This is a genomic window from Paenibacillus sp. FW507-14B1B (assembly GCF_058781425.1).
Map to the genome: position 1 here is coordinate 922747 of NZ_JBYSWS010000002.1, position 111935 is coordinate 1034681.

The 111935-nt window shown below is 42.1% G+C and carries 138 protein-coding genes and 3 pseudogenes (2 of these 141 only partly in view); 29 read left to right on the top strand and 112 right to left on the bottom strand.

Annotated features, from left to right (window positions below):
• The 4 genes in view from AC3WJJ_RS12495 to AC3WJJ_RS12510 are tightly spaced (at most 22 nt apart) and all read left to right on the top strand, a layout consistent with a single transcriptional unit that may run on beyond the window.
• A protein-coding gene (locus AC3WJJ_RS12495) for a YheC/YheD family endospore coat-associated protein (RefSeq protein WP_492540970.1) crosses the window boundary here: on the top strand, positions 1-802 show its 3' portion. The gene continues 572 nt to the left of window position 1, outside the view; only the last 802 of its 1374 coding nucleotides appear in the window; its start codon lies beyond the left edge, outside the window; the stop codon is at positions 800-802.
• The gene (locus AC3WJJ_RS12500) at positions 799-1908 is read left to right on the top strand and encodes a YheC/YheD family endospore coat-associated protein (protein ID WP_492540972.1); all 1110 of its coding nucleotides are present in this window, start codon (positions 799-801) and stop codon (positions 1906-1908) included. The genes AC3WJJ_RS12495 and AC3WJJ_RS12500 overlap by 4 nt, the downstream gene beginning before the upstream one ends.
• Positions 1909-1930: 22 nt before the next feature.
• On the top strand, positions 1931-2449 hold the full coding sequence (locus AC3WJJ_RS12505; RefSeq protein ID WP_492540974.1) for a GNAT family N-acetyltransferase: 519 nt from the start codon (positions 1931-1933) through the stop codon (positions 2447-2449).
• Positions 2431-3546, top strand: coding sequence for a YheC/YheD family endospore coat-associated protein (locus tag AC3WJJ_RS12510; RefSeq protein WP_492540976.1), 1116 nt, complete (start codon positions 2431-2433; stop codon positions 3544-3546). Before AC3WJJ_RS12505 ends, AC3WJJ_RS12510 begins: the two co-directional genes overlap by 19 nt.
• 83 nt (positions 3547-3629) lie before the next feature.
• Here the strand turns inward: AC3WJJ_RS12510 and AC3WJJ_RS12515 are convergent, their stop codons facing one another.
• Positions 3630-4316 (bottom strand): HAD family hydrolase, encoded by a 687-nt coding sequence (locus AC3WJJ_RS12515; RefSeq protein WP_492542040.1) that lies wholly within the window; start codon positions 4314-4316, stop codon positions 3630-3632.
• 199 nt (positions 4317-4515) lie between these two features.
• Between AC3WJJ_RS12515 and AC3WJJ_RS12520 the strand changes: the two genes are divergently transcribed.
• Positions 4516-4785 (top strand): hypothetical protein, encoded by a 270-nt coding sequence (locus AC3WJJ_RS12520; protein WP_422657843.1) that lies wholly within the window; start codon positions 4516-4518, stop codon positions 4783-4785.
• A gap of 91 nt (positions 4786-4876) precedes the next feature.
• Here the strand turns inward: AC3WJJ_RS12520 and AC3WJJ_RS12525 are convergent, their stop codons facing one another.
• From AC3WJJ_RS12525 to AC3WJJ_RS12570, 10 genes are all read right to left on the bottom strand, one after another.
• Positions 4877-5446 carry a manganese catalase family protein gene (locus AC3WJJ_RS12525; protein WP_422657844.1) on the bottom strand — a complete coding sequence of 190 codons (570 nt, stop codon included), beginning with the start codon at positions 5444-5446 and terminating at the stop codon, positions 4877-4879.
• Positions 5447-5524: 78 nt separating this feature from the next.
• Positions 5525-5800, bottom strand: a complete 276-nt coding sequence (locus AC3WJJ_RS12530) for a spore coat protein CotJB (RefSeq protein ID WP_422657845.1) — start codon at positions 5798-5800, stop codon at positions 5525-5527.
• 3 nt (positions 5801-5803) lie between these two features.
• Positions 5804-6025, bottom strand: coding sequence for a spore coat associated protein CotJA (locus AC3WJJ_RS12535; protein ID WP_492542042.1), 222 nt, complete (start codon positions 6023-6025; stop codon positions 5804-5806).
• Positions 6026-6178: 153 nt separating this feature from the next.
• Entirely contained in the window at positions 6179-7210 is a 1032-nt protein-coding gene (gene ytvI, locus AC3WJJ_RS12540) for a sporulation integral membrane protein YtvI (RefSeq protein WP_492540978.1), read from the bottom strand.
• A 38-nt stretch (positions 7211-7248) separates the two neighbouring features.
• Entirely contained in the window at positions 7249-8580 is a 1332-nt protein-coding gene (locus AC3WJJ_RS12545) for a hemolysin family protein (protein ID WP_492540980.1), read from the bottom strand.
• Between the two features lie 24 nt (positions 8581-8604).
• The gene (gene yfkAB, locus AC3WJJ_RS12550; RefSeq protein ID WP_492540982.1) at positions 8605-9744 is read right to left on the bottom strand and encodes a radical SAM/CxCxxxxC motif protein YfkAB; all 1140 of its coding nucleotides are present in this window, start codon (positions 9742-9744) and stop codon (positions 8605-8607) included.
• A gap of 187 nt (positions 9745-9931) precedes the next feature.
• Entirely contained in the window at positions 9932-12148 is a 2217-nt protein-coding gene (locus AC3WJJ_RS12555; RefSeq protein ID WP_492540984.1) for an MMPL family transporter, read from the bottom strand.
• A 39-nt stretch (positions 12149-12187) separates the two neighbouring features.
• Positions 12188-13264 carry an HD-GYP domain-containing protein gene (locus AC3WJJ_RS12560; protein ID WP_492540986.1) on the bottom strand — a complete coding sequence of 359 codons (1077 nt, stop codon included), beginning with the start codon at positions 13262-13264 and terminating at the stop codon, positions 12188-12190.
• Positions 13265-13359: 95 nt separating this feature from the next.
• On the bottom strand, positions 13360-14187 hold the full coding sequence (locus tag AC3WJJ_RS12565; protein WP_492540988.1) for an undecaprenyl-diphosphate phosphatase: 828 nt from the start codon (positions 14185-14187) through the stop codon (positions 13360-13362).
• A gap of 85 nt (positions 14188-14272) precedes the next feature.
• Positions 14273-15703, bottom strand: a complete 1431-nt coding sequence (locus AC3WJJ_RS12570; protein ID WP_492540990.1) for a bifunctional metallophosphatase/5'-nucleotidase — start codon at positions 15701-15703, stop codon at positions 14273-14275.
• A gap of 105 nt (positions 15704-15808) precedes the next feature.
• Between AC3WJJ_RS12570 and AC3WJJ_RS12575 the strand changes: the two genes are divergently transcribed.
• Positions 15809-16552: a molybdenum cofactor biosynthesis protein gene (locus tag AC3WJJ_RS12575; RefSeq protein ID WP_492540992.1), complete on the top strand. Its 744-nt coding sequence runs from the start codon at positions 15809-15811 to the stop codon at positions 16550-16552.
• A gap of 99 nt (positions 16553-16651) precedes the next feature.
• Entirely contained in the window at positions 16652-17698 is a 1047-nt protein-coding gene (locus AC3WJJ_RS12580; RefSeq protein WP_492540993.1) for an HD-GYP domain-containing protein, read from the top strand.
• A gap of 69 nt (positions 17699-17767) precedes the next feature.
• On the opposite strand, the gene AC3WJJ_RS12585 is transcribed toward AC3WJJ_RS12580, so the two are convergent.
• The 9 genes from AC3WJJ_RS12585 to AC3WJJ_RS12625 all read right to left on the bottom strand — a co-directional run bounded on the left by AC3WJJ_RS12585 (position 17768) and on the right by AC3WJJ_RS12625 (position 26106).
• Positions 17768-18646, bottom strand: a complete 879-nt coding sequence (locus tag AC3WJJ_RS12585) for a UbiA-like polyprenyltransferase (RefSeq protein WP_492540995.1) — start codon at positions 18644-18646, stop codon at positions 17768-17770.
• 6 nt (positions 18647-18652) lie between these two features.
• Entirely contained in the window at positions 18653-19972 is a 1320-nt protein-coding gene (locus AC3WJJ_RS12590; protein ID WP_492540997.1) for an aspartate aminotransferase family protein, read from the bottom strand.
• 108 nt (positions 19973-20080) lie between these two features.
• Complete coding sequence (locus tag AC3WJJ_RS12595) at positions 20081-22060, bottom strand: peptidase U32 family protein (protein ID WP_492540998.1); 1980 nt, start codon at positions 22058-22060, stop codon at positions 20081-20083.
• 281 nt (positions 22061-22341) lie between these two features.
• Entirely contained in the window at positions 22342-23070 is a 729-nt protein-coding gene (locus AC3WJJ_RS12600) for a glycosyltransferase family 2 protein (protein ID WP_492540999.1), read from the bottom strand.
• A gap of 17 nt (positions 23071-23087) precedes the next feature.
• Positions 23088-24194, bottom strand: a complete 1107-nt coding sequence (locus tag AC3WJJ_RS12605; RefSeq protein WP_492541001.1) for a DegT/DnrJ/EryC1/StrS family aminotransferase — start codon at positions 24192-24194, stop codon at positions 23088-23090.
• Entirely contained in the window at positions 24191-24766 is a 576-nt protein-coding gene (locus AC3WJJ_RS12610) for an acyltransferase (RefSeq protein ID WP_492541003.1), read from the bottom strand. The genes AC3WJJ_RS12605 and AC3WJJ_RS12610 overlap by 4 nt, the downstream gene beginning before the upstream one ends.
• Positions 24767-25097: 331 nt before the next feature.
• On the bottom strand, positions 25098-25370 hold the full coding sequence (locus AC3WJJ_RS12615; RefSeq protein ID WP_492541005.1) for a YolD-like family protein: 273 nt from the start codon (positions 25368-25370) through the stop codon (positions 25098-25100).
• A gap of 150 nt (positions 25371-25520) precedes the next feature.
• Positions 25521-25919 (bottom strand): YhjD family protein, encoded by a 399-nt coding sequence (locus AC3WJJ_RS12620; RefSeq protein ID WP_492542044.1) that lies wholly within the window; start codon positions 25917-25919, stop codon positions 25521-25523.
• Complete coding sequence (locus AC3WJJ_RS12625; protein WP_492541007.1) at positions 25909-26106, bottom strand: hypothetical protein; 198 nt, start codon at positions 26104-26106, stop codon at positions 25909-25911. Before AC3WJJ_RS12625 ends, AC3WJJ_RS12620 begins: the two co-directional genes overlap by 11 nt.
• Before the next feature lie 132 nt (positions 26107-26238).
• Here AC3WJJ_RS12625 and AC3WJJ_RS12630 point away from each other — a divergent pair, with 132 nt between their 5' ends.
• On the top strand, positions 26239-26433 hold the full coding sequence (locus AC3WJJ_RS12630; RefSeq protein WP_492541009.1) for a hypothetical protein: 195 nt from the start codon (positions 26239-26241) through the stop codon (positions 26431-26433).
• Between the two features lie 52 nt (positions 26434-26485).
• Here the strand turns inward: AC3WJJ_RS12630 and AC3WJJ_RS12635 are convergent, their stop codons facing one another.
• The 36 genes and pseudogenes from AC3WJJ_RS12635 to AC3WJJ_RS12810 form a co-directional block, all read right to left on the bottom strand.
• On the bottom strand, positions 26486-27436 hold the full coding sequence (locus AC3WJJ_RS12635; protein WP_492541011.1) for a hypothetical protein: 951 nt from the start codon (positions 27434-27436) through the stop codon (positions 26486-26488).
• Positions 27437-27576: 140 nt separating this feature from the next.
• Positions 27577-27720 (bottom strand): annotated as a pseudogene (locus AC3WJJ_RS12640) (holin); the annotation flags it as partial.
• A gap of 131 nt (positions 27721-27851) precedes the next feature.
• Positions 27852-28832 (bottom strand): hypothetical protein, encoded by a 981-nt coding sequence (locus AC3WJJ_RS12645; protein ID WP_492541013.1) that lies wholly within the window; start codon positions 28830-28832, stop codon positions 27852-27854.
• A gap of 899 nt (positions 28833-29731) precedes the next feature.
• Positions 29732-30460, bottom strand: a complete 729-nt coding sequence (locus AC3WJJ_RS12650; RefSeq protein ID WP_492541015.1) for an N-acetylmuramoyl-L-alanine amidase — start codon at positions 30458-30460, stop codon at positions 29732-29734.
• Positions 30441-30647: a holin gene (locus AC3WJJ_RS12655; protein ID WP_492541017.1), complete on the bottom strand. Its 207-nt coding sequence runs from the start codon at positions 30645-30647 to the stop codon at positions 30441-30443. The genes AC3WJJ_RS12650 and AC3WJJ_RS12655 overlap by 20 nt, the downstream gene beginning before the upstream one ends.
• 5 nt (positions 30648-30652) lie before the next feature.
• Entirely contained in the window at positions 30653-30931 is a 279-nt protein-coding gene (locus tag AC3WJJ_RS12660) for a hypothetical protein (RefSeq protein WP_492541019.1), read from the bottom strand.
• An 86-nt stretch (positions 30932-31017) separates the two neighbouring features.
• Positions 31018-31164 carry an XkdX family protein gene (locus tag AC3WJJ_RS12665; protein WP_492541021.1) on the bottom strand — a complete coding sequence of 49 codons (147 nt, stop codon included), beginning with the start codon at positions 31162-31164 and terminating at the stop codon, positions 31018-31020.
• Between the two features lies 1 nt (position 31165).
• A complete protein-coding gene (locus AC3WJJ_RS12670) occupies positions 31166-31498 on the bottom strand; it encodes a hypothetical protein (protein ID WP_492541023.1) in 333 nt (110 codons plus the stop codon).
• Between the two features lie 22 nt (positions 31499-31520).
• Positions 31521-32675 carry a hypothetical protein gene (locus tag AC3WJJ_RS12675; RefSeq protein ID WP_492541025.1) on the bottom strand — a complete coding sequence of 385 codons (1155 nt, stop codon included), beginning with the start codon at positions 32673-32675 and terminating at the stop codon, positions 31521-31523.
• A complete protein-coding gene (locus tag AC3WJJ_RS12680; protein WP_492541027.1) occupies positions 32675-32989 on the bottom strand; it encodes a hypothetical protein in 315 nt (104 codons plus the stop codon). Before AC3WJJ_RS12680 ends, AC3WJJ_RS12675 begins: the two co-directional genes overlap by 1 nt.
• Positions 32990-33319: a phage tail protein gene (locus tag AC3WJJ_RS12685; protein ID WP_492541028.1), complete on the bottom strand. Its 330-nt coding sequence runs from the start codon at positions 33317-33319 to the stop codon at positions 32990-32992.
• A gap of 22 nt (positions 33320-33341) precedes the next feature.
• Positions 33342-33896 (bottom strand): putative phage tail protein, encoded by a 555-nt coding sequence (locus AC3WJJ_RS12690; protein ID WP_492541030.1) that lies wholly within the window; start codon positions 33894-33896, stop codon positions 33342-33344.
• Complete coding sequence (locus AC3WJJ_RS12695) at positions 33893-34951, bottom strand: baseplate J/gp47 family protein (protein WP_492541031.1); 1059 nt, start codon at positions 34949-34951, stop codon at positions 33893-33895. Before AC3WJJ_RS12695 ends, AC3WJJ_RS12690 begins: the two co-directional genes overlap by 4 nt.
• A gap of 1 nt (position 34952) precedes the next feature.
• On the bottom strand, positions 34953-35354 hold the full coding sequence (locus tag AC3WJJ_RS12700; protein WP_492541033.1) for a DUF2634 domain-containing protein: 402 nt from the start codon (positions 35352-35354) through the stop codon (positions 34953-34955).
• A complete protein-coding gene (locus AC3WJJ_RS12705; protein WP_492541035.1) occupies positions 35351-35689 on the bottom strand; it encodes a DUF2577 domain-containing protein in 339 nt (112 codons plus the stop codon). The genes AC3WJJ_RS12700 and AC3WJJ_RS12705 overlap by 4 nt, the downstream gene beginning before the upstream one ends.
• Before the next feature lies 1 nt (position 35690).
• Positions 35691-36656, bottom strand: a complete 966-nt coding sequence (locus AC3WJJ_RS12710) for an XkdQ/YqbQ family protein (RefSeq protein WP_492541037.1) — start codon at positions 36654-36656, stop codon at positions 35691-35693.
• Positions 36657-36660: 4 nt separating this feature from the next.
• Positions 36661-37332: a LysM peptidoglycan-binding domain-containing protein gene (locus AC3WJJ_RS12715; RefSeq protein ID WP_492541039.1), complete on the bottom strand. Its 672-nt coding sequence runs from the start codon at positions 37330-37332 to the stop codon at positions 36661-36663.
• Positions 37325-39391 (bottom strand): hypothetical protein, encoded by a 2067-nt coding sequence (locus AC3WJJ_RS12720; RefSeq protein ID WP_492541040.1) that lies wholly within the window; start codon positions 39389-39391, stop codon positions 37325-37327. Before AC3WJJ_RS12720 ends, AC3WJJ_RS12715 begins: the two co-directional genes overlap by 8 nt.
• A gap of 59 nt (positions 39392-39450) precedes the next feature.
• Positions 39451-39813 (bottom strand): hypothetical protein, encoded by a 363-nt coding sequence (locus AC3WJJ_RS12725; protein WP_492541042.1) that lies wholly within the window; start codon positions 39811-39813, stop codon positions 39451-39453.
• A 240-nt stretch (positions 39814-40053) separates the two neighbouring features.
• Positions 40054-40476, bottom strand: coding sequence for a phage tail assembly chaperone (locus AC3WJJ_RS12730; protein ID WP_492541044.1), 423 nt, complete (start codon positions 40474-40476; stop codon positions 40054-40056).
• A gap of 21 nt (positions 40477-40497) precedes the next feature.
• Positions 40498-40965, bottom strand: coding sequence for a phage tail tube protein (locus AC3WJJ_RS12735; protein ID WP_492541046.1), 468 nt, complete (start codon positions 40963-40965; stop codon positions 40498-40500).
• A gap of 14 nt (positions 40966-40979) precedes the next feature.
• Positions 40980-42296, bottom strand: coding sequence for a phage tail sheath family protein (locus AC3WJJ_RS12740; RefSeq protein WP_492541048.1), 1317 nt, complete (start codon positions 42294-42296; stop codon positions 40980-40982).
• A 2-nt stretch (positions 42297-42298) separates the two neighbouring features.
• Positions 42299-42487: a hypothetical protein gene (locus AC3WJJ_RS12745; RefSeq protein ID WP_492541050.1), complete on the bottom strand. Its 189-nt coding sequence runs from the start codon at positions 42485-42487 to the stop codon at positions 42299-42301.
• The gene (locus AC3WJJ_RS12750) at positions 42484-42912 is read right to left on the bottom strand and encodes a phage tail terminator family protein (protein ID WP_492541052.1); all 429 of its coding nucleotides are present in this window, start codon (positions 42910-42912) and stop codon (positions 42484-42486) included. The genes AC3WJJ_RS12745 and AC3WJJ_RS12750 overlap by 4 nt, the downstream gene beginning before the upstream one ends.
• Positions 42913-42916: 4 nt before the next feature.
• Entirely contained in the window at positions 42917-43360 is a 444-nt protein-coding gene (locus AC3WJJ_RS12755) for an HK97 gp10 family phage protein (protein WP_492541054.1), read from the bottom strand.
• Positions 43360-43719, bottom strand: a complete 360-nt coding sequence (locus tag AC3WJJ_RS12760; RefSeq protein ID WP_492541056.1) for an ABC transporter ATP-binding protein — start codon at positions 43717-43719, stop codon at positions 43360-43362. Before AC3WJJ_RS12760 ends, AC3WJJ_RS12755 begins: the two co-directional genes overlap by 1 nt.
• Positions 43720-43721: 2 nt before the next feature.
• Entirely contained in the window at positions 43722-44081 is a 360-nt protein-coding gene (locus AC3WJJ_RS12765; RefSeq protein ID WP_492541057.1) for a hypothetical protein, read from the bottom strand.
• A gap of 30 nt (positions 44082-44111) precedes the next feature.
• Complete coding sequence (locus tag AC3WJJ_RS12770; RefSeq protein WP_492541059.1) at positions 44112-44414, bottom strand: hypothetical protein; 303 nt, start codon at positions 44412-44414, stop codon at positions 44112-44114.
• Between the two features lie 14 nt (positions 44415-44428).
• A complete protein-coding gene (locus AC3WJJ_RS12775; RefSeq protein WP_492541061.1) occupies positions 44429-45472 on the bottom strand; it encodes a major capsid protein in 1044 nt (347 codons plus the stop codon).
• A gap of 15 nt (positions 45473-45487) precedes the next feature.
• Positions 45488-45802 carry a hypothetical protein gene (locus tag AC3WJJ_RS12780; protein WP_492541063.1) on the bottom strand — a complete coding sequence of 105 codons (315 nt, stop codon included), beginning with the start codon at positions 45800-45802 and terminating at the stop codon, positions 45488-45490.
• Positions 45803-45817: 15 nt separating this feature from the next.
• Positions 45818-46438, bottom strand: coding sequence for a phage scaffolding protein (locus AC3WJJ_RS12785; RefSeq protein ID WP_492541065.1), 621 nt, complete (start codon positions 46436-46438; stop codon positions 45818-45820).
• Positions 46439-46543: 105 nt separating this feature from the next.
• Complete coding sequence (locus AC3WJJ_RS12790; protein ID WP_492541066.1) at positions 46544-47596, bottom strand: minor capsid protein; 1053 nt, start codon at positions 47594-47596, stop codon at positions 46544-46546.
• Positions 47593-49035 carry a phage portal protein gene (locus tag AC3WJJ_RS12795; protein ID WP_492541068.1) on the bottom strand — a complete coding sequence of 481 codons (1443 nt, stop codon included), beginning with the start codon at positions 49033-49035 and terminating at the stop codon, positions 47593-47595. Before AC3WJJ_RS12795 ends, AC3WJJ_RS12790 begins: the two co-directional genes overlap by 4 nt.
• A gap of 14 nt (positions 49036-49049) precedes the next feature.
• Positions 49050-50312 carry a PBSX family phage terminase large subunit gene (locus AC3WJJ_RS12800; protein WP_492541070.1) on the bottom strand — a complete coding sequence of 421 codons (1263 nt, stop codon included), beginning with the start codon at positions 50310-50312 and terminating at the stop codon, positions 49050-49052.
• The gene (locus tag AC3WJJ_RS12805) at positions 50299-50748 is read right to left on the bottom strand and encodes a terminase small subunit (RefSeq protein WP_492541072.1); all 450 of its coding nucleotides are present in this window, start codon (positions 50746-50748) and stop codon (positions 50299-50301) included. Before AC3WJJ_RS12805 ends, AC3WJJ_RS12800 begins: the two co-directional genes overlap by 14 nt.
• 64 nt (positions 50749-50812) lie before the next feature.
• Positions 50813-51124: a hypothetical protein gene (locus AC3WJJ_RS12810; RefSeq protein ID WP_492541074.1), complete on the bottom strand. Its 312-nt coding sequence runs from the start codon at positions 51122-51124 to the stop codon at positions 50813-50815.
• A gap of 85 nt (positions 51125-51209) precedes the next feature.
• On the opposite strand from AC3WJJ_RS12810, the gene AC3WJJ_RS12815 reads away from it, so the two are divergent.
• Positions 51210-51428: a KTSC domain-containing protein gene (locus tag AC3WJJ_RS12815; protein ID WP_492541076.1), complete on the top strand. Its 219-nt coding sequence runs from the start codon at positions 51210-51212 to the stop codon at positions 51426-51428.
• Here AC3WJJ_RS12815 and AC3WJJ_RS12820 read toward each other — a convergent pair.
• Together AC3WJJ_RS12820 and AC3WJJ_RS12825 are read right to left on the bottom strand one after the other, a co-directional pair.
• On the bottom strand, positions 51425-51580 hold the full coding sequence (locus AC3WJJ_RS12820; protein WP_492541078.1) for a BC1881 family protein: 156 nt from the start codon (positions 51578-51580) through the stop codon (positions 51425-51427). The two genes, AC3WJJ_RS12815 and AC3WJJ_RS12820, sit on opposite strands and share 4 nt — an antisense overlap.
• A 46-nt stretch (positions 51581-51626) precedes the next feature.
• Positions 51627-51698: pseudogene (locus AC3WJJ_RS12825) on the bottom strand (Acb2/Tad1 domain-containing protein); the annotation flags it as partial.
• Between the two features lie 231 nt (positions 51699-51929).
• Here AC3WJJ_RS12825 and AC3WJJ_RS12830 point away from each other — a divergent pair.
• Complete coding sequence (locus tag AC3WJJ_RS12830) at positions 51930-52244, top strand: hypothetical protein (protein WP_492541080.1); 315 nt, start codon at positions 51930-51932, stop codon at positions 52242-52244.
• A gap of 354 nt (positions 52245-52598) precedes the next feature.
• On the opposite strand, the gene AC3WJJ_RS12835 is transcribed toward AC3WJJ_RS12830, so the two are convergent.
• Positions 52599-53087: a hypothetical protein gene (locus tag AC3WJJ_RS12835; protein WP_492541082.1), complete on the bottom strand. Its 489-nt coding sequence runs from the start codon at positions 53085-53087 to the stop codon at positions 52599-52601.
• A gap of 569 nt (positions 53088-53656) precedes the next feature.
• On the opposite strand from AC3WJJ_RS12835, the gene AC3WJJ_RS12840 reads away from it, so the two are divergent.
• Positions 53657-53881, top strand: coding sequence for a helix-turn-helix domain-containing protein (locus AC3WJJ_RS12840; RefSeq protein WP_492541083.1), 225 nt, complete (start codon positions 53657-53659; stop codon positions 53879-53881).
• A 573-nt stretch (positions 53882-54454) separates the two neighbouring features.
• Here AC3WJJ_RS12840 and AC3WJJ_RS12845 read toward each other — a convergent pair.
• The 5 genes from AC3WJJ_RS12845 to AC3WJJ_RS12865 all read right to left on the bottom strand — a co-directional run bounded on the left by AC3WJJ_RS12845 (position 54455) and on the right by AC3WJJ_RS12865 (position 56438).
• Positions 54455-54907 carry a hypothetical protein gene (locus tag AC3WJJ_RS12845; protein ID WP_492541085.1) on the bottom strand — a complete coding sequence of 151 codons (453 nt, stop codon included), beginning with the start codon at positions 54905-54907 and terminating at the stop codon, positions 54455-54457.
• Between the two features lie 16 nt (positions 54908-54923).
• The gene (locus AC3WJJ_RS12850; RefSeq protein WP_492541087.1) at positions 54924-55256 is read right to left on the bottom strand and encodes a hypothetical protein; all 333 of its coding nucleotides are present in this window, start codon (positions 55254-55256) and stop codon (positions 54924-54926) included.
• Between the two features lies 1 nt (position 55257).
• Positions 55258-55623, bottom strand: coding sequence for a hypothetical protein (locus AC3WJJ_RS12855; protein WP_492541089.1), 366 nt, complete (start codon positions 55621-55623; stop codon positions 55258-55260).
• A 117-nt stretch (positions 55624-55740) separates the two neighbouring features.
• Complete coding sequence (locus AC3WJJ_RS12860) at positions 55741-56220, bottom strand: sigma factor-like helix-turn-helix DNA-binding protein (protein ID WP_492541091.1); 480 nt, start codon at positions 56218-56220, stop codon at positions 55741-55743.
• 5 nt (positions 56221-56225) lie between these two features.
• Positions 56226-56438 carry a hypothetical protein gene (locus tag AC3WJJ_RS12865; protein WP_492541093.1) on the bottom strand — a complete coding sequence of 71 codons (213 nt, stop codon included), beginning with the start codon at positions 56436-56438 and terminating at the stop codon, positions 56226-56228.
• A 163-nt stretch (positions 56439-56601) separates the two neighbouring features.
• Between AC3WJJ_RS12865 and AC3WJJ_RS12870 the strand changes: the two genes are divergently transcribed.
• Positions 56602-57312, top strand: coding sequence for a hypothetical protein (locus AC3WJJ_RS12870; protein ID WP_492541095.1), 711 nt, complete (start codon positions 56602-56604; stop codon positions 57310-57312).
• 308 nt (positions 57313-57620) lie between these two features.
• On the opposite strand, the gene AC3WJJ_RS12875 is transcribed toward AC3WJJ_RS12870, so the two are convergent.
• The 26 genes from AC3WJJ_RS12875 to AC3WJJ_RS13000 form a co-directional block, all read right to left on the bottom strand.
• On the bottom strand, positions 57621-57788 hold the full coding sequence (locus AC3WJJ_RS12875) for a hypothetical protein (RefSeq protein ID WP_492541097.1): 168 nt from the start codon (positions 57786-57788) through the stop codon (positions 57621-57623).
• Positions 57789-57900: 112 nt separating this feature from the next.
• Positions 57901-58248 (bottom strand): hypothetical protein, encoded by a 348-nt coding sequence (locus AC3WJJ_RS12880; protein ID WP_492541099.1) that lies wholly within the window; start codon positions 58246-58248, stop codon positions 57901-57903.
• 2 nt (positions 58249-58250) lie between these two features.
• Complete coding sequence (locus AC3WJJ_RS12885; protein ID WP_492541101.1) at positions 58251-58580, bottom strand: YopX family protein; 330 nt, start codon at positions 58578-58580, stop codon at positions 58251-58253.
• Between the two features lie 271 nt (positions 58581-58851).
• Entirely contained in the window at positions 58852-59856 is a 1005-nt protein-coding gene (locus tag AC3WJJ_RS12890) for a DNA cytosine methyltransferase (RefSeq protein ID WP_492541103.1), read from the bottom strand.
• Between the two features lie 22 nt (positions 59857-59878).
• Positions 59879-60178 (bottom strand): hypothetical protein, encoded by a 300-nt coding sequence (locus AC3WJJ_RS12895; protein ID WP_492541104.1) that lies wholly within the window; start codon positions 60176-60178, stop codon positions 59879-59881.
• Positions 60179-60191: 13 nt separating this feature from the next.
• Positions 60192-60518 (bottom strand): hypothetical protein, encoded by a 327-nt coding sequence (locus AC3WJJ_RS12900; RefSeq protein ID WP_492541106.1) that lies wholly within the window; start codon positions 60516-60518, stop codon positions 60192-60194.
• A 42-nt stretch (positions 60519-60560) separates the two neighbouring features.
• Complete coding sequence (locus AC3WJJ_RS12905) at positions 60561-60791, bottom strand: hypothetical protein (RefSeq protein ID WP_492541108.1); 231 nt, start codon at positions 60789-60791, stop codon at positions 60561-60563.
• A gap of 33 nt (positions 60792-60824) precedes the next feature.
• Positions 60825-61034 carry a hypothetical protein gene (locus tag AC3WJJ_RS12910; RefSeq protein ID WP_492541110.1) on the bottom strand — a complete coding sequence of 70 codons (210 nt, stop codon included), beginning with the start codon at positions 61032-61034 and terminating at the stop codon, positions 60825-60827.
• Between the two features lie 25 nt (positions 61035-61059).
• Positions 61060-61557, bottom strand: coding sequence for a pyrophosphohydrolase domain-containing protein (locus AC3WJJ_RS12915; protein ID WP_492541112.1), 498 nt, complete (start codon positions 61555-61557; stop codon positions 61060-61062).
• A gap of 79 nt (positions 61558-61636) precedes the next feature.
• A complete protein-coding gene (locus AC3WJJ_RS12920; protein ID WP_492541114.1) occupies positions 61637-62008 on the bottom strand; it encodes a RusA family crossover junction endodeoxyribonuclease in 372 nt (123 codons plus the stop codon).
• 90 nt (positions 62009-62098) lie between these two features.
• Positions 62099-62341 (bottom strand): hypothetical protein, encoded by a 243-nt coding sequence (locus AC3WJJ_RS12925; protein ID WP_492541116.1) that lies wholly within the window; start codon positions 62339-62341, stop codon positions 62099-62101.
• Positions 62308-62466, bottom strand: a complete 159-nt coding sequence (locus tag AC3WJJ_RS12930) for a hypothetical protein (RefSeq protein ID WP_492541117.1) — start codon at positions 62464-62466, stop codon at positions 62308-62310. The genes AC3WJJ_RS12925 and AC3WJJ_RS12930 overlap by 34 nt, the downstream gene beginning before the upstream one ends.
• Entirely contained in the window at positions 62435-62563 is a 129-nt protein-coding gene (locus AC3WJJ_RS12935; RefSeq protein ID WP_492541119.1) for a hypothetical protein, read from the bottom strand. Before AC3WJJ_RS12935 ends, AC3WJJ_RS12930 begins: the two co-directional genes overlap by 32 nt.
• Positions 62564-62570: 7 nt before the next feature.
• A complete protein-coding gene (locus AC3WJJ_RS12940; RefSeq protein ID WP_492541121.1) occupies positions 62571-63368 on the bottom strand; it encodes an ATP-binding protein in 798 nt (265 codons plus the stop codon).
• Positions 63286-64050: a DnaD domain-containing protein gene (locus AC3WJJ_RS12945; RefSeq protein ID WP_492541123.1), complete on the bottom strand. Its 765-nt coding sequence runs from the start codon at positions 64048-64050 to the stop codon at positions 63286-63288. The genes AC3WJJ_RS12940 and AC3WJJ_RS12945 overlap by 83 nt, the downstream gene beginning before the upstream one ends.
• Positions 64051-64095: 45 nt before the next feature.
• A complete protein-coding gene (locus AC3WJJ_RS12950; RefSeq protein ID WP_492541125.1) occupies positions 64096-64434 on the bottom strand; it encodes a hypothetical protein in 339 nt (112 codons plus the stop codon).
• Positions 64435-64446: 12 nt separating this feature from the next.
• On the bottom strand, positions 64447-64863 hold the full coding sequence (gene ssb / locus AC3WJJ_RS12955; RefSeq protein ID WP_492541126.1) for a single-stranded DNA-binding protein: 417 nt from the start codon (positions 64861-64863) through the stop codon (positions 64447-64449).
• A 12-nt stretch (positions 64864-64875) separates the two neighbouring features.
• Positions 64876-65688, bottom strand: a complete 813-nt coding sequence (locus tag AC3WJJ_RS12960) for a PD-(D/E)XK nuclease-like domain-containing protein (RefSeq protein WP_492541128.1) — start codon at positions 65686-65688, stop codon at positions 64876-64878.
• Positions 65675-66439 carry a recombinase RecT gene (locus AC3WJJ_RS12965; RefSeq protein ID WP_492541130.1) on the bottom strand — a complete coding sequence of 255 codons (765 nt, stop codon included), beginning with the start codon at positions 66437-66439 and terminating at the stop codon, positions 65675-65677. Before AC3WJJ_RS12965 ends, AC3WJJ_RS12960 begins: the two co-directional genes overlap by 14 nt.
• A gap of 1 nt (position 66440) precedes the next feature.
• On the bottom strand, positions 66441-68069 hold the full coding sequence (locus tag AC3WJJ_RS12970) for a hypothetical protein (protein ID WP_492541131.1): 1629 nt from the start codon (positions 68067-68069) through the stop codon (positions 66441-66443).
• Between the two features lie 60 nt (positions 68070-68129).
• Positions 68130-68321: a hypothetical protein gene (locus tag AC3WJJ_RS12975; RefSeq protein WP_492541133.1), complete on the bottom strand. Its 192-nt coding sequence runs from the start codon at positions 68319-68321 to the stop codon at positions 68130-68132.
• Positions 68287-68484 carry a hypothetical protein gene (locus AC3WJJ_RS12980; protein WP_492541135.1) on the bottom strand — a complete coding sequence of 66 codons (198 nt, stop codon included), beginning with the start codon at positions 68482-68484 and terminating at the stop codon, positions 68287-68289. Before AC3WJJ_RS12980 ends, AC3WJJ_RS12975 begins: the two co-directional genes overlap by 35 nt.
• Positions 68485-68671: 187 nt before the next feature.
• Complete coding sequence (locus AC3WJJ_RS12985) at positions 68672-68833, bottom strand: hypothetical protein (RefSeq protein WP_492541137.1); 162 nt, start codon at positions 68831-68833, stop codon at positions 68672-68674.
• A 118-nt stretch (positions 68834-68951) separates the two neighbouring features.
• A complete protein-coding gene (locus tag AC3WJJ_RS12990) occupies positions 68952-69599 on the bottom strand; it encodes a Rha family transcriptional regulator (protein ID WP_492541139.1) in 648 nt (215 codons plus the stop codon).
• Positions 69600-69612: 13 nt separating this feature from the next.
• A complete protein-coding gene (locus AC3WJJ_RS12995; RefSeq protein WP_492541141.1) occupies positions 69613-69891 on the bottom strand; it encodes a group-specific protein in 279 nt (92 codons plus the stop codon).
• A 22-nt stretch (positions 69892-69913) separates the two neighbouring features.
• Positions 69914-70126, bottom strand: a complete 213-nt coding sequence (locus AC3WJJ_RS13000; RefSeq protein WP_492541143.1) for an XRE family transcriptional regulator — start codon at positions 70124-70126, stop codon at positions 69914-69916.
• A gap of 247 nt (positions 70127-70373) precedes the next feature.
• Here AC3WJJ_RS13000 and AC3WJJ_RS13005 point away from each other — a divergent pair.
• From AC3WJJ_RS13005 to AC3WJJ_RS13015, 3 genes and pseudogenes are all read left to right on the top strand, one after another.
• Positions 70374-70532: pseudogene (locus tag AC3WJJ_RS13005) on the top strand (helix-turn-helix domain-containing protein); the annotation flags it as partial.
• 206 nt (positions 70533-70738) lie between these two features.
• A complete protein-coding gene (locus tag AC3WJJ_RS13010) occupies positions 70739-71209 on the top strand; it encodes an ImmA/IrrE family metallo-endopeptidase (RefSeq protein WP_492541145.1) in 471 nt (156 codons plus the stop codon).
• A gap of 77 nt (positions 71210-71286) precedes the next feature.
• Entirely contained in the window at positions 71287-72435 is a 1149-nt protein-coding gene (locus AC3WJJ_RS13015; protein WP_492541148.1) for a site-specific integrase, read from the top strand.
• A 58-nt stretch (positions 72436-72493) separates the two neighbouring features.
• On the opposite strand, the gene sufB is transcribed toward AC3WJJ_RS13015, so the two are convergent.
• The 6 genes from sufB to AC3WJJ_RS13045 form a co-directional block, all read right to left on the bottom strand.
• Entirely contained in the window at positions 72494-73891 is a 1398-nt protein-coding gene (gene sufB, locus AC3WJJ_RS13020; RefSeq protein ID WP_422657861.1) for a Fe-S cluster assembly protein SufB, read from the bottom strand.
• A 22-nt stretch (positions 73892-73913) separates the two neighbouring features.
• Entirely contained in the window at positions 73914-74345 is a 432-nt protein-coding gene (gene sufU / locus AC3WJJ_RS13025) for a Fe-S cluster assembly sulfur transfer protein SufU (protein ID WP_422657862.1), read from the bottom strand.
• A complete protein-coding gene (locus AC3WJJ_RS13030; protein ID WP_492541150.1) occupies positions 74335-75555 on the bottom strand; it encodes a cysteine desulfurase in 1221 nt (406 codons plus the stop codon). Before AC3WJJ_RS13030 ends, sufU begins: the two co-directional genes overlap by 11 nt.
• Positions 75552-76856, bottom strand: a complete 1305-nt coding sequence (sufD, locus tag AC3WJJ_RS13035; RefSeq protein WP_422657864.1) for a Fe-S cluster assembly protein SufD — start codon at positions 76854-76856, stop codon at positions 75552-75554. The genes AC3WJJ_RS13030 and sufD overlap by 4 nt, the downstream gene beginning before the upstream one ends.
• Positions 76857-76878: 22 nt before the next feature.
• Positions 76879-77661: a Fe-S cluster assembly ATPase SufC gene (gene sufC, locus AC3WJJ_RS13040; protein WP_492541151.1), complete on the bottom strand. Its 783-nt coding sequence runs from the start codon at positions 77659-77661 to the stop codon at positions 76879-76881.
• 468 nt (positions 77662-78129) lie between these two features.
• A complete protein-coding gene (locus AC3WJJ_RS13045) occupies positions 78130-78606 on the bottom strand; it encodes a Dps family protein (protein ID WP_492541153.1) in 477 nt (158 codons plus the stop codon).
• Between the two features lie 297 nt (positions 78607-78903).
• Here AC3WJJ_RS13045 and mtnK point away from each other — a divergent pair, with 297 nt between their 5' ends.
• Both mtnK and mtnA read left to right on the top strand, forming a co-directional pair.
• Positions 78904-80127, top strand: a complete 1224-nt coding sequence (gene mtnK, locus AC3WJJ_RS13050; protein ID WP_492541155.1) for an S-methyl-5-thioribose kinase — start codon at positions 78904-78906, stop codon at positions 80125-80127.
• Positions 80124-81227, top strand: coding sequence for an S-methyl-5-thioribose-1-phosphate isomerase (gene mtnA / locus AC3WJJ_RS13055; protein ID WP_492541157.1), 1104 nt, complete (start codon positions 80124-80126; stop codon positions 81225-81227). Before mtnK ends, mtnA begins: the two co-directional genes overlap by 4 nt.
• A gap of 58 nt (positions 81228-81285) precedes the next feature.
• Here mtnA and AC3WJJ_RS13060 read toward each other — a convergent pair whose 3' ends face one another.
• Complete coding sequence (locus tag AC3WJJ_RS13060) at positions 81286-81588, bottom strand: YunC family protein (RefSeq protein ID WP_422657869.1); 303 nt, start codon at positions 81586-81588, stop codon at positions 81286-81288.
• 184 nt (positions 81589-81772) lie between these two features.
• Here AC3WJJ_RS13060 and AC3WJJ_RS13065 point away from each other — a divergent pair, with 184 nt between their 5' ends.
• On the top strand, positions 81773-82327 hold the full coding sequence (locus AC3WJJ_RS13065) for a hypothetical protein (RefSeq protein ID WP_492541159.1): 555 nt from the start codon (positions 81773-81775) through the stop codon (positions 82325-82327).
• An 80-nt stretch (positions 82328-82407) separates the two neighbouring features.
• On the opposite strand, the gene AC3WJJ_RS13070 is transcribed toward AC3WJJ_RS13065, so the two are convergent.
• Positions 82408-82788, bottom strand: coding sequence for a DUF423 domain-containing protein (locus tag AC3WJJ_RS13070; RefSeq protein ID WP_422657871.1), 381 nt, complete (start codon positions 82786-82788; stop codon positions 82408-82410).
• 194 nt (positions 82789-82982) lie between these two features.
• Here AC3WJJ_RS13070 and AC3WJJ_RS13075 point away from each other — a divergent pair, with 194 nt between their 5' ends.
• From AC3WJJ_RS13075 to AC3WJJ_RS13120, 10 genes are all read left to right on the top strand, one after another.
• Positions 82983-83396 carry a hypothetical protein gene (locus AC3WJJ_RS13075; RefSeq protein ID WP_492541162.1) on the top strand — a complete coding sequence of 138 codons (414 nt, stop codon included), beginning with the start codon at positions 82983-82985 and terminating at the stop codon, positions 83394-83396.
• A gap of 229 nt (positions 83397-83625) precedes the next feature.
• Complete coding sequence (locus tag AC3WJJ_RS13080; protein WP_492541163.1) at positions 83626-84096, top strand: hypothetical protein; 471 nt, start codon at positions 83626-83628, stop codon at positions 84094-84096.
• Positions 84086-84469 (top strand): hypothetical protein, encoded by a 384-nt coding sequence (locus tag AC3WJJ_RS13085; protein WP_492541165.1) that lies wholly within the window; start codon positions 84086-84088, stop codon positions 84467-84469. Before AC3WJJ_RS13080 ends, AC3WJJ_RS13085 begins: the two co-directional genes overlap by 11 nt.
• 6 nt (positions 84470-84475) lie before the next feature.
• Positions 84476-85813 carry a glutathionylspermidine synthase family protein gene (locus AC3WJJ_RS13090; RefSeq protein WP_492541166.1) on the top strand — a complete coding sequence of 446 codons (1338 nt, stop codon included), beginning with the start codon at positions 84476-84478 and terminating at the stop codon, positions 85811-85813.
• Positions 85810-86247 (top strand): DUF350 domain-containing protein, encoded by a 438-nt coding sequence (locus tag AC3WJJ_RS13095; protein ID WP_492541168.1) that lies wholly within the window; start codon positions 85810-85812, stop codon positions 86245-86247. The genes AC3WJJ_RS13090 and AC3WJJ_RS13095 overlap by 4 nt, the downstream gene beginning before the upstream one ends.
• Before the next feature lie 208 nt (positions 86248-86455).
• Entirely contained in the window at positions 86456-87616 is a 1161-nt protein-coding gene (gene yhbH / locus AC3WJJ_RS13100; RefSeq protein WP_492541170.1) for a sporulation protein YhbH, read from the top strand.
• Positions 87617-87875: 259 nt separating this feature from the next.
• Entirely contained in the window at positions 87876-88007 is a 132-nt protein-coding gene (locus AC3WJJ_RS13105) for a hypothetical protein (RefSeq protein WP_492541172.1), read from the top strand.
• The gene (locus tag AC3WJJ_RS13110) at positions 88000-90018 is read left to right on the top strand and encodes an acyltransferase family protein (protein WP_492541174.1); all 2019 of its coding nucleotides are present in this window, start codon (positions 88000-88002) and stop codon (positions 90016-90018) included. Before AC3WJJ_RS13105 ends, AC3WJJ_RS13110 begins: the two co-directional genes overlap by 8 nt.
• Positions 90019-90252: 234 nt before the next feature.
• A complete protein-coding gene (locus tag AC3WJJ_RS13115) occupies positions 90253-90765 on the top strand; it encodes an SEC-C metal-binding domain-containing protein (RefSeq protein WP_492541175.1) in 513 nt (170 codons plus the stop codon).
• A gap of 45 nt (positions 90766-90810) precedes the next feature.
• Positions 90811-91647: a sulfurtransferase gene (locus AC3WJJ_RS13120; protein WP_492541177.1), complete on the top strand. Its 837-nt coding sequence runs from the start codon at positions 90811-90813 to the stop codon at positions 91645-91647.
• A gap of 92 nt (positions 91648-91739) precedes the next feature.
• Here AC3WJJ_RS13120 and AC3WJJ_RS13125 read toward each other — a convergent pair whose 3' ends face one another.
• From AC3WJJ_RS13125 to AC3WJJ_RS13135, 3 genes are all read right to left on the bottom strand, one after another.
• Positions 91740-92411: a stalk domain-containing protein gene (locus AC3WJJ_RS13125; RefSeq protein ID WP_492541180.1), complete on the bottom strand. Its 672-nt coding sequence runs from the start codon at positions 92409-92411 to the stop codon at positions 91740-91742.
• 219 nt (positions 92412-92630) lie between these two features.
• Entirely contained in the window at positions 92631-93905 is a 1275-nt protein-coding gene (locus AC3WJJ_RS13130) for a DUF4850 domain-containing protein (RefSeq protein ID WP_492541182.1), read from the bottom strand.
• Positions 93895-94440, bottom strand: a complete 546-nt coding sequence (locus tag AC3WJJ_RS13135) for an RNA polymerase sigma factor (protein WP_492541184.1) — start codon at positions 94438-94440, stop codon at positions 93895-93897. The genes AC3WJJ_RS13130 and AC3WJJ_RS13135 overlap by 11 nt, the downstream gene beginning before the upstream one ends.
• A gap of 202 nt (positions 94441-94642) precedes the next feature.
• Between AC3WJJ_RS13135 and AC3WJJ_RS13140 the strand changes: the two genes are divergently transcribed.
• Entirely contained in the window at positions 94643-95479 is an 837-nt protein-coding gene (locus AC3WJJ_RS13140; RefSeq protein ID WP_422657883.1) for a YitT family protein, read from the top strand.
• Positions 95480-95568: 89 nt separating this feature from the next.
• Here AC3WJJ_RS13140 and AC3WJJ_RS13145 read toward each other — a convergent pair whose 3' ends face one another.
• The 11 genes from AC3WJJ_RS13145 to AC3WJJ_RS13195 all read right to left on the bottom strand — a co-directional run.
• Positions 95569-98226: a carbohydrate binding domain-containing protein gene (locus AC3WJJ_RS13145; RefSeq protein ID WP_492541186.1), complete on the bottom strand. Its 2658-nt coding sequence runs from the start codon at positions 98224-98226 to the stop codon at positions 95569-95571.
• Positions 98227-98366: 140 nt separating this feature from the next.
• Complete coding sequence (locus AC3WJJ_RS13150) at positions 98367-99758, bottom strand: sulfatase family protein (protein WP_492541188.1); 1392 nt, start codon at positions 99756-99758, stop codon at positions 98367-98369.
• A 65-nt stretch (positions 99759-99823) separates the two neighbouring features.
• Complete coding sequence (locus AC3WJJ_RS13155; RefSeq protein ID WP_492541190.1) at positions 99824-101365, bottom strand: DUF3502 domain-containing protein; 1542 nt, start codon at positions 101363-101365, stop codon at positions 99824-99826.
• Between the two features lie 167 nt (positions 101366-101532).
• Entirely contained in the window at positions 101533-102429 is an 897-nt protein-coding gene (locus AC3WJJ_RS13160) for a carbohydrate ABC transporter permease (RefSeq protein ID WP_492541192.1), read from the bottom strand.
• 30 nt (positions 102430-102459) lie between these two features.
• The gene (locus tag AC3WJJ_RS13165) at positions 102460-103413 is read right to left on the bottom strand and encodes an ABC transporter permease (protein WP_492541194.1); all 954 of its coding nucleotides are present in this window, start codon (positions 103411-103413) and stop codon (positions 102460-102462) included.
• A gap of 169 nt (positions 103414-103582) precedes the next feature.
• Positions 103583-105883, bottom strand: a complete 2301-nt coding sequence (locus tag AC3WJJ_RS13170; RefSeq protein ID WP_492541195.1) for an AraC family transcriptional regulator — start codon at positions 105881-105883, stop codon at positions 103583-103585.
• 164 nt (positions 105884-106047) lie between these two features.
• Positions 106048-107949: an FUSC family protein gene (locus tag AC3WJJ_RS13175; protein WP_492541197.1), complete on the bottom strand. Its 1902-nt coding sequence runs from the start codon at positions 107947-107949 to the stop codon at positions 106048-106050.
• A 167-nt stretch (positions 107950-108116) separates the two neighbouring features.
• Positions 108117-108809 (bottom strand): copper homeostasis protein CutC, encoded by a 693-nt coding sequence (locus tag AC3WJJ_RS13180; RefSeq protein ID WP_492541199.1) that lies wholly within the window; start codon positions 108807-108809, stop codon positions 108117-108119.
• A gap of 36 nt (positions 108810-108845) precedes the next feature.
• The gene (locus tag AC3WJJ_RS13185) at positions 108846-110291 is read right to left on the bottom strand and encodes a leucyl aminopeptidase family protein (protein ID WP_492541201.1); all 1446 of its coding nucleotides are present in this window, start codon (positions 110289-110291) and stop codon (positions 108846-108848) included.
• A gap of 58 nt (positions 110292-110349) precedes the next feature.
• Complete coding sequence (locus tag AC3WJJ_RS13190) at positions 110350-111381, bottom strand: asparaginase (RefSeq protein ID WP_492541203.1); 1032 nt, start codon at positions 111379-111381, stop codon at positions 110350-110352.
• 10 nt (positions 111382-111391) lie between these two features.
• Positions 111392-111935 carry the final stretch of an ROK family transcriptional regulator gene (locus AC3WJJ_RS13195; RefSeq protein ID WP_492541205.1) on the bottom strand. 614 nt of this gene lie beyond the right edge of the window, so the window shows 544 of its 1158 coding nt (coding positions 615-1158); its start codon lies off the right edge, out of view; the stop codon is at positions 111392-111394.

Consider the following 111935-nt stretch of genomic DNA (forward strand, 5'->3'; position numbering starts at 1 on the left):
TCCCTTCTTTAACTGGGCCTTCTTCAACAAATCCGATATTTATAATCAACTCGAGGACGATGTTCAAGCAGGACGCTTTGTTCCTGAAACCTATTCGAATCCAAGCCCTGAGCGCATAAAAGATATGATGGAACGTCATCGGTTCGTCTATTACAAGCCATCTGGTGGAAGCCTTGGTAACGGGATCTATCGACTTACTTATATCCCTAAAAAGGGTTATTTTGCCCGGTACCGTGCTACCGGAGGAAATACACTGCTCAGATTCCCTACGTTCACGAACCTTATGCGTATGCTTCAATCAAGACACGGTTCTGGTCTGAAAAGTTATGTTATTCAACAAGGCATTAAGTTAATCGAAATTGATGGATGCCCAATCGATTTCCGATTCCACATGCATAAGGATGGCAAAAATCGCTGGTCAACCGTCGGGATTGGAGCGAAGAAAGCCGGACGAGGAAGTGTGACGACTCATATCAAGAACGGAGGATCGCTCATGACTCCGGAGCAAGCTCTCGGGCGTGTATTCGGAAGCAAGTCTCGTGAAGTTCTCGAACGAGCAAAACAGACTGCCGTCATCCTAGCTGAAGCGATTGAGAGCCACCATCCTCATGTTCTTGCAGAAATCGGATTTGATATCGGTATCGACGAGGATGAGCAGATTTGGATGTTTGAGGCCAATTCCAAGCCAGGTCGATCGATCTTCAGCCATCCTCCCCTACGCTCTGAAGGTAAGGCGTCGGTCGAACATATTTTTGAGCACTGCTTATATCTCGGCGGGTTCCACAGGGGGAATGACTCGTGAGCAACCGACTTGAGGAGGATTCCAAAGCTGTCATAGCCATTCTAACAACCCATGACTCCTCACGGATGTTTAGAGGAAACCGACAAAACTTTCAGGAAATTATCAAAGCAGGAAAAGATATGGGGTATCTCGTTTACGTGGTCACAGTTCGTGACCTAAAGCTCCATTCCCAAATGGTAAAAGGCTATACACCGAGCAGCGATCACCATTCTTGGGAGCAGAGGATGTTTCCTCTGCCCCAGGTAATTTATAACCGTATTCCAAATCGGGAAGATGAAATGAAGCCTCAAGTTCGCAAAAAAATAAAGGAATGCTTAAACCACCCTAATCTTGATCTTTATAACCCTTACTTTTTTAACAAAAGGCAGCTATTTTCTTGGTTATCCAAGTCAAAGCTGACACGAAAATGGGCCCCGATCACCAAGAAACTTAAGGGGATGGCATCACTTTATGAAATGATCAAGCGCTGCTCTTACCTATATCTCAAACCAGAGGATGGCAAGGCTGGGCAAGGAATAATGAGACTTCGGTATCAAAAAAACAAGCCACTTGCTTATCGACTTCAAATTCAGAACGATAAAAATAGCACGACCTATAAAGCCGCAACACTTGAGCGGTTATGGGATCGGATATCCAAAGAAACGAATGGCGACCCCTATATTATCCAGCAAGGTATTGAGCTTACTTCTGTTCACGGTCGTGCGTTTGATCTCCGTCTGCTCATCCAGAAGACGAATCACGGAGCATGGAGCGTAACAGGGATTGGCGCTCGGATGGCGGGTTCCCATAGTATCACAACGCACGTTCCTCGAGGCGGAACGATTGAGGACCCCGAGAAGCTTCTTCCCACCTTATTCGGCACAGAGCAAGCTGATGCGATATTAAGTAAGGTGCGAAATGCAGCGGTTCTGATTGCCAAACAGATCGAACGTGGAGCAAAATATCCACTTGGTGAGATGTCCATGGATCTTGGTTTAGATACATCTGGAGAGCTATGGTTCTTTGAAGCAAATTCAAAGCCGATGAAGTTCGATGAGCCTGCAATCCGTAAACGCTCCCTTGAGCGAATTTTTCATTATTGTGAGCATCTTATAGAGAATAAATAATGTCTATAAAGGAGGGGATCATGTGGAGATTACAGCGATATCACCTGTTAATGAATTAGAATGGCTGGACATCCGTGAACAATGTAATGACTTTATAAGCCGCTTCGGCAGTCGGCGTCATACACAAGGTGAATTGAAACAGCTACAGAAAATGCCGTTTAACGAACTCCATCAACCGGGGACATCACTTATCGCCGCTACGGTGCGTGGAGAATATGGGAAAGTACCTGTTGGTGTATGTTTTGTCAGCGGATTCGGTCAGAAAAGTTTCTTGATTGCAATTCACCCTTTGTACCGTAACCGAAATCTTGGCCCCTCCCTGATCCTCTCTCAAAAATCCACACTAGGATATTTGTACTGCAAAGTAGCTGTTGACCATTATTCCAGTCTTCACATCTGTTTTGATGCCGGCATGCATGCCATTGCTTTAGAGCGCAGTTCCACAGGTAAACCAACACTCATCATGAGCACATGCCCGATGGAATCTCCCGCTTCAAACTCTATGCAAGAAGGTGACTTACTGTGCCTCAACCAGTTTTAGGTATTCTAACTTTATATTTAAACAATCGCAAAAAGCTTGAAGAGGCTCCTGTGTATGAAAGGATGATTACGGAAGGTCATAACCTTGGCCTAGATGTATTTGTATTTACACCAGCGGATGTTAATGCATCTCAAGGGCTGATCCATGCATTGCATTTTAATCCCCAAACTAGAAAATGGAGCAGACGCTGGCGTTCTTTTCCTCATATGATCTATGATCGATGCCGTATTCAAAAAAGCGAGCGTTTTGATCAATTAATCCGTTTTCGCTCCAGATACAAGCATCTGTTATTTCTCAATAGACCTCTTCGAAATAAATGGACCGTACATCAAACCTTATTCCGAGTTAAGCGATTTAGACCTCATCTACCGGAAACCATACTCATTTCAAGTATTGGAGATGTAACTCGAATGCTGGGCAGACATCACGCAGTCTATCTTAAGCCGATTAACGGGACTGGTGGTCGGGGCATTTTGCGCATCTCCAAAGGCAGCCATTCACACGACACTTACGAAATTCGTGGGCGGAACACACAGCGGAATATCATTACTCCAAAACGACTTTCTGTTGCAATGCTTGGGCCATTCCTGTCCAGTTGGGATATCAAGGGAAGATATCTGGTCCAAGAGGCCATCCCACTTGTACTGCCTAGTGGCAGAGTTCATGATTATCGAATGCTTGTACAGAAGAATGGCTTCGGAGATTGGCAAGTAACCGGCTGTGTAGGCCGTGTGGGTGCCCTGAACAGCGTCACATCGAACCTGCATGGTGGTGGCAGTGCAATGGGGATGAATGAGCTTTTAGAAGAATGGATTCCTGATGCATCGAAACGTGAGAAGATTCGAGAGGATTCTGCGAAGCTGGGTGTGGATGTAGCGAGCTTTCTGGAAGATCAATACGGTGCGCTATGCGAACTTGCACTAGACCTTGCAATCGACAGATCCGGTCGCGTTCTGCTTCTTGAGGTTAATCCCAAACCAGCAAGAGAGGTATTCTCCCAAGTCGGGGATAAAGAAGCCTATCGCGTATCGCATATTAGACCTCTGGAGTACGCATTGTGGATCTATAATAACCGTAAAAATGCAAAAAACGCTTGATTAACAGCAACTATCCTATCTTGGATAGAAATCATAAGGCCGCTTATGAGAAATCTTCCTCAGAGCGGCCCTTTTATCGTTTATTAGACGGATGCTTCGTATAAATCAATCAGCTCAGTGATAGATGAAATAATAACATCTGAGCCTTTTAGTTCCTGGTCATCACCAAAACCTGCATACTGACATCCGATAACAGTCTGTCCATTTTCCTTGCCTGCTTCTACATCCGATGAACGATCTCCAACCATCCAAGCGCGTTCAATCCCATGATTCTTAAGCAGAAGAGCAACAAGATCTACCTTGCTAGCCGTTCCATGCTGACCTGCACTATATAAGTCTTCAAAAAGTGGCATAATATTTCGAGCCTCTGCGATTCCCTTAACATAATGCTCAAGACCGTTACTTGCTACAAACAATCTGACGCCGCGACGTTTCAATTCTTGCAGTGTCTCTTCTACTCCCGGATACAGCACTGCATCCTTACCCTTTAATCCTTCAAGTTCGTATTGCAACAAGAGCTCGTCAGCACGTCGATGAGCTTCTGGGGAGCCATCTGGAAGCACCTTTTTCCAAATATCCTCAAGCAGCATTCCGAGACAGCTCAGCATCAATTCTTCCTTCGGTGTTCCCCCCGTATGAAGGCCTTCTGCTCGCAACGTATCGAATAATTTATGATAGGCAGGCAGTAATAAGGTCTCCGTCTGAAATAGAGTACCATCCATATCAAAAATCATCGCTTCCGGTTTTGTCAGCCTCTCATTTCTCTCCATCTCTCTGTCATTCCCTTCATTCCTCAAGATGATTGTAATATCTTTCCTCATCATAAAGGAAGGTCTTCCCCTCTGCAAACCTTCACTTACAAAAGATATAAAATTAAATTCGGGATATTGAAAATAAATTCATAACTTTTCATGGTTAGGATTGTTAATAGAGTATTAGGCAAGAAGAAAGGAAAGGAGCTTGATGAGTATGGAGCAAACCAAGCTTCCAATGAAACTTCATGAACTGCGCAGTGGTATCGATGCAGAACTTGAGCAATTAAGTGAGGACGAACAAGCGCTCATCCTCCAGCGGTTCTTGCAGCGTATACAGAAGTACAGAACAACGGGTAGTCATTTTGAGAATATAAGACAAGTATTTTCACCACCATACTTGTGGCTTCTTATTGGTGGCGGCATTGTCCTTCCGATCCTGCTGTACATCGTAATCATCTGGTCTTCATTGCAACTGGAAGGCTAGGGTCCGCTATGAATATTAGAGGGTATCCAATAATGGTCTTCTGACCTTAAGGATACCCTCATTTGCTATTCTATAACTCTGCGAGTAAGAATTAGAAAATCTTCTTCTTATCACGGTCTTCCTTAATAATTTCAACAGCTTCCCGGAAACGAATCGCATGAATAATTTCCCGCTCCCGCAGAAACTTCAGACTATCCTGAAGATCCACATCATCGGTCATATCGATCAGCCATTGATATGTAGCCCTTGCTTTCTCCTCAGCTGCAATATCTTCATAAAGGTCCGCGATTGGATCACCCTTGGCTTGAATATAGGCTGCCGTAAACGGTACACCTCCCGCATTTTCATAATAAAGAGCTTTATCATGATTTGCGTAGTGAGCACCAAGACCAGCCGCCTTCAGCTGATCTACTGTAGCATCCTTAGTCAGCTTGTAGACCATCGTTGCGATCATTTCAAGATGGGCAAATTCCTCCGTCCCGATATCGTTCAATACACCGATAACTTTATCAGGAATCGTGTAGCGCTGATTCAAATAACGAAGTGCTGCTGCTAACTCTCCATCGGCTCCACCGTATTGTTCAATCAGAAATTTCGCCATCATAGGATCACACTTGCTGACCCTAACAGGATACTGTAGCTTTTTCTCATACACCCACATAGGAAGAACCGCCTCCTCTTAAATATTACATGCAGCCGGGGCCTTTCACATGCAAGGCTACCCAGCCGCTACACTTTTCTACACTTGCCAAGGCCATGGACTCTGCGACCATTCAAATGGATATCTTGAAAACGAATGTCCAAAGTTCTGCAAAGGACCGTATAACTCTTGAAAATGTTTGGCCAGTATCATTCGCTCCTGTGCAAGCTTGTTGTATTGTTCAATACTCTTCAAATCATTTGGATGTGTATTGAGATACAAATTAAGCTCTACCAGTACAAAATCAATGGCTTGTAACTGTTCCAAAAGCTCATAATATCGCGGATCACCAACTTGCGGTCTTACTTCATCCATATTCTACTCACCCTTTCGATTTCTTGAGTTATACGGACTGTAGAGCGCAGGCCACAATGTACCATGCTTTAATGCATCTGCCGGACTAAACTGTGGCAGATCCGTTGGCTGAAACACAATAAACTGGTTCACAGGTACAACATATGTTCTATACGGTAATGGGGGGCAAGGATCAAATGGACCGCGAAACGGGACGTATACACGTTCCTCTGGATTCAGTTTCAACATTTATTCCTCCTTCACTCTAGACTTCGACTCAAACACGAAATCTCGGCTCTTCGTAACTAACATATGTCTTTCGCCCAGAAAATGAACTCAGTAAACACAAAAAAACCCTTTTCTCCGCAAAAAGCGAAAAAAAGGGTTCTGGAAATTCGGTTAGAACTTGATCTTAATTTGGAACAAGCCGGCCTTACGCATAGCGGAATATAAAATGATTACCATTGGTCCGATGAAAAAACCAATGACCCCAACCAATTTAAAACCGATATACATACTAATCAAAGCAGGAAGCGCGCCGATACCGACAGCATCTCCAATCACCTTCGGTTCAAGGACTCGCCTGATGACAGTGATCAGAATAAACATGATCATAAGTCCGATTCCAGTGAACAGATCTCCCACGATCAGGAGGTAAATTGCCCAAGGAATGAGCACTGAACCCACACCGAGTATTGGCAAAATATCGACAACCATCACAAGTAGTGCTATCGCCAGTGGGTAGTTAACACCCAGCATCAGAAGTCCTAGCAAGGTGATCACGTATGTGAACATACTTAGAATGAGCTGTGCCCTTAAAAACCCGAAAATTGAATTTTTAAGGCTGCCCAGCACTTCGTTAACTTGTGACTGTGAGGTCTCATCAAAGAAGGACAATACACTTGCCCGCATCGTATCCAAGCTGAGACTGAACAGAAAAAGTGCAACACAGAATACGATGGCTGTAACGAATAGGTTCGGAAGTGTCTTCGCAAAAGATAGAAACGAGGAAGACAACGTATTAACAAAGGATTGAACATATGAAGATATGTTGGACATAAAAGCAGTCAGACTATCTGCAAGACCTGGTTGAATGCCATTGAGCATCCCCTGTGCTTGTAAGATGGTGTTCTGTAGAAACTGGTTCGCACCTTCAAAGTATTCAGGAGCCTTGCTCCAGTACTCCACCAATTGAGCAAAAACCTGCATGCCCATTAAATAAGCAAGAAGCATCAGCAGGAGCAAAAAAAGTGTGCATGTAATCGTTGCTGCAGCTCCCCGGTTTAAACGAACTCTTTTGATTAACAAACGGGTAAACGGTTCAAGCGAAATAGCAAGGATTAATGCTAACAAGAAAGGTGCACCTACAGTGAACATTCCATAAATGAACAACAGGCCTAGACCGATAAATACCAACTGCTTCAGAGGCATAGTCCACTTCCTTCATATTCAATTCTTCCCAAACCTACTTATTCAGAAACAACTTCACTTGAAGCCGGTTTTCTATGAATAATAACACGTGTGACACGTAAGCGAGTAGATTCTTCAACCTCAAAGATAACCCCGTCAAACACAATTTTTTTGCCTTTCAGAGGACTTCCTTCGAGCTCTTTGAATAACCAACCACCGATGGAGTCTACCTTCTGCTCCTCAATCATTACCCCGACCAGATCATTTACTTCCTCAATGAGCATCCTTCCGTCAACAGATATGATATCGTCATTGATCTCGACTTCCGGACGATCGTCCTCAAATTCATCATACAAATCACCGACAATTTCCTCGAGAATCTTCTCAGCAGTGAGTATGCCTGCCGTGCCCCCATACTCATCAACGACTAGAGCGAGCTGTTCATGTCTTGTCTGCATCAAACGAAGTACTTGGCTGATCTCCATCGACTCCGGAACATCCATAATCGGTCTCACAAGAGACGCAAGGTCCTTCTGCTGCTCAGGCGTAGCCATTAGCAAGTCAGTAATGTGGATAAATCCAATAATCCGATCCTTATTCTCGGTAGCCACGGGGTAACGGGAATGCTTCGTTTCGTTCATAATTCGTAGATTCTCATCCAAAGATTGATTGGTGTACAGCACATCCATATCCGTACGTGGCAGCATAATCTCTCTTGCACGTAGATCGGAGAAATCGAACAGGTTGTCCATCAATTTCATCTCATTCTCATCAATCACGCCACTTTTGGCGCTCTCACTCATGAGAATGCGTATTTCCTCCTCGGAGTGGGCTGCTTCTGATTCGCTGGCGGGTTCAATTCCAACCAACCGGAGAATCCCGTTCGCAGAAGCGTTGAGCACCCAGATCACGGGGAGGAAAATACGATAGAACCATAACAACGGAGCAGATAAAAGAAGGGCTGTACCTTCTGTTCGCTGAATAGCTAATGATTTTGGTGCAAGCTCTCCTAATACAATATGCAGAAACGTGATGATACAGAATCCAATTGCTACCGAAATGGTTGTAATCAGCACTTCATCCGTCATTCCCAAATTGTGCATTAGTGGTTTCACTAACAATTCTGAAATAGCTGGTTCCCCAATCCAGCCGAGTCCGAGTGAGGTAAGTGTGATTCCAAGCTGGGTAGCGGATAAATAAGCATCCAGCTTGCGGTTCACTTTAAGTGCGATCCCCGCCATGCGGTTCCCTTCACTAACCAGCTGGGTAAGCCGGGATTGCCTCATTTTGACCAGAGAAAATTCAGCTGCTACGAACACACCATTTAATAATACGAGCAGGAAAACCAAGAGCAGGTTTAAAATCAGTTGCCCGACCTCAAACTCCTCCATCGCGATACGCCTTCTTTCCAGATTCTAGTTTGTCATTGCTTTTCTAGTTTTAAAATCAATACCCTTGTAGTACATATCCGCAACCAATAAATTCGGACCACAGCAACTTGCTGCATCACAGTGGCAATTCACGGTCTGGTTAAGCGGATGACCTGTTGACCATGCATCAAATACATCATCGAGTTTTTGATCCTTAATATTACCGAAAGGAGGAATATCAGCAAAATCCGTCACGTAAACGTCACCCGAGAATAGATTAACATTTACTCGATTACGTCCGTCGGGATCATTACGCACTGTAATATTCGGCTCCATACGAAGACGGTTGATCAGTGCTTGATCACTCTCATCATGGCTACATGCGAAGAAAGGAAGTGTACCAAACAGCATCCACATCTCAGGATCACGAACATCTAGAAGACGATGAATTGCTTTTTTCATGTCAGCAAGGGAAAGAACGGGTAAAGAAGCTGCAAAGTTTGAAGCGTACATTGGATGCACCTCATGACGCTTACAGCCCATTTGACCAATTAATTTATGGATTCCATCCAGCTTCTCGTGCGTACGATAGTTAATCATAGACTCCGCTGAGATAAACATTCCTGCCTTGCTCAGCTTCTCCGAATTCAGCATCATCGTATCATAAAGCCGATAAGCTGCTTCTTTCGATACCGGGTGTCCACTGTTAGCAAATCCAACTTCATGAAAATCGTCACCATTCAAATAATTGAATGAGATATGCATGACATCCAGATAAGGAAGCATTTTCTCATATCTACCGAGCTCAAGCGTCAAGTTAGAGTTGATCTGGGTGCGAATGCCTCGTTCCTTCGCATACTTCAATAATGGAACAATTACATTATCTACTGTTTTACCCAAAAAAGCCGGTTCTCCACCTGTTAAGCTAATTGTCTGAAGATGCTCGACCTCATCCAGACGTCTAAGCATCATATCAAGTGGAATCATCGGCGCCTCTTTCATAACTAGCATATCGCCAACTGCACAATGCTCACAGCGCATGTTACATAAATGGGTTACCGTCATTTCAACGCTAGTCAGCACATGCCGTCCATGATCACGTAAAGAAGTGATTGGATCCCAAGGATCATAACTAGGTGACATTGGCTTACAGACTTGTTGATAAGATCTAGCAGTATTACTCATTGTTTTCCACCTTTATTTCATTTATTAACCGAATGCAATAGATACAATCGGTTATTTCTAAGCATCTTAGAAAATAATCCATTCCACTATTATAGCATATCTATAAAAGGAACCTCTCACTAGCACACGCTCATATGCCTTTGTATGGGCTCAGTGTTACATTCTTTAATTCATTCAATATGTTGTTCTACTTTTTAGACTGACGGAACATCCACTTGGGACTCCACCAATTCACGTTGCCCAGTAGTTTCATGAATGCCGGAACAAGTAAAATCCGAATGATTGTCGCATCGAGAAGAACCGCAGCAGTTAGACCAAGACCTATTGCTTTCATGACTTCATTATCTGTGAATATAAATGCTCCAACCACAACGGCCAGAATTAGCGCAGCACTCGTGATTAATCCCCCTGTATTCTCAAGTCCTTCTGCCGTACTTCGCTCATTATCACCAGTAGATTCATAACTTTCCATAATTCGTGACAGAAGAATAACTTCATAGTCCATTGAGATTCCAAAAACGACGCAAAAGATTAATATTGGCAGAAGTGCGAATACAGAACCGGTATTTGTCACTCCGAGCCAATTAGCGCCTACACCTTCTTGAAACACCCATACGACAATTCCAAGTCCTCCCCCAAGACTAAGCACATTCATAATTCCCGCTTTCAGAGGTAAAACAACAGAACGGAAGGCAAATAAAAGTACAACATAGGTCGTAATAAATACAAACAAAAGCACATAAGGAATTGCCCCTTGGATCTCTTGTATGATATCCATCTTATACGCTGGAGTACCTGTTATGTATGTCTTAATTCCCTCTGTATCCATACTTCGAAGGTAATTGATCAGTTCTTCAGTCAGCTTATGGGAATCCTCGTATTTTGGAACGATTGCAATAACAGCCATGTTATCCCTTACTACATGATACTTCTCCAGTTGCTCACGGATCTCCGTTTTTGATAAGTAATCTGCAACCTCACTCACCGAACCACGAGATACACTTGTATAACTCTCGACTCGTTGCACTCCTGGTAGCAATCTTACCTGGTCCATGTAGTTCTTTATCGCTCCGATGCTTTGAACAGATTCGTAAGAGGCTGGAAGATCGACCGCAACTAAAATGGCATTTAACTCTCGTAAATCATAGGCTTGTTTTAACAAGTCATATCCTTGACGGGATTCATACGAGGGTGGTAACACCTCTGCCGCTGGAATCTCAACTTTCATCGTTCTGACTGGAGACATAGCAATTAGCAGCAGAATAATAACGGAGATGGATATAATAATGGGCCTCGCCATAACAAAAGAAGAGATTTTACGCCACATTCTAGGAGAGTGCTGGTGTAGAGCTTGTCGAATACGACTACCGAAGATAGGTAGCGAATTAATTCTTGGACCTAGCGTAGCCAACAATGCAGGCAACAGTGTATTTGCAGCAAGTACTGAGATGAATACGACCGTAATTCCACCAATGCTGAACGAGCGAAATATCGGCAAATCAATAAACGCCATCGCCAGAAACCCAATCCACACCGCTGCACCAGAGAAAACAACTGCTTTTCCAGCCGAAGCACAAGAAACAGCTACTGCCTGTTCTATATCGCCTTTCGCCATTTCCTCGCGAAAACGGCTGACGACAAATAAGGCATAATCAATTCCAACAGCTAGACCTAACATGGTTACGACATTCGGAAGAAAGTTACTAATTGAACCGTCAAGAACTGCTACGAAATAAAGAACTCCCATGGTCACTATAACACTGACCAGCCCGCCAATCAGGGGCAGGAGAGCCGCTGTAAATGTACCAAATACAAATAACAGGATTATTAGGGCAAGTGGTAGGCCAATAATCTCCGCTTGAAAAATATCATTTTTCACAGCAGTATTCATATCTGCAAATATGGCCGTATTCCCTGTCACATATGTGTCTGCACCACGAATTGGCGGGATATCATTTCGTATCGCCTTATACTGCTTCAATGCCTCAGCGGCCTCTTCTTTCAGTAATACACTTACAGAAAGGATATGATCCTGCCCTGGCTGTCTAGAAGCAATATTAATATACATATCGCTTACATAAGGCTTGTCCTGAAATGGAGCAAGCTCTTCAAGGATACGCTTCTGCTGTTTGCCTGTGGTTAGATTCTCACCCGTTCTGCTAACAATAACAATGTCTAGAGAAGTGGTAGATAAGCCCAATCCATTCTCTAGCTTCTCTATTCCTTTAAGATACGGACTTTCATCCGGCGTGAATCCATTCTGGTGAAGCTGAGATGGAAGCAACAATGCAAGTGGAAGCATGCAACAAAATAAAACAAACCATGCAGCAACAATGGCTCGGCGGAAGCGGTAAACAATTCGTCCCCACCTATAAAGAAGTGTCTCTTCGCCATGTTGTTTCACAGTTTGTCCTCCTTATTAGCTAGATTCATCTGAGCTGTCTTATCCAGTACCGGCAATCATAACAGCAAGTGATTCCGACATATCGATTTCGTAAGGTTGCTGAAGTTCCTCCCCTTCCGAGTTGTTCAAGACACGAATTACAGGTCTGTGAGGCACATCATAGTTAATCTTAGACACTACCCCAGTGTCCCCTGTCGAAAGGCGTACCGTCATCCCAGGAGGATAGATAGCAACCCGATCCCGGAACATTGCAAGAAAACGTTGTTCATACAGCGTTCCCGAACCGGCATACATCACTTCTACTGCTTGATGTGGTAGCATTGCCGGTTTATACACCCGGTGTGTTGTCATTGCGTCATATGAATCCGTTATAGCAATCCATTTAGCGTATTCGTGGGTTTCCGCACCCTTCAAACCCCGAGGGTATCCTGACCCGTCCAGACGTTCATGATGCTGGAGTGCACAATGGGCAGATAAGAGAGGAATATTCGGCTCATCCTTCAATATTTTGTATCCAATCTCGGTATGCTTCTGCACCTCACGGAATTCCTCTTCCGTTAGACGACCCGGTTTCTGTATGAGCCCTGGAGATATCCGAGTCTTACCAATATCATGTAGAAGTGCTCCTAATCCAAGAACTCTAACCTCGTCCCTACTGTAGCCATAAGAAATGCCCAGAACCATTGAATACAAGCATACGTTCAATGAATGCTGATACAAATTAAAATCGTTCGTGTTCATATCTGTAAGAAGCACCATAGATTCATTAACAGAAGATATCTCATCCATCATATTCTCCATCATTCCAGAAAAGGTTTTGCCCAAGTGAAGGAAACTACCCTTTAATGTTGGACGCTCCTCCAAGTTTTTGAAGCCTTGACGAATGGAGCGAATGGCTTCAAGCTTCGTCTGCTGTGAAACCAACTCGGGAATAACAATGTCTTCAGTCATTGCATCCTCAATATAAATATAACTAAGGTCCAGGCCGTCCAACCTGCGGATTATGCCCTCCGTCAGCTTCACACCCTCTGCGAGCAGTATCAATCCGTCGCTGTTGTATATTTTTTTGCCGAGAACCATTCCCGGCTTTAGTAAAGATACGGGTATTAGACGCAAACTTACACTTCCTCTGCATACGAAATAAGAATTGATTCGCGCCACATGATCATCGAAGCTTCTAGCTTAATAATTATATAATACATGCAGCTTCACTACTGCATAATAAATAACCAGAATACAGCAGCCAAGACAAAGCGATAAATTGCGAAATGAGTCAGCCTTATTTTTTGGATTAGCTTCATAAAAGCAAGAACAACGAAGTATGCAACAACGAACGAAACAATAAATCCAACTACGAACAGGCCAAGCACGTCTGAAGTAAAATAGTGATAGGATTCCAGAAGTTCATACCCTGCTGCGGCACACATAATCGGGATTGCGATTAAAAAAGAAAAGTCTGCAGATGCCTTATAACTGACTCCGCTGAGCATTCCACCTGAAATGGTTGAACCTGAACGTGAAAAACCAGGCCAGAGCACAGAAATGATCTGATATAGACCGATTAACAGTGCTTGCTTATATGTTAAGTCATCGAGTTCGTGAGATGTGATTTTGGACTTTGTTCCATTGTACCACTCCGCAAATATCATAAATATACCACCTGCTACAAGAGCAAAAAGCACAGTCTGTGCACTGAACAGACCTTTTATAAAATCCTTAGCAAAAAAGGCAACCGTAAGCGCTGGAGCGATCCCTAAAAAAACGTGGATCAGGTTAAGTCTATTTTCATTCTTACCTCGTTTGGACAAGGGCTCCGTATGACTCCAGCCGAGAAGGTTCATAATACGACGCCAATACACGATTGCAATGGCAAGGATCGCGCCAAGCTGAATCACAATCTCAAATGTCTTCATGATTGGTGTCTGATCGTTGTATCCCATGACCTTGGCAGTCAAAATCATATGCCCTGTTGACGATACCGGAATAAACTCCGTCAGACCTTCGACAATTCCCAGAATAATGGATGCGATAAAATCCATAACTATCCCCTTCCTATCTTAACTCTTAACTTTGTCCCTTCATATGTATGCTCGGACAATAGAAGTTAGTCGGGAGGATTCTTAATCAGGAAATCCAGCGTGGAAGAAAGCTTTCTGCTAGCGCTCCAGGTCTGGATAACTCATCTCTAAGCAAATCACGAATGAACTCAGGTAACATATATAGTACATCTCGGCCTCTGGCCAAGGACTCATAACCAACTTTAAAAGTGAACATATCAAGTGTTCCGACCATGTATTCCCGATCCTTATCGATAGGCACACCTTGCACAGAAACCTGTTTGATCCCATGAGTGTTACTTCCTTCACTATGGACCAGCACTTCTAATCCATCCACAGCCAATACCCCAAGCACCTTGCCACGGAAACCAAAACCCATAATCTTCTTATCATAATACTCCGGGAGAAGACTCTCTTCCAATGCTTGAATTATATCAGCGCCGTTTAGCTTTACAAGGCACGGATTAATCGGTGATGGACAGAGGGAATGTATCATCCCCGTACTAATTTCTCCTGCAGGGAGTGAGCCTAATAACTGACCCGCATTTACGATAGAAATATCCGCGTTTGTGTGATGTCGAACTGCTTGAGCAAGCAAATTGGCAAAAGAAGATTCCTGATCATACTTAATCTCAAGCTTTCGATCTGTCACCGCTACTGTTTCCTTCAGATACTCTTCAGCTTGTTCCCTGTGAATAAGTATGGCCTTCTCTACATGGGGGTCCAGTTCTGAGTGCTCAACTGGAATGCACCCACCACTCTTTACTCTAAAATCCTCTTGCCCTTCTTGTCTCTCCATCACAACTTTCCCTACATAACCCCCAAATTTTCCTGCCCCACATACAGCAGTACCTTTAATAAACAGAGGCTCTTCCAATAGATGATGTGTATGGCCCCCAAGAATAATGTCGATTCCGGATACTCGTTCTGCTAATAATTTATCCGCTACAATTCCCAGATGAGACATCACAATCACTACATCCACTTGATCTCTCAGTAAATGTACTTGTCTAGCGATAGACGCTTCGGGATCTCTGGAATCCCACCCCAAAAGAGTGTAAAAACTATCAAATGCTGCTGTTGCACCCGTAATTCCAATTTTAATCCCATTCTTCTCCAGAATGATATGCTCATTCATCCAGACCGGTGGCTTGCCTCGGTCCAATTCAAAAATATTGCAACATACCACTGGACATTGCAGGCCAGAATAAGCTGTCTCCAATTGCTTAAGTGGAACAGTCAATCCCTCATTATTACCAATCGTAATGGCATCGTACCCTGTCAAATTAATCACATCGACGTTTGCCTGTCCCATTGTTCCTTCCGTCTCCACGGCAGCTCTGTCCATATGATCACCTATATCAAGAACGAGTACAGCATCTCCAGCAGCTTTCCTTTCCCGGGAAATAACCGCTGCATTTGCACTCATCATCTCAAAATGGCTGTGAATATCATTCGTGTGCAGTATCGTCAACTTATCAGTATTCATCTGATTCATTGCGGCCCCTCCCGTGTGATTGTCGTTTTTTCCGGTCCTACAAGCATAACATTTTAACCAGGAATATGGTATATTGTAGCCCATAAGAATTCGAGGTGAACCTATATGAAAAATTATATTAAAGTGTTACTTTTTGCAGGCTTAGCAGACCGCGTCGGTGCATCCACACTAAATATAACTGTAAATCAATTCCCAATTACTGCCCAAGAACTAAAAAACAGGATTCGCGATGCTTATCCGCAAGCTTCAACGCTGATCGATATATCATTTACAGCTGTAAACCAAGAGTACGCGACGGAGGATCATCTTATTACAAGTGAAGATGAAGTCGCTCTGATCCCTCCGGTTTCTGGAGGCGACGGTTTATCGCACGAAGCAGAGATGAAACATACTACGGGCACAACACCGGATGGAATGTGTGTGATCACGTCTGAACCATTATTACCTGAGGAAACACTTCGGAAAGTTCTTCATCCTAACCATGGTGCATCTTTGAATTTTGTCGGAACAACAAGAGAAATGACCGGCGACCTTCGCACTGTTTCATTAGAGTATGAGGCTTACATCCCTATGGCACTTCATGAATTACAGAAAATTCGTGACAGAATAAAAGACCAATGGCCCGGTACAACTTGCGCAATTTCACACCGAATTGGTTCCGTCTCTATCGGCGAAATCAGTGTTGTGATTGCAATTTCTTCACCCCACCGCGATATATGTTACGAAGCAAGCCGTTACGCTATCGAAGAATTAAAGCGAACCGTACCTATTTGGAAGAAAGAAATCTGGGAAGATGGATCTGAGTGGAAAGGTCCTCAAAGTGGGTCTTGGGACCCATTATACAAATAATTCGTAGTTAATAAGTCGTTGAAAATCCAGAATTTTCTTGCTAAGATAGATTTATGATTTAAATCTGTCAACTCAATTACAGGTAAGAGGTGCAACGATTTGAGAGTATATGTCACAGACCTGATACCCGGAGATCAAACACAGCGAGAAATTTTTAACAGCAACGGTGTCCATGTCTTACAAAAGGGAACGGTTTTACGCCTCGAAGAAATCTCTAAGCTCCATCAACACAACATTGACTATATCGATATTGAACCTCGCGATATTCTCTTGTCTGTCGATCCTTCTTCCGAAACACCGGAATCGTTGAATAAAGTTAAGCCTCATTTTGACCAAGCGATAGATGGCATCGCTTCTGTTTTTACGGAAGCTATAAAGACTGGGAAATTCAACGAAAATGTCGTTCATGACTCATTCCAGCCCGTTGTTGGTTCTTTAATGGAGCAAAAAGATGTCGTCTCACTGCTTCTGCTCCTTAATGGAAAAGACGATTATACATACAAACACTCAATGCAGGTCGGCATGCTCTCATACTACCTTGCCACATGGATGGGATACGGCTCTAAAGAATCCTACGAAATTGGTAAAGCTGGATATCTGCACGATATCGGAAAGAGCCGAATTCCTGAAGAGATCATCAATAAGCCAGACAAACTTACAACGGAGGAATTCGAGGTCATTAAACGCCATACCTCCTATGGTTATGAGATCATTCGAGAATCAATTGACGATGAACAAACCGCTCTTGTAGCACTCCAGCACCACGAACGAGATGACGCTAGCGGATACCCACATCGTCTTCCTGAAGAAAAGATTCATCCCTATGCTCATATTGCAGCTGTAGCCGATGTATACAGCGCTATGACAACCAACAGAGCCTATCAGTCCAAACAACAGTTACTTCATGTACTTAGGGAGCTTTATAGTCTCAGCTTCGGTAAATTAAACGCTAAACCTACTCATGCTTTTATCCAGCATATGTTGCCCAATTTTATCGGCAAAAAGGTGGTCCTTACCTCCGGTGAATCAGGAACAATCGTCATGAATAATCATTCAGACTTCTTCCGTCCACTGGTTCAGACCCCACTTGGATTTATTGACCTTTCTAAGGAACGGAATTCTGCTATTCAGGAAATACTTATATAGTTCTCTCCAGATAAAGAAGCCTCTCGAAGTGATATATACTACTTCGGGAGGCTTTCCTATTGACTACAGCTATCTGATAATTAGAAAGTAATCAGCCATCGTACAGAATAAAATCACCATACTAATCACCTGATTTAAATTGTAAGAAGCTACATTCATTCGTTTTCGGCTTGAAGGTTTGATAATATTATGCTCGACTGCCAGCAATAGCGTAGCTGTGATAATACCAACTAAGTATAACCAGCTCAGGTCTTGAAGAATGTAAAGCGAGAATAACAGCAGGACCATAATGGTGTGTAAGCTTCGTGAAATGAAGAGCGCACCATCTAGGCCGAACGCTTGGGGTACACTCCAAAGACCTGTTTTACGGTCAAAATCAATATCTTGAGTAGCATAAATAATATCGAAACCACCAATCCATAACATTACGATGGTGCCAAGCACAAATGGAGTAAAGGCAAACTCACCTGTAACAGCAAACCATGCGCCAATTGGTGCTGATGCGATCGTGAACCCAAGATACAAATGACAGAGCCAAGTAAAACGTTTTGTATAGGAATAAGAACAGATCAACACAATAGCTACCGGTGACAACACCAAACAAAGTGTATTCAGCATTCCTGCTGCGAATATGAAGATTGCAAAGTTGACGACCACAAAAGTGGTCACTTCACGTTCATGCAGCAATTTTTGTGGAAGATGACGATGTGCAGTTCTCGGATTGGCTGCATCGAATTTTCGATCGACCAGACGGTTAAACGCATTGGCCCCGTTACGTGCGGCAACTAGCGCGATAAGTGACCATAGAACAACATGCCCCGAGGGTACTCCTCCTGCTGCCCATATCATCGAGATGAGTGCAAAGGGGAGAGAGAACAAGGTATGCGAGAACATAACCAGTTCCCCGAACATACGAGTCTTGTTAGCAACCTTTCTTATCACTTCCATGGCATATCAACACCCCTCTGATTCAACAGCTGTTAGCACTTCATCCAAGACTTTTAGCATGGCATCAACGTCCTGTGAAGGCATAATAATAGGTGGTTGGAAAGCCAGTACATTGCGTCCTGTTCCATTCTTACCAAGAATGTATCCACGATCTTTCATTCGTTCAAGCACTTTATCTGTCAGAGCAGCACTTGCTTCTGCATCTTGCCCTCTCAGCTCTGCTCCACACATGAATCCCTTACCACGTACATCTGCAATAAGTGAATGCTTCTTCTGCAAAAGACGAAGACCTGCCAGAAGTCGTCCTCCTACCAATTCCGCTCGCTCAACCAAACCGTTGTTCTCGATGTAATCCAGTACAGCCAGTGCTGTTACTGCTGAAACGGGGTTCCCACCGAAGGTAGAAGCTGAGGGACGATTGAAGCTTGCAGCAATTTCATCTGTTGTCGCAAAAGCGCCGATCGGTACTCCATTACCAAGCGCTTTGGCCATCGACATAATATCCGGCACAACACCATAATGCTCCATCGCGAACATCTTGCCTGTACGACCGAATCCAGTCTGAATTTCATCCGCGATAAGTAGTACACCGTATTTTTCAAGAAGCTTCTTCACTTCACGGAAATAGAAGTCCGGAGGGGTAATCATCCCTCCATTGCCCTGAATAGGTTCAACGATCATAGCTGCTATCGTATCCCCCTTCTCTGTAAGGACCTGACGTAGCGACTCAATAGACCGGCGTGCAGCAGTCTCGTCATCCAATTCTGGATCATAAGGGCGCGGGATAAATGTCACTCCAGAATCAAGATAATCATCGGAACGCCACATCGGAATCCCCGTTACTCCCATCGTCAGGTAAGTACGACCGTGCAATCCGTATTCAAGTGCGATAAAATCACGGCGCTTTGTATGCAACCGTGCAAGTTGCATCGCACCTTCGTTCGCCTCTGATCCACTATTACAGAAGAAAGTACGTTTCAAGTTGCCGGGAAGCACTCCGCTAGCTAATTTTTCCGCAAGATCCACCATAGGCTGCGTTAAATAGATGGTTGTCGTATGCTGTAGCGTCTGGAGCTGCTCAATGGTCTTTGCCGTAATCTGTTCATTACAGTGACCGCAAGCTACAACAGATACGCCTGCGAAAAAGTCTACATATTCACGTCCTTGTTCATCATACAGATACTGCATCTTTCCCCGTACAATCTGAGGGGGATTGCTATAGAAGTGATGGGTACACGGAAAAAAGTATTGTTTACGCTTTTCTAACACGCCTTCTGGACCGATATGTGATGTATGTTGACCTTGGTCTTGATTCAGGTTGCTCATATTTATCCACCTCTCGTGTAAACTCTTGTGTAGAAGTAAGTTCTCTTGCAAGAAGCGGCAGACAGGTTGTCTGCCGCTCTCACCTGAGTGCTGCAATGCGCTCTCTATTTAAACTTCAACAAGATCCAGCTTTAGTGCTTGGCCAAACTGTAATGATCCAAGTGTATATCCTGCAAAGATCGGATCCATTTGTTCAAATAGCATGCCGCATTGATCCAAGTGTTGCAACGCTTGTTTATAGACCTTAACAATATTACCAAGCTGCTCAGGAGTATACGTTTTGCCTTCGATACGGAAATGGTTTACCCCGGCTTCATGTAATTCCTTTAACATTGGTAAGTAACATAACTCTTTCGAGAGTGCTAAGTGATTACGTCCGCTCCAATCGCGATAGACCGGGTTCTCACCTTTGTCTGTCATCAATACAAGGTACTGATTATCAACATACTTATTATCTTCTTCTCCAATGGATTCAATAACTTGTGTATTCTCATAGAGATCAAGCTCAAGGTACATCACAATCGGCGAACCGTGAACAATAACTTCAACCGGCACATGTGTATTGTCTAGCAGCTTCGTCAAATCATTAAGAGGAAGTTCAAGGGAAGCGTGAACACGTTCCATGTTAAACCGTTCATGATAAAGTGAAGCTGACATGTGATTAAACACGTTCAAGTTAAAGTCTGCGATCATAGGTAGTGGTATATCACGGAACTTATGCATGGCACCGATATTCGTTACCAACAAACCGTCCAGTCCGTAAAATGCGTGGTTAGCACCAGCACGGATGAATTGGTTGTACTGCTCCATATGCAATTCTGTCATCATTCTCGGCATACCGAGTACAACTTTAGTTGTTCCTTTTTCAGCAGTAAGTGCCTCGATCTCTTGCCGGGTAAACGGACGATCCGGTTGAAACACATCGCCTGTCAGATAGATTATATCCGCACCAGCTGCCATTGCTGCGCGAGCTTGATCTACATTGTTCACATGCACACTTAATTGCGGTGTTGTTGTAGAAGCCACTTCACACTTCACACTACCAAGTGTGTCTCTCACCTGCTTGACTCGCTCAGGCTTAAGCTCACGCTCTGCTGTCGGTGTACTGAAAACCTTCCCCGTGCTGTAGAACTTACCTGTGCCTTCGTAACGCCGATTAATGTAATCCAGTCCCGGTTTGCCAAATGCATAACCTGTCGAGAAGTCTCGTTTGCGGTTCTCATATAATGTGTCCGCATCCTCTTTACGATTAAATCCAATCGGGTCTTCGATATAACGATCAATAGCATCTCCGTAGGTATTCACAAGTGTCCGCAGGAACTCCTCATCACGCATCCGCCCTTCGATCTTAAACGAAGTAATGCCGGATTTAATAAGCTCTGGAATATGCTCATACATGTACATATCTTTCGCTGCTAATGGATATTCTGTTGGGTAGATGTGGCCGTCCTTCTTCACCCGGTAATCCCAGCGACAAGGCTTCATGCAGCGTCCACGATTGGCGCTATTCCCAAACAGCATGGAACTAATCAAGCAGTTCGCCCCGTGTACCGTACACATGTCACCATGAACAAAATATTCAAACTCCATTCCCGTCTTCGATTGCAATAATTCAGCAGTATGCAGATCCATCTCACGCGAAGCTACAACACGCGTAACGCCCATTTCCTTCAAAGCCTCAATCATTTCAAGGTTATGAACATTCATCATGACAGAAGAATGCACAGGAATGTTCGTTAGATTCAAATTCTGAATAAGTGGAAATACCGCTAAATCTTGAGCAATAATCGCATCGGGACAAGCTTCATTCAAGAAATTGAAGTAACGCTTGGCTTCCTCCAGGTCCTCTTCGTTCAACAGATTATTCACCGTAACATATGCGCGCTTACCACGATCATGCGCCATCTTGATTGCTTCACGAACTTCCTCATAACTCAGGTTGTATCCTTTACGCATCATTCGCATATTTAGGGATGGTCCCCCAAAATAAACGGCATCACAATTCATATCAATTACAGATTTAAAAATTTCAAATGTACCGGCAGGAGCCAACAGTTCTACTTCTTTTCCATTAAAATATCTGGCCACAGTCGTTCCTCCTTAACCCCTCAATAAATATCTTTAAATTTTAAGTATCCTCATTATAACACCGAATAAATTGATTGTGACACAATTCACAAATTGTTAAATGTAAAGCGATTTCAGTACCTTTAATACGCTCTAAACCGTCTTAAAACCAGCGTTTCTATGACGAAAATCACAAGGTTTTGCTCTTACTATATTTTAATTTATTGCTACATGTGAAAAGCTCCTCCGACCGCAGAAGGTTATTATCCCACCTTTCTACTGGACGAGGAGCTTTTATGTTTTTATAACACTCTTGTTGCTGCATTTTTTAATCCTAAGTATTGCCCTAAACGATATTGTTCATTCCATAAATATTGAACACCTTGTGCATGTGCAATATCATTTTTTCGCAACCCTTGTTTCAAGGTTAAATGTCTTGCATTAACATATTCGAATCCCAAATATTTATAATGGAGCAAGCATACTTCCGTAGTCGGTGGACTAACAATATTCCCTACCGGAGAAGCACTATGTCTACCTGGAGCAAAATTCATCTCCTCAATCTCATTCGGATTAAATATTTGAGGTTTATCGTATAGGTGAGTCCGGACACCTTCTCTTATCGTTTCGTGCAAGAGGTCCGTGCTATTCGGGAAAAAATCTGAAACCATTTCATACCCGGCCGGGATAACTAATGTCTTACCTTCCGATTGGCATTTTTCCAAGTAGCTTCTTAGATCTGGGTGATATAAATGTTCATCTAAGTCACATACAATAATCCAATCTGCCTTTCCTTTGCTTCGTTTCCAGAATTGATTGAACAGATCCATTGCTGACATTACGAGAGAATCACCGTCTACTACAAAGCTATCGATATTAACTTTTGGATGTGCCTTCAAGATAGATAAGGAGCGATCTGTTGATCCATTATCATAGATAAAGTATTGATCTACAATGTTGTCATAGTAGTTAAAGAAAAAAGGGAGCATTTTTTCCTCATTCCAACAAATGGCGTACACATGTATCTTCATATCGTATCCCCTTTGTTTTATCCCATTAAGATAATATCGCAAATCTTATCCACATCCTCCAAATCTAAACTAGCATAAAGAGGCAGCGTAAGGACTCTCTTAGCAATGTACTGTGCTACTGGTGTCTTATTCACATCAAATTTTTCGGTATAGCAAGTAAATGTATTCGTTAGGGGATAAAAATATTTCCTTGCATATATATTATTCTGCTTTAATCTGTTAAATATTTCATTTCTAGTACATCCAAAGGCTGTTTCATCAAATATAACTGGGAAATATGAATAGTTTGATTGCACTTCATCTTTACTACTCATTATTTTAATCCCTTTGATATTAGAGAGATTTTTGCGATATCTTTCTACAACTCTTTTTCGTTTGGAGATTACTTCTGAGAGATGTCGTAGATTACAAATCCCCATAGCTGCTTGAAACTCATTCATTTTGGCATTTGAACCAACTCCCCCAACCAACTCCTCAGAGACAATGCCAAAATTTTTTAGACTATAAAGCGTTTTTCCTAGATCTTTATCTGAGAAGGCTATCGCTCCACCCTCTAGCGTATGAAATACTTTCGTAGCATGGAAGCTAAACATGGAAGCATCTCCAAATCTTCCAATACTTTCGCCATTAACTTTTTCACCAAAAGCATGTGCTGCATCATAAATAACTTTTAAATCATACTTCTTCGCGATTCGATCGATCTCATTCACATTGCAGATGTTCCCAAATACATGAACAGGTAAAATCGCTGAGGTTTTATCTGTTATTAACTTTTCAATTTTGGATACATCTATTGTATAGTCTGCAAGATTAATATCACAGAATACCGGTGTTAATCCATTCCTAACGATCGCATGAGTTGTTGATGCAAATGTAAACGGAGTTGTAATAACTTCCCCTGTTAAATTCATCGCCTGTAATACAAGTTCTAATGCCAAATGTCCATTCGTAAATAAAGATAGATTATCTACTTCTAAATATTTGATAAGATCTTGCTCCAACTGATTGTGGTACTTCCCCATATTCGTTAGCCAAGCCGTTTCCCACATCGGTTTGATTTCATTAATATATTCTTCAAAAGGAGGTAAGAAGGATCGAGTGACAAATATCGGATCATCTTTCACTTTCCATTCTCCTCTTTAAGCTGCTGTTCTAAATCAAGCAGCCTTCTACTTCTTTTTCTCAACTCTTTAAAAGGAATCCCCGCATTTATCGTCCATGCATTAGAGTCCTTATTAATTAAACTAAGAGCTCCAAATGAGCTTCCTTCTTGTATGGTGACTCCAGGTAATACGATGCTTCCACAGCCGATAATCGAATGCTTACGAATAACTACCTTTTCATTGGTTACATGTTTATATTTATCCGGAACCATAGGGTTCGTCATCGTTTCACCAGAATAATCGTCGCTAACCGAATAGATGGAAACCCTTGAAGAAAGGTTTACAAAATCATCAATGTAAATGCCCTTATCTCCTCCATACAAGGCGGTATAGGCAGCAACATGTACATGACTTCCTACCGTAATCTTCCCACTCAGAAGACAAAAATCATCAATACGCACATGATTACCAATATGAATATGCCCTGGACTATAGATACTTGCTTTGCGGCTGATCCACACATCAATCCCGTATCCGGCTAATCCAAGATCAGCTAGTTCAGCTTGCGTGTAAAAGCTATTTATAGCCTTCACCCCCATCAATTATTAACGTGGCAAAAGCATTGTGTTCCGAGGTCTAACTTAACTATATGTTCAGGAATTCCAATTTGTGATTCTAATTGTGGGTATCATGAGTACAGAATTTAACCCAAAAAAAAGAAGGCGAACTTAAAAAGTTCGCCTTCTTACACAATATAATATTAACCGATAGAGCCTTCCATCTCGAACTTGATTATTTTCGTCTATTTTAGGTGTATATAATAGAAGAGAAATTTCGATAACTCGTAGGTTTGTCCGCATTTCCGTATAAATAATTATCGTAACTTATTCTCTTGAAACGGACAAAAAACGGACAATTAAATGATTAAAGTGCTGGCCTTTCTGCTCTTATTATATCGATAAACGGAACCTTTATAACGTCCCCCATACGATCACGGATATGAACAGATTGTGTGCTCGGATCCATTTTTGCAACTACGCCATTCACAATTTCCTCGCATCTCCAAATTGAAATAACCAATTGCTCACTGCTCTCCTTCGCTATCATCAACTTTTCCGCTAATTCCTGTAACTCAAATTCATCTCTTGTTGGTCTGGACACTTTAGTCTTTTTTGGTGGTTTAGGCACGGCATTCATGTAAATCCCTCCTAAGATGTAATATATCCCCTTTATCATAGAACGAACATATGTTCTTAGAAAGTATTTTTTCACATATATGAAAACAATTTACATTAAGCAAAACACTAATAGCTCGCTGGACGATCCCAACGAGCTTATAAACACTTCTCATTTCTTTGAGTATTCCTTCAACAGTTTCGCTAACTCAGACATATACTTGGTTAGCTGTACACTGATTTCAGCTCGCATCACATCTCGGGTCATGCCAAACTTATCCTCATAACCTCGACAGTTATAACGATAATAAATTATAAAATCAGAATGTTCTTCGTTTAAAATCTTAATATTCCGCTGTTTAAATTCACGTCTTATTTTGTACGTGTCCTGCTTTATCTGCTCGAGAATCTTCTGGCTTGCAAGGATATAAAGTCGTTTCATAATATTGGTGGAGTATGTAGCATCATCGATGCTTTTCTGAACCATCTTTTCCATATGAGGCAGCAGGATATAATCGCGGATCATTGTGCGTTCTTCGGGTGTGATGATTTTACTCTTCTCAAGATGCATTGATTTCACCTACAGGTTTCGATGCCAATATATTCCCTTCATCAAATACACGGAGTTCACCAGACTTCAGACAGTTCGCTTTCACTCGTCCTTGTCTTACTCCTAACACCTCAATGCGCCGTTGTGTAATATTACCCTTACGATCCTCATAAATGATCTCAACAATCCGCCCTATGTATTTCTTCATCATGATCGCCTCCATTATAGGAACGTTTGTTCTTATTATATGCAGTATAGGTTCGTAAAGCAATCATAAAAAGAGGATTTATTGTAAGTTTGCAGAATAATCGACATAAGGAAAATTTGGGAGGCACTACTTATGTGGAAAGATGAAATACTTGTGGCAATCGATTCAAGACAATCAATAACCATCCAATTGTCAGATGGAGAAGTCTTACAAGGTGTACCGGAGAGTTGTTCCGATCGCGTGAAGCTGAGGAATGATGAAGGCGTAGTATTTGTACCTATAGAAGATATAGAGCATGTGAGCAGATTCAATAAATTTTATCATTAAACAAAAAAACGACCCTGCCAGCATAACCGGTAGGGTCTCAACAATACTTTATTTAATTATCAAGAACCTCGTTTTCAGATTCCGTTTGTTTAGATAGCTCATTTATATTTTCAGAAGTCTCTTTAATCTTCTTAATTTCTTTCGGATCGATAGATAGGTATTTAGGAAACTCTTCTTTGATTTCTCTCGGAGATCCTAAAGCAGGATGTATCTCTGCGCCTTCATAAACTAAGCGAGCTAGTGTTTGAATTGAATACTGCAGTTTAGCAATATACTCAGGATCAGCATTAATTGTGCCATCCGATAATAATTCTGTTGTTTGTATTTTTACATATTCTTTAACACTAGCTTCAGTAGCAGCTAAGACTTGTTCTTGAACATCTGCAGCTGTGTTTAAACTTCTAATTTGAGTTTTTAGCAATTCTGTTTCGTAGTATTTATGTCTTACATTCATTACAGCATCCATTACTTTTCCAATCCAATTTACTGCTGTAGTTCCAACTACAATGTTTAACCAGAGAGATCCGGATTCAAAGGATTGTAATTGAACTTTACCTTTTATATCATCATTTACAACCAGGATTTCTAAAGCCTTATTCAAGTCTTCGAAAAAATTAGATATTTTCGGTAAATCGGTATAGTCTGGTAATTTTACATCTATTGATTCCTCTGTTCTTTCACTTGGGAGAGCTTCACTAACAAGCTTTATAACTGTTGTACATTTGCTAATGATCGAATTTATGTTATTGAGTACAACATTGAGTGACGATTGATCTATATAAATTGTGTCATCATCACTTCTATTGTAATAGATATAGTCAAATTCCCTCAGAGATTTAACTTCTTCTTTAAGGAACTCAAATTCAGATAATCTTTCGATTGCCGACATGACCCCCTTATAGTTTTGGAGGTAATTTCTACTACTACCATCTAAAAATGCTATTTGAGTTTTTATGATATCAAGATTATCACTTACAATTTGTTCTATTTCTCTAATACGCACTGTCATTCCCCCTTAAGAACTAGCACATAGGATTATATATCCAGTATAAGTATAAACAGCATAAGAAGTATTGTAAATGATAACCTGATGCCCCCACTAACATTAAAGTTAATGGGGCAGGTATATTAATTCTTCGGGTCTCACCTTCGTCTGCTAAACGCTAATTCAAATAATCCAGTAGCCGACAATCCAGCCAGGCCACCAGCCCAAAGCCGCAGGGTTAAATCCAAATCAGTAAATGGATAAGCTGCAGCACCCACAAGTATACCAACTACTAGCCCCACCCCCATGTTTAGATAACCCTAAAGTTTTTTCCAGCTCCTAGTATATCGTGCTGCTTACTCTCCTTTTAAAATCAAAAAAAGTGCCTTACCACGTTATATGTGGCAAGGCACTAATAATAATCATTAAGTAGTTAAGCTTGATCGCCTATTACTGTAAATGTATTTTCCCATTCCCAAGTTTTATGAGTCAAGCCATCAGGAATTTTAATAGATAATGGACCTAGAGTAATTTCAGGTTTTAGAAGCAAAGTATAATTATGTGTATATTTTGCAATCCATCTCTCAGTATTGTATTTATATTTGACTGGTACCATAATTGTGTCAACCAAATATCCATCATGATCATAGGTATTATTCACAAAAAAAGTACCTATTCTTCCATATAGGCTACCTTGATTTGAGAGATCCATTTTTGCACTCTTAGGTCTGTCATAAATATCCCGCCAGTTGTAGACTCCATTATATTTATTGTCTGCAACTAAACCTTCAGTGTCTTGCCACGCATGAGAAATATTGTCGTAATATTGCATTGCAAGTTTCTTTTTCCAACTAAATGAATCTATATACTTATAAATAAAGTACTTACCATATTGATCTTTACCTAAATATTGCAATCTACCATTAGCTGCAAATCTATCGTCTTTATTTGATCCCATTCCAATATATGGGGATGCCTGATTCTCAACGTATTGAGGCCCAACTTCTTCTTCAATATACTCTTCAACTTCTTTTCTATTTGCATCAGTTATTTCAATTTTATTACCTTTAGTATCATTAAAATACTCTTTTAATTCTGTATCAACTTCAACGGCTACACCGCCACTTTCAACTAACATTTCTTTTAGGCTTCTACTCATGGTTTCAATATCTTCTGACGTATATTTCATCTCATTAAGTACTCCATTCAGTTGTTGATCAGTAAGATCCTGTGGGTTACTTAAAGGAGAAATTGTTCCGTTATTTCTTTTTTCTATTGTAAGCTCATTGTCAATATCAATAGAATTTTCAACGTCAACATCCATTAATTCTAAAGCTTCGGCATCAACTTTCGAAGTTGACATTAATAGTAAAGAAAATACTGCCAGTGTAAAAAATTTCATAAATGGTTTCATGATAAGCTGAATTCCTCGTCTCTTCATTAAAAATTAAAAATGCTTTGCCAATAACTAATTAAAACCTCCCATAAAACTATTTAGCATTTTTTCCAATCTTTATATAATATCACATTTTTAATATTAATTAAAGTAAAAATTGTAGATAACTAATAAATAATAAAAGCAGACTACTTATTAGTCTGCTTAACATTGTTCTTATGATTATTAAGTGGTTCAGAGATTTTGAGGTTTTTAATATAATTACCTCTTATAAAGTTATGATGATACGTAATGAAATAAGTTTTATTAGTCTCTACTAGGCTATATGTAGACTTAGGTACAGATATTTTTTCTTTTTCACCACTTCCGCCGAGAGTAATAGTGATATAATTTTTAAATCTACCAATTTCCTTGTTCTCTACCTTCGAAACAGTCGTTACACTTGATTTATAGAAAAAGAAATATAGGAGTGAAAATATTACAAAACAAGTGATTAAAATCTTCTTTGAATCTCTCTGATAATAAAACTTAAACAATTTAAACATAAGCATCTCCTTTATTTTATTATACTTTTTTAAAATTTTGAAATCAATTAACATATCAAAAATATAATCCTGACTACAGATGTAACCGTTTCAAGTTCCATTCATCCGACAATAATAAATTTAAGTACTACTACCCCTTTACTATCGCGGCTTGCTTGCGTGTTAAAATGCCTTTGAGTTAAATAACCAAGGTGATCACTTGGACAAGTAGGCTTACGTTTTTTATTAGGCTTTAGTTTCCCGTTAGTTTAATAAAAGCGGTCTAATTGTCTTTATTAGATGCCGTTGATGACTTCATATCGGGAATGTTATTAAGTTCTTATCCCAAACATAATAAGCCCCTACCAGCATATAGCCAGTAGGGGCTTATTATTAACAAGTCATATTATTAATAAAACGGCTCAACACAACAGCCATTTCTTCTCGTGTGATTGGAGCACCTGGACGTTTACCATCGAAGTACCCCATTTCTGTCATCTGTCTCCAAGCCACTTCAGCCCAAGGGCTAACCACATTAATATCGCGCTCTTTAGACACTTGCTTTCCCTCCTTCTTTTTAAGTCCAAGGTGTTTAGCGATGCCTTTAACATGACCCTCGATCAGTGCGTCAATGACTTCCGATCGTTTAAGCCTGGATGCGTCAGTTGCCACATCAATAAAAAGGTTCTCGGTTAGTACTGCTGGCATATTACTTTCACGAACCAAGTGAAGGTTTTGAGCTTTCTGTCCTCGATCAGTTACTCCGAATGTCTTCAAGGCTGTCATGATTTCAGTGTGAATAACGTTTTGCAACGCCACAGATGCAGCCATCGCATTGATATAACGGAACGACTCAAAACCTCCAGAACCGCCGCCAGCATTGCAATGAATAGATACTAGCAGGTCAGCTTCCACTTTGTTTGCCGCCTTTGTACGATCGGAGAGTTCGTGAAATACATCTGTTGATCGGGTAAGTAACACCTGTACGCCCTCATACTCTGCTTCCAAACGTTTCTCGACTCCCAAAGATAACGCCAGCGCGATATCCTTTTCCTTCAGTCCATTTCCGACTGCTCCCGGATCTTTACCGCCATGCCCTGCATCAATCCATACTTTTTTCATTGGTCGTCACCTCCGGAAGACCTGCTAAACTTGTCAATAAGCTTGTAATAGTCGCCAGCAGGACTGTACCACCCACCACGTACCAGTCCACCTCATTAAATACTACTGTCGCACCGATTACACCGATGGCGGTTTGTGCTGCTGTCTTTATTGCCCGAATACCTGCCGCTTTAATCCATTTGTTCATTCAAATCAACCTTTCATATCATCTAATCGTTTATGAGCCTGTTTAGCCGATTCTTCAACCCTTGTAAGGCGCTCTGAAAAATCATCCATTCGTCTGCCGATATCTCGAAGATCTACACGAATGTCAACAATACCAGTCTTGATGTACGAAACATCCGTGTGTAACGAAGCATCCGCCGTGGCTTCCTGTGCAACTTCATCTTTAAATGCCTTGGTTCGTCCCATCCAACCCAGCAACATACCACTAATAGCGGCTATTAAAGCAATCATGGCAGTAACGTCCACCCTTCTCCCCCCTGTATCTCTAAAATAAAATGCCCCCGCACCACTCACGAGGGCATAAAAATAGCGCTCCGCATTCGAAGCGCTTGTTAAGCTACGTATTCAATGTCTGTAATCAGTTTGTATTCCTCCTCAGTGATCATCTTCGCCACAACGAACACCTTGATACCTTCATCTGTGTATGACAAGTGCCCGTTGTCATAATATCGTTTAACTGCCGCAAACCACTTAGACATACTATAGCACCCCTTTCAACATAGCGAGTTCCATCATTAATTCTCCTGTCATCTCTTCCAAGGCAACAATCCGCGCCTCCGCTCTTTCTTCCTCCGAAAGTGGCCGCTCTACATACTCGTACCAGATAACACCTTCAGTCTCGTTGTGGTAAAGAATCGGAGTCTTACCGTTGTTCTCAGGCTCTCCGATATCTTCTACTAGGCTCCATATTTCGGAATTGCGAAGGTCCTCCTCCGTCATCCCTAGCCCATGTTCCGGGTGAAATGGAACGTAGTTAATCGTAGTTACTGTTGCGCGTGTCTTAGATTCCTTATTCGTCATGATTGCGATCAATGAGACCGCCTCCCTTTTCTTTTTATTGGGTCACAGTTAATAGTTGACGGTATATAGAGAATTGGTCTCTCGCTCCTCCTGATGTGGAAGAAAAGTCTAGCCCATCGCCTCCATACTCGGAGTTTACCTCGAACTTAACATGTCCTGAATATGAAGCAGTAACTTGATATATCCAAGGATTTATAACCCAAGTTCTGGTATATGAAGCGTCATACTTCTCGGTTGAGGCTGAGTAGCCGCCCAAGGATTCGGTTCTGCGTCTAGACATGATCAAGTGGCCATCTAATGATACATCAATCGAGAACACTTCTTGCGTCGGGTCCGAATAGTACGTGTGCAACGGAGGCAATCCGTTTAAATTGCCTTGGAATTTTTGCACTCGGTAGTAACCTGCACCACGATTTCGGAAGAAAATATATGCGTCTCCTTTACTGTCTAGTTTGGCATAAAAGGTATCAGTGTAATATCCTTGACCACTAACCAATGTTTGTGGGGTTCTAAGTACATCTCCTTGTGCGTTAAGAATGGCCGCTGAAATGTCTGCATTTGTGGTGTTTGAATTACTTCCTACTATAAGAATATTTCCTGAGGGGTCTCTATCGGCCGCTCCTAAATAAGTACAGTATGAAGGGTATGTTTTTTCTAGTAATAGATTTCCTGCGTTATCCACACGGTATAATTTTGTGTTTTCTTTGAAAAAATAAGCGCCGCCATCCCCCGTAGGAATTATTTTAATAGTAGGCCCAAATCTAAGGTTGTCTGCTGGCGTTACAGACCAAGGAACTACCTGAGCATTCATTACGTTTATCCTTGTGCCCCTTCCACTATTATCGCCGGACTGATTATCGAGGAACAAGTAAGCCGTAACAGGATCGTACGCCACTGCGTAAGGGGCCGTAACAACGCCTGAGGATGAACGGAGAATTATCCCGGTGTTCCTATCTATAATGTAAACTGTACTAAAAATTATTATAATCCAGAGGTTTCGTTTTCCGTCGATAAACATTGCATCTGCAACAGGTCTGACTGTCGTGTTGTTAACGGCAAAACTTCTCATATACGCTGGCTGTCCGTAAGGTTTAAATCTATCTATTGGAATCTTACTTCCAACAACTACACCGCCCTCTCCGCCTCCTAAGCGATATTCCCCGAGCTTATACTTTTCAATACGAGGCATTAGGCGTCCACCTCACGACCTGAGATATAATAGGTTACGCTAGATGGTGCTGTAACTTTAATTGTTATAGTCTCTCCTGCCTCTAGGATTTGATCTAGAAAAGGTATAGTTAGAGTGTCGTTCCCTCCTATTTCGTAGTCATAAATTACCTGTGTTCCCGCTAACGTTAAAGTTACTTTGTTTGGTCCGCTCGATAGGTTACATAGCGTCATCGCTTTAACGAATCCCCTCTTAGAAGCAGGCACAGTATATATAATAGGAGTAGAACCACTTGAAATACTACCCTTTGCAAATCTTTTGCTCACGTCTGCCATTTATAGCGCCCCCCAACGATTTGATGCTTCTAAAGCAGTTAATCTGCTAGATAATACATTCGCCGCATTTATGCCATCTGTACCTCTATCATACGCAGCCTTTACCGCCTTTGGTGTAGCAGCCTCTGTTTCAGATGTGCTATTAGTTGCATTAGAGAGTTGCGTAATTCCTGCCTGTGTCAAAGAGGCTGGAGGAACGGAAACATTGTCTAAATCTTCTCTTACCTCACCTATTGCCGCATCGATCTTGTCCCAGTTGTCATTAAGCGCAAGATCGATATTAAACGTGTCATTTCCATCTGTTGCTCCATCAACTTTGTATAAATTCATATTTGGTGTTGTTTTAGGCACCTCATGCACCTCCTGATCTAAAAGCAAATTTATTGTACTGCGTCTGCTGTAGCTGGTTGTATGTCATCACATTATGGATATCCTTGACGAGCAAGAATCTAAATTCATATACCAACGTCAAGTGCGCCGGCTTAATATCATCCAAGGCTTTCTTCAGATCATCCAGGTTAGGTGGGGTACCCAGCGTATCAATGAAAGTAACAATTATCTTGTATTCAACAGGAGCGACTGCAACATCTACTTTTCCACCGTCATAGGCTTGTGTAACACTTTTTATTAGGCTGCCGGATACCTTACCGTTGCCTCGCATTTTGGAGATGACCACGGAACGGCGCTGTTCAAATGGTTTTCCGGCTTCTGGAGTGATGTGCAGATTCTTTTCATATCGAGATAGCGCCCAGGTTGCAGTCTCAGGGTAATATTGATCAAGCAAATCATTAATCTTCTCGTTGAGCTGATCAATCTCTGAACCCTCAGTATCCATCAATTGATTCATTTCCACTACGCCATCGTAGTATTCAGGCAAGTATCCCTTTAATCGCTCAGCGCCACTCATGTCACCATCACCGTCCCGAGAACCGCAACCCCATCCATACCGATTTCAATATTCTTGATTTCTCCATTAACTAATAGGTCCGTGTAGTCTATAACTGGAGGAATCCCGAGAATAATTCCTTGTATCCTTGTGTATCTGACGAGCGGATCAGTAAAGGCTAAATCTCTGAAGTATTCAATCGCCCCCGACTCAAGCTGCTCCTTTACTTGTTCAATAGTCGCTCCGGTTGCCAAGGTGACTTTAACTGATATACTGATAGGAATTTCTGTCGCCCCCACAACTGTTGTAATAGAGCCTATTGGGGCTGCTCCTTCACCCATACCATCTTGTGTGGGATCTATATATTTTTGCACAGCCTCAACTACAGGGCTCGCGGGTGATTTCATATCATTATCTAGCAGCACAACCTTGACCGTACCAGGTCCAGCCCACTCTGGAAATGCCCGAGCTCTACCAACTCCGGTAATCTCTCGTGCCCATTGTTCATACTGGTATCGATTCCCTGATGTGATCGGCTTGGATACCTTCTCTTGATATCGCTCATACAGAGCTGTATCTGATTCCGTATCCTCTCCAGCGGCCAGTAATTCGGTCAACTCCCCACGCCCGAGACCCGTAATATAGTCAATTGGGATGAGTGCACCGAAATGCCGATTCCCTTCAGATCCAGCCGTTTCACATTCCATTCGATATTTACCTAGTGACAACCACTCAATAGCAATGTAACTCAAGTCTCCCATCGAAAAGCGGCTGTCAATTGGAATATCCAACAACTCTCCGGAACCAGAATAAAACACACCTCGAAGCTGTGCTTTGGTCGCTTGTTTACGAGTGACGTCTGACCAGGCTATTGATCGGTCCAGATAATCACCTGTTGCAGTGTCCGGAAAGCGAAGGTTAGCATTCATATCCAGTTCAATATACATCTGTGCTAACTCAGCGGCAGCTGGGGCCAATGCATCATAGATAATACTTCCTTCTCTCTTATCGATGTCGTCTGGTACCCTGTCCAGCATCCGTTCCAATATGTTCTCAAACGTCTGATCCTCGTACATATCACACCTCCTGTTCCTCTTGATATTGGCCGAACTCTGTTTCAACGGTGAATCGTACCAAAGCCGAATCCAAGCCATACTCAAAACTGAAACCAGTTACAGCCTCAATCCGGTCATCTTGTGTCAACGCTTCCTTCACCCACCTTTCTACCTCAGACTCAAAAACAGCCCGACCACGAACAGCGTTAAGGTCCATTTCACTGCCGTAATCCCCTGAATAGATAAGATGTTCGAAGCGTGTAGTTGATAGGATCTTAAACACGGTCTGTTTAACCGCCTCGATACCGTCTACTGTTTGGCTGCTGATCCGTCCCATAAACATATCAAGTCTGTATGTTTTACTTGGTAGCGTTACGGGCTCTAATTCTTCATCTGTCAATTCAACATCACTCAGAGGGATCATGAATTCACCGCCTTATCCAAAACCACATACTTTTGACCACCTTGTATCCTGAGCAGTAACACTGCATCTCCCACGACCAGTCCTTCACGTATGACGATTTTATCTGTTAACGATCTTTCTGTATCAGGTGATCCATTAAGCTTGTGAACATGGCTTAAATTGATCTCATAGCGTGTCAGTGATTCCGGTATAATCAAAAAAACCTCTGGCAGTGTAAGCCGTGAATCTAGACTTACCTCCAAAGGGTTTATTGCAACTACGGTTCCTATCTGAACGGCTACTGGCTTTCCAGCATCTACAGCATCCTTAGCAGCCTTCTTTATAATCTCCAGCATATTACACCATCCTTAATTCAAGCGACATCGTGTGTGAGGAACCGGATACTTTATGAGAACATTCATTAACCAGGAACAACTTATTGATCCCATAGATAGGGATTAAAATGTTAGCATACATACCTGCGCGAAGCTTAAAGTCTCCGATTGCCTCAATTTTTAAAGTCCGAGTTTCACGATTCTTGGCAGTTATCAAGCGCGTTAGCATGTCGTTGATCTGCGCTTTGTTCATATCTTCATCAACGCTTTGGTAGAGTTGCAGCATACCCCATTTCTTAATACGGCTGCTGTCCTTGATAACATAGGTTTCACGCTTACCTGACTTTTCGTTATCTTTGTAAAGAACAATGTGATTATACGTATCATCATCAATAGATTTTGAATAGGTGTAATCCGTCATCAGACTTCCCTCACCGATCACATAACCGTAGACCATGTCATTAATGTTCTGAAGAGTTAACTTTCCGAAATCATCATAAAAAACAAGGTTTGTTCTGTATTTGATCAATGTGGTATCTAAAGAGGAACAGATCATATCAATGAGTGTCTGATCATCTTGCAGAAAATTAGGAATTTTATATTTCGAGTCAGCCAGCTTTCCAACTTTCAGCCCAAAGTCCTTAGCGATCCGCTGAATAATCTGAGTGGCCGTAACATTCGTCAGAACATAGGTGTGCTTGGCTTGGAGATACCTAATTTGATCGTAGGCAAGAATCTTTGCCTCACCATTCATACCCATCTCAAATTTAAAAATATAACCCATAAATACTTTGTTCTCACCGTCCGTGAATTGAACAATATCCCCGTTCTGGTACTTAAACTTCTTGTCCTGATAGATGCCACTGTCAAGGAGCGTGAACTCAAGGGATGAAGCTTTGCCAATCCGGGACGTTTTATAACTCAACTCGGTGACCACATCCGAAACATCCCACACATTGCCGTCTTTGTTATCGATTAATAGCTTCATATGGTCACCCCGGTAGTTTAATCACAGTTCCGACTCTAAGCTTTTTCGCTTGAGCCTCGGTGATATTGTTGAGCTTCATAATTTCTTTGTACCGGTTGCCATCGCCCAGATTTACTTTTGCAATCTTCCATAAGGAGTCACCACTTTTGACCTTTAAGGTTTTTGGTTTCTCACGAACATCAGGTCGGGACGGTTTCTTAGCAGCGACTTGCTTCTTTTTCTTGGTAGTCTTTTTAGCAAAGGTCACCTTCTTAGCTGCATAGAAAGCATATTCTTTAAGAGCAAGGGTGTATTGGAAGTCTCCGGGAGAGCCACCAACCTCTTTATAACTAAACTCCTCAATAGATGCTGCGATATTGATCTTCAGACCTTGGCTTATATAGATGAACCGAATAGGCTTTTTCTTGTTCATCCAGTCCTCAATACGCCTGATATAGTCTGCTGGAGAATTAAAGCCCTTAGATTTGATGGCATGCTCCATATCTGCAGGGAAGAAACTGCTAAAAGAGATTTCTTTGAGTTTGGGAGCTTGAAGCACGTTTACCTGACCTTTACCAGACACCATATGCTCCTCACCTTGTCCCTCCCCTTCAATCTCGATCTCTTCAGGAAGCACCGGGATCTGAAAGACAACGGCTCGATTGTTAAAACTCAACTCTATGCTATACTTAGCCACGGTCATACACCCCTTTGGCGCTAGATGCAACTTCATCTTCAAGGTGCTTAGTAACTTTAGTAACGATAGAGTCTAAGTCACCACTGTTATTGATATTGCCTGTTTTCACATTGACGGTAGGTGTCAAGGTTATGAAGTTCTGGATGTTTTTCATCTCTGCGATGTCACGCATGATCTTCAGATCCTCACTAGAAATATCAACTTTCCCCTTGATCTTATCGACCTGTCCGACTTTATCAACTTTTGGAACCTTAGCAGCTTTAGGTGCTTTCAGAGATCCTGCTGCTGCGGGCATTGACATCTCTGGCACGTTATAACCTCCAGTTCCTAGCCCCTTCGACGTATTTTGAGCTTCAGCCTGAAGCTTAGCTCGCTTTGCCGCCCGATCATCAAGCATTTTTTCGACTTTAGCTTCTCGCTCAGCTGCTTTCCCTGCAGCCTTTTCTTGAGCAGCCGCTATTTTGGCTTCGCCAGCTTGTCGAGCTGCCTCTGCTTCTATTTGTGCAGATGCTGAGAACTGAACTCCGCCTATAAAATCAATAGATACAAAGTCAAACTTGTTCAATTTTTCGATTAGGCTATTTATTCTGTCAATCGCACCGTTCACCATATCCTCCATGGACTTCAATACACTAACCTTTGCATCATGAAACGCATTAGAAATGCCGACGCCTACTCTCATGAAGTAAATGGGTATCTGGTCAAAAAAATTCAATATTGCATTCCAAGCCCGCATAAAGCCAGCTGCAAACTGGTCGTTCGTCTGCCAAAGATTATAGATCCAGGTAATCAATGCGATAATGCTTGTAATGACAAAAATATAAACATTCGCTTTCATTACCGTGTTTAATCCTGCCCAAGCTACTCGCAAACCATTGACAGCAGCCGCTTGAATAAACAAAGCTGCTGTATGAATCCCCGAAGCAATAGCCCCTACGATCATAGCGACCCTATTCATTGCCATGATCACGGCTAAGGTTCCTAACGCACCTACCAATCCGTACACAATTGGTTGCAACAACGGCCAGTTTGTACTCATGAAGGAGTACACTTGGGTTGCCGCATTTAAAAACCACATGAAAGACTCCACCGCTGTTTGTATACCCCATGACAACATATCAAAGGTCGATTGATACTGACCTGAATCAAAGCCAGCATTGATTTGATCAAACAGAGGAGCTAGCGACTGAAGTCCTGCCTCTCCAGCAGATGCCATATTAAACTTAAAGGTTTGCAAGACACGATTCCATTTGGCTGCCGGAGAATCTAGCATTTTCTCAAAGGCTTCTTCTGTTAAGTTTTGCTGATCTAGCATCTTATCCATGCCTTTGATAAATCCAGTAACATCGCCATTCATACCAGCTATCCGCGCTTCGCTATCCTTGAGCATACTCCGACTAATGTTAAAACGTTCAGAGATAGAGGTATAGTCACCACTCAAGAGCTCCTTCAGGGAGAAAGCTGCCCCTTCAAGCCCCTCGGTCGGATTCAATTTGGAAAGTCGCATAGCTAGTTTATTCAGGTCCGTCAGCTGTTTCGGATCCATTGTTGCCGACATAAACGACATGCTTCCGAGCAAACTTGCATCAACATCCTGCCCATACTTGAGTGCCTGTTGAACGGTCTGACTATAAATCGCTTGTCCCAGCGCATCGTTACCAGATCGTGACGTGAAGGTGTTCAGCATTTCCTGCTGCTTCATAGCTCCTCCAATCGTTGCACTACCTATTTGTTGGGCCCCTTGAAACGTCAAATATGTTGCAATAAGACCTTTAATTGAACTAACCAAACGTCCTGATTCCTTCCGACTTTCTCTCACAGCGTTATTAAATCGGTTTTGCTGTCTGGTTGAATCCTCGATTGCCTTGTTAATCTGACTCTCGGCCGATGCGATTTGGTTCTTAGCTGCAGCCAACTGTCGATCCATATTATGATTCCGGTTTGTGGTTCGCTGCATTTGTTCCATGGTCTTGATCACCATGTTCATTGAACTCACCACGCTTTTCAACGGGCCTGTCATAGCGTCGTACATCTTTAGCGTAGAGGCGACTGTAGCCATTACATACCTCCTGTCAGGGAAAATAAAAGACGCCCTTATAATAAAGAGCGTCAAGTTTATCATTTTACACTTTTAAATATTTCAATAGCTTTTTCGTTTTTTGTGTCTAGAAGGAAAGTACTTTTCCTTGTCCAATCAGCCATTTGATCATGAGTATCTACATCTTTATCAGCTTCTTTATTTGAAGCATACTCATAAATAGCAACCTTCTGATTTTCAACATAAAAGACTACGCCATCTTTTGCTTTAAGGACTTGAAACATCGGCTTCTCTTCTGGGTCCACCTCAATACCTGCATCCTGATAAGCCTTGATAAAGCTCTCCAAAGTTAGATTGTCACTTTCCTTTGAAGTTGAAGAACACCCGACAATAGCAACGAACGCAAATAGTAAAGTCAATATTAAACCAACAGACTTTTTCATAAAAGCCCCTCCCAATAGGTCATATTTCCCAATCATTCTACCAAATTGGGTGTGTAAGGGTCTACCGTTTTTTGCTATTCAGTTTCTTAGCTTCCTCTTTCTCTTTATCCACTTTTTCAGAGATCATGGCATAAATTGCTGCCTTTTCTCGGATCGGCATAGCCATAAGATCATGAGGAAGTATATGAAGTTCATGGAGAGCGAAATAGGCATAGACAGCATCCCCATCGCCCTCTTTAATTAGTTTTTTACCTCGTCGACCAATTCGTTGATATCTAGATCAAATCCGTTCATGGTTTGAATTCGATCACCAAGTTCAGCATACTCACCTGGTAGAAGCATCTTGCGAAGCAAAGCTTCTGCGCCTACTGCACTGTATGATTTCTGCAACTCAGCATTTTTCAAATCCGGATACACTACACAATTTGTAACGAGCTTAGCCATATACTCATTTGCATCAAAATCTGTTTTATAGGCTCCGCCTTTTCCTTTAATTTTCTTCATAGAGGACTTCCGAAGCTCATTGTTTTTCTCTTCAGTGATTGCTTGGAGTTTCCAAGCTACAGGCTTACCATCTTTGTCCTTAAAACGCTCCGACACTACAAAATCCTCAGTTACCTCCATCATTACATTCTGTGCAAAAAACATACTAAAATCAGACATCGTTATACTTCCTCTCTATTATTAATTGCCAAGTACTGGCGCTTTGAATTTCTCTGGTAGATCTAAATCATCAAATGTAAAGCTCACATCTTCTTCAAGCGCTTCGGCTTCAGTGTCCAAGGCAGCCATGATCACACTATCCAAGTTGACGCCCATTAGTGTGACCGTCTGAGCTCCAATACTAGATGATGGATCTTCGTTCATGATTGTAATCTCAAAATAGGTGTCCTTGCCGGTCTTGATGTAGTCATACATCATCTGCCGAAACAAAGAAGTCACGTAGTAGATCGTCATACTACCTGTACCCGTCCACCCTGTAGCTTTGTGTTGCACGCCTCTTCGGCCCAGCGTCCTCATTTCGGCTTTGTTTTTCTCAGCTGTAGCTTCCAACTTCTTAATGTAGAACAATTCCTCATTACGACCATCAATGGTTGCATAGGCACGCCCTTCTTGACCCGAGATCGTGTCGTTAGCTTTCAAATATGTCATGTGCTATCCCTCCCTTAGCGGACTTGAACCCGCATGTAGATTTTTTCAATTGCATCGACTGGCTGAATGTTGATTTCGACATAAACACTGTCAGATACGTTGCCCTGTAAGACTGTAATATCCGTTTGTGCGTCAAAGTTCTGAACTGCTCCGATCTCAACCAGAATGTCAATGTATTTAGCAATTTCTTTTCGAAATAGCGCCCTGCCGTCCGCGTTGTTATCAACCTTACCGATATAAAACTGTTCGAAGATCCTTTTTAAATCGTTCGCCAAACTATCCAGCACCCGAAGCACACGGTTCTTGGAACGTTCTCGGCCTTTTGTAGGTGTAAACGAAGTAAATGTATTAATGTCCTGTTCAACTACTGCCTTTCCGTTAGAATGAATAAATAAGAAATCTCCAGCGGTAAGCGCGGCTTCAATTTCGCTATTCGTGTAACGAGTATCTACATCCACAGCATCCTCATAAGATGCATAAGTCAGAGACTCATTAGCGGCTGCTCCTGCTGTCGCTCCCGTAACCCAAGCTACAGCTTTCACCTTATCCAAGACTGTTCCGTCTGAGAGTACCACGCCGTTTTTCACGCTGATAACACCCTCATAGTCAGCTGCAGAGTAGTCTGACATAACCACCTGAATCTTTTTACCTTCATTCTCCCTCATGCGTTTTACAGCAGCCATATAGACAGGCTTAAGTGAAGCATCAGTGCTCAAAAGGCCAATCGTATTAAACTCATATCCTTCAATTGTACTGAGATACCCTGTGTGATCCGCATTGGTTATAGTACCGTCAGCACCTCCGGTCAGATTCATGCCTGCAGTTACCTCTGGTGCTCCAGTACCTGAGAATTTCACCCAATTGTTCTCGACCAGTCCCTCAATAGTGGATACAATCTGAGTATCTACAACCTCGCCATCAAGCAACGTTATGACGTCAAACTTTGCTTCATCATCAATATTGTTCTGGACGATTATTCGGATATCGTTACCCCTCAATCCGCCGTATTTAGCGGTTACTGTAAGCCCGGTATTTGTAGCTGTTGCAACAGTACCTGCATTTAAACGATACAATAGTACTTTGCTCGCTCTTTTCAGCGCTTCACGTAGTGGTAGAAGCTCTGGTGCGGTGATATCATAGCCTAGCACCTCTTGGGTATCGGCCCCAGCCTCAACGGTGATAATTTGTTTGGATGGTCCCCAAGGTAATGATAGGGGCAATGATGCAACACCGCGTTCCCCGATCGTACCGAGGCTTTGTCCTGTTGTCTCAATATTGATATAGACACCAGCTCGTTTCTTATTTTGCGTCTTCCAAGTACCTCCTGCCATGCTTACACCTCTCTCTCCTTAAATGATTTAATTACACCTTCAGCATCTTCCAGCGCGTATGTCTTATCAGACATTAGCAGAGCTGTCAGGATATCCTTATCTGATGTGGTAAACCGTTTGGCCCTGACCAGCTGTTCCTTGGTGTAGCGTGGAGCTAATTGCGTCTGAAGCTCAGCTTCTTTTTTGCTCATTTCAAGCGTCCCTCCTGTTCTAATCGTCCCATCTTCTCAGCTGGATCCTTTGGTTTCAAAACGTGGAAGTTATATTCAACTAAGAAATGTAAGACTTCGTCCACGATTTCGAATCTCATCCCATCACCACGGGTCTTCATTCCTTTAACTTCAATCCACTCTAATGAGCTAGACAACTTTTCAGCCATATTATACATAGCTTCATTTTTCTGATTTTCATCGAAGTAACGGATGACCAAGGGATGATATCTTTTATATCTTCTGCCTATCTCTTTCGAGTGCTCAGGCTCCAAAAAGCGAACAAAAAAGCAGGGTGGTTTTAACCCCTGCTTGATTTCTTCACCCGCAATTGGAATTTTAGGAAATGCAGTATCTAATACATCGTGAACAGCATACCTCACATCGTTAAATGTGACTTCTTGCATCACATCACCTCTTTCTCGGTCGCCCATTCATGATGTTATTCAATAGCTCAGTCATACGGCGCTCCAAGTATCTCGGAAGCTCTCTTTCGATTTCTTGCATGCTGATCGTCATCATAAATTGACCTTCAACCCAATTGGTCAGATCTTTACCATTACGATGTCCGTACTCTACATAAATGGCATAGTGGGTGTCGTTATAATTATCAACCTCAAAAGATCTTCCTTTTCGTACAACCCTGCTAACTTTCCAGTTTCGCCTAAGGTTTCCGGGCATTTCTGTATCCTTACCAACAGGAGTACGTTTCTTTATCTTCCGATTAGCTCGGTAAGCCATTTCTAACAAAAAGTCTTCAATAAAACGATCAATCACTCGTTCGTCCAACGCCTTCTTGAAGGATTTAGCCATCTCATCCAAATCCGAGAAATCAACTTTCCCCCATTTAGCCACTAAGCCCACTCCTGACGCTGAATGCTGATCTCTTGGTGTGTGGAATAAACGAATGGTTCACCAGCTGTGTATTTGCGCTTCACTACACCTCTGGTCACTTCCAACATATCTCCCTGTTTAATCTCCAACTCAGGAGCGATGAACAATTTGGTTTCATACTGGATAGTATTCTCGGCTTCTGATTGGTTGTTTTGTCCGAGCGCCTTTTGTGAAATGCGGCAAGGTTGATCAATAATGAAAGCAACCGGCACAAGTTTGGTTTCTTTCGTGTTTGGATCCTTAACTTTTTCATGTCGATAGACCGAAGTTTTGTCTGTATACGTCTTTTCCAAAGCTTTTCGGTAGCGTCTGATATTCACGGCTACCACCTCAATTTTCGGAATCTTCGGAGATCTGCATCATACCAGTTCATGGCGCTCGTTATACCACCAGATGATCCGCCAGCCTCTACAGTTGTGTCACCAATCTTGACCGCGGCGACACCTGCAAGGATATCGTCCAATTCCTCCATATGAGATTGTTCAGCCTTAAAAGCAGCCATAGCAATGTTTGCCCAGGTATACTTCAATGCTTCTGGAATTTGGCGAATAGAGGTGTAACCCAAATAGTTCATGATGTGTGTACCAGCTTCGTCAATATACGAATCAACCAGACTGCTCACGCTCTCTGGGAGTCTATATCTTCGTTGTATAACAGCTGCTACCTTATCAGTAAGTTCCATTCATTCCACCACCTAAAAGAAAAGAGCAGCCTATTGGCCGCCCCTGTCATTGTGTTGGTTTTCTACTGCTTGGATAGCAGCTAGAATATCACCCTTGGTCTTACCTACTCCATCAAGGCTGATTTCTTTAAGCTTGGCATATGCTTTAAGTTCTTCAAGCTTCATATCCTCAACAGGTTTGTCTAGATCAAGTTGTGGCTCTTCTTCCTGTTCCAGTATCTCTACATGCTGTTTAAGGCGTTCGTATTCATTTTCTTGAATACTTAACGCCTCTCCTTTGGAGTAAAGTGTGCCATTATGCCGAATAGGGATGTTTTTAACTTCTACCTTCATATCTATTTCCTCCTTTATAGCACCTGTGCTTGGAAGACATTATTTGCCTGTGGGAATGACGGTATTGCCGTTGCTGCTGCTTTTGCCCAAGTTGAAATCGGGTCTTTGCCCTCTTCGTATATCATGGCAATGACTTTGCCCACTGCGGAAACGTCTGCTCCACCAAGGACCATTCGCGATTCTTCCGGTGTCGGCCCGTATAAAGTTTGGCCTAACGGTCCATCGCCAAACATCACAAATTTATTGTCCGGGAAGTAACTGCTCGTGGTGTAGGTTCCATCGGCTTTTTGCTCACGGTATTTAGAGTTTTGTCCGGTATCATAAACAGCTATAGCCGGCAGTCCTTGTTGAGTCAGGAAAGCGTTTAGATCGGCTAGGTTTGCCATTCTACCAGATCCAGTACCGTATAGATATCCAATGATCTTAGAGTTTCGCAACATTGCGCCAGCAATCTTTTTAGATGTTAAAGCTCGTGTTGGTGTTATGTCTAATGCGCTAGCCCAGCGCTCCAGATCACCAAGCACATCCGCTGTATCCGTATTCCACAGGCTTGTTCCAGAAAGGACCTCTTTATGATCGGTTGGCACGTGGTAATCCAGTGTCAGTGTTGTCGATTCTCCGGGAACATGCAACTGCAAGTCCAACACGCCATTAGCTAAAACTTGCATACGCATTAGTTCAGCCGCTGCACGAACATCATTTACCGCCTTATCAATCAAGTTGAACACGCGTTGAGTGAGATATTTTTGTTCTTGCTCTGTGCGAGGGAACTTCAATGCAATCAAATCTTTTTCTTTAATTTGATACTTTTTCTTGATGTATGCAGCTTCGAGCGCCTGTTGAGCAGCCTCAATGGACCCGATCTCTGCTTCAGTATCAAAGGCGTGTACTTTAGCTACGACCGGCAAATCATTTGCCCCTACCAGATATTCAAACTCAAGTGTATCGAACTTTTCTTCAGGGAATAGAGATTCACCGGCTGCATATGTTTGATACGTTCTTTCTTGCAAATAGTCCAATACTGTTTTTTGATTAAATAGTTCCAAAATATCAGTCATATTAGTAGCCTCCTCTTATTTAAATTTAATTTCTTTGAGTGCTGTTTTTGCTTCTACTGTTGGGGCTGTGTGCAGACGATCTTCCAAGATGTATGCTTCTTCAATCAAAGACCCCGGTTGCGGTCCGTCAGTTACGTCTACATCATTAAGTAGAATCCCCTTCGCCGTTCCATCGTTTGCCGGGAGAATCGTTCCTGCTTTGACAACTTTCTTCCCGTCATCACCAACAATGACACCAGTATCACTAACCAAGTACGTAAACGATTGGAATTTAGAAGATGCAAGAAAATTAATACGCTCGTAATTTGAAACAGATTTTATATATGGCATGTTAAAACTCCTTTCTTAGCCCCAAAGTGATTCAGCAGCTGCGGGGGCTTTTCCGCTGTCATTTGCTGCCTTGGCAAAACTTGATCCTACGCTTCCTGATCCACCGCCCGGATTACCACTTCCGTCAAGAGGCTTGGCCCCTCGAAATGCTGGTTTGGTTTCCTGTTTTTCCACAAACAAAAAAGCCTTCGACTCACGAAGACCTTTGATTTGATCATCCAGACCGCCCTTAATGGTGCCGTCCTCGTTGATCTCTATTCTCGTTTTGTCCAATAACCCAGATACGATATCGGGATCATGTACATCACCAGCCAGAGCCAGTTTTAGAGCCGTACTTAGTTGTAGTTCTTTCATATCTGCAGCATACTTATCAGCTGCTTCCTTATTGGTTTGCTGTAACTTATCGATCTGTTCTTTTAATGCCTCGTTATCACCGGCATCCTTTTTCAATCCAGCCAGTTGTTTATCTCGCTCGGTAAGATCTCCCTCAAGCTTCTTCTTAGACTCATTCACTTCATTGAATTTATCCTTTGGAATCCAAGCACCATCAGATACAACAGCTATTTTATGTTTATCACCTGCCTTTGCTATGACCTGGTTATAAAGCTCCTCACCTAGTAAATCTTTCAAATCCATTATTCAACACTCCCATTTGGTTTTTTTAGCGCAACCCCGCCATGGGTAGCCGTTATGCTCCGGCAAACGAGCAAAAAGGGCTATGAAAGTCTCATTCACAGCCCATTATTCGCTTACATTCTGTTTGTTATCAACATATTGGTCATACCATTGCTTATAAGACATATTATCCGGTACCTTGATAAACTCTCCATCATCACCTCGCGCCAGCCTTTCGACCGGATTCAACTCGTCATCGAAATACGGTACGACCGTAGATCGACAATAAGGATGTAACGGTGGAAAGTTAACACCAATCTCTTTTTCTGCCAACGCGAATACTTTGTTATCCATTGCGCGGCATATCTCACTTGTTTTTCTGTCTAAAGTAGCTAGAAACTCATACTTCTTTACAACACCACTTGATTCATATCCACTAAACGCAGCTTCATTTTGAATATGGCTAGTCTCTGTCCGCACTAATCGTTCAGCACCCCTATAACTTACATTCATCCTATCTGATAGAATATGGACCGTCTGACGAGCTCCTTCACCTCGAATCAGTGATTGGCTGAACTCAGTGATAAGACGCTGTACAAGCCTGTTATTGTTGCCCCAGATACGTTGAGAAAAGTTAGAACCAACCCAAGGGTTTTTGATGACAGTTTCTAGAGTATCCAGATCAATCCTAGCGAACGACCCACCCAGTCCTATTCCTTTCTGGACCTCATAAATCGTTCGATAGTAACTCTCGCTATATACATCAGATAGTAGCGCAGATAATCCTTTATCTTCAGCCATGCTGAGATTCTGAATAACTCCTTGCATTTGGATCTTTAATGCCTGTAAACGAGATATACGCACCTTATATGAGGCGTTGTTTAGGATCTTGGTCCATTGCCCGTCTGGATTATCTTTAGCAAGCTCAATAAACCTGTCAACACCCATTCGGAACTCACTCAGCTCATTTCCGTCAAGCACCTTCTGAGCTTCAGCATATGTCATCGTGCCGTTGTTCATAGCAAACCTCGAATAAAAAGCTTCGATTTCCTTTTCAATCTCAGCCATTGCACGAGCATATTCACCTTTTAAACGTCTCTGCGCGTATTGATCAGCTTTACGGTGCTGTGCTTCTGCTATTTGTTCTGCTCGTTTTTGCCAATACTCTGCGGATCTCATGGCTTATCAACTTCTCCCAAGCCGTTATACTGGCCTTGGTTAAACTTCTCTTCAGCTTCTGTTTCTTCTTTAGCCACTCGATCCATTTCTTCCTTGGTGTTTGTGGTCCATGGATGGTTAGCGATGATAGTTTCTTTGGAGAGGATTCCTACACTATCTCTCGCATTGGTAACAGCTTCAGTCTCATTAATTAGGATGTCTCGGTTAAAGATAAACTCAACTGGTTCATTCATATAATCACCTTGGCCAGTGTTTGCTATATGGGTATCAATGAACCATAGAAGTTGTTCTAATCCAGCCTGAAACTCGCTCTCAATGTCGTTAGCGTCCATGTCCAAATCAGAGTAAAGGAAGCGAAGCGCAATACCAGAAGGACTATTTCCGAATTTATCAGACTGTGTATCAACACCACGCCCAAACTCGTATATATCCCGTCTGGTCTGTTCTATGTGAGTCTTGTGAGCTTCTGTGTTGATCTCAAGGTTAATCGTGTCCACGCCACCCTCATTATCAACAAAAGCAACACGGAACAAAGAGATATTCTTCCTGAACTCTTCCCCACCCGTACCATTGAAGTTCTTAACCACGTAAATACTATTAGGAAGATCCTCAAGGTTATTGGAATTATCCGAAATACGCTTATCGTAATCATCCACCTGCTGTTTAATCAACTCAATAAGCGGCTGTTCCTCTTCGTTATACTTGAAACAAATAAACGGCAGCCGTTCCCAATTCATTGACGTTTCAACATCCTCACCATCCACCTGTTCAATGGCTGAGAAGTGTCCTCTGTGATCCACGAGTTTCAGTTTTCCGGCTTCTTCCTCATATGTCCGAACACCTTCATGATTCCAGAACTCCACACGCTTCATATCCTTCTTGGACTTTGCTACGTAAGTTTCTACGCTATAAGAGCGAATAAAGGCATCCAGTTCGGTATGTGCTGCATCTCTCCATAATGGTAGACACTCTTCAGACTCAAGCGGTTTAAACGCAAGCTCTCCATCTGCCGTGTAGTATAACTGTAACCATGACCTTCCGGCGTTGATAGCCTCTTTACCGAGGTTTTTAAACTTACGTCTGAAACTTTGATCGAAAAAACTATCAAGCAACTTCTGATAGGTTTCGTTCTCCGTCTCAATCATAAACGGTCGTGAGAGTAAGTATCCTACCTTCTGATCAACGAGCTTTCTCACAAATCCATGCGGAATCCGGTTATTAGCCAAGTTATTAACTTCGATTTGTCTGCCATTCTCATCAATCGTAGTGCGCTTACGTCCTAAGATATCGTTCTTGATTCGGTAATATCTCTTTCCGATCTCCATGGACTCTCTCTTCTCGGATCGCTCCCACTCTGATAATTCCATTCGAATGATTTCTTCTAGGCTCATTGGTGCGTTTTCGTCTAGGTTGCTTAAGATGTCTTGTAATGTACTCACGGTGTACCTCCTTTCTATTTGAATGACACGCCACTGCGCTGCATATCGTCCTCAAAAGCATATCTCGTAGCATCAATAGTGTGATTATCCTTATCTTCAAGTTTGGTGCGTGGGTTACCATCTGAATCCATCTGGTAGTCGATGTTTTCGAACTCCCGAGCAATGTTAGGAGTACGGTTTGGATCAATTACGATAGCCTCCAGATCATCAAGCCACTTTTCACCATATTCAACGCTTCCTGGTCCTTTCTTAGCGCCTTTCATCCTCACGCCGTGTTCTTGCTTCATTTCATCAATAGACTTCGGCTCTGCGCTATCAGCTAAGGTTGAAAGTGTATGGTATCCCTTTTCCTTTAACTTCTCAGCGAGTTCTCGGTTCGATATCTTCACACCGTAAACTTCATCTAGGGCATAAATAATTCTTCTGGTTTTATCGTAGTGCCAACGGACAAATGCCAATGGATCATTACCATAACCCCAGTCATTACCTTGCCTGATGTTATCGAAGGTTTTAACTTCATCCTCTGTGATCTTGCGGAACACAAGATTATCAAAGGGAACAACACCGGAGCCGATTGCCTTACCCTCATATTCCCACTCATACTTCTGTTCGTTCTTCCGTTTCACTTCCTCAGCTTCTTCTATAAACGCTTTGGAGATATGCGGATTCTCTTTAAATGTTGAATGATGAATGTATGTGTTCGGTGGGGTGAACTGCGTTTCATACTTCTTGTTAACCCATGATTGTTTTCTCTTTGGTGGGTTGTAAGAGTAATAGAACGCATAAAAAAGACCATCGGGTAACTCCGCACGTAACACAGAGTTTTCAATGGTCGTGACTTCATCTTCAGTTTTGAACTCGGCAAGCTCCTCAATCCACATAATAGTAATCGGGAACTTTGCAACTTTGATAGATTTGATCTTTAGCGGATCGTCAGCACCTCGGAATATTATTTTATTCCCTCGTGGTAGATATACAAGCTGTAGAGGTGACTTCATAACACGCCAGTATTGCGATACGCCTAGGATATCAATAGCTTCTTTTAGCTGCTCAAATACTGATTCTTCAAGCGTCCTAGCGACTTTTCGGATACATAAGGCTGTTACTGGATACTTCATCATGTCTTTAATGATCTTCAGTGCTATATTAGAAGATTTACCAGAACCCCGACCGCCTTTGCATACATGCCGTAAATATCGGTGTGAATTGGATGCTTTCCAGAACGAATGAAAGTGTGGTGTGACCTTTTCGGACAATTTAACCTTAACTGCTGTCATCATCCTCACCACCTATGTCATCCATAATCTGCACACCCACAACACCATCTAACTGTTGTTTGTCAGTCCACATTGCATAACGTTTTCCAAGCAATTCAGCGGCTTTGATACGATCTTTACCGTCCAGTTCCTTTTTGACAAGAGTTTGTTCACCCATACCCAACCCTAAAGGAAACTGTTCTTTGATTTGACCACGCATTACATCGGTTAGGAATTCTAACACCTCATCCTGTTTGGCTATCCGTTCACTATCTTTTTCAGATATGAGTCCATCGATGTACTTCTTCACGTTAGCATTCGTTAGCAGCCTACTAGCATTCACTTTTGCTACATCTCTGCTTTTAACTTTATAACCTGCTCTTATATAAGCTTCTGTACCATCACCAAGTTCAATATAGTAATCAGCGAACCTTTTCTGTTTCTCTGGTAAGCTCATGTCATATCACCCACCTTCCTTTCTTGAGCAAATAAAAAAGCACCCCTTAGGATGCTTATAGTTTCTAACTGTTCAATTGTCTAAAAAGTTCAGCAGTTGCCTCATCTTCTTTCTTCTTCTCATCCAACATATCTTTTGCAGCGTATAAAGTCGCTAACAAAAATTCGTAGTTGTTGAAGCTGCCTGAGTTGAGACTTTTGTTTCTTTCCACAGCTTTTTGTGTTATGGCGCTCCCTGCAAATTCTTTTTCAAGAAAGAAAATAGTCTTTGCCGCCCAAGTTTCGAATTCAATCCCTGAAATCATCTGACCATGTTTGTCCCCGGGTTTAACCTGCGCCTTTAACTCTTCACCGGTATTAATTAGCTCCTCAATCAAGATAATTCACCTCCTCTCGACACGATACTTCTACGGAGAGGAAGGATTTACCTCTTTTTATGTCGAAAGAACTAAATCAAGGGAGGTGTTCAGTTTGAATTGGAGATCAGTTAACTCATCAAACATTGACGCTATTGCTTATGACGAAAATTCATCAACGCTCTATGTTAGATTTAACAGTGGGACCACTTACTCCTACTCTGGCGTTCCGCAAAGTGTATATAGCGGTCTGATGTCCGCGTCTTCACACGGTAGTTATTTGGCTTCTCATATCAAAGACAGATATCCTTATCAGAAGCTCTAATCCTGATTGATCAAAATCACAGCTGGGCCAGTGAACACTTTTTCTTGCTGTCCAACTGTGATTTTAATCTCCTCATATGGTTCAACTGAAATTGTCTCGATTCCCTCACGGTTGGAGAGTTCTTGACTGAGATCTTTCGTACTTTGGCTCATAGACCATCCCTCCTTCTGATTTCAATATCTCCAATCACTGATAAGCTTAATCGTTGCACGCTATAGAAGCGTCTGCCCACATCATAATTTCTTCTAGTTTGGTTATAGCAAGAGACTTTTCTCAACTGTTAGGCAAAACTCATCAATTGTATAAGCCTACCCTGTAAATGCGACTCTAACCTCATCGCGAGTATTGCCTTTATTGTCATTTGTGGCGTTATTTAAATTGTTCTTGATTTCTTGATTCGCATTACATCATCCTCTCAGTGAAATATTAAAGGCGCCTTTTGACGACACATTAAAGAAATTAATCTAAATATCTCGAATTAATAATGAGGAGGAGAAAATTATGTTTCTTGTCATCGGTCATGATTCAGTTACAGATAGCGCTACACTTCAAACTAACATTATGAAAGTCTTACATTCTGAACAAATTGATCGTGCAGAGAAAGGAGTTCCTTACACCAAAGAGAGGGAAGTACTCCACTACACTGTTGATCGTCACGAAGATGAAGACTATCCAGATTATAAATACTTTAGTTACATAAACTCGACAACAAAACAACTCCTCGATGATCATAGTATCCAGCATGAGGATCTAGGAACAATCGACGTATTACCTGACAAAGCCGTTATACTTATTCGCAATTCTAGATTCCTTTGACCACTCACACCTCTGGTTATCAGGGGTGTTTTTTTTATTTGCCGCCTCTTTCTTACGTGGACGGCATGCACTCGGGATCCATCCTTTAACCGTTGGGATCACGGCAAAGGAAATGATTAGCAAGGATGGAGTATTCGATATGTTAAGGTGTTATACGTTTGTTTTGAAGGAATAGCCGCGCCGACCAATCCGGTCTTTCCCCAGCGGGCTTATCTTTATAAGGGCTACGGCATGCCATCCTTCTATATGATTATTGTGATCCATACCAGAAATTGATCCAATATGCGATTCACCTCTCATATATAGGTGGCAAGTGTACGACAAAAAACCGCTGAGGAATCAGCGGCTAATGTTTTAATCACGGAAAGCTGTAAATAAAAACGAATATTGTTCCATCACATATTTGTCAGTTGAACCTATTGAGAAGTATACAGTAGCTCCACTAGGTATCTCGAAGTTAGATAGTCTTAATGGATAAGTCCCACCTGGCTTATGGGCATAAACAACATCAGATTTTCGTCCACTAGCATACTCGATAAACATGGAAAGTTCAAATTCACATTTACCCATTGAAGGATTCATAAAATTTTGCATAATCATGGGTTCGTTTGATGTGTTTTTCCACTTAAACCAATCCTTATCTGAGGCGCTCGATAAATATAAGTCATAGAATTGCCCTGGAATAAGAGTTATCGCAGTTTCAACTGAATCCCCAATACCGGCAACAGTTGGTGTTACTGTTCCAGCATCACTTTTTTGACCTACATCAGCAAAAGCAGATTGCGAAACAGTCATGAGACTTGCTGATACTAAAAGGATAGAAAATAACTTTTTCAACTTCATATGTATTCCGCCTCTCTATTTTGTTTATCGGCCGATTTATTCAATAGTACCATTAATGTTATATATTAGGATATAATACATTAGTTTTATATTTATTGTAATTATATGTAATTAAAGAGGTTGAATTGTCGAATAATGAAAATGACAATAACAAAAAAGCCACCAAAAAGGCGGCTCAAACAAAGATATTCGTCAAATATTTGTTGACGTACGTAAACATATTTAGTATAATTAATACATAAGGAGGTGAGATACATATGAAACCTAGAAGGGCAAGGCACAAAGAGGAAAGAGAGCTAAACATCAAGTTGGCGATTGCAGTCGTTACCTTGATAAACTCAATCCTCACCATCATCATCCTGCTCACCAAGTAGGAGAACCCGAAACCTCAGCCCCGCAAGGGGCTAGGGATTAGGGTATGAAATATAATGGAGTGCCTTGCCCTTCGATTATATCATAAGAAGGAGTGATAAGCTGTGACACGTAAAGAAAAAGCAACTACGGTTATAACTTATACAGCCTTGTTTATCAGCATTGTAAACAGTATTATCTTGGTGGTGAAGTTTTAAATGTATCAATTCGAAAGCAAGGAAGAAATGACTAAGTTTATTAAAGAAGAGCTTGTCAGTACCGCCGAAGCTATGGAGATCCTGGAGTGTACTCGTCAGAACCTTCATTCATTCGTGAAACGCGGTAAGCTTACGCCAGTTAAAGAGACAAACCGTGAACGGTTATTCTGGCGCTCTGATGTCCTAGCTCGTAAGGAAGAAGCTGCTATATACAATCGTAAGTAACCCGTCATTTTGGCGGGTCTTTTTTTGTTCAGTAGCACAAACAAAAAAGCTACCTATAGGTAGCTTTAGCAAGAAGTGAAATATAGTTTAAATGGTTCCTTTGATAGAGAGTTATACTACTATAAATTGTAAAGGAAAAAACAACCTTTAATTCTCATTGATATCTTTACTCAAGAGATTGAGAGTTGGTAACTTCACACTGAATCTTTACATACCCTATATATAAGTGCATTCGATATAAAATTATTTGAACATGATATTCCGAATGCAATAATAGAAAGCGAGTCAGCAATAGGTATACTAACTAACTTGTGATAACCCAAATAAGTTAATAATCCTACTCCTATTATAGCTACAGAGAACGCATAAGCATATAATATATCGACTCTTTCCTTTTGTTCCTTTGTTTTAGATTTCAGTCTATTAATTTTATCAATAGCAGTATAAAATGCAAAAAAAATGGAAAAAACAAAAGAGCCACTGTTGATTATGATAAGAAGAGGGAAGTCATTATCTTGTAATCTTAAAATAGCTAGAACAAAGAATAGCATAAATATGATAAATTGTAACAAATTATACACTATATTGAATTCCTACACTTTCACCTATCTTCTGTGTTAATCCAGGAAACAGAAACATCATGTAACTAATATACTCATTAATTTCAACTTCTGAAATAATATGTATCCCAGAACCTCTCTCCAAAGTAATTGTTATGTTATAGACAACAGCATATACATCCTTTTTTTCAATATGAAATATGCCAATGTTTCCGAACGCAAGGGTATCGTTTTCTATCAACAAGTCAATAGCGAAGTCATTTAATTGATCTCTAGACAAAGTCTTTGTTAAGGGCGCTGAAAAATTGAGTGCATTAATACCTTCGCGATACCATAAAGCTACATAATATGCTGAAGATTCGTTTTTAATCATTAAAGTGAATATCTCGGTATCTTCATTATATGAAAATGGCACTTCCAAGCTTTCTAATATATTTGTAATATTTCCTTTTAGGTCAGCATTCATGATTTTTTTTCCTTTCTTATCTGAATATAACTGTCTTTACATTTGAAATATTTATATTATTAATTTTCTCTTCTCTCCCAATACATCGTACTCCTACTATTTGGTCATTAAAATTTTCTTTTAGAAAAGGTACTACATCAATTAATAACTCCTTTAGATCAGATGACTCGGGAAGAATAAAACTAATTTTTGATGGACTGGCACTAACAATGAATTTTTTTTCATCGTTAAATGCATCCGCATAACTATCAGATTGCTTATAGAAATCCACATCAAAATGATGAGCGGTATTTTCCAACAAAACATTATAATCATTAGACTTATCAATAATTAAATCGAAGGAATACATTTTATAGTCCCCCCCAATTCATGAAATCCACCATTTTTTTAATTCTAGATTTTTTATCTTTTTGAAATCCATCAGAGTGATTAATTTGTATTTCTGCAAAAAGTGAAACATCTGCTATAGACAGGTTTTCTTTTGATTTTTCCCATTTCGTATGAGAATTTTTAAGTTCCTGTAATCGCCAATCTGGTAATTTTTTTTCAATACACAATTGTATTATATGTTCTCTGACATCGCGGGTAAAATAATTTTCAGCCCATCGCATAAACTCTCTTTTCGTTTCAATTTCATTCTTTTCCAGTTCTAATTTTTTTTCATCGATGCTATCAAATTTACTGCGAAATTCCAGAAATCTATTTAATTTACTCATTTATTAGATACCCCGTTTTTCACCATATATTACCGATTATACAACCAAAGTCCTAATTGTAAAGGAAAAACCTTACAAGTATAATATTCGCAAGGTTTTAATTTTAGGCTAGATTTTTTAACCACATAGAAAGAGACTATTTATTTTATTTTTAGTCACTTTCTCTGTAGCACGTTCGAGCATCTTCTGCACTGAACTTCGTGTTAGATCCATTTCAAGCGCCACCTGCCCTATACTGAAACACAAACCATACCGAAGAATGTAAGCCTGTTTCTCTCTCTCGCTCAGTGTGGACAGTGCATCATCTATTTGAAACCGTTCATGGTCAGACAACGTTGTTGGGCTACCACAGGCTGCAAGTTGAGCATATGACTGCATCCGTAATGGATCAACCAACATAGTACGCTGCCGCCCGGATCTCCGGTGAATACCTCGCCTCGCTTCAGGTGTGTGGCCTCTCTGTAACCAGTCGATGGCAAACTGTACATCAGATAACATGCTGTTTATTAGCTTGGTATCTTCTTCGTCCATGGGCTCACCTTTTGCTTTCATAAGCAGTGCTCTGGTCTTTTTATATTGATCCAATAATTCTTCCACGGTGTTCACCCCTCAATATAATCGAATAAGTCCGTCTGTCCATCCTTTACAAACTCACTTGCATCACAGATTAATCCATCCTTTAGCCATTGTGCAGGAGCTTCGTTCAGGTAATGGTGCCATATTGGTTCACCTGCTCTGGATCTCTTTGGATTCTCTTCCTGCGCTTTCTCCGTCCAGACCAAATGTGTTTGTGCTGTTATGGTGTCAGGTCTCATGGTTAATTTCCTCCGTGTTTAATAATTTAAAATTACTTGATAGAGTATCGTAAATTGACATTTATGCGCTTTAACAGAGATTTCAAAAAACTTTATTTTCATATTTTTGAATCTGAATTCAATGCACATACGTAGTAAAAAATATAAAAAGGAGTGGTCATATATGGAAGAAAGGGTTGGACTGAACTTTGTTTCAAATATTAAAGAAATTACAGATTTTTATGATATTGAACTATCAAGCGGCAAGCTTATCCCAACAACTAAGAGAGATTTCTTTTATCTATGGGGTGGTTTATTATTACTTGTTATTGGGGTAATGCTTCTCTTCATATTCTTGTTATCATCAATGTTTTTACTGTCATTTCTTTCAATCGGATCACTTTTAGTTTCTTTGACTCTTGGCAATCTTGCCATCAAGTCAAGGAATGAATCCCTAAAATCAAACTTTGAAAACAGTCTAAATCAACGATATCTTTCACTTCCAAGTAAGAAACCAATGGATTATGTGAATGATATACTTTTTGGATATCGGACGGACAGAATTGCAACAAAATTGAATAGTATGAGAATAGATAACGTTGATTACATAACAAGAATGGCTGAACATTTAGAGTCGCTTAGCAAGAACACCAAAAGTAACAAATGGATTCCAATTGGTACGATTGGAGTGTTTTTAATTCCCTTGTGGACAGAATTTGTTGGTAAATACTTAACCAGCTTGTATACTCTTATTTTTTTATTTTTATTAGGATTAGTAATTTCCTTCTTTGTCGTAATGTTGAATAATGCTATCAGAATGTTTCTTTGGTCAGAAGCTGAAAAGAACCAGGAGATCGCCAATATCATGAGAGTCATAATAGCTTCTAAAATCTAATCGAATTCAAGGAGAAAGAGGTGTTCAAAGGGCTCCTCTTTTTTTATTTTTCATAAGCTTATTTCACATGTTTTTTTTAAATGTCAAAGTTATACTCTGCATCTTCTACTATTGTCTCGGTGTTGTTTCCTCCCCTGGTAGGTCATAGGCGACCAATAACGCTGCCTTGCATATTGCTTCAGGTGCTTCTTCGGCTTCACATCCATAGGCTTGCTGATGCAGATCCCAGTAATAGAGTGCGGTCCTTTCTCGCCTTCAGAGTTAAGCACTATCCACCAGTTGTCTTTGCGTAGTTTCTTTACTACTTCTCATGCTGCGGATATGTCAGAAGAGTAATTAAAGTTTCCCATCTCATATGCGAACCTGAAAAGTTTCTCGTTAACGCCCATAAATTTAGCAATTTCCCAGTCGAGTTTTTTTCCAGATAGCTCTTGTATCTCTTCCCTTGTCATATCCTTTTGCCAGTCTCTACTCATTCCACTACCTCACTCTGCTCCCAGATTTTCAGATCATCCGCACAGTGTTCACATAGTTCTCCGATTTCGTCCGCATAGATCTCTACATCTTCAAGGCATACACTACATTTCTTCATTCCACTACCTCCAAATCTTTAATTGATTCAGTAGTCAAGTAATTATAGTTATCAAATTGGACAGCTATCCAAGGCTCTGTCCTTACTTCTTTGCCTGTTGCTGTACCAAAGCCGTGTATTGGATGCTTAACTCTATCTCCCGGCTTAATGGTGGGTACAGGTGGGGTGTCGGGAGCAAATTTACCCGTCTCGATTTGATTAATGATATCCGTTAAAACCGTCTCACGTCCTAAGTAGAATCGGGTGTTCTTTTCGTTGAACTTTTCCTTGATGCAAAACTCTAATTCTTTATTCAAACATTCCAGCAGTTTTGTCTGGTCTATTAGCTTTACTTGGTTATTCATATCTACCCCTCCAATAGATCGGGATTGTCGTATATGTTGCCTAATTTCTTTGTTCCTTCGGCCCAACAATAGTTCCTATCAAACTCTATAAAATCTGAGAACCATAGATATCCATCCGGGAGACTATCGGCTACAAACATATATCCACTGCCGCAATACTGAACTTTACAAATATGCTTCTGACCCTCAAATTCAACATCTACTATATCCCCGTCATACAATTCTTCCTGATCATCGGTATCATCGTGTACGCCGGTGTATTGCATGAGTTCAACGTATGGAGACTCAATGCAAACCTTTAGCCAGTTTCTGCTTAGAAAGTCGTAGTTCATTTCTTTCGTTTCACTGTCTCATGCTCTGAATTTGATTTCACGTATCATCTTCTCTTCTTCCTCTCTAAAGGGATGGCGTTGCTAATGTAACTATTTGTATTTCCAAGTGTTTTATATATAGAGGTGATTACATTGGGCATTGCTTATTGGATTTTTCTTGTTGTGGGGATCGCTGTGATAGGTGGATTGTTTAGTATTAAAAATCGAAAATAAGTGTCTCCAACTCGTTAGGTTATAGGGTATATATGTGGGAGGTTGCCCTCCCTTGGGGTTAACAAATGAGTTCTAATTGCCCTTTCATGTTGCAAATGATTCCTCGGTCACTAGAAGCAAACTCTTCATTTAGCAGCACTTCAAATATCGCTTCTAACTCATCTACTACAATGCTATTGCCTGCTTGATGATATAGCGTCCCGTTTAAGCAACCTTCTTTTGATGGATGTTCTTTAAGCGCGGCTTCAAAATCACTATCATCAAATCCCATCAATCTCCAACATTCACGTTCTGTTAGATAGCGATATCGACCGTCAGTCATTCTCACTACACCACTATTTGGGCAACGCATTTGTTTAGTGGTGATGGTATACGTATAGTTCTTTATTTCTTCTAGCATTCGTCCATTAAAGTCTCCGCTCACAATTGGTTTGCCGGGTAACTTTCTGACCATGCTCGGTTGTGTAACAATATACTTTTCATCAACTTCTTCTTCTAAAAAATCGTTTATTGATCTCATTGGTCTTCTCTTCAACATAGAGAAATCAAAGCATTTGTTATCTAATAGCGATACAGTAAACAACCTCTCTCTTGCTTGTGGAATCCCATAATCCCTTGCATCCAAGACTTCATATGAATTTGTGTAACCCAACCGTTCCATATCATTTAGATAATGATTAAATGCTGATACCATCTTTTTCGATAAAGCATTCTTTACATTCTCCCAAATGACTGCTTTGGGCTTCCATACTCCAAGATTCTCAATAATTTTGACCGTTTCAAACATCAGTGAGCTTCTTGTTCCATCCTCAATATTTCCACCGTATTGTTTTCCTGCAATGCTGAAATCTTGACATGGAGATCCGTGAACCAATATATCTGGTTGTAGATTGTATCCTAGGACCGATTCCGGCTTATAACGGTGGTCAAACATTGCATTATAGGTGCGAACGGCTTTTTCATTCCATTCGACATAGTCAATCGATTTATGCTCTATCCCCAAATTGATAAGGGCTTTCCTTGGGGCTCCTATCCCTCCAAACAGTTCCAGAATCTTAATCATGGTGTCTTATCCCTCCTTGGGTTTATAGGGCTTCCCTAGCTCGTTTTCCGCCGTCCTTATCAATAGCAATGCTTGGTCCCCATTCGGTTTCCATGATCTTCGCTTGATAGTTCTCTTCATCCGCATAAAACCTTAGTGCTTCATCCTTGCGTTCGATCTGTGCTTTCAGGCGCTCTATTTCAGCGTCCTGTTCTACTAATTCACAAAATGGGCATGTGTAGTTACCGTTACCCTTACCAGTTACCGGATCGATGTCTTGGTGGGTCGCATCAAAAGCAAATCCGCATGAAGGGCATTCCCACATCTTGTTCTGTTCGCTCATTGGTTATCTCTCCTTAAAGGTGATTTCCGCATAGTCGGCATTCGTCATATTGCGGCTCCATCACTGCTTCACCTGGGATGTAATCCCACACTTCATGAATAAATTCTATCTTTTCATGTTGGCAAGTCTTCTGGAATCGTTCATAGCGTTCAAGGCTGTTTTGATCGCGGTAACGGCACTTAGAGCATTTGGTTTTATTCACCCCAACAATGTCCTCATTCTCACCATTGTAAAAGTGCCATACCTTTCTTTCGTGGTAGTAAACATCACCCTTTTCGAAGCCCCGGCCACAACATTCGCACCGTCTCTTTAACTTCCGGCTTGCGATTTTGCGCTTCATGTTATCTCTCCTTATATGGGGTATGGATTTATAGTCCGTTCGCTACTCTTCTTCGCATTCGCATAGAGCTATGCCATCTTCTGTCCATTCTTCGCATTTTTCACATTGCTTCTCTATTTGAAATCCTTCAAATCGATAAACTGCTTTTACTTTGTATTCCTTATCACATCTGGAACAGGTTACTTCTTCCTCTTCATCGTTCCAGTTTGATAGGTGGTCTTCTACAACCTCACCGCAATAGGGACAAACCTGTTCTTCTTGTAATTCATCCATCTTCAAACCTCCTTGTTATATGGGGTATGGGGGTTAAGCCTGAACCTCGTAAAACCAGCCGTTTTCATCATCACTCTTCAACTCAGCTACCTTTTCATCATCAAGCCGTTCTCTTTGTGCTTCATCTGCCGAATCAAAAACCAGAGCTTCCAATAGATCATCTGTATAAGAGCAGCCATCGTCATTACATACGAAGTTTTCATTCCCGGGAAAATCCTCGGTTACTAATATAAATTTTGGCATCGTTTATTCGCTCCTTTGATATGGGTTAAACCGTGCTCTGACGAATTAATTCTTCCTCAATTTTCGGCTCTGGCGCATACTTTTCAGCCCATCCATCAGGTTTTACAATCTTGCCTTGCTCGTTGAACCGAGGTTTACCATCCTCATGCAACTTGCCCATGTTGGCAGCATGTACGATAGCGAAAAATGGTTCTGGTTTAACTCCCATAAGGGTAAAGGTGCCGATAGAGAAGTATATAAGGTCTGTCAGTGCGTCAACTTGGTCTTCTAGTGTGTCAGCTGCTGCAAACTCCGTTAATTCTTCCATCATCCAAGAGATACGTTTCGCAACCATGCCACCAATGTTTTTACCAATGTAGTTTTGTGAAGAGATAGCTTTAATTTCTTTCGTTGTGTCATCCAGAGCCCCGATCAGCCACATATTTGTTGCCAATGGACCTTTATCAAGCAATGTAGGTTCTTCTGGCATTTCCTGATTAAAAGCTGCGTGAAACTCTCTTACTTGCTCGTATTGTTCGATCATATTTACCTCCATAATTCGTATTCACTGGAACACCAGTTTGGTTTAAGGGTAGTAACGGGCCGCGACTGAACACTTTTTCCTATCCAGCCACTTCAAATTCTATTTCGATCCTTGGATTTTCTCGGTCTATTTCGTAATCCATTATTCGTGGTAGTGCTAGTTTGTCATCCTCGTAGATCTGTCCCTTTTCCAAGGCATCTAGAAGCGCTTTTAACGTGTTATGTGTATCTCGCTTACGTTTATCGGGAAAGTAATACCAAAGCCGTACAATGACCTTTCCTGTTGACGTAGACCACTTGTTTTTGTTTCGCCATAGATTAGCAAGTAAAGTCGTCTCGTCAAACCATGCTTGAGCTTGAGGCTTTAATACTTTCATTCTCCGTTTACCAGAAGTGTTCTGGTACATGTGGTTAACGCTAGGAGCTACACCGGGCAATATAAGTCGGGTCATTTGCCTCTCCACCTGTCTTTATGATCTAAAATGTATCTTTCACCCCGAATGATAAGTACGGTCGGTATGCTTGTCCTTTTTCAAATACCTTCACGCTATCACCCTTTTCGGTTTCTTCGATTCCCGTTGCTCTGCAATTTGATCGATCATGTCCACCAATTTATTTCTGATGTATTCCTCTCTGTAGGCTGCTGGAACACCGAATATTGCGGCTTCTTCTGAAATCTTAGCTATCATGCTATCTGCACTCTTGAGGTGTTCGAATATGAGGTACTCCAGAGATTCGAAAATACTGTCCATCACTGGTTCGTGATTTTTCGGTTTACGTCCCATGATGTACTCACTCCTAACCGTTTGATGACTTCCTTGGCTGCATGTACTCGGCAATCGAAGTCCAATCCGCAATTCATGACGATATTTATAAGTTCAATGTCTTGCTTGTTCTCCATCGCTTTCATCTGGCCTTTCCTCCTTTATCCCGAAGCTCTCCCTGCCCCGGCGCATAAATTCTTCAAAGTCTTCGTCTATTAGGTTGTAGTCATCAATTTGTTTCATAATCCTCCTACTGCAGCCGGTAGTTCAATTCAATGCCGCCCGTTAGTGTTACTTTGTAATCCCGGCACATTTCGTTGATCCGGCTACCTATACCCTCGTCATATTCGCAAATCTGTCCAATCGTCTTCTCCGAACTGATTAATACTGGTTTGTTCTCAAGGTATCTAAAATTGATAATTGCGAATAATTGCTCCAGCTGAAAATCCGTTGGTTCCCGGCGGCCTTTAAACATGTCGTCAATGTAAAGTAGTTCTGCACGTTGTAGCTGCCGTATCCGTTCGTCCATCAGATCGAAGTTATCTTTGATTTCGTTAAACCCTTCAACCCACGGAAAGTAAACTACGCCAATCCCCCTACTTAGAAGGTTGTTTGATATCGCCATGAGCAAGTGTGTTTTACCGCACCCAGGACGCCCTAGGAGAGCCATACTGTTATGACGGGTACATTTGATCTCTTCGTAGTTCAAAACGTAATTCCAAGCCGTCTGCTTCGCCTCATACACTTTTAGCGGTCTACCTTCCAAGGTGAAGTTTCCAAAGGTCTTTTTTTGGAACTCTTCTGTTATCTTGCTGGACCTCATTAATCGTTCAGCGCTTCTATCCTTCCGACACTCACATGGCACTGCGTACTCATGCCCTTCATCGTTCCGCTGTATAATCCATTCGTCATCTTTACACTTCTGGCACCGATATTTCGCTAGGTCCTCAGCTTCCCGTTCAGTTTTACTTATCGAGGAAAGAGAACTCACTTTCTCTCGAAGCTTGTCCATGTCGAACTCCCTTAGACCGGCCTTGATACTCTTCATTTCCTCTTTCCTCCTTCCAAGGTTCGTCTATGCCAGAGGCTTTCCACCGTTTCAAAATCCCATGAGCATATCCAAGTGATCTTTTGCCATTCACAACCGAAACTTTTATTGATTCTTTGTACCAATGAACCCCGTATGTTTCCACCAGATCGTCTATCTGATCTTTAAGTGTTGGGCTTATAGTACCGAAACCTTCTTGTTCAAAAATACGATAAGGATTTATGAGATCATCACTACCACCACTGAGAATCTGTTCTTGTTCCGTTCTGTTCTCTTCCCTTCTGTTCTGTTCTGTTCTGTTCAGTTCAGTGGGAATTTTCTGGACTTTCCCGGAATTTCCCGGAATGTCTGGGAATTTGGACTTCGTTCGCTTGTGTAAACCTTGTTGGTGCTTATCAAAACTCTCTATTTGTATCACTTTTTCCCCGTCAACTTCATACCAATTGATCAATCCATTTTCGTTCAATCTCGCAAGAGAGCTATCAATATCGGCTATAGACTTATTCAGCATTGGGACTATCAACGCTTTGACTTTGGCAGGCGAACCAGTCAACCTGCCGAAGTCATCAGAGTGTGGAATCATCCATGTGAACAGCAGCATATCGAATAAGTCCGGTAACGTATTTACTTTCTCCGAGATGGATATGACCTTGGACAGCATTCGCTTTTCAGCCAACGTCACCACTCCTTTTCATTCCGTACGTTTCCGGGAATTTCCCGGAATTTCTCAACCGTCTGCGGAATCGTAAAACCTCTGTCTAAGCTCTTCCGCCCATTCCTTACCTTCCCGTGTATAGTCAATCCAGTTATGACAGGTTCCCGTATTTACACTAGGACCACATAACATGGCTACATCGTTAACGGTTGTTTCTACTTCGATTCTCCAACGGCGTACAAGGTGAGCGCATTGTAACTCTCTATAATGTCCGCAACGTTCACAGCGACCGCCTGATCGCTCCATGGCAGCGTTATATACTTCTGGCTTGATACGGCCACGCATCTTTGTAGTAGGCTTTCTGCGGCGGTACTGTGGCTTGGGTACTGGGTTAAATCCAAAGGTAGTCATATGGACCACCTCCTAAAATGGGAGATCATCGTCTGATAAATCAATTGGTTTACCATCGTCACTGAACGGATCTTTATTGTCCTTACTCTCAGACTGTCTGGATTCGTTCCGGTTTCCGCTCTCTAAAAACCGCACATTGTCAGCAATAATCTCAGTAGCATACACACGCTTGCCCTCGTTATTCTCGTAGTTACGGACTTGTATGCGGCCCTCTACGGCTGTCAGGCGGCCCTTCTTGAGATAGTTGGCACATGTCTCTGCTAACTGTCTCCAAGTCACTACAGGGATGAAGTCGGCTTCACGTTCGCCGTTATTGGTAAATGGTCGATCTACAGCAAGGGTAAATTGGCATGTCGCCACTCCTGATGGGGTATATCTAAGATCCGGGTCACGAGTTAAACGGCCGATCAATATAACACGGTTCAACATATATAAGCCCTCCTAGTACAAGCTCAATTCGCTAAAATGTTTGATTCTATCAATCTTCTTTACGCCTCTACAGTACTCACAGTGACCACAAGCAACCGGTTCAATTGCACCTGATTTAACAGCCTTAACACGCTCTATATGCTTGCTTACGATGTGCAAGCTCTGTTCTATTACGTCATAATCAAAATAGATAATTTCATGATCTGGTGGATCTTGCTTGGTCACAATGACCATATGTGGTAACAACCAATCCTTGCGGCCCGTTACACGTTTCTCGACCTCGGCATAAAGTGCCATTTGTATCGTGTATCCGTAGTGGTAAATGAAATTTTCGTAAACATTCATTTCAGTGTTCCAAAACTTGCCGCTCATTTCTTTGGATGTCTTTAGATCTGCGAAGATGCCGACATCAGGTTGATAGCTGTCCAACATGACTTTCCAAGGGATGTCGAATATTTCAGCGGTCATAATAACTTCTTTTTGTCCTGCCAAAGCCAACATGACTTTTGGATCATTCTCAAGCACCTCAATCATTCTGTTACAAAGCTGATAATCAGCCATTAGCTGACCTTTGTTTTTACCTGTACTTGCGTATAGATCCGGGTTATTAGCTTTAAATTCGTCCAGTGTTCCTTCGTTCCAGGCGTGTACGTAGTGACCCATCTTAAAGGCTTTGTTTTCTGGCTTTACAAATTCTCCGTTGATCTTTGCCATCGCCTGAGCTTCACACCCTCCATAGGAGGGCAGGAAACTCTTAAACTGTGAATTAGACATATAGTGACGATCCGCTTTGAGACTAAAGTAATTACTCTTATTCAGCTGCATCGGCTTGTACCTCTTTAACTTCCTCATACTCAACATCTATGATCGTTGGATTCAATGGGCTTTCTTGTTGCAGTTTAACTTCTTGGTTAAAATCCATATCTGACGCATCTTCAAATGCTTCCTTTTGTTGAACGGTGTCAAAATGAATATCGATGTATTTTAAAAGTCGCCGCAAGACCGTCTTTTTGTACATTTCCCCTGTGCTCTTTTCCCACGTCTTGTTTTTCGGTTGTTTTGAATAAGTCATTCGTGTAATCTCAATGTCTTGTTTGCTCATAGTGTCATACATCATTGATCCGTCTTTATATAGCACTACTGCAAAGGCTCCTATGATTTCGCCGTTATTGAACGGTAGGGGTTTAAAGTTCACCGATTGTTGTCCAGCAATGATTTCCTCGCTAAACACGTCCCCTTCACGCACAACCTTTGCGAAGATATCCTTTATAGGATTAGTCGAATACTTTTTAGCAAGCTTAATTTCGCCCTTGTAGTCTGTTTGGAATTGAACACTTCCCCCGTAAGGAATGGCGTAACACTCTTTGTTGAAAAAATCCAAACCTAGGAAAGCGCCCTTGATAAGAGTCCGTACGACACTGGAAGGTGAACAATTCTCTATTCCTTTTGTTTCAAGCAATACAGCCATGCTATTCTGAACAAATCTAGTCTTATTGAATCCTTGTGGCATGCCGTCTATCTTTTCATCAATGAATGAATTTAATTTATCTTGAATAATAGCCAAAGAGTTAGTCATGTTACCCCTCCACTACTTCAATGTTCAAATCCTGACCGTCCACAGTCTCTAGAACAAAGTATTGATAATCATCCTGTTTGGAGGACTCGATAATGTCTCGTTGTCTGCTGCCAAGGTTTTGCCATCCATCAACACAGATAACTTTCAATGCTCCTGCTTGGGCTTTGGCAAGCTTGAAAGCAAATTCTAATGCTTCACCCTCAGACAATCCATCGATCAACGTATCGTTGATTCTAATCCGTCCCTGTTCGTCCACAGTCAAACCTTCCACTGGCAAAGATGCTGTTTTAAGGAGATCCTTAGGCAAATCTCGTGCTGTTTTAATTTTTGCGCTCAGTTCCGCGCTTCGTTCTTCTTTAGGAGTCAATTTTTCACGTATAATATCGTTCATGCGCTCCCATTCACGTAGATATTCCTTCATGCTGGCTGCATTGTCAGCTGCTTCTTTCAATGGCTCTGTATCAATAAATTCGACTGAATTAATAATGTCTTGAGCGTTGCCTGACTTTGCATCTTCAGTAGCTACAAGATTCATTTCATGATCTGCAATCTTCTGTAAGTCCTTAATTTCATGCTCGTCAATATTGATAAGTGATCCCTTTTTCTCTGCCACTTGTTCCTTGTACTCCGCTATAAATACACGGGATTGTTCGACTTCTTGTTGGATTTCCTCACGAGCTGACTGCTTTTTCGCTTGATATTGAAGTTTCAACCGTTCAATAGATTGTTCTAGTTCGTCATCCAAACGAGAGTTTGTTTCCAAAATTCGCCGATCTACATCGTCCACCTTTACTTGCTCTTGCTGGATCTTATCCTCTAGTCGCTTGATTGTTTCAGTAAAGGAATCTCGCTGCCGCTGATAGTCCAATTTCTTCTCCGTTGATGCATTAGCAGAACGTTGTTTAATGTCACTGATCCGAATGGATAAACCTTCAATAAGTGCCTGAGCTTCCTGTAATCGTTTGTTAGACTCCTCAGCATCAGAAAGCTTCTTGTAAAGCTCCTGAAGGTTGACACATTTCCACTCTTCGCCGTTGTAATTAGGTGGCAAGTCTCGTTTGATTCCCTCAATGTTTGCACGAAGCAAGTTAACTTCACGATTAATACTTTCACGCTCTGCGTAATAGCCGTTCTCTATCTGCTTGAGAATTTGAAGGATGTGTAATTGATAATCAGCTTCTGGAACCTCACCAAACCAAGATTTAATATCATCTACCGCCCAATCGATCTGCAACATGTTAAGAATGATTTCTGTTTGCTCTTTAGCTGACTTCTGGACAAACTCAATCGGTCTGAAAATATCGCCGTTAATAAGCTTCCTTAAAAATGCCTCAGTGCTACTTACGGCCTTACTGTCGTGTTTCACTTTCAAATAATCAGCCTTCTCTGAACGAATTTTCCGAGTTGTTTGAAGACCATCGTCCAATTCAACAAACAGCTCTGCTTCTTCCTGATCGTGGCGAATAACCTCAGTACGGCGGTTTTTATTTGTAAACACCTTCTCAAGTGCTTCGACTAGGCTAGTCTTTCCGGACCCAGAATCGCCCGACACCTTATTGAATTTACCTGGCGCAAAAAGCAATTCCTTGATCCCGAGCCAGTTTTTTATTCCAATCTTTTTAATGTGCATATTTACAACCTCCGAATAATTTGATATGTTGTCCGTAAGAATTTTTAAAAAGTTATTTACTCAATGATCACGGTTGCCGCCGTGGTCATTTTTCGTTTCCAGACCATTTTGAACATCCTTTAAATTATCAATTACGCCCTGTAGATCATGCCGGAAGAAGATAATGATTTCCTCTCCAGCTCCTACGAACGAACCTTTACTGGATTCCTGCAGTTCCTCAAGCTTTCTGATAGCTTCTTGCAATGGATTCAAGCGACTCGCCTCCTTTGATGCGTCTTCTTACTTCGTCATAGCTGTTGTACTGTGCATCATTTCTAAAAACGAACATACCGTTCCTTGCAATCCCATTAACAAATTCCACCGCTTGTATATCTGCATATTCCTTACTCGCTTTGATCCGATAACCTAAGTTCATCTTCTAGCCACCTCACTTCCACATATGACCTACACTCAATTGCATCCAACATACAATCCCGGCAATGCGGCTGGTCATAAACAGCGTACTTAGCTTCTTTCTCGCATCCTGCGCATTTTCTCACGTCTCTCACCCCTCCTGTATAAAGCCAGCACCACCAAAAGGTTAAACAGTAACCACGTTGCTATTAGGTACCACATGGCTTGTTCCTCCCTTTTGAGACATGCTCCGAACCCTTTTCTATAACAGGTTTCTCGTTCTTAATCCCTAGCTTGGCAAAGTCTTCACGGGTCAACTTAACGAATCCATAGGCTGTCTTTTGGATTGCTTCCATTTCATCAACCCACATGCTTACTTCCCCCATCTCTTTTTAGTTAGGTCAGCAGCATATTGAAGAGCTGACATCTTCTCACCAGTAGTTAAGGCATTCCACGTTTTAGGTGTGATTTTCATATCGATTCTCCTTCCTAACCAGCTCGTCTAACTGGAACCCAAGCAGCTACGTATTGCAGCACTCCTTGAAGATCCTGACGGCGAATGTCTTTGTAACTCGGTACTTGCCAACGGTCTTTGATTTCTTTGTGGAGCTGTCGGAACAATTCACCTCGATAATCCTTGTCCGGTTCAGTGGAACAAACTTTATGATTAATGGCTTGCTGTAGTCGGCGCTGTTGTCCACTATCGAGAGTTATTTGATTCTCAAGCTTGTCCTCTACATCATCCAGCCTTTCAACAATCAATTCTTGACTTGATAGCAAATTGTGAGTTGCTTGGATAAGAGCCTTTATTGGGTTTGTTGATGGCAGGTTGTTCATTCTCTCACGCATCCGGTTAAACTCAGTGATGTACATTTCCTTGAAACGCGCTGCTTCCTTCCCCGTATATCCCATTACCAAGAATGAGAATCCATCTTGGGTAATGATGTATTTCGGCTTTTCACGATTCATTGAATCTGTATAAGAGATGGGCACGAAATTGTGCTGACTAAATTCCTCGCTGCATTCAAGTTCACGAATATCTTGCATTACACGTTTGTGTTCCTTGCCGAACACCTCTGCTACCGTCAGGCTGTCCGTTACCGTTTTTCCATTTTCGATAAATACTAATTCGTTCATTTGTTTTCTCCTCTCAATACGGCATTTGCTCTTTCAACCATGTTTCTAAGAAGTCCCTCGCTTCACGAGCAGGAAAATACCAGTCCCTACCGACTTTCCGCTTAACAAACCTTTCGTCATAGAAAAATGTCTTTTGGATCGTGCTCCAGCTCATACATGTCCTGCGTTTTAATTCAGCAGAATCCCAAAAAACCAATTCCGATTCTGCCTCTTTAAACATTGCAGAGATTTTTTCATGACATATTCTCTTAATCTCAGAATCATTGAAGTTAATAGAAACTAAGTTATCCATCCTAACACCTTCCTTACCTTCTTCATGCTGTGTTTTGACTATCAGCGTCAAAGAGATATTCCAATTCACAATTCGGAAAAAAATGACGTTTAATTTTGGATGCTTCGTCGTAATAAAATCTATATCTCCCATTGATCTTATCGCTGACCGTGGCATATCTTACTTCCAGAACTTGCGCCATATCGCCAATTGTCACATCGTTCCTTGCCATCTCTGCTCGAAGGTTCTTATACACCGCTAACACCTCCTTCCTGATGATGAACGCAATTGCGTTCGGCTTGATTAGAACTATAAACGCAATTGCGTTTGAAGTCAATAAACTTTTTGATATTTTGAACGCATTTACGTATAAATAACTGTTTACAAGGGTATGTTTATATTGTAAGATGTGAATATATACGATATATCGTACATTAAATTGTTGTTAGGAAGGCGGATCGAAAGTGGAAAAGGCGAAGATTATAGATAAATTGATCGAAGAGATGGGTCTCAGTAGACGTGCGTTCGCCGATAAGATCGGACTGCCGGCTACTACTTTACAATCAATGCTCTCCAGAGGTGTCGGGAAGGCTTCTATAGACAATGTGATTAAAGTATGTAAAGGATTGGGTATAACTACTGATCAGCTTGAAAAGATGTCCAAATACGGCACAACAGATCTTTCTAAAATTCAGCAATCGGAAAACAGCGATCTTACCGAAGAAGAAATTTTAACACTAGCTGCACATCAGATTGGACATGACGGACCGCTTACTGAGCAAGAACTTGAGCAAGTAAAAATGGCCATGAAGATCGCTCTATCTAAAAACAAATAAAATTACATCTACAGTTATACAGGAGGAGCCTTATGATTACGTACGATAATTTAGTAAATGAATTAGACATTTCACTGGATGATCGGGCCAATCTGCCAATGAGGTTAAAAGGTTTATATATAGAAATTCAGAACAAACAAATGATTCTCATAAATAAGTACATAGAAACAAATATTGAAAGAAAATGCATCTTAGCAGAGGAAACAGGGCACTATCATAAAACCTTCGGTTTCATAGTGGACCAATCTACACTTAATAATAGAAAACAAGAATATATTGCTCGTAAATGGGCTTTCGAAAAACTTATACCACTTGAAGGAATAGTAAGCGCTTATAAAAGTGGAGTGCGAAACCGCTATGAACTAGCAGAACACCTTGATGTGTTAGAAGAGTTTCTTGAAGAGGCGCTAGATCATTATAGAAGAAAGTATGGATTGTTTATCAATTTAGATAACAAGGATACTATTTTCTTGGACCCCTTATGGATTGACCAGTATAAGTAATAATACTTGCAAATCATCCGCTGCAAGGCGGTTTATCATACACAAAAACAGAACATATGTTTTGGAGGTGATAAATAATGGCTTTTTTCAGAAAGAGAGGTACTAAGTGGGAGTATCGGATTAGCTACACAGATAGACAAACTGGGAAACAAAAAGAGAAAACCAAGAGTGGTTTTAAAACCAAGAGAGAAGCGCAAATAGCAGCTACAGAAGAAGAATCAAAAATCAATTACTTTGGCTTTGGCGAAAACGGAAATGAGAGAGTTGTAGATTACATTAACGAATGGCTTGAAGTCTATAAAAAACCAAATGTAAAACCCATAACATACTCAGTTCAAGAGCGAAACGTAAAACTCAACATTATACCGAGATGGGGACACTACAGGCTCAAGGATTTAACACGTTCAGATTATCAAAAATGGATTAATGAGTTAAAGAATAAGTATAGCGAAGGGACGATACGGAGGATTCACAGTATTTTCTCTAGTGCAATAAATGATGCAGTCCATGAGTTTAATATTATGAGAGAAAATCCTATACAGAAAATAAAAATTCCTAAGGACACAGATAAAGATGGTAAAGTCCAATACTTCACAAGAGAAGAACTTGATAAATTCCTTGAAAATACGAAGCCTGTAAAAAAAGCGAAGTATAATCACTCAATTCAATATCGAGTTTTATTCACGCTGCTGGCTAGAACTGGATTGCGGATCGGTGAAGCGCTCGCGCTTACTTGGGATGATTTAAATTTAGATGACGGGAAAATAACCGTTAATAAAACATTGGTTTATCCATTAAACTCTGAGCCGTATATTTCAACTCCAAAATCTAAGACCAGTGGACGGACAATAAAACTAGACGAAGTTACCATTAAACTGATTAAAAGGCATAGAATAAACCAAAAAGAGGTTGTTTTGAAATATTCAAACTATAAAGCATCTAAAGATAATATTGTTTTCCATCAGCATGACGGACGGTGGTTGAGAACCAATGTGGTTCGAGAATATTTCAAAGAGGTATGCAAACGCGCTGAACTCCCTGTTCTATCTCCCCATGCGTTAAGGCACTCACACGCTGTTCACTTACTCGAAGCTGGCGCAAATATAAAATACGTGTCCGAGCGACTAGGGCACGCAAGCGTGAAAGTCACAGCGGACACGTATTTACATGTTACCGATAAAATTGAAGACGATGCTATCTCATTGTACGAACAGTACGTAAAGTAAACGGACAAAAAACGGACAAACCTACGTTTAGAAGTATAGAAACCTTGATAAATAAGGCTTAACCTATACTACCTTCCATCTCGAACTTGATGAGACGATTCATCTCAACCGCATACTCCATCGGCAGTTCTTTCGTGAACGGCTCGATGAAGCCCATAACGATCATCTGTGTCGCTTCCGCTTCACTTAGTCCACGGCTCATGAGATAGAACAACTGCTCCTCAGAAACCTTGGATACCTTCGCTTCATGCTCAAGCGTCACATTATCGTTCTTAATCTCGTTATAAGGAATTGTATCGGATGTGGACTCATTATCCAAAATAAGTGTATCACACTCGATGTTCGCTTTAGCGCCTTCGGCGTTACGACCGAAGGAAGCAAGTCCACGATATGTTACTTTACCACCGTGCTTACTGATGGATTTCGACACGATTGTAGATGTCGTATCCGGAGCCAAGTGAATCATCTTAGCGCCTGCATCCTGGTGCTGACCTTTACCTGCTACAGCAATGGAAAGTACCATACCTTTCGCTCCACGACCCTTAAGAATAACGGCAGGATATTTCATGGTCAGCTTAGAACCGATGTTACCATCAACCCATTCCATTGTCGCGTTCTCTTCTGCAACAGCACGTTTTGTAACCAGGTTATAAATGTTCGGAGCCCAGTTTTGAATCGTAGTGTAACGAACACGTGCATTCTTCTTACAGATGATCTCAACAACCGCACTATGCAGGGAGTTCGTGCTATAGATCGGAGCTGTACATCCTTCTACATAGTGAACGAAGCTGTCTTCGTCAGCAATGATCAGTGTACGTTCGAATTGTCCCATGTTCTCAGAGTTGATCCGGAAGTAAGCTTGCAGTGGAATTTCACACTTCACGCCTTTTGGAACATAGATGAAGCTTCCGCCTGACCATACCGCACTGTTCAATGCCGCAAATTTATTATCCGTAGTCGGAACAACTGTCGAGAAATACTCCTTGAAGATTTCAGGGTGCTCTCTCAGTGCTGTATCCGTATCTGTAAAGATAACACCTTGATCTTCAAGCTCTTTCTGCATGTTGTGGTATACAACCTCAGATTCGTACTGAGCCGATACACCTGCAAGGAATTTTTGTTCAGCTTCAGGAATACCTAGTTTATCAAATGTTTCCTTAATCTCAGAAGGAACCTCTTCCCATGTCTTACCTTGTCTCTCAGAAGGTCTTACATAGTACTGGATATCGTTGAAATCGAGCTCATCTAGATTTCCGCCCCATTGTGGCATATCCATCTTTTCGAATTGCTCAAGTGCCTTCAAGCGGAAATCAAGCATCCACTGTGGTTCGTTTTTAATTTTAGAAATCTCCATAACGACTTCACGTGTCAGACCTTTACCTGTCTGAAAAATAGCTTTATGTTCATCACGGAAACCATATTTATACTCTTCTATTTCAGGAGCTTTTTTAGCCATTAATCTTACCTCCCTATCGTTCTCAGTGTTTCTCTTCTGTACCGTCAATTCCTTTTCGCAGTGCATTCCAAGCTAGGGTTGCACATTTAATGCGTGCAGGGAACTTATTCACACCAGACAGGGCCTCAAGATCCTCATAGTCTTCAAACTCTACTGCTTCCCCTTTCATAAGGGAGGAGAATTTAGAAGCCATCTCAAGCGCTTCATCAAGCGTCTTACCTTTAACTGCATCTGTCATCATTGAAGCGGAAGACATACTGATCGAACATCCTTCGCCCATATACTTGGCATCTTTCACAACATCGTCTTCAACCTTCAATTGTAATGAAATTCGGTCTCCACATGTCGGATTGTTCAAATCAATTGTAACGACGTCGTCTTCGAATTTCCCGCGGTTACGAGGGTTTTTATAATGATCCATAATGACACGTCTATATAAATCGTCAAGTTGCATCGCCAAAATACTCCTTTGTCTGGATTAAGGCGCTGACAAGCTGGTCAACTTCTTCTTCTGTATTATACAGATAAAAACTTGCACGTGCTGTAGATGATACTTTAAGCCAACGCATTAAAGGTTGACAGCAATGGTGACCCGCACGAATCGCAATTCCCTGTGCATCCAGTACGGTAGCAACATCGTGGGGATGTACATCACCTAGATTAAACGTAACCAGTCCAACTTCCCGCTCACGCGGACCATATAGGCTGATCCCTTCAATCTCACTAAGTCGATTCATAGCATACTTCGCCAGACGACTTTCATGCTGTGCAATTTCATCCATTCCGATTTCTTCTAGAAAATCGATAGCTGCCCCAAGTCCAACAGCTCCGCTAATGATCGGGGTTCCGCCTTCAAACTTCCAAGGGAGTTCCTTCCAGTTCGATTCATACAGACCCACATCATTGATCATTTCGCCACCGAATTCGATCGGATCCATCTCTTCAAGCAGCGCCTTCTTGCCATATAGAGCTCCGATACCTGTAGGTGCGCACATTTTATGTCCGGATAGAGCATAGAAATCACAGTCCAGATCCTGAACATCCACTCTCATATGCGGCGTACTTTGGGCTCCATCAACAACGATCACCGCTCCATGACGATGGGCAATCTCTGCAATTTCCTTCACGGGATGAACAACACCCATTACATTAGATACATATGCAATAGCTACGACCTTCGTGCGATCTGTGACGGTCTTCTCCACATCTTCCAGTGCAATCGAACCATCAGGCTGAATCGGTATATATTTCAGCGTGGCACCGACAGCAAGAGCTGCTTGTTGCCACGGGATGAGATTACTATGATGCTCCATCTCCGTCAGAACGATTTCATCACCTGGCCCGCAGACAGAACGTGCATACGACGATGCTACCAGATTGAGTGCTGTCGTCGTTCCGCGGGTAAAAATAATTTCCTCCGTGCGCTTCGCGTTGATGAAGCGTGCCACTTTCTCACGGGCACCTTCGTACGCATCTGTAGCGCGACTACAGAGGGTATGAACGCCACGGTGTACGTTAGCATTCTCCCACTCGTAATAGTGCTTCACGGCATCAATAACAGCACGCGGCTTCTGAGAAGTCGCGGCGCTATCTAAATATACCAGCGGATGTCCGTTTATTTCCTGCTGTAAGATGGGAAACTGTTCGCGGACGTTAGCATTCATTGTCCCAGCTTCCTTTCAACAAGTCCTTGAAGTTGGTCGCGAAGACCTTCCAAAGGAATTTCGCTTACTACCGGTGCCAAGAAGCCATAGATAATTAAAGATTCTGCAGCTTCACGTGAAATACCACGCGACATCAAGTAGTAAATCTGCTCCTGATTTACTTGACCAACCGATGCTGCGTGACCCGCAGTAACATCATCTTCATCGATTAGCAGGATTGGGTTCGCATCTCCACGTGCTTTCGGACTGAGCATCAGCACACGCTCTGTCTGTTGTCCGTCAGATCTCGTAGCACCCTTCTCGATCTTTGTAATTCCGTTAATGATCGCTTGAGCTTCTTCACGCATAACAGCACGAGTAATCATCTGACTTGCAGAGTTTTTACCGAAATGACGTGCTTGTGTTGTGTAGTTGATCTTCTGAGAGCCAGAACCAACAGCGATTACTTTCGCATCTGATATGGATCCATTCCCTTGCAACACACTCATCGTATCACTTGCTGTATCACCATCATTCATTTCGCCTACAATCCATTCGATAGATCCATCATTCTCAACGATAGCACGGCGATAAGTGATATCTGTAGCTTCGGTAGTCATCTGGTGAACAGAAGCAAAGCGAACTTTAGCTCCATTCTTAACAAAGACTTCAACAGCGCCATTATGTGTAACATGTCCCGACAATTCATGAGAAACATAGTTATCTACATAAGTGACACGACTGTTCTCATCCGCAACGATAAGTACGTGTGGTGCAAAAAGAGCTTCTGCATCATCACTCAACAACACAGCTTGCAGTGGCAATTCTACTTCTACGTTCTTCGGAACATATAAGAAGACTCCGCCGTTCCATGTTGCTGTATGCAGTGCTGCAAGCGAATGCGTATCGCTCTTCACTGCTTGGTGCAAGTAAGGCTTCACGAGAGCTTCATGTTCTCTTACTGCAGTCTCCAGATCTGTAAAGATTATGCCCTGTGCTGCAAGTTCTGCAGACAGACTAGCATATACCTTGCTGGAGTTGCGCTGAATGATCAGTCCGCCCTCTCTAGAACCTTCTACAAGTTTAGCAACTTCCTCAGGAAGATCGTCCAAAGACGACAGTTGATCATTTTTCTTATATTCTCCGAATGCTTGGATATTCCAGCGGTCAATACGCTGTTTCTCAAGCTTAGGCAGTTCCAACTGGCCGGCCAATTCGAGAGCAGCAAGGCGGCTTTCCGTTACCCAAGCAGGTTCTTGCTTGCTTGCGGACAATGCCTTCAAAGTCTCAGCGTTGACCGGAAGAATGGTTTGTGTAGTCATTTCTTCTCCTCCTCCGCTCTATTTACGCTTCTTGACCTACAGTTTCGTCGGTAATGCCGAGCTCTTCCTTAATCCAATCATAGCCTTCTGCTTCCAAGCGCTGTGCAAGTTCTGGACCGCCGGATTTAACGATGCGACCTTGCATCATGACGTGTACAAAATCTGGAGTGATATAGTTAAGCAAACGTTGATAGTGGGTAATAATCAAGAAACCGCGATCTTCTGATTTCATTGCATTTACACCTTCAGCAACGATTCTAAGTGCATCGATATCAAGACCGGAGTCAATTTCATCCAAAATAACGAGTTTTGGCTCGAGCAACAGCATTTGAAGAATTTCGTTACGTTTCTTCTCACCGCCGGAGAAGCCTTCATTCAGGTAACGATGAGCAAACTCAGGATTCATCTCTAGATCTTTCATTTTACCTTCCATTTGACGGATGAATTTAATGAGAGAAATCTCATTACCTTCGCCACGGCGTGCATTCATTGCACTACGAAGGAAATCAGAATTTGTCACACCTGCGATTTCACTCGGGTATTGCATTGCAAGAAACAAGCCTGCCAGTGCGCGCTCGTCAACTTCCATTTCTAGCAGATCTTCACCGTTCAAAGTTGCGCTACCTTCGGTTACTTCATATTTGGGATGACCCATCAAAGCCGATGCCAGAGTACTCTTACCTGTTCCGTTCGGTCCCATAATGGCATGGACTTCTCCGCCATTCATCTCCAGGTTAATACCCTTAAGTATTTCCTTGCCTTCGATTTGTGCTTTTAAACCTTCAATGACAAACTTCGTTGACATGTAATATTCCCTCCGTCGAAAAAAGTATAGTGGTGTAATGATATATCTGATAACAGGATTGGTCGCCCTGATTTATCATGAAGACTTTATTTATAATTATTCTAAACTGATTCTCAATGATTCTCAAGTCATTTTATAATAAACAAGGGTTTAATTCAACCGGACAGGCCAATGTGTGATATTTGTCATTGCGTTATTATTATCAAAACAGGCTTGACCGTTGAGCACGGCCAAGCCTGTTTTGATAATTCCTATCAGCCGCTGAGCTGTTGCTGTAAGACACGCCATTATCCTTATTTGAGCAGCATCTGGCACCGTGGATGGAACCGTTCGTCACCAGACGGTTATAGCATATTTAAAAGATAGGGCGATATGTCGAATTGCACAGGAATATTTGTATTATTTAACATATTGTTTAGACTTTCAGACAATATCTACGTTTCTAACCTTTAGTGTTCATTCTTCTTCCTAGGCAAGAAAAGCGCGTAACATCCACATATGTTTCTCGAAATCTGTCTTGAAACCTGTCAGCATATCTGCAGTAGAAGGGTCCTCAGCTTTTTCAGCCATATCGATCCCTTCTTGAAGCTCTTCTGACAAGGTTGCGAAATCCTCTACTAGCTGCTGAACCATGCCGCGAGTATCTTCATTGCCCGTAGCTTCTTGAATTGTAGACAGTTCAAGGTATTCTTTCATTGTTGCAGCTGGTTTCCCTTTAAGAGCCAACATGCGTTCTGCAACCTCATCCATTTTCAAGGTTACTTCATTGTATAATTCTTCAAATTTCACGTGAAGGGAGAAGAACTGCTCACCACTCACATACCAGTGATAGTTATGAAGTTTAACGTAAAGTACGTTAAGATTCGCTACTTGTTGATTCAACATTTGCTCTACACCAGCGTTTTTCGTTTTACTATTGGTTTTGCTTGAGTCAGTCTTAGCCATAATAAATCCCTTCCTTTTCCATAGTATATAATTCACCCTCTAATGCGGCATGGGGAGATTCAGATTGAACCAACCTGGCAGTATGTAGCCTTGCCGTGTTACCTCATTATAATGTGTTCGAATTATCCGGGCGTCTATTTGTAGTTTACCCCACTCATCCTCCTCCGAATCAAACAGAGGACCTTTTCAGTGAATGTTAAAAAATTGTACAAAATTACTTAGAATCCCGGTATACTGAATAATACCTACTAGAAAAGTTGGCTTTTTTCTTTCTATTATATATGGAGGTGACCATCTATGTCCGCATATCATCCACTTACCGCCGAGGAAGCCATCGCACTTGCTAAGAGCCTCCCTGGCATCTTTTCTGAAAGCACTGTACTCAACTGCCGTGAAATTGGTGACGGTAATCTGAATCTAGTCTTCCATGTAACCTCAGAGGATTCCAATGAAAGTACTATAATCAAACAAGCTGTTCCTTATGCCAAGGTCGTTGGGGAATCCTGGCCCTTATCTCTCGACAGAGCGCGTATCGAACGTCAAGCTTTAGAAATACAGCACCGATTATGTCCTGATCTTGTACCTGAGGTTTATGCTTATTCTGACGAGCTAGCCTATACCGTAATGGAGGATTTGAGTGAGTACACCATTATGCGGAAAGGATTAATTGATGGTAACACCTATCCTAAGTTTGCGGAGCATATTGGCCAATTTCTTGCCAGAACTCTCTTTTTCACCTCTGACCTAGGCATGAACCAACAAGAGAAGAAAGAGCTTGCAGGCCGCTTTGTTAATCCGGACTTATGTAAGATTACTGAAGATTTGATCTTCGAAGATCCATATCGAAATTCTGCCAACAATAACTATTCTGCTAACATCGAAGATGAAGCAGAGGCGCTTCGGAATGACCTGCCGCTGCATTTTGAAGTTGCGCTATTAAGAGAGAAATTCCTTACCCATGCCCAAGCACTTCTACACGGGGACCTGCACACAGGAAGTATTTTTGTCACTCCAGAATCAACTAAAGTCATCGATCCTGAATTCGCATACTTCGGACCGATGGGGTTTGATATCGGTGCCATTATTGGTAATCTGCTACTCAACTATGTCGCTCAGCCAGGATGGAATCAAAACGGTGAGAACCTGTCTATTCGGGAAGAACGCCTGCTCGATATGGTGAAAGAGGTATGGACCCACTTTGAAGCTTCTTTCCGCCATCTGTGGAATACAGAGCTTCTTGATGAAATGTCCAAGACTCCAGGCTATCAAGACCACTACTTAACAGAGATATTACGTGATGCTGCCGGTTTTGCCGGATGTAAAATGATTCGTAGAATTGTCGGGTTGTCTCATGTTGCCGACATTGAAGGAATTTCAGATGAATCCTTGCGTGAAGCTGCTCAGCGCAAAGCGCTTGCTGTAGGTAAGAATCTGGTCCGTCATCACCGAAGCGTTGGATCTATTTATGATATACTTAAGCTCGTACAACTTGCATCTACAGAAATCGGGGTGTCTAAATGAGCAACATCAACACATTTACTGAAACAACAACGGGACCACTAAGATCTCTTGAGTGGGGTGGCGATCACCTTATCATGCTAGATCAGCGTCTTTTACCAGGGGAAATCATAAACTTGAAGCTCTATTCTCCAGAAGACGTATGGGAAGGTATACATTCCATGAAAGTTCGTGGAGCTCCTGCAATCGGCATTGCTGCAGCATACGGTGCTGTTCTGGGTGCTAAAAGCTACACAGGCAATGACGCTGCCGAGTGGCTGGATCATGTTAGACAGGTTTGTGCCTATCTAGCTACATCACGTCCAACGGCTGTCAATTTATTTTGGGCTCTGGATCGGATGAAGTTAACTGCTGAGAGACTATCCACAGACACCTCAAACGCGAACAATAAAATCGCCTATCTGAATGAAGGATTGCTCTCTGAGGCTCATACGATCCGTTCAGAAGATGAAGAGGTATGCAGACAGATTGGAGAACACGCACTCCCACTTATTCAGGATGGAATGGGAATTCTTACACACTGTAATGCTGGGGGGCTGGCGACTGCAAGATACGGTACTGCACTCGCTCCTATGTATCTTGCTCACGAGCAGGGCATCTCTTTCAAAGTCTTCGCTGATGAAACTAGACCTGTACTTCAAGGTGCTCGTCTTACAGCATTTGAACTTCAACAAGCCGGAATTGATGTAACCCTTCTAGCCGATAACATGGCAGCTATGGTCATGTCCAAAGGTTGGGTGCAAGCGGTTATTGTCGGAACGGACCGCGTAGCAGCCAATGGTGATGTTGCCAACAAAATCGGTACTTACGGGGTAGCCGTATTAGCTAAAGCACATGGAATCCCTTTCTACGTCGCTTGTCCTCTATCTACGATTGATTTGAACACACCAACAGGCGCAGATATTCCAATTGAGGAAAGACCAGCAGAGGAAATTACTGAAGGTTTCGGTAAACGTACTGCTCCTGCGGACATTAAAGTCTATAACCCAGCTTTTGATATTACTCCGCATGAATATGTAACTGCCATTATTACAGAGAAGGGGATTATCAAAGCTCCATACCCTGAAAATCTGAAGGCTCTATTCGCTGACACAGCAGAATAAGAGCAAAAAAATGACGATCCTCTTCTGAGGATCGTCATTTTTTGTTGTGTACTGATCCCTATAGCATGCGAATAATGGCATCTTTCCCCTTCAAACCAGGATGAATCCCCCATTTCTCAGCTTCCACCGTTACGGACTCCAGTGGTGCCTCAAGCAGATCCTCCAAAGTTCTAACACCTACCGCTCTTCCTGCGATAATCTGGCGATCCGCAAGTTTTTGGTTAAGAAGACCTACATCCAAAGCACCACACATAATATATCCACGAGTTGTATACACGGCCAGCAGTGTAGTTTTAGGCAGTTTTACCTCAACGCCCATGACGGTATGTCCCTCTATGTCAATCGGCAGCAGTGTAACCATGAAACACACCTCCCCTCACATGGCTAAGATCATGTGTATTCTGAAGGATACGGTATGGTGCGAACGTCTCTACATAAAAATGATTTTCATGTACATCTCTATGACATTAGGACTACTGAATAATTTTTGAATATGGTATAGTTGTATTCAGGAAACATTTTGAAAGCTGGTGAACCGTAATATTATGAACAAAATTACAACCACAGATGATAACGGTTTTTTGTTTAATGTTGATATTCTAGTAAAGAGCTCTTCCAACGCACTAGCTTTACAACATTTACTGGAGATGCTAAACCAATCCGAAGAGGTAATCGATTTTCGCGTGAAGTCGGGAATAGAGCTTGGTGAAATCATCGATAGCTTAATCCAGGCAAAGAAGCGTTCTGTCATCTCGAAAGCATCTAAGACTTCAACGTCTACCGACGCATCATCTGCCCATACGATAAGCACCCCCAAGAATGCCATCAAAAGCAATCGCTTACCCGTTAAAGAAACGAAGCCTGCTGCACCGAGCCTTCCTCACTCAACAGAGAACGACCCTTTCGAATGGATTAAAATTTATTCTAAGGACAACCGTCTAATTCGGCTAACAGCCAATCGCAACGGCAAACAGTTAAGTTTACCCTGTCGTATTCTCAACTATGATGACAACAATCATTTGGTTACTGTTTATCATGTAGACGAGAAGCAGGTTTATACCTTTAATTTGAATGAAATCGATGAATTCAGTGCGAGTTAGATAAATATTTGTGCAGAACAAAAAAACGGCTTCGCCCCCGTAATAGGTCAGGCAAGCCGTTTTTTTATGATCAATACCACTTATGCTCTATTTCTAGTCCATGCCGAAGACATAAGAATCAGCCACCCAGCAATAAAGGATACGCCACCAATCGGTGTGATCGCACCAAGCCATTTAATACCACTAAGACTTAGTACATATAAACTTCCAGAGAAAATAATAATACCCGCGCTAAATAATACACCTGCCCAGAACAGCTTTCTGGATTCACCGAACAATCCAGCTGCTAGACCTGTAATGATGACAGCAATACCATGAATCATATGGTAATGTACACCCGTTTCATATATTGCCATCTCATCTGCCGTAATTTTACCTTCCAGCATGTGAGCCCCGAACGCTCCAATCGCTACGGACAATGCCATGAATACAGCGCCCCATGCCATAAATGTTTTCTGCATCTGTGGAACAGCTCCTTTAAAAGTTTGCTAGTAAAATGTGCATTCAAAAATTTCTACTAACATTTAGTTTAACCTTGGAATAGAGGTTTGTCACGGTCTTACCCAAAGCAAGAGACTTGATTTCGCGGCTATTTTGTGAAAAATTAGTACAGACACCATACATATCGATTTACGAATAAGGAGCGAAGCTATTCATGAAAAAGCAGACCCCATCCCATCCTTCGGAGACGAACACATCTTCTCACCCTGAGATCACATTTATCCCTCCCGAGAAGAAACACTCTGGTCTTGGGATCACATCATTTGCACTATCCATTATAAGCTTGATCGGTTACATCATTATGGCTTCATTAGGAAATGCCATGCTTGAACCGTATGTCACTCCAGAGGGCATCACACAGCCAACACAAGAAGCACTCGAAGCCATGACATCTCTTGCCGCCGTGTTCATCATTATTGCACTCATTAATTTCATTGGTTTCATACTCGGTATGGTAGGCGCATTCTCCAAGAAGCAAAAAAGATCTTATTCTGTTATCGGTGCCATAATTAACGGAGTTGTCTTGTTGACCATCGTGATCCTATTCTTAATCGTATTGATCGCGTAACAATCGTGCAACAACATTAAAGGGGCTGTCCTGCATAGGATAGCCCCTTTAATCATGAGACAATGCTTGATCATGGCTAAAAATGATCGTTTCATGCTTGAATCTTTTTATGGCAGTTCTACGTATAACCCGTATATAATAGCCAAGTGATCCATTTTTAGGTGGATAAATTTTTACGCGGCCCTACTCAGAAAGGCAGGTAATTGTTATTTATTATCAATTAAAATATGTGACGTGGCCAGAAGAATCACGGGGAGGCCCTCAACCAGTCGAACAATCATCCATTTCACAGGATGAGTTATTTATTAGAAAATTGGTGGATGCAACCCTTTTATCTGATCAACTATATGTTCATTTGTCACATGAAAGCGATGATCAAGCTGGCGAATTCATTTACATAACTCCGTTTCATGCAGAAGAACTGGAAACCTTCGGTTGTGCAATACAATCTGCGATTGATCTCAACGTGAGTTCTATAGCTTCCACTCGCATTGAATACTTGTTATGGTCAGAAGATTCATTTCAAACTCCACAGCAGCTCTTTCCAGTACCCACATTCAAGCGGGATGTTGCCACTTATCTTCTTAATCATTATCTGGTGTTTGGCACTGTGACCTATGAAGTCATATTTAGTATTTATGATCCGAAGCTCGATTGTGTGCGATTGTTTCTGAAGGAGGCAGATAAGGATGAACAATAACAGTGACGCATTCCCTACCAAATTTAAGGAACATGTCTCAGAAGTACAAGAATTCGCCGCATCGACCGCTGATACCACTTCTGCTACTACGTCAGCACCCGGCTCTAAAACGAAACTCGCTGCCTTTGCCTTGATGCTCGCAGTTCCAGCCACGCTAACCGGCTGCGGACAGAGCTATGAGGATTGTGATCCTAATATCGAATACTGTGAATATAACTCTTCCGGAGGATATTATTACTACAACGGTGGCTCTGGCGTATATCACGGTTCAGGAACACCCCTTACCCGCTCCCAGAGTGATTCTATTCGCTCTTCAAAAAGCCATACTGGATTCGGCAGCGGCGGTTCAAGTGGTGTGCGATCTGGAGGTTGATAGACTGTGAATAGTACGGTTAGACTAATCCATTCTCTCGGACAGACACAAGAAGACATCTATGCCAGTGAAACCTCAAGCGTTGTACCTTATCATCGGATGTATGGAAAGGCCTATTGTCTTCCTTCGATCGCTCTATATTCACCTGAGGAAATCACAGAGCTGAATGCTGCTTCTGAAGCTATGGATGCTATATTCCGTAAAACACTTCGTTTTATACAGCGCTATATGCCAGACAGCTACTTGATCCAGCAGCTCGACATCCCTCCTTCTCTTGTACCACTTGTACGTATGGAAATACCGCTTAGCGGAATTACCCGGCAAGATTGGATTTTTGGTCCAGAAGGACTGAAGATGATCGAGAATAATGCAGATACACCGACCGGTATTCCCGAGTCCGCATACCTTGAAAAACAAATTCTTCAGAAGCATACTTCCTGGCAGGGACCTTCTGAGAGCCTGACCTCTCTTCTAAGAAACGAGCTGTTTGACTTCGTGAATTATTATAAGGAACAGGGTCTCACACCATCCGTCACATTCAGCTGTTACGATTGGCATATCGAAGATCGTTACAACACCTTCTATTTAATGGAGCAGCTTCGTACAATGAACATTCCCGTTCATTATGCTCCGCTAGAAGAACTGAACATTATACCGGATCAAGGTCTGTATCATAATGGACGAAAAATTGATATCTGGTACCGACTTTATCCTCTAGAATACCTTGTTGAGGACCAGGAAGAAGATTCAGGGACCTTGGTTGGTCTGGCGCTGCTGGAATTAGCAGCCCAAGGGAAGATCGGACTCATTAATCCGCCTCAAAATTTCTTGATGCAGAGCAAGGGATTCCTTGCGACAATATGGTCTCTATATGAACGAAATCATCAGACTTCTGAATATTGTGGCTTTACATTGTTCGACTCTCATGAGCTACATACCATTTCAACCTACTGTTTGCCTACCTATTTTAGTCCAGAACCATTTATAGCTAACAACTCGCCATATGTAGCCAAAAGCTATTGGGGACGCGAAGGTAAGGGGACATCACTGCACGAATATGCAGAGAACAACCATATCACAGCTTCACCTACCGAAAACGAAGAACTCGAATTGGATGAAGATGTAATAAGTTATTACAACAATCAACCAAAGATTTACCAACAGTATTGGTCGATGCCAAAAGCTAATGTCGAAACGGAAGAAGGCTTCTATCACGGCCATCTATTAACGGGGGCTTTCGTGATTGGGGGCAAGTTCGGTGGTATTCTTTCTAGAATTGGTGACAAGGTGACCGGGGATGGTGCCTATTACTGCCCTGCGGCCATCTTCACGCCGGAACGATGAATGAATCATTTTATGAGGAGGGCTTTTTTTTGCAAACGTTCGGCTCAGATATTCTAAATGTTATGATTGGTCTAGTTATCATTATTAGTGTGCTTATTATCGGTTATTTTGTATTCAGTAGATTAACACGGTTTGACGACCGTAAAGAAATTGCTGGAGGAAATACTGCGGCTGGTCTCTACATGGGAAGTAAGCTGCTAGGTCTATGCATTATTGTGGCGATGGTATCTTACAGCTCCCATTCTTGGATCCAGATGATCGTATGGTCGCTTATTGGTATGGCCATCCTTTGTCTTGTCTACTTGATCTTTGACTGGATCACGCCTCATTTCAAAGTGTGTGAGGAAATTGCTAACGGCAACCTCGCTGTCGCTCAGCTTCTAAGATCCGTTATCATTGGTGTTTCCATTGTTGTCGGAACCTTCTTAATGTAGACGTTCAATACGATGCGAGAAAGCTTACCTAGCTTACAAGTACTGTAGGTTTAGGTAAGCTTTTTTTGTGTGCTAAAAATAGACCAAGCTAAAAATATGGTTCCTACCCACCCACACTCACATAACGACAGCATGCAAGAATATAATGAAATACTACAGACCTAATGACCGTACCAAGCTAATGGCCGAAAGTGGGAGGTGCCTGCCTGTGAAGAACGAAGATTCTCTGTCGTTTGTCGTATCCCGTGAAGATTGGTCGCTCCATCGTAAAGGTTATCAGGACCAGGTTCGCCATCAACGAAAGATCAAAGAAGTTATCAAGCAAAACCTTCCTGATCTCATCACGGAAGAGAATATCATTCTCTCCGATGGTAAACAGATTATTAAAGTACCGATCCGAAGCCTTGATGAATACCGGTTTATTTATAATTACCAGAAACAAAAGCATGTTGGGCAAGGGGATGGGGACAGTCAAGTTGGTGATGTATTAGGACGCGATAACTCCCAGCAATCCCCCGGAAAAGGTGAAAAAGCCGGCGATCAACCAGGTCAAGATGTTGTCGAGACAGAGGTAAGTATCGAGGAGCTCGAAAACATGTTATTCGAAGAACTCGAACTCCCCTTGTTAATGCCCAAGGATAAGGAGCAGATTGAAACACAGTCGATCGTCTTCAACGATATCCGTAAAAAGGGCATCATGTCGAACATCGATAAAAAAAGAACCATTTTAGAAAACCTACGACGTAACGCATCCTCCGGTAATCCGGGGATCCATCACATCAGCCCGGATGATCTTCGTTACAAGACATGGGATGATACTGTCATTCCTGAATCAAGTGCCGTTATCATCGCGATGATGGACACCTCAGGGTCCATGGGCTCATTTGAAAAGTACTGCGCAAGGAGCTTTTTCTTCTGGATGACTCGGTTTCTGAGACGACAATACGAAAAAGTCGAAATTGTGTTCATTGCTCATCACACGGAAGCGAAGGAAGTCACCGAGGAGGAATTTTTCACACGAGGCGAAAGTGGTGGAACAATCTGTTCCTCTGCCTACATCAAAGCACTGGATATTATCAATCGGCGCTATCCCCCTGCTCATTACAATATCTATCCTTTTCACTTCTCAGACGGAGATAATCTCTCCTCTGACAATGAACGCTGTGTCAAGCTGATCGGAGAACTGCTCAAAGTGAGTAATATGTTCGGATATGGCGAGGTAAATCAATACAATCGAAGCAGTACGCTGATGTCTGCTTATAAGAACATTAAAATGGATCAGTTCCTATTCCATGTGATCAAGGACAAGAGCGAAGTTTATGAAGCACTCAAGACTTTTTTCCGAAAGAGAGTTGGGACAAACGCCTAGTAATTATTGGTATATGACAGCTTGTTTATGAGGAGGTAGAAAAGCCTCCTCTTCTTTATGATACACCGCAGTGTAGATAACAACGTCCCGACACAATCTGCTGAGGTTCGAAATATTTCGACACTAGAGTTAATTAAAATTCTGTCTTTTTATTGACATCGATATGTATCCTGAGCTTTACCTTTTTGTCATCTCCTTTTCAGCTTGCAGTGCTAGTATTAATCTACGACATCTTGTTTTGGAAAGGGAAGATTTACGCATGTTCCAAATGACTATTCTGACTAATAGCATCCAGACGTTTGTGAATATGAACTTCACTGCGGAAGAGCAGCTAACTAGCGACACCAAATTACGTAATTCGAGTATGGCAGAGGTGAGATCCGATGCCTGAACCACTGAAAAAAGAAACCCGCTATATGCCAGGATTAGATGGCCTCAGAGCGCTTGCACTTATTGGTGTGATGTGCTACCACTGGGGTTTTGATTTTGCTCCTGGCGGTTTTTTGGGAGTGAGCATTTTCTTTGTACTTTCTGGATATTTAATTACAGATATTCTAGCTTCCCAATGGCGAAATTACGGTCGACTTGACCTGAAGGATTTCTGGTATAGACGATTCAGACGTCTACTTCCCGCCATGTTCACGATGCTCATCATCGTTGTGACATGGGTTACTCTATTTGATCACACTCGGTTGTCATCGCTTCGCACAGACGTTGCCGCCGCTGTAACATACATAAGTAATTGGCAGTTTATTTTCCAAGACGTATCTTATTTCGAATCTTTCGGCCCTCCTTCTCCACTGGGCCATATGTGGTCACTAGCCGTAGAAGAACAGTTCTACCTCTTGTGGCCACTCATCATGCTGATCGGTCTGTACGTATTTCCGCGCCGGGGACAAATGTTATATTTTATTGTGGCGCTTGCGGGTATTTCCGCAATAACGATGGCTTTAATTTATGAACCGGGCAGTGATCCAAGTCGTGTCTACTTCGGTACGGATACCCGGGCATTTAGTCTGCTCATTGGGGCCGCTCTCGCCATTGTATGGCCCAGCTTCAAGAGACCATCCACAACATCACCTATGGTGCGACTAGGGTTGGATACGATTGGTACAGCCGCACTGTTCTTAGTGATCTACATGATGTGGAGCACGGACCGATATGAGGAGTCGCTATATCAAGGTGGTATGGTGATTCTATCGCTTGCTTCAGCAGTCGTTGTAGCGATTCTCGCCCACCCAGCATCGATACTTGGGAAAATCATGGGCACAAGGCCACTAAGATGGATCGGAGTCCGTTCATACGGTATTTACTTGTGGCATTATCCCGTTCTTATTCTAACCAGTCCGAATGGTAGCCCTATAGAAAACAGCCTTCTGCATACATCGCTCCAGATTGCTGTAAGCATCTTATTAGCGGCTCTATCCTGGAAGTATATAGAGAATCCAATTCGCCACGGAGCACTAAAAGTTTTATGGCAAAAAATACGTCATCCACAGTGGCGCCTAGATCGCATGTCACTGAAAAGCTGTATCATTACATGCAGCACCCTGTTCGTAATCGGAATATTCTGTGCAGGGATGATGACAAGCATTTCTGGAGCTACAACAGAACAAGACAATGAATCAGCTTTTGGTGTGATTTCGCCACCTGAAGAACCAGCCACAACACCAGAACAGATGAGTCCAGACACACCCGTTCCAAACAAGAATTCAGGGCAGAGTTCTCCGGATTCGCCGGACCTAAATAAACAACCGACTGAGATTCCTGAGACACCAGTCAAGAAACCTGTACAGAAGGAACCAACTGCAGAACTCCCTCCTTCTAACACAGAAAAACCTGGCACTGACAAAGTTCCAGATAAGAACCCTTTGGAAGGTAACAGTAATAAACCAACCCAGAATCCGTCTGGGAACAAACTTCCTAGCCCGCGAAGCGGCAAATCAATCACCGCAATCGGTGACTCCGTCATGCTTGGCGTAGCCCCTTATCTAGAGAAGCAGCTACCAGGGATACAGATCGATGCCAAGATCGGCCGACAGCTGGCTCAAGTAAGTGAATTGATCCCAGGACTTCAAGCGAAGGGTCGACTGAATGGAACTGTTATTATCGGACTTGGTACGAATGGATCTTTCTCAAGCAAGAAGCTGGAGTCACTGCTAGACTCACTTAGCTCAGCTAAGCAGGTTATTCTGGTAAACACCCGTGTTCCACGAGACTGGGAACGAAATGTGAATAATACGCTTGCAGAAGTCAGTCAGAATTATCCGAATACAACGCTTGTTGATTGGCATGCTGCAAGTGAAAATCATCCAGAGTATTTTACAACTGATCGTGTACACCTAAAACCCGCAGGTGCAGAAGCATATACAGGACTTCTTTTAAAAGCGATCCAAAAATAATATCCGCCATTATAACCTAATTAATTCTATAAATAGAATATATATGCAAATAGACTTATTCCTTCTCTTTCAAAAAGGGGAATAAGTCTTTAATTTTGTCTATTTTCATAATAAAATAGCGAAAAATCAGGATAAACCCGAGTCAACAGGTGGTCAAAAATTAGAATATCTTTTATGATGATATAGATGAGAATTAACTAACGATCCGAAACAACCATTTGAGGAGTGAGTTTTTTGAACAAGATAGGTAGAAATGATGCCTGTCACTGCGGCAGCGGCAAGAAATACAAAAAATGCTGTCTTGAAAAAGACCGTCAGGCAGAAAGACAGCCCCATCATATCGAACCTTCCCATGAAGAGAAAGCAGCCAGCCTAAAGGCACCTTCTAATATGGCGGAGTTTACGGCAACGCTTAACGAAATGAAATGGGATAATGAATCATACCGTCAGTTAGCGGAGGAGCTTTTCCCGCAGTTATACAATGACTATGAGCATAAAGAAGATGAGAAGTTATTCGTACTCTATAATGCGCTTATTATTTGGAACGGCTTCTGCCGTAAAGAATCTCCACGTTTCCGTAAGCCAGGCGGCTTTAAAGCAGCGTTGGATCAATTGTATACCAAAGCACTTGAGATCCCAGTAACTCAGGCTGATCTAGCAGCCAAATATGATGTAGCTACAACAACATTATCAAAATCTTCTGGTCAACTAAGCGAATTTATGGAGCAGCTGACCGTTACTCAATAAATATGCTTCCCGTTACAGATTCTATCAAAGGCGGTGCCGTCCTTAATGAAAAATTTGGTGTCGATGAAGTGGCTGCTTGCCAGAATGTACGAACCCGATATTGTCATCGTTGATTGTCGCTTTACACTCGGACAACCCGATGCTGGAAAAGCAGCGTACGAGAAGGCTCATATTCCACGTGCGGTGTACTTGGATTTGGATAAAGACCTCTCCTCCCCGCTTTCAGCGCATGGTGGACGTCATCCCCTGCCGGATATCAACGTACTTGCCAACACACTCGGCCTTGCCGGCATCGATAAGGACAAGCGTGTTGTCATCTACGATGATCAGGGCGGCATGGTCGCCAGCCGACTTTGGTGGATGCTGAAATATACGGGACATCAAAGCGTTTATGTGATGGACGAAAGTTTTACAGCCTGGACTGAGGCTAAATTCCCGGTTACAGCGGAGACACCGATCGTTATTCCAGTCCGCTATGAGCCAGAGATACAAGACGCTATGCTTGTCGACGTAGACGCTGTTAGACGGGTCACAAGCGATGGTTCTGCCTATCTGATCGATTCTCGTGAGCCTCGACGCTATGAGGGACTTGAAGAGCCTATCGATCCTGTTGCAGGACATATCCCAGGAGCAGCCAACTACTTCTGGAAAGACCTGCTGGATGATCAAGGGCGATGGATTAGCATAGAAGACATTCAGAAGCGATTCGCGTCTGTTCCGAAAGATAAGGACGTTATCGTATACTGCGGCTCAGGCGTCTCAGCGTGTCCGAACGTGCTCGCTCTAGATGAAGCTGGCTTCGATAACGTAAAGCTATACGGAGGCAGTTGGAGCGACTGGGTGTCGTATCCGGAGAATCCGGTGGCTACTAGGAAAGAGTAACATGCAAGAACCCGCGCGATGCGCGGGTTCTTTTTCTTCTGAATTAAATGCATAAAGCAAAGAAGACACCGACTGGTATCTTCCACTTAACTTTATTTATAATAAGAGGTTGTTAACGGGATAAATACAGAGCCGCCCTTTTCAACATCACCATGTACGAAGAGCGAATCCACTCCAGCAATATTGACCTCAATCGTGATTAGCCCATCTTCTACCGAGATATTCTGTTTCTTTAACACAGTATCCGTATTACTATCTAACACATGGAAATCCGTAATGTCAGAACCGATCGCCGCCACTTGAAGATACAGCTTCTGGTACTTTCCTTTCGGATAAAGCATAAATGAGGATCCACGGTTGCCACTTCCATTGTCAAAGTAGACGTCTTTAAAATCCTTACCCTTGTAAACCGTCATGCTCGGATCCTTGGTACGATAGGAGGATTCGAATCCTGTAGCAATAGAGTAACCCTCAGACTGTTCGCCCAATTGAATCGTATTGGATTTTCCATCAAAATTTACGGTTACGCCCAAAAGGTCGGATATCGCCCGGACCGGCAGATATGTAGTATTGTTGTAAGTAATGGGAGCGATGACCGCACCGCTACTGTTTTTAAGCTGAACGGACTGTCCATCCACTTTGAACTTAATGCCTGGATTTAGGTAAGCTTTGATTTCCTGAAGATTCGAACCGGCATAAACGCCCGTACCAAGACACCCCAACATAGCTAATGAAGTTAATGTAATTGCCGCCTTCTTTTTCAAATCACAATCCCCTTCCAGTTATTATAAATTTAAAATAATTACGGAGATTATACCCATTATTTTCTACATATGCAATAATGATACGAAAAGAGAAAAGAAAATGAGCGAGCGTTCAGCATTTCGAGAAACGATATATCACGGTAACTTCACTGTCGGTTACCTCGCTATGAGAAGGATGATTACATTAACAAATCTCTTTAATATTTAAGACTCTGATCCTTAGTCATCTTCATTATATACACGATTTATATATCCATCAGAACCATACATAACAACCACCCCTGGAGCTGGTGCAGGAAGATCATACCCTAAATCGATAACGGGTAATTCTTTTACTGACTTCTTAACTGAGTCAATGTAGGCGTCTTCCGCCACCCTACCCTCTATATCCATATTTTCATAATTAACATTAGTCTGTTCGGATCCGCTCGGTCCTTTATCATATTCTAAGTCAAAGGTTAATTTAGATTTATCGTCTAAGCGATACGTAAGAATTGTTCCATGGTCCATCTTTTTAGGAATTTCATTTATCATAGACTCAACATTAGCAGTAGCTACATTCATTGCACCATGATGTACCTTAAAAAAATCAATCACTGTATCATAACTGTCATCAGAAGACGACTCTTGTGAGAGTCTAAACTCCAACTGTCTGAATGTAAACCAATTTCCTCCATCATTCTTCTCGTAATAGACCGCCCCATTCTTAAAGTAGCCATCTTCCGAATCTGTTGTGTATACTGCTGTTCTCGCATCCGGTCCGGTAGTTCCTAGCTGGTTCCATTCTGCAAATATCAATGGATCATACACCGTAAACCCTAGCTGGTCTGCCCACTTCGCTTTATTAGGAAAATAAGTTCCTATGCTGTTAATGGTGCATCCTTGACAAGACCCTGCTGAATCTGAAAAGACTAATGTCTGCTCCTTATTACCAGGATGGATCAAAGTTACCCCATAGGAACCATTCGCCCCAACGATAGCTGAGGCTTTCCAACCGGCTGGTGCAAGCAACAGATATCCCCCAACCCTATCCGGACGATACACCAGCACAGCTTGCAGCTTGTCTTTCATCTCTGGAGGAATTCTATAGCTCATCTCCACCAGGTTAAAGGACGGGGGATCGGTTACCCGCACACGATCGTCGCTATCCACGCTTAGTTTAGCTTTCGTAATTTGTAGAGGAATTTTCACTTCTTCACCATTCGTTCCGGGGAAAGTGATCACATCGACTTCCTCCGATGAAGGAACATCCTTTAAGTTCACTGCTTGCATTAGAAGCTGCTCTTCAGAAGAACGATCCCATGTAAGAAAAACAATAAAAAGAACTCCCGCCACCAAAGAAAACACAGTAGAAAATATCTTGTATTTTCTAAAAGATGGTGTTTGAGTTTGAACTTGATCTTCCACCTGTTTAGTCATTTGTGGGGTAAAATGATTATTCGAAAATGGCTTCACTTTCATCTTCTCTTCCCATTCCGACTTGTCATTGTTCATTATCGCCTGCGCTCCTTTTCCATAGTTCGTTCGCTTTTCGTCTAGCTCGCTGTAATCTCGATTTAGCAGCGGACAACGAGATTCCAAGCGTATCTGCCAGCTGCTCCATTGTAAGCTCATAGTGAATAGTTAATATAAGTACCTCTCTATACTTCACAGGGAGCTTATATACCAATTTCCATACTTCGTTACTAAGCGATTGCTCAAGCGCTTCATCCTCAGCAGACTGGACCGATGAGTCTGAGAAGATTTCGGGCTTTAACACGACTCGTTTAATAAAACTTGTGCTCCGATAGGAGTACCAACGATTGCGCGCGATACGCAACAACCAAGTTTTAACCGAAGATTCCCCGCGATACTGATTCATATATTTATAAGCTCGAATAAAGGTTTCTTGAGCAATATCATCTGCAATAGTACCACTTCGTGACAGAAAATAAGCATAATTCCATACTGCTTCACCGTAGGTCTCCATTAATGTTGTGAAATCCATCGAACTCATAGTTTGAGTGGACTCTTTAAGTTTGCTTGACATGCCGCTCCTCCTTTGGCTCTATTAGATAGACCTGTGTATAATTGGAAAAGTTGCATGTTATAGCGATTTACATTCTGTTTTATTTCTATTATGATTAAATTATCAAAAGAGCTGAGCAAAATGTTTGCATAAAGCGATTAAAGGATATCCTTTCCTTTAGTCGCTTTTTTTGTGATCTTATTGAATGATGGAGGTTTTTCGGATGAAAAAAAGAACACTTGATATGATTATGCTAATGGTAGGAGCATTTCTCTTTGCCTTAGCTGTAAATCTCTTTGTCATTCCCAATGACTTCGGAGAAGGCGGAGTTACGGGGATTTCAATCATTCTATATTATTTGTTTGCATGGTCTCCTGCACTTGTTAGTATTGTTATCAACGGAATATTACTGATCATCGGTTACAAATTGCTAGACAAAAGGACGACATACTACACAATTATTGCCGTCGCCTTTAACTCCCTATTTCTGTTATTAACGGAAAACTGGCGTATTTCATCAAGTGAACCCGTTATAAATGCTATTTTTGCAGGACTGTTTGCCGGTGTGGGGATTGGACTAATCATCAGAGTTGGTGGCACAACAGCTGGAACAACGATTCTAGCCCGCCTCGCGAATAAGTACTGGGATTGGAATGTCAGTTACGCTCTGTTGTTCTTCGATCTTATTGTGGCCGGACTGTCGATCTTTGTTATTGGGGTTGAGAAAGTCATGTTTACCGTGGTTCTTCTCTACATTGGAACCAAGGCTATGGAATTCATTATCGAAGGCTTGAATCCTAAAAAAGCAGTCACCATCATTTCAACACACCATGATCGTATCGCGATTCGTGTTACTGAAGCTATGGACCGTGGCGTAACCGTATTACGCGGATACGGTTATTATACGGGGCAGACCAAAGACGTTCTTTACATTGTAATCAGCAAGCAAGAGGTTTCCAGCCTCAAAAAAATTGTGCGTGCAGAGGATAAGAATGCCTTTGTTACAATTCATGATGTACGTGATGTATTCGGCGAAGGATTTATTGATATTTCCTCCTAAACCGTATTACAACCTTTCTAGCGCACAGACAAAAAAGATGCCAGCCCGCACGAAGCGGAGCTGGCATCTGCAAATTTGTAAACCGTTTATCAATTGTTCGGAATCACACTTATTGTATCAATACTTGCTTTATCCGGTCCTTGATTATCAGCAAAAAAGGTAGCAATACAATCGTCAGGCCCGGACGTAAAGCTAAGCGTATAGTTACCCCACTCAGACTTCGTGACATTCTCCTGTACCTGCCCGCTTCCATAATCAACACCGACCTGGAATTGATTCAGGTTAGATTTCACATCTGATTTACCACTGAATGTTACTTTATAGGATGTATCCGGTTTAATAAGAAAGGATTGCTGCATCTTCGTCTCACGATTCAAAGAAGCGTACTTGCCAAGATCGATATTTTGTTTCACTTCAGCAGTCCCTAGATTAAGATCCCATCCATTTGTGCTTCCCTGATCAAAGTTACCGTTATAAATCAGGTTGCTTGATTTATCAACAACCGTGACTTTTCTCGTCTTCGTTATTTGATTACCTGCTAGATCTTGTACACGATAAGTTACCTGATACTCTCCCTTAACACTTCGATTCAATCCGGTCTCATCGAGTTGAATTCGGCTTGTAATTTCTTCTCGATCATCTCGATTATCAATAGCGAATACCTTTTCCAATAAATCAGTAGAACTGTTCAATGGAATCTGAATATCCTCTGTACCGTAAAGAATCGGTGCCGTTGTATCCGGCTGTGAATTCGGAATTTTCTTCTCATAAGCACGGAACCAGTCTATTTCTGAGAAATATGGAAGCTGAGCGTTGTTAATGTCCCCTTCTCCCCATCCCGGTGATCTGGCCCATCCGCTGGAAAGAATAAAGATTTCCTTTACCCAAGGAATATTCGCCTTATCTGTGTAGGTCCAGGTCAGCTTTCCGTCAAAATAAAACTTTAGATAATCCTCCGACCACTCAAATCCGTACACATGAAAGCCTTTGTGAATGTTCGGTGCAGGCTTTTTACCGCTGCCTGTACTCTTGTGAAACGCATCATATCCGTCCCAGTGTAATGCCGTTTCGGTATAATCACCTTGCCATACGGTCTCTGTTACATCGATTTCTAGTCCGTCTTTCCCTGTACCATCTACATGAAACACACCAGGGTAGTTAAAGGCCCAGAATGTAAAATACGTTTTCTCCGTTGGAGGAATCTTGGCGCTCACTTCAAAAAATCCGTATTTCTGGTCGAACTTCACATCATTGGTTTGACGGTCTTCACCATGTGTATCAACCCTTCCTAACACGATGTTTCCATCAGGCTCTCTCTCAATTTTCAGCTTTAATTTCCCATCAGAAACAGACACCATGTCATCCCGGTGATAGACTGCATACTCTTTTCCCCGGACCGACCACAGATTCGTATCCAGCTCGGTTCCATTGAAATCATCTTCCTTAGTCAGTACCCACTCGGTATTACTCCGACCTGGATACCATGGTTCCTTGCTATTCGTCACCGTAACCGCAGTAGTTGCCGTATTTCCCCCTGCAGCCGGAATGGCTGAGATCGTTGCTGTACCTGCTCCGATAGCAGTTATTACTCCATTGGCATCCACCGTAGCAACTGATGGATTATTACTTTGATACGTGATGCTCTTATTAGGAGCATTCGCTGGCGCTACCTCTGTCAACAATGGATAGGTATAGCCTTTCGTAAGCAACAACTCACTCATATTCAAAGAGACCCGAACGGTCCCCTGCTCAATGTACTCTTCAACCATCGTTTCATCAATATATGCTCTCTGCCCAGGGGCTAATAAATCACCAGACCAGAGATAGACGGTAGCTGAAGTCTGATTGCCTGTGTTAAAGATGATCTCATGACGTGCGTATGTCGTTCCAGAGACAGGTTTCTTCTGTTCCTGTCCGTTCACCTTAACACCCAGCACCGCGCCTGCATTTGTGTCACTCATCTTCACGAATGCCGAGAATTTGTAAGAGGTGTTGCTCTTTAAGCCCGTCAAATCATAGTTTAAAGATCCAACTGAGGGGATATATCCTGCCCGGTTGCCTGCATGTACTAAGGACGGATCTGACACGGTCCCAGGCATATCACCTTCACTCGGCCAAATTCTCCAGCTTACAGGTCTTAGATCCCGAACGACCTTCTCGAAGCCGGCATTCGTCACCAGATTGGTACCCGAAGTGTTCGCAGTCTCCGTGACCGTAACGCTATCTAGATAAGCCTTTTGATTTCCAGATAGTCCATTAGATGACCACAGATAAACCTGAGCCGTCGTTTGATTACCGGTAGTGAACGTGACGGTATAGGATTTATAAGTCGTTCCCGAGGCATCAATTGCTATATCAGGCTGATTTCCGTCGTATAACTTCGCTCCAAGCTTGGCTGTCGCGCTCGCATCACTTAACTTGACATATGCCTTAAAAGTATAATTTGTATGCGTTTTCAATTTAGTTAGATTAAAAGTCAATGAACTGGCCGGAACAATGTATGCAGCCTTCTCTCCTTCATAGACATGCTGAAGATCATGTACAACACCTGGCCTTTGCGTTTGATTCGTGTACACGCTCCAGCCTTCGGGCTCTTCCTCCTTATACACTTGCTCGAAACCCGAATTGTTAAGCAAATTCCCTCCTTCTGCACGAACTCCTTTACCCGTTCCAAATGATCCTGTCAGCAATACCATGATTAAACAACATAGTATGAACTGACGTCCTTTCATTTTTTTGGTCAACACTACGTATCCTCCTTTAACGTTTGGTTTCCCTGTATAGGGTTATTCGCTATTATAGTTGCAGCTTTATACGCTATCTATTTTAAATTCATACGATCATTTCACTTTTATATCCTTATCAAGAAATTACCTATACAAAAAAGCTATTTGGCATTCCAAAGCAAGTATTCCTTGGCATGCAGCGGACCACCTTCGCGCATCACGGTCCACAAAGGATCAATGTCACTATCCATCGTCATCATCATTTCATCATGCCATTCGTTAAGCAAATATACTGCTTCTCTACAGATCTCTTTCTTTTCCTCGGCTAGATTATGCTGCTCATAAGGGTCCTCGGTAATGTGAAACAGCATTTCTTTAGGGAAACCGTGGTGTCCGTCATGATAAGAACGAATATAGAGCCAATCTTTAAAACGAACGCTCCGCTGACAGACATGGGCACATTGCGTCAACACCAAATATTCTCTTCCAGTCTCTTCCCCACTGCGTACGGTATCCGCGTAGCTTTGTCCATCCCAGCGCTCTGGCTTATCTATTCCTACAAGATCGGCAAGAGTAGGGGCAAGATCCAAATGATAATGCAAACCATCCTCATGCTTTCCCATAGTGCCACCTGGCCAACGGAAGATCATCGGTATTCGGCAAGTCGCATGATCAGCTGTTCCATGTTCAGAATAAATGCCCAGTTCACCCAGATTCTCTCCATGATCCGCGCTTATAAGAATAGCTGTGTCGTCTAGAATTCCCAATTCCTCTAGAGAGGACAGTATTCGCCCGATATGGTCGTCCATATATTTGACCGCACAATCGTAATTATCTATGATATGTCCCAGATCCTGATACGTCTCAATCGAATCACTGTGTCTATACCACTGGCTGTAATGCGACTTGGCTAGAGCATTCATATCGGATAGACTATGCTGCCCCTTCTTAAGCAGATGAGACTGAAACACGTCCTCTGTTAACCAATCCGGAAACGGCTCGCCCTCAAACGGGCTTCCGTAGGATTCGGGAACTCGGTATGGCGTATGGGGATCCCAGAAATTCAAATGCAGAAACCAATCATCCGAACTACCGTTATCCTCTAGCCATTTCAGTGCTACTGGCAGCACCTGATGCGCCGACTCTCCACCATTCTCTCCAATGTTGAACACTTCATTAAAACCAGCATTAAAGGTCCAAGCGGAGTGCCGATCAGCAAAAGTGCTTATGGATGCCGTCTTATAACCTGCAGTTCGCAGTACCCCCGGTAAACTTTCCGATTTGAGACGATCTGCAAACCCCCGCTTAGCTCCTTCACGTCTATAATCAGCTGCCGTACCTCCATGACCCGCTATACCTGTATGAATGCCAAAGCGACCCGACATGAGTGCTGATCTGGATGGAAGACAAGGGGCATCTGAACAATAATAATTAGTAAATACCACTCCTTGTTCAGCAACTCGGTCTATATTGGGAGAAGTATTACGATGATATCCGTAACATCCGAGATGATCGGGACGTAACGAATCTAGGTCTAAATAAAGAATTCTCATGTCAAACACTCCTTGGTGGATGTCAACGAGCAAGAGATTAGATTCTCTTGCTCGTTGCGTTAATTTTATTTCGATTGGGAGCTATACCATTCCGAGAACTGCTTTTGCATTTCTGCAACATACTTTTCAAGTCCTGCATCATTTAACGCTTTCAATGCTTCTGGGAAGTATTTATCATAATCGTACAATCCGTATTCAATCGGAACGATTTTCTCTGAATAAACGGCCTGTATTTTCGCTACTTCTGCTTGTACTGGTCTTGCGTCAAATGAAAATCCGATGTTTTTCGCCTGAATCGATCCTTCATCTGTCTTTTTATACGTTTCGATGAATTCATCAGGTACATTGCTGAAATATCTACCATACTTCAAGTTAAAGAGCTGCCATTCATCAAAGAACGAATCGGACACGAGCTTTGTCACTTTTCCGTTCTCTTCTAATTTATAGTCTTTATCCAGAACACCATAAGCGAGCAAATCGTAGTTCTCTTGACTGCTAAACATCCAGTTAAAGAGTTGTAGATAACGATCTACATCTTTCTGACCACCGATGGAGATAGAGTATTTCGTGTTATCCCTTACGGAAGCCATGAGAGGCTGATCCCCGATCTGATAGTTTACTAGCTTTCCGTTCGGAACCTTGGAAACCAGGTTTGGAAGCTGTTCCATCGGATATGCAGAGGTTCCACGGTTCATTAAGGCTTTACCTGCATTCCAGTCAGCAAGACCAAGCTCTGGATTGGTAATCAATGATTCACTGATGTAGCCTTCTTTTTGCCACTTCGCCATCATTTTAGCTGTTTTCTCAAACAATTCAGATTCATAGAAGCTGTAGACCTTATCATCTTTCGCTAAAGAATCCACATACGTATACGTCCAAGCTGTCGAGTTGCCTTCCATAGGGGTAAACAATTGATCCGGCATCAATGCCGCCCTGAACATCTTCTTCACATGTGAAGCTTCCGGGATCATCGTGTAATCTGGGTGCTTTTCCTTCACAAGCTTGAATGCGCTTTCTACATCTTCCAGCGTTTTGAGTTCGTTGATACCCACTTCATCCAGTAAATCCTGGCGAACCGTTATGAGCTGAAAATCTCCAGCATACGGCTTGTTACCAACTGGCATAGCGTAGATTTTCCCTTCAAGTTTCCCCGAATCCCATGCGTCAGGTCGAGTAAGCTCTTTCAATTGAGGTGCATGTTTGTCGATGCTCTCTTGTGGAATTTCGGCAAGAAATCCTTTATTAACTTTTTCACCTAAGCCGCCAGTACCTGCATATGTAGCGAAATTCTCACCCGACGCGAACATGAGGTCAACCTGTTGGTTACTTCCCCATGGTAAGAATTTAAATGTCAGGTCAATGTTCAGTTCTTCCAAAATCTTATCATGCAGATCCTTCTCTAGAAATTCCGTTCTTCTTGGTGTTAGGTCACCAAAGTTCACCAATGTAAGCTTAACAACCTCTTGATTATTTTTGGTCTCACCAGAAGCCACTTTAGCTGCCTCATCAGTAGTGCCTTCGTTTCCTTTTCCAGAACACCCTGTAATTAAGAGCGCAGAACACAGTAAGACAGACATGAGCAAATTCCAATTTTTCTTTCTAAACATGTACTTTGACCTCCTTGAATTATGCATTCTCGTTATCTTCCGTCCTAGGTACGGAAATATATTATAAATCCGCCACCGCAGCGGGTTAACACTTCGGCCGTGAGGTAACTCGCTTAACAGCAGGCAGCGGAAACATAATTACATCATTCGTTTAAAACAATGCCGTTCTAACCCTTAACTGCCCCAATCGTAATACCCTTGACGAAGAATCGCTGGGCAAAAGGATACACCAAAATGATGGGTCCGATGGTGATACAAGTCAATGCCATTCTTGCCGTCATCGTCGGTATAATGACCTGACTCGATCCCTGTGCAAAGGCATCAGAGCCTCCTCCTCCACTTGTAAGGAAAGAGATATTCGACATCATGTTATAGAGCAGGAGCTGAACAGGGTACAAATCACGATCCGTAATCAGCATCAGTGACAGGAAGAAATCATTCCAATAACTCAGTGCATAGAACAATGTGATGGTTACAATCCCTACCTGAGCTAAGGGAATCATGATGGAGAAATAAATTCTGAAAGGCCCGGCACCATCGATCTTCGCCGATTCCGCGAGTTCCTGTGGTATCCCCCGAAAGAAGTTTCGCATCAGGAACATATTGAACACATTAATTGCGTATGGAATGAATAGCGCCCACAGATTGTTGTGAAGATGGTAATACTTCGTAGTCAATATGTACCAAGGGAGCAGTCCTCCGCTAAATACCATCGTAAACCAAGCGATAAATGATAACGCATTCGCATACTTAAATTCCTTCATGGAAGCGACATATGCATAGGATACCGTAACGGCTACTGAGAAAAGCGTACCCACAACAACCGTGAACAGCGTTATGCCGTAAGACTTAATAAGTAATGCACCTTTACTCTCGAACAAATATTCAAACGTATACGTTGTAATCCCTCGTGGGAATAAGGAGAAGCCGTTTAGCGCCACCTGCTGGTCATTAGATAAAGATGCTGATATGACCATGATGAACGGGATGAGACAGACCAGTGAGAATAACACAATAGCAACATAACTGATCCATAGAATCACTTTGTCTTTGCCCATGTTCATGACATTCATTAAAGCCCTTCCTTTCTCTGCTTAGAACAGTGCATATTCTTTGTCATATCGCTTCACAATCCAGTTGGAGAACATGACAAGCATGAAGCCGACAATCGATTGATAGAGCTGAACGGCTGAAGCGGATTCAAACTGTCCGTTTTGAAGAGCTGTCCGATACACGAATGTACTAATATTGTCCGTAGTCTCTAGCAGCATCGGGTTCAGATTCGTAAGACCAAGGATTTGGGTAATGTCACCCGCCAATATGCCGCCTACGGCTAGCAGAAACAAAATAATAATGGTCGGCATGAGGAGCGGGATGGTGATTTTGGTGATCTGTTGCCATTTGGATGCCCCATCTACGGTAGCTGCTTCATAGTAAGAAGGATCAAATCCTGTGATCGCAGCAAAATAAATGATGGAGTTAAAGCCTGCAGCCTTCCATACACTGAAGAATACCAAGAGCGGCCACCAGAGCCACGGATTTGAATACCATAACACCGGATCCATACCGAGAGAGGTCATCATCCCATTAATCAGACCTTTTTTCTCATCCAAAAAGGTAACTGCGATCGTTCCCACAACGACCCAAGAAATAAAGTGAGGGAAAAACATAATCGATTGGGTTACTTTTTTGAACCATTTGTTACGAACCTCATTCATCATAACGGCAAGTCCAACCGCCACTACGGTTGTCAGAATAATATTGAAGAAATTGACGACAATCGTATTCCGCGTTGCCCGAAGAGCGTTCTCCATATTTGAGAAAAAGAATTCAAAGTTCTTAAGTCCCACAAACTCGCTTCCGAATAAACCGCCTTGATACGTGTACCTTTCGAATACAATATACAAACCGGCCATTGGAAGATAAGAAAACAATAGTAGAGCAACTAGCCCAGGCAGGGACAATACATATAAGGGCCAGTGATCCCTAATCGACTTGACGAAGCCCCCTTTCCCACCTGGCGAGAGAACTTTCTTCGTACGCTTCATCTTCCATCTGCACCTCCTAACGTGATGAGGCAATCATAATGTAAGTGCTTTCTTGTTGTATATTTCAAAATCGTCTTCTGCTTTCTTTTTTCTCTAGACATATAAAAACGCCCGGCGGAACAGCTTATTCCGGGCGTTTTTTTCGTTTATTTAAATTTTCGATTTAAGTTTAGTTTTTACGTACTGAACGGATTTTTGAAGGTGAAACTCCATACTTCTTCTTGAATGAGGTTGTAAAATAGGAGTTGCTGCTGTATCCAACCTTTTTAGAAATATCCGTAATGCTCAGCTCCGGGTAATCCTGAATCAGTTCCTTTGCTTTTTCCATCCGCAGATGATTCACATACTCGGGAAACGTATATCCTATGGATTCATTAAATATTTTACTGAAATAGGACGAGCTGATGTTCAACGTTTCTGCCACTCTGTAAACCGAAAGAGAAGAATCACAGTAGTTCTGATTAATATAGTCCAGTGCTTCAGGAACGAAATCCTGCGCTTTTTTATTGGAGATCTCACGTAAGACCTCACTAGATTGATAGAATAGCTCCGCGAACCATTCCTTCAACTTCTCATACTCATAAATCTCAGACACTCGCTGATGAATATCGAAATCATTGACTTTAACTTGTCCACTATCTTCACCAATTAAATCCTGAGAAAGCCGAAGAATAGAACTAGCGAGTGTGGCAAAAAAACGGAGTGTACTGACATACTGATACTCCCGGCATATGGATGCGATACGATCTAACTCACTTAGGTACCGTTCATAATCTCCTTGTGCCACCGCACTTAACATCTCTTTAGCAACGTTATCCGGGATATCGGAAGATTGAAGATTCCTTATGTCATGAGCATCGGCAATCCATCGGTTCGTTTGAACGATTCGGTGCTTCGTTACTTCAAACGCCTCTTTATAAAGGTCTACAACGAAGCCTGGGTCATCTGAAATAGAACTAATCCCGATGGAGATATCTATACTTAGCATGTTAGAAGCTGAAATCTGAGCATGCTCCGCTGTTTTTGTAAGAAAAGCACCATCCAGCTCCTTACCCTCACAAGGCTCACTGACCACGCAAATGAACTGACCCTCAGAAACCGTAAATAAAGCGCACTTCACCTCGGAGGACAGACTTTCAATCAAAATAGCAGCTAAGGAGTCTAGACGAAAAGAAATCGTCTCAACATTACCTGTCTGACTAAAATCTTCAAACCCATCGATTCTCACGACTAGAACAGCATAAGGTGTATGATCCGAATGAATGGCTCCCGTCTTCATGAATATATTTTCGATTCGATCCTTCGTATGATCTGTTTTCGAGTTCAGCAATCGAACGAAGGCGTGCACGTCATTTTCTTTTTCCAGAGAATTCATTTTGTTAGTCATTTGGGCAAAAGTGTTCGATACGAGCTGCAGTTCGGCAACATTGTGATCTTGTTCCGTTTCTCCTGGATAGCTGCTACGAATCGTCTTAACAACAAGCCCCAATGGCTTGTACACCAAATAAGATATGAGGCCGGCTATGAATAACGCGATTAAGAGGATGAATAGACCGTACATAAGTATCACATTTCTTGTCTTCACCCACTCTGAAAGCGTATGCACAACTTCCATCTCTGAAATAATGAAATAGCGTCCATTGGATGACGAAAGGTAGGCATACGTTAATGGCCCCTCTTGATTCTCCACTGTAAAAGAGTCGTATTTATCTCGTGAATTCAATATTCTAGTAAAAAACGGTTCAGACGAAATATTTCGATTAGACTGAGACATATCATTATGTAAGATAATATTGCCTTGGCGGTCTGCGATATACATCTTCTGATGTTGATGGGTTCCTTCATCTGCAAAGATAGATTTCGCCATATTGCTCATATCGATATTGACAGCAGCAGCGCCACCAAGTCCCGAAGGTGTACCTTTATGAAAAAAGAAAGTCATCGTTTGGATGTCTTTCCCGCTGTATTTATCTTTCATATTCCAGATCACTGGACTATCAGAGGCCCTGTGATTCTTCACAATATCAAACAGATTCTGGTCACTGTCTGGTTCAGCAAACCTCTCAGATATATTCAAAATCGTGGTCGTATCATTCAGTACATATACCGAATTCATAATATCCCGGTTCACGAGCAGAATATTCTGGATGTGATTGACTGCATTCTGGGTCCCACTATCCCACGCCAATTGATCCATAAACATCAGTTTGCGAATATTCGGATTCTCGTATAACTCCACCGAATAGTTCTGAAATCTTTTGATGTGACTTGTAAAGACCGTATCCGTGTTCTGAAGGGACATTCGGGTTACCTTGTTGATTTCTACAAGCGATTTATCCTTCATCCAGTAAAACATAACCATGGATAGGATCGAGACAATCATAATCGAAAGAAGGGATAGCCCTATGAAAATATTGAACAAAAATGCATTTCTCTTGTAAGAGAGCTTAGGCAGAACGAACCGTTTCAAGTGATTCCACTCATTCCATGTTGTATTTTCTTAAGACTACATTTCATTCTTAGGCTAGAACTTTTAGCGTTATTTTGCAATAGGAAGAACTAAAGAAATTTTTCTTTCTACTAGTCCTAGCCTCATATCACAAAAAATACCCCTCTTATACTCAGGGGTATGGTTTAAACTAACTCCGGTTGATATTCCATGATTGTTCTGAAACTCCGATAGATCGTCAACACATCCTTGATAACAATGGTTTCGTACACAGTATGCGTATAAGACTGCGCTGTATGCTTAAGCTTGATCTTCAGACCCTCTAACTCTCCATTACCGGAATCTTTTATTTTATTAACTTCTTCTAAAATGTATTTCACCACGTCTGGTTGTAACTTCTTCCTGTGCACCCGCAAGAAGAGCTCATAAATTGCATGATTAACCATTCTCAGCTCCTCCAAAAAACGGTTCGCGTCTTTAAGTTCTCTCGTCTCATTATTCATAAGAATGCGATCCTCAATTAATGCCGAGATGGCAAATAGATGATGGATACTGTGAACTTTGGAGGGGTTCTCAAAATAATCATATAGTTCCTCTATAAGATACGTAGACATTTCTTTGTACATTCGAACCAAGTCCACCGTCCCTTTCTCGATACTATACGGAAGAATCAGGCGGTTAGCTAGCATTCCTATGCCTATACCAAGCACGACATACAAAATTCGCTCCAAGGTCACAGCGCCCATACCGCTAACTAATGCTGCAGTTCCTAGTGCAGGAACTGTTGCGGTAAGAATAATCGTACGATAAGCCACGGCAAAACTATTCAAATAACCGAACAACAATACAATTAACGTGTGACTAGTCGGGCTTTTGAACACACTGAATAGCACGAAGAAAAGAGCCGCACCGAGAATTGTTCCTTTCAATCGTTCAGAAAACCTGAATTTTGCAGTTTCCGAATAAGGCTGGGTTACGGAGAAGATGGTGAACATCATCCATTTTCCCTGTTCAAGCGTGAAATAGTCTGAAATAAAGGCAGCGATCGTTACCGCCATACTCACACGAACCGCATAGGTGAAGCGCACCGAATTTTTATTGAAATTTACGGTATGGTTATACGTTTTTTTAAATTGTTTCGGAATGTTCTCCAGTTTTTCAACTTTCCGCAGTTCTATTTTGCTCGTAGTATGTAATTCTTCGATCAGCTCATAGATCAACTCACATGTGTTCATCCATTCTGTAACGTAAAGGTGGTCCATGGCCTCTAACTCAAGATCACGTAAGCCCTGAAGCCTACCTTCGTTCATTGATTCTTGAAGAAGGGATTGGTTTAACATATTCAATTCATGAATCAAAGCCCCCATAAAATGATCCTTATGGCGAACATCTTGAGAATCATTCAGAAGCAGGTACAATTTTTCGAAGCAAGCTGACGTTTTGAGATATATTCTGCTTTCATTGGATACGTAGTAACCATCAATGGTCTGATGATAAACCATTCTCCTTATTTCTTTTATAGCATTTTCAATTGTAGGATTATATTGATGATGATCTTGCTCTGACTGAATGGCTTTAAGCTTTTGAATCAACTGTTCATTGATCGTAATAAGAAGTTTATGCCCTATTTTCTCCATCTTATTATGATTAAAAATGAATTGAGCAACCATTACAATGACGGCTCCAAGTGCCAAAGCCATCAGACGAAGCGGCAATGCTTCGAAGGTAACGGGGGTGGTCAGGATAAAAAGATATTGTAATCCAAAAGCGATCGTTAGTGGCTTCTTTAGATTAAAAGAAAAGAAATAACCAACGATAAACATTGATATTAGATTTAATGGAATACCAATCCACATATGAACAGCCGATATGTAGCCAAATATCCCTTGCAGCAGATTAACCGTGAGCAAGAATAATAGGTTTTTCCAAGGATTCTTGGTTAAGTCTCGTTCAAGATACATAAGAGTCGCGATCACAATCGTTACACCGATTAGCGTATTATCCTTGCCAAATAGACTATTGAACGCAAATATGAACAAGAGGATGTAGATGAATATTTTTGTCTTCGCATAGATGAGTTGTTTCATAAAAAACCTGCCTTCTTTTCCTAAATTAATCATATATTTCTCTAGGCCGATCAGGTTTATTCAGTCTTCACTTATGTCCAGAATTATTGCTGTAATTCACTACATTGAAATCAAATAAGCAGACGTCGGCAGGATGCCGAAATCTGCTTAATCGAGCTCAGTACTCTTTATTTAACACGATGTAGCACATCGGCTAACTCCCGCAGCCGCGGTCCGTCTATCAAACCAAGTCCTTGCCGGCCTTCCCGAATTGATGAACCAAAGTGAACCTCTTCTACACCTGTTCCTTCTATGAAAGGAATAATTCCTTCCGGTGTTAAACCGTAACCCGCTAGAATTCGAGGGCCTCCTTGTTTGGAGCGTTCCACAAGTCGATGGATTTCAAGAACCGACTGAGGCGCAGGAGCAGTTCCACCCGAAGTCAGAATACGGGAAATTTGCGGATAACGGGCCAGCACTTCGTAAGCTGCCATTTGATCTGAAATTTCATCAAAGGCACGATGGTATGTAACATCAAGTCTACCGACTGCAGCAAGTAGTTGCTTTAAGACTTCTTCGTCCACATGACCATCAGGTGTAAGGGGCCCTAGAACAACTCCTGCTGCATTCGTATCTTGAATCCGGGTTATATCTTCTAGCATGGTGTCTAAATCTGCTTGATCCGTAACAAACGTACGACTATGAGGGCGGATCATCACATTCACTGGAATTTTCACACTTTGAGTAACACGTTCGATGAGTCCTATACTAGGAGTCAAACCGCCTTCCGTTATGGCTGTAATCAATTCAATGCGATCTGCTCCGCATTCTTCTGCGACCACAGCATCTTGAAGAGTCGTTGCGATAACTTCCAATAACATGCTCGTTCCTCCTTTTCATTTCCTTACAATATTAGGTTATAAATCGTTCCTCGATGTAACATAGTCCGCTAAAAGACGAGCACCATATCCAGTAGCACCCGATGCGGAGAATCCAGCATCACCTTTATATTGAACTGTTCCTGCCATGTCAATATGCACCCATTTCATAGGCTCTGTAACAAATTTGCGAATAAAGAGTGCTGCCGTAATTGCACCAGCGAGTGATGAGGATCCGATATTACTAAGATCTGCATAATCACTATGAAGCTCAGACTCATACTCATCCATTAGTGGCATTGGCCACAGCCGTTCCCCGTTACGTTCGCCAATGGATACAAGACGTTCTGTCATATCTTCATCGCCCCAAATGCCTGCAATACCTAACCCAAGGGCTTGACCTACATTGCCAGTTAGGGTGGCAATCTCTACGGCTTCTTCTGCTCCAAGCGCCGCCGCGTGAAGAAGACTATCCGCAAGCACCAGCCTACCTTCCGCATCCGTATTCGCAGCTTGAACCGTCAATCCATTAGGGAAAGAAACAATCGAAGATGGCAGGATGGCATGAGCATCAGGTACATTCTCCGCAACAGCAATGAGTCCGACAACATTGACCTTCGCACGCTGGGATACAAGAATGTCCATGGCACCGGCTACCGCGGCTGCTCCTCCCATATCCATACGTGCATCACTAATATCTTTACCGCTTTTGACGTTCATACCGCCCATATCAAATGTAATTCCCTTGCCCACAAGACTGATAAGCGGAAGAGATGCGTCCCCTTCATAACGGAGCTCAATCATCGCCGGTGGATGAACACTACCCGCACCCACTTTAAGAAGACCGTTCATTTGACGTTCCTCTAACTGCACACCAGTGTAAATTGTAACCTTTACTGGCGTATCTTTAAAATGCTCAACCATCCACTCTACCATTCTGCCAGGATGTAAATAATCTGGTGTTTCATTCACCATATCTCTAGTAAGCATGGTTCCTGTAGCACGAATTTCTGCGGTTCTGATCACCTGCTGGATTTCTAAATCTGTGATCTCTGGCCAATCTTCTGGACGGATCCGGAGCGTTACTTCCTTAGGGGGCTGCGATGCAGTCCGATATTTATGAAATCCGTATAGACCGAGCAGCCATCCCTCGATCCAGGCTTGAAGCCATTCACTGTCTTTTACGTCACTGTTCGACTTGTTAGATGCTTCCTCTCGAATGAGGCAAGCATCGCTCAAACCTTCCTTCTGAATGTTTCGTGCAGACAAACCACCCGCACGCCTTACGGCTTCAAGACTAGCCTTTCCTCGGTCCCCTAAACCGACCACAAAAACATCTTTATCCTCATCGCTTCGGCTTCGAAACCAAACCGATTGTCCTGCTTTCCGATATGCCTCACGGATAGGATATATAAACGCTTGATCCTGATATAAAGGATATATATGAACTGCCGCATGGTCACTAGATGTCCATGTTATTTGCATGTATGTATCTCCCTTCTAAGCTCGCACAATTGTTTTGATCGAAAAAATAGGATTCTGCTTAACTTTGCAGTGAGAATACAGCCTTACGTTCACCCACAACTAAGCCGTTATCATTGATAATTTGGTTCGGGACAAGTTCATACAGGCTATCGATTGTATCCTGGTTGCTGTAACCAAGTGATTCTAGAATGGATGCGATAATACTTGGCCACACCTGTTCAGATCCGTCAGATACTTTTAGTGAAATACCAATGCGTTCTTTACGAAGCCCAATGCCATAAACACCTTTCGCTCCGCCCTTGGCTGTCAGATTAGAGTCTTTTAATAAGGTAGAGCATACAAATTGGGTATCAGCAATCATATTCGGATTTTCATTCATCAACTTGGCGATCCGTTCAGCTGCATATCGTGTTTCTTCATCCTGAATCAGATCAGGGCAGGCTAGTTTTAAATAGGATAGAGCAATAGACTTGAGTGGCACAGCAAAAATGGGAAGACCACACCCATCGATGCCCATACCAATAGACTCTTTAGGTACGTCAGCGAAGTATGCAATCGCATCCACAATTTCTTGCTGTACTGGATGTTCAGGAAGATAGTATGTTGACGGGTCCCATCCCATATGTTTACTAAGAGCTATCAGCCCAGCATGTTTACCTGAGCAATTATGAAAAATACGTCGTTTCTCTTCGTTGTCACGCAGTCGCTGCGCTTTAGCATTCTCGTTCAGCGGATAATTCGGACAACAGTGAAGCTCTTCTTCACGGATGTTAGTCTTGCGAAGTATCGATTCCAAGGCATCAATATGAAATGCTTCGCCTCGATGTGAGGCTGAGAACAAGGCTGCTTCTTCCCCCGACAAGCCATAAAGCTCATCAATCTTACGTTTCATCACCGGTATGGCTTGAAAAGGCTTCGCCGCAGACCGGAGAAAGGTTACATGCTCCGGATCTCCGGCATGATATAATACGTTCCCCTTCTCATCCACCACACTAACCGCTCCGTAGTGCACGTTCTCAAGCAATCCACCTCGATATTCCTCAACCAATGTCGTAAATCCTCTCATCGTCATCCCGCCCTCATCATCCATTTATGTTAAGCTAATCTAATGAAAAAAATCGAGTCTGCGCCAACAATCCAGAACCGATCATGACACCTTCTTCACCAAGCACAGTGCATTGAAGACCATAAGTATTACGCAGCGGCTCCCATACAAAGCGTGTGTTGCATAATTGCTCGATGTCTGGCTGAATCTCAGGAAATTTCTCCAGCCATTCTCCACTCAAAATAACCATGTCGGGATTATACATGCAGAGTACATTGTTGATCGTGATAGCCATATAGATGAGTGCTCTATCGATCAACTGCACTGCCCACATTTCTCCAGACTTTCTGGCTTCAAAAAGCTCCTCGATCGTATCCATTGGTCGAATCTTATTGGCCTCATTTAATAATGCGCTTGTGATGATGTAAGTCTGTAAACATCCCGTCTTACTGCATTCACACAGTGCACCATTCGGGTCTATCGTTGTATGCCCAATCTCGCCAGCACTGTTCGATTCACCTCGGTAAATCTCTCCTTCGATGATCAAGGCTGAACCAACCCCTGTACCAAATCCAAGTAATACGGTGCGTTTAGAGCCA

What these genes read in the sequence shown, in the direction of transcription:
- AC3WJJ_RS12850 (WP_492541087.1), bottom strand. Translation starts at nt 55,256, where the DNA reads ATGTATTCCTTCGATTTAATTATTGATAAGTCTAATGATTATAATGTT.
- AC3WJJ_RS12895 (WP_492541104.1), bottom strand. Translation starts at nt 60,178, where the DNA reads ATGAGCGAACAGAACAAGATGTGGGAATGCCCTTCATGCGGATTTGCT.
- AC3WJJ_RS13190 (WP_492541203.1), bottom strand. Translation starts at nt 111,381, where the DNA reads ATGGATGATGAGGGCGGGATGACGATGAGAGGATTTACGACATTGGTT.
- AC3WJJ_RS12990 (WP_492541139.1), bottom strand. Translation starts at nt 69,599, where the DNA reads ATGAACGAATTAGTATTTATCGAAAATGGAAAAACGGTAACGGACAGC.
- AC3WJJ_RS12775 (WP_492541061.1), bottom strand. Translation starts at nt 45,472, where the DNA reads ATGACTGATATTTTGGAACTATTTAATCAAAAAACAGTATTGGACTAT.
- AC3WJJ_RS12870 (WP_492541095.1), top strand. Translation starts at nt 56,602, where the DNA reads ATGGAAGAAAGGGTTGGACTGAACTTTGTTTCAAATATTAAAGAAATT.
- AC3WJJ_RS12705 (WP_492541035.1), bottom strand. Translation starts at nt 35,689, where the DNA reads ATGCTGGAGATTATAAAGAAGGCTGCTAAGGATGCTGTAGATGCTGGA.
- AC3WJJ_RS12655 (WP_492541017.1), bottom strand. Translation starts at nt 30,647, where the DNA reads ATGAACAAATGGATTAAAGCGGCAGGTATTCGGGCAATAAAGACAGCA.
- AC3WJJ_RS12820 (WP_492541078.1), bottom strand. Translation starts at nt 51,580, where the DNA reads ATGAGCCAAAGTACGAAAGATCTCAGTCAAGAACTCTCCAACCGTGAG.
- AC3WJJ_RS13150 (WP_492541188.1), bottom strand. Translation starts at nt 99,758, where the DNA reads ATGAGAATTCTTTATTTAGACCTAGATTCGTTACGTCCCGATCATCTC.
- AC3WJJ_RS13160 (WP_492541192.1), bottom strand. Translation starts at nt 102,429, where the DNA reads ATGAACATGGGCAAAGACAAAGTGATTCTATGGATCAGTTATGTTGCT.
- AC3WJJ_RS12790 (WP_492541066.1), bottom strand. Translation starts at nt 47,596, where the DNA reads ATGAGATCCGCAGAGTATTGGCAAAAACGAGCAGAACAAATAGCAGAA.
- AC3WJJ_RS12770 (WP_492541059.1), bottom strand. Translation starts at nt 44,414, where the DNA reads ATGAAGGTAGAAGTTAAAAACATCCCTATTCGGCATAATGGCACACTT.
- AC3WJJ_RS13105 (WP_492541172.1), top strand. Translation starts at nt 87,876, where the DNA reads ATGTTCCAAATGACTATTCTGACTAATAGCATCCAGACGTTTGTGAAT.
- AC3WJJ_RS13185 (WP_492541201.1), bottom strand. Translation starts at nt 110,291, where the DNA reads ATGCAAATAACATGGACATCTAGTGACCATGCGGCAGTTCATATATAT.
- AC3WJJ_RS12830 (WP_492541080.1), top strand. Translation starts at nt 51,930, where the DNA reads ATGTTTCTTGTCATCGGTCATGATTCAGTTACAGATAGCGCTACACTT.
- AC3WJJ_RS12515 (WP_492542040.1), bottom strand. Translation starts at nt 4,316, where the DNA reads ATGGAGAGAAATGAGAGGCTGACAAAACCGGAAGCGATGATTTTTGAT.
- AC3WJJ_RS12925 (WP_492541116.1), bottom strand. Translation starts at nt 62,341, where the DNA reads ATGGGACGTAAACCGAAAAATCACGAACCAGTGATGGACAGTATTTTC.
- AC3WJJ_RS12665 (WP_492541021.1), bottom strand. Translation starts at nt 31,164, where the DNA reads ATGTCTAAGTGGTTTGCGGCAGTTAAACGATATTATGACAACGGGCAC.
- AC3WJJ_RS12910 (WP_492541110.1), bottom strand. Translation starts at nt 61,034, where the DNA reads ATGCCAAAATTTATATTAGTAACCGAGGATTTTCCCGGGAATGAAAAC.
- AC3WJJ_RS12630 (WP_492541009.1), top strand. Translation starts at nt 26,239, where the DNA reads ATGTGGAAAGATGAAATACTTGTGGCAATCGATTCAAGACAATCAATA.
- AC3WJJ_RS13140 (WP_422657883.1), top strand. Translation starts at nt 94,643, where the DNA reads ATGAAAAAAAGAACACTTGATATGATTATGCTAATGGTAGGAGCATTT.
- AC3WJJ_RS12740 (WP_492541048.1), bottom strand. Translation starts at nt 42,296, where the DNA reads ATGGCAGGAGGTACTTGGAAGACGCAAAATAAGAAACGAGCTGGTGTC.
- AC3WJJ_RS13110 (WP_492541174.1), top strand. Translation starts at nt 88,000, where the DNA reads ATGCCTGAACCACTGAAAAAAGAAACCCGCTATATGCCAGGATTAGAT.
- AC3WJJ_RS12690 (WP_492541030.1), bottom strand. Translation starts at nt 33,896, where the DNA reads ATGAGTGGCGCTGAGCGATTAAAGGGATACTTGCCTGAATACTACGAT.
- AC3WJJ_RS12970 (WP_492541131.1), bottom strand. Translation starts at nt 68,069, where the DNA reads ATGCACATTAAAAAGATTGGAATAAAAAACTGGCTCGGGATCAAGGAA.
- AC3WJJ_RS12800 (WP_492541070.1), bottom strand. Translation starts at nt 50,312, where the DNA reads ATGACAGCAGTTAAGGTTAAATTGTCCGAAAAGGTCACACCACACTTT.
- AC3WJJ_RS12835 (WP_492541082.1), bottom strand. Translation starts at nt 53,087, where the DNA reads ATGAAGTTGAAAAAGTTATTTTCTATCCTTTTAGTATCAGCAAGTCTC.
- AC3WJJ_RS12865 (WP_492541093.1), bottom strand. Translation starts at nt 56,438, where the DNA reads ATGAGACCTGACACCATAACAGCACAAACACATTTGGTCTGGACGGAG.
- sufB (WP_422657861.1), bottom strand. Translation starts at nt 73,891, where the DNA reads ATGGCTAAAAAAGCTCCTGAAATAGAAGAGTATAAATATGGTTTCCGT.
- AC3WJJ_RS12920 (WP_492541114.1), bottom strand. Translation starts at nt 62,008, where the DNA reads ATGACCCGACTTATATTGCCCGGTGTAGCTCCTAGCGTTAACCACATG.
- AC3WJJ_RS12950 (WP_492541125.1), bottom strand. Translation starts at nt 64,434, where the DNA reads ATGACTACCTTTGGATTTAACCCAGTACCCAAGCCACAGTACCGCCGC.
- AC3WJJ_RS12645 (WP_492541013.1), bottom strand. Translation starts at nt 28,832, where the DNA reads ATGAAACCATTTATGAAATTTTTTACACTGGCAGTATTTTCTTTACTA.
- AC3WJJ_RS12940 (WP_492541121.1), bottom strand. Translation starts at nt 63,368, where the DNA reads ATGAAGAGTATCAAGGCCGGTCTAAGGGAGTTCGACATGGACAAGCTT.
- AC3WJJ_RS12570 (WP_492540990.1), bottom strand. Translation starts at nt 15,703, where the DNA reads ATGAATCAGATGAATACTGATAAGTTGACGATACTGCACACGAATGAT.
- AC3WJJ_RS13155 (WP_492541190.1), bottom strand. Translation starts at nt 101,365, where the DNA reads ATGTTTAGAAAGAAAAATTGGAATTTGCTCATGTCTGTCTTACTGTGT.
- mtnA (WP_492541157.1), top strand. Translation starts at nt 80,124, where the DNA reads ATGAGCAACATCAACACATTTACTGAAACAACAACGGGACCACTAAGA.
- AC3WJJ_RS12525 (WP_422657844.1), bottom strand. Translation starts at nt 5,446, where the DNA reads ATGTGGGTGTATGAGAAAAAGCTACAGTATCCTGTTAGGGTCAGCAAG.
- AC3WJJ_RS13065 (WP_492541159.1), top strand. Translation starts at nt 81,773, where the DNA reads ATGAACAAAATTACAACCACAGATGATAACGGTTTTTTGTTTAATGTT.
- AC3WJJ_RS12565 (WP_492540988.1), bottom strand. Translation starts at nt 14,187, where the DNA reads ATGGATTTTATCGCATCCATTATTCTGGGAATTGTCGAAGGTCTGACG.
- AC3WJJ_RS12620 (WP_492542044.1), bottom strand. Translation starts at nt 25,919, where the DNA reads ATGCATCTTGAGAAGAGTAAAATCATCACACCCGAAGAACGCACAATG.
- AC3WJJ_RS12545 (WP_492540980.1), bottom strand. Translation starts at nt 8,580, where the DNA reads ATGGAGGAGTTTGAGGTCGGGCAACTGATTTTAAACCTGCTCTTGGTT.
- AC3WJJ_RS12730 (WP_492541044.1), bottom strand. Translation starts at nt 40,476, where the DNA reads ATGTCTGATTTTAGTATGTTTTTTGCACAGAATGTAATGATGGAGGTA.
- AC3WJJ_RS12530 (WP_422657845.1), bottom strand. Translation starts at nt 5,800, where the DNA reads ATGGATGAAGTAAGACCGCAAGTTGGTGATCCGCGATATTATGAGCTT.
- AC3WJJ_RS13015 (WP_492541148.1), top strand. Translation starts at nt 71,287, where the DNA reads ATGGCTTTTTTCAGAAAGAGAGGTACTAAGTGGGAGTATCGGATTAGC.
- AC3WJJ_RS13180 (WP_492541199.1), bottom strand. Translation starts at nt 108,809, where the DNA reads ATGTTATTGGAAGTTATCGCAACGACTCTTCAAGATGCTGTGGTCGCA.
- AC3WJJ_RS12585 (WP_492540995.1), bottom strand. Translation starts at nt 18,646, where the DNA reads ATGGAAGTGATAAGAAAGGTTGCTAACAAGACTCGTATGTTCGGGGAA.
- AC3WJJ_RS12985 (WP_492541137.1), bottom strand. Translation starts at nt 68,833, where the DNA reads ATGTGGGTTGATGAAATGGAAGCAATCCAAAAGACAGCCTATGGATTC.
- AC3WJJ_RS12785 (WP_492541065.1), bottom strand. Translation starts at nt 46,438, where the DNA reads ATGGATTTGAAAGATTTACTAGGTGAGGAGCTTTATAACCAGGTCATA.
- AC3WJJ_RS13135 (WP_492541184.1), bottom strand. Translation starts at nt 94,440, where the DNA reads ATGTCAAGCAAACTTAAAGAGTCCACTCAAACTATGAGTTCGATGGAT.
- AC3WJJ_RS12805 (WP_492541072.1), bottom strand. Translation starts at nt 50,748, where the DNA reads ATGAGCTTACCAGAGAAACAGAAAAGGTTCGCTGATTACTATATTGAA.
- AC3WJJ_RS12675 (WP_492541025.1), bottom strand. Translation starts at nt 32,675, where the DNA reads ATGCCTCGTATTGAAAAGTATAAGCTCGGGGAATATCGCTTAGGAGGC.
- AC3WJJ_RS13175 (WP_492541197.1), bottom strand. Translation starts at nt 107,949, where the DNA reads ATGAAACAACTCATCTATGCGAAGACAAAAATATTCATCTACATCCTC.
- AC3WJJ_RS12590 (WP_492540997.1), bottom strand. Translation starts at nt 19,972, where the DNA reads ATGAGCAACCTGAATCAAGACCAAGGTCAACATACATCACATATCGGT.
- AC3WJJ_RS12735 (WP_492541046.1), bottom strand. Translation starts at nt 40,965, where the DNA reads ATGACATATTTGAAAGCTAACGACACGATCTCGGGTCAAGAAGGGCGT.
- AC3WJJ_RS12880 (WP_492541099.1), bottom strand. Translation starts at nt 58,248, where the DNA reads ATGAATAACCAAGTAAAGCTAATAGACCAGACAAAACTGCTGGAATGT.
- AC3WJJ_RS12980 (WP_492541135.1), bottom strand. Translation starts at nt 68,484, where the DNA reads ATGAACTTAGGTTATCGGATCAAAGCGAGTAAGGAATATGCAGATATA.
- AC3WJJ_RS12650 (WP_492541015.1), bottom strand. Translation starts at nt 30,460, where the DNA reads ATGAAAAAAGTATGGATTGATGCAGGGCATGGCGGTAAAGATCCGGGA.
- AC3WJJ_RS12905 (WP_492541108.1), bottom strand. Translation starts at nt 60,791, where the DNA reads ATGGATGAATTACAAGAAGAACAGGTTTGTCCCTATTGCGGTGAGGTT.
- AC3WJJ_RS13130 (WP_492541182.1), bottom strand. Translation starts at nt 93,905, where the DNA reads ATGAACAATGACAAGTCGGAATGGGAAGAGAAGATGAAAGTGAAGCCA.
- AC3WJJ_RS12720 (WP_492541040.1), bottom strand. Translation starts at nt 39,391, where the DNA reads ATGGCTACAGTCGCCTCTACGCTAAAGATGTACGACGCTATGACAGGC.
- AC3WJJ_RS12700 (WP_492541033.1), bottom strand. Translation starts at nt 35,354, where the DNA reads ATGATCCCTCTGAGTGATGTTGAATTGACAGATGAAGAATTAGAGCCC.
- AC3WJJ_RS12765 (WP_492541057.1), bottom strand. Translation starts at nt 44,081, where the DNA reads ATGGAACTTACTGATAAGGTAGCAGCTGTTATACAACGAAGATATAGA.
- sufU (WP_422657862.1), bottom strand. Translation starts at nt 74,345, where the DNA reads ATGCAACTTGACGATTTATATAGACGTGTCATTATGGATCATTATAAA.
- AC3WJJ_RS12960 (WP_492541128.1), bottom strand. Translation starts at nt 65,688, where the DNA reads ATGCAGCTGAATAAGAGTAATTACTTTAGTCTCAAAGCGGATCGTCAC.
- AC3WJJ_RS13030 (WP_492541150.1), bottom strand. Translation starts at nt 75,555, where the DNA reads ATGAATGCTAACGTCCGCGAACAGTTTCCCATCTTACAGCAGGAAATA.
- AC3WJJ_RS13165 (WP_492541194.1), bottom strand. Translation starts at nt 103,413, where the DNA reads ATGAAGCGTACGAAGAAAGTTCTCTCGCCAGGTGGGAAAGGGGGCTTC.
- sufD (WP_422657864.1), bottom strand. Translation starts at nt 76,856, where the DNA reads ATGACTACACAAACCATTCTTCCGGTCAACGCTGAGACTTTGAAGGCA.
- sufC (WP_492541151.1), bottom strand. Translation starts at nt 77,661, where the DNA reads ATGTCAACGAAGTTTGTCATTGAAGGTTTAAAAGCACAAATCGAAGGC.
- AC3WJJ_RS13010 (WP_492541145.1), top strand. Translation starts at nt 70,739, where the DNA reads ATGATTACGTACGATAATTTAGTAAATGAATTAGACATTTCACTGGAT.
- AC3WJJ_RS12965 (WP_492541130.1), bottom strand. Translation starts at nt 66,439, where the DNA reads ATGACTAACTCTTTGGCTATTATTCAAGATAAATTAAATTCATTCATT.
- AC3WJJ_RS12875 (WP_492541097.1), bottom strand. Translation starts at nt 57,788, where the DNA reads ATGAGTAGAGACTGGCAAAAGGATATGACAAGGGAAGAGATACAAGAG.
- AC3WJJ_RS12625 (WP_492541007.1), bottom strand. Translation starts at nt 26,106, where the DNA reads ATGAAGAAATACATAGGGCGGATTGTTGAGATCATTTATGAGGATCGT.
- AC3WJJ_RS12575 (WP_492540992.1), top strand. Translation starts at nt 15,809, where the DNA reads ATGAAAAATTATATTAAAGTGTTACTTTTTGCAGGCTTAGCAGACCGC.
- AC3WJJ_RS12930 (WP_492541117.1), bottom strand. Translation starts at nt 62,466, where the DNA reads ATGAAAGCGATGGAGAACAAGCAAGACATTGAACTTATAAATATCGTC.
- AC3WJJ_RS13045 (WP_492541153.1), bottom strand. Translation starts at nt 78,606, where the DNA reads ATGGCTAAGACTGACTCAAGCAAAACCAATAGTAAAACGAAAAACGCT.
- AC3WJJ_RS13070 (WP_422657871.1), bottom strand. Translation starts at nt 82,788, where the DNA reads ATGCAGAAAACATTTATGGCATGGGGCGCTGTATTCATGGCATTGTCC.
- ssb (WP_492541126.1), bottom strand. Translation starts at nt 64,863, where the DNA reads ATGTTGAACCGTGTTATATTGATCGGCCGTTTAACTCGTGACCCGGAT.
- AC3WJJ_RS12695 (WP_492541031.1), bottom strand. Translation starts at nt 34,951, where the DNA reads ATGTACGAGGATCAGACGTTTGAGAACATATTGGAACGGATGCTGGAC.
- AC3WJJ_RS12845 (WP_492541085.1), bottom strand. Translation starts at nt 54,907, where the DNA reads ATGAATGCTGACCTAAAAGGAAATATTACAAATATATTAGAAAGCTTG.
- AC3WJJ_RS12600 (WP_492540999.1), bottom strand. Translation starts at nt 23,070, where the DNA reads ATGAAGATACATGTGTACGCCATTTGTTGGAATGAGGAAAAAATGCTC.
- AC3WJJ_RS12780 (WP_492541063.1), bottom strand. Translation starts at nt 45,802, where the DNA reads ATGCCATATATAAAATCTGTTTCAAATTACGAGCGTATTAATTTTCTT.
- AC3WJJ_RS12520 (WP_422657843.1), top strand. Translation starts at nt 4,516, where the DNA reads ATGGAGCAAACCAAGCTTCCAATGAAACTTCATGAACTGCGCAGTGGT.
- AC3WJJ_RS12750 (WP_492541052.1), bottom strand. Translation starts at nt 42,912, where the DNA reads ATGCAAGAAGTCACATTTAACGATGTGAGGTATGCTGTTCACGATGTA.
- AC3WJJ_RS12745 (WP_492541050.1), bottom strand. Translation starts at nt 42,487, where the DNA reads ATGAGCAAAAAAGAAGCTGAGCTTCAGACGCAATTAGCTCCACGCTAC.
- AC3WJJ_RS12915 (WP_492541112.1), bottom strand. Translation starts at nt 61,557, where the DNA reads ATGATCGAACAATACGAGCAAGTAAGAGAGTTTCACGCAGCTTTTAAT.
- AC3WJJ_RS12900 (WP_492541106.1), bottom strand. Translation starts at nt 60,518, where the DNA reads ATGAAGCGCAAAATCGCAAGCCGGAAGTTAAAGAGACGGTGCGAATGT.
- AC3WJJ_RS13075 (WP_492541162.1), top strand. Translation starts at nt 82,983, where the DNA reads ATGAAAAAGCAGACCCCATCCCATCCTTCGGAGACGAACACATCTTCT.
- AC3WJJ_RS12885 (WP_492541101.1), bottom strand. Translation starts at nt 58,580, where the DNA reads ATGAACTACGACTTTCTAAGCAGAAACTGGCTAAAGGTTTGCATTGAG.
- AC3WJJ_RS13095 (WP_492541168.1), top strand. Translation starts at nt 85,810, where the DNA reads ATGAATGAATCATTTTATGAGGAGGGCTTTTTTTTGCAAACGTTCGGC.
- ytvI (WP_492540978.1), bottom strand. Translation starts at nt 7,210, where the DNA reads ATGCCTCTGAAGCAGTTGGTATTTATCGGTCTAGGCCTGTTGTTCATT.
- AC3WJJ_RS12680 (WP_492541027.1), bottom strand. Translation starts at nt 32,989, where the DNA reads ATGGCAGACGTGAGCAAAAGATTTGCAAAGGGTAGTATTTCAAGTGGT.
- AC3WJJ_RS12995 (WP_492541141.1), bottom strand. Translation starts at nt 69,891, where the DNA reads ATGGATAACTTAGTTTCTATTAACTTCAATGATTCTGAGATTAAGAGA.
- mtnK (WP_492541155.1), top strand. Translation starts at nt 78,904, where the DNA reads ATGTCCGCATATCATCCACTTACCGCCGAGGAAGCCATCGCACTTGCT.
- AC3WJJ_RS12685 (WP_492541028.1), bottom strand. Translation starts at nt 33,319, where the DNA reads ATGAATTTATACAAAGTTGATGGAGCAACAGATGGAAATGACACGTTT.
- AC3WJJ_RS12855 (WP_492541089.1), bottom strand. Translation starts at nt 55,623, where the DNA reads ATGAGTAAATTAAATAGATTTCTGGAATTTCGCAGTAAATTTGATAGC.
- yfkAB (WP_492540982.1), bottom strand. Translation starts at nt 9,744, where the DNA reads ATGAGTAATACTGCTAGATCTTATCAACAAGTCTGTAAGCCAATGTCA.
- AC3WJJ_RS13085 (WP_492541165.1), top strand. Translation starts at nt 84,086, where the DNA reads ATGAACAATAACAGTGACGCATTCCCTACCAAATTTAAGGAACATGTC.
- AC3WJJ_RS12890 (WP_492541103.1), bottom strand. Translation starts at nt 59,856, where the DNA reads ATGATTAAGATTCTGGAACTGTTTGGAGGGATAGGAGCCCCAAGGAAA.
- AC3WJJ_RS12935 (WP_492541119.1), bottom strand. Translation starts at nt 62,563, where the DNA reads ATGAAACAAATTGATGACTACAACCTAATAGACGAAGACTTTGAAGAA.
- AC3WJJ_RS12710 (WP_492541037.1), bottom strand. Translation starts at nt 36,656, where the DNA reads ATGAAGCTATTAATCGATAACAAAGACGGCAATGTGTGGGATGTTTCG.
- AC3WJJ_RS13120 (WP_492541177.1), top strand. Translation starts at nt 90,811, where the DNA reads ATGAAAAATTTGGTGTCGATGAAGTGGCTGCTTGCCAGAATGTACGAA.
- AC3WJJ_RS12615 (WP_492541005.1), bottom strand. Translation starts at nt 25,370, where the DNA reads ATGAATGCCGTGCCTAAACCACCAAAAAAGACTAAAGTGTCCAGACCA.
- AC3WJJ_RS12840 (WP_492541083.1), top strand. Translation starts at nt 53,657, where the DNA reads ATGTATCAATTCGAAAGCAAGGAAGAAATGACTAAGTTTATTAAAGAA.
- AC3WJJ_RS13060 (WP_422657869.1), bottom strand. Translation starts at nt 81,588, where the DNA reads ATGGTTACACTGCTGCCGATTGACATAGAGGGACATACCGTCATGGGC.
- AC3WJJ_RS12725 (WP_492541042.1), bottom strand. Translation starts at nt 39,813, where the DNA reads ATGAAAAAGTCTGTTGGTTTAATATTGACTTTACTATTTGCGTTCGTT.